A 115,343-nucleotide genomic window follows, 5' to 3' on the forward strand; every position below is an offset into this window, starting at 1 on the left:
GAGCCGCTTTGTCGTTGGTTGGCCAGCGGTGATTTTAGAGGAGTGGGGCCTTTTTGTCCGCTCGTGTTTCACCTGATGCGGTGTGGGGTTCACCTTTATCGATACATGCCTCGTGTCAGGTACTCAGGCATCCGTCGCCTTACATTTTCATCTCCCTGTATAAACGGCAGAAGCGATTGATGTTTTAGCGGAAATGCAACGCATTTTCTATTGGTCTAGACGACTGTCAAAAAAATGGCTCCTCGGATAGCGCCGAAGAACAGCACTAATTTTGCTCAAAAGCTGATATTCTTTGGCGCCACGGGAAAAAGCTTAACGTGTCATGCGCGATAGGAGCTTTTGTGCTACGTAATTTTGCCCCGTTGATTTTCGTGAAAACTGTAGGCAACACGCAGAGCTGTTTAAAAGTTAATTTTTTTTCGGTTTGAAACTCGAAAGTTTGAATTTTAAGGACGTTTAAGCTGTGATTTCTACTTCACCACAACAGAAAGAAAAAAGTTTCAGAACGGATATTAATGGATTGCGAGCTTGGGCCGTAATCGCTGTCGTTTTTTATCATTTTTCTTTGTCTGGTTTCGGCGGTGGATTTGTCGGGGTCGACGTTTTCTTCGTTATCTCTGGCTTCTTGATGACCGGTATCATTTATAATGGGCTGATTAAGGGGGAGTTCTCTCTTGTATCATTCTATCTGGCTCGAGCAAGAAGGATTATTCCCGCTCTTGGGATGTTAAGTCTGGTACTGTTGATTGTTGGATGGTTTGTTCTACCTCCTGCAGACTATAGTAAGCTCGGCAGACATATAGCTAGTGCCTTGGGGTTTTTTTCAAATATCCAATTCTGGAGTGAGGCAGGGTATTTTGATACTGCTTCTCATGAGAAGTGGCTCCTTCATACATGGTCGCTTTCTGTTGAGTGGCAGTTTTACATGTTGTTGCCTTTGATTATGGCAGGTATATGGAAAGTCAGGCCTGATAAAAAGTTATTGGCTTTTATTCTGGTAGCCCTATTTGCCGGATCATTATATTTATCTGCTATCCTTTCCGTGACAGATTCTTCTGCTGCATTTTACCTTCTGCCTATGAGGGCTTGGGAGATGCTTGCTGGAGGGTTGGTGTTTTTAGTGGCAAATAAGCTTGACTATCCTGCAAGCTTGCGAAGGATTGTAGAGTTCATTGGTTTTTCGCTAATTGTATATTCTGTACTTTTTTTCAATACTGCGGACGTTTGGCCTGGATATCTGGCGCTAGTGCCAGTAATAGGCACAATGATGGTTCTTCTTGCTGGTCGTGATCGATCTGTCTTTACATCAACATTTGTTGCGCAATGGGTTGGAACTAGATCTTATTCAATTTATCTCTGGCACTGGCCTATTGTTGTTGGTCTTGTTTATCTTGAGTACCTAGATTCACCTATTGCAGTTGGTATTGGGCTGATTGCTACGCTAGCGCTGGGTGTTTTATCTTTCTCGTTTGTTGAAAAAAGTACGCTGCTTTCTTTCAGGCGGTTTCCAAGAAATACTTCTGTATTTGCTTTTATCGTGCTGTTGGTTGTTATTGCGTTGCCCGGGTTGTTTATCGATTCAGTTGGCGGAATAAACGGGCGTATATCCTCTAACGCTGAACTCGCTTTTGCGCAAGCTCAAAATATGAACGAGCGTCATGAGGTTTGTAAGCATTTCGATCATTCCAAAGTTTATGAAGAGGGAGAAGTGACGGGATGTAAGTATGGAGAGGGCAAGCTGGCTGCTATTGTCATTGGCGACAGCCATGCTGCTGCCCTTGTAAAGGCGGTTGAGCAAGCAATACCGAATAGAAGTGGCTATGTATTGCAGTGGACGCTAGATGCGTGCCCTACAGTGTTAACAAGTAAGACCATGGATGGGCGTAATGAATGTGGAAAGTTTGTCGAATGGACCGTGGCTCAGCAAAAAAAGCTACCGAAAGACGCCCCTATAATTATAGTTAATCGAACGTCTCTTTACGCGTTTGGTCCTAACGAGTCTGATGATGTCGTAAAAGGACTTTTGGCCCCCATGTATTTTGAGTCACCAGACAAACAGGGGCTTTCAGAGCATCTTGCAAAAATGCGCGCAGGTATTATCAATACGGCTTGTGAATATGCAAAGACCAGAGAGGTTTATCTGGTTCGGCCCATTCCGGAGATGAAAATCAATGTTCCTCACTTCTCCGGTCGGGCATTGCTGTTCGGAATGAACAGAAATATCGCGATCTCAATGAGTGAATATAAGGAGCGTCACAATTTTGTCTGGGAAGCACAGGATGCTGCGAAAGAGGCTTGCGGGGTAAAAATACTAGATCCTTTACCCTATTTGTGTCGGGGAGATAAATGCTACGCCGCGGTCAATGGAGTGCCGATTTATTATGATGACGATCACTTGAATTTGCGTGGTGACGCAATTATCGCTCCAATGTTCGCCCGTATGTTTCATAACTTTACGGCCAGTCAGTAATTTTATCTGATTTCCAGGTTTAATTAGAAAGCTATCTGCTCCCAGTTGGGAGTAGATAGCTTTGGATTCAAGTTTTACTTTTAGTCATCATTTTTACGATGTAAGTCATGCGGTCCATGATGGTCGCAGGTTTAGTTATGATGTCTCGGACAACTTTGAAGCCCATAATGAGAATGAATTTAGCTAGATGCAGTCGCACTGCGAATGTCATTTTCGGGAAGTATTTTTCGGTTTCCGGTGAGCGCTTTACATCAATAACCAAGTGAACTCGGCCTTCATCGCTCTCATTTTGAGCAGCATGGAGTCCTGAGGTATCCAATGCCCATACCTCGTTCAATTTGAGGTGGTATCGAATATGTTCAATCTCTAGAAAGGCCAATGGGTTTGTTTTGAGTGGTATGTGCAGTCTTGAGATGCCAAAAAGTAGATTGCCGGATTGGTCTCGGTGAGCATGCTGTTCAGAATGGGGAGCCATATTGTAATAGTTCACCATGGCAATATTCTTCATGCCAATCTTTTCCAGTTGCGCCCTAAGATACGGAAGCTCCGAGAGTCGGTTAGTTCCTCGTAGATCGAAAACCCGTACGCCGGTCCAAGCATCTGATCCTGAGTATGCGGGGGTCAACTCTGTAGAGCACACTTGCTCAAATTCTTTGTAAAAAGCAGCGGAGTCTGCCACTTCCGCTGTCTTGAACATGCATTTGTAGGCTTTCATCGTTCCCCCCGTATTGAAAATTTTAACCGGTTATATTTTTCAGTAGTTGTAAAAGCCAGATCCGGTTTTTCGACCAAGTTTGTTCGCTCTGACCATTTTTCGCAACAACGGATGGGCCCGATATTTAGAGTCCCCTGTTTCATTATGAAGCGTTTCCATAATGGAGAGGTTTACGTCGTTGCCAATTAGGTCCGCTAAGGCTAAAGGTCCGATTGGATGATTAGCCCCGAGTTTCATGGCCTTATCGATCTCTTCAGCGCTGGCTACGCCTTCTGCGAGAATACCGATTGCTTCGTTTATCATTGGTATCAGCATCCGATTTACAATAAATCCAGGAGCCTCATTTACCAATACTGGATCTTTTTCCAACGCCTTGGCGAAATTGACAGCCCAAGTAATAGTTTCGGGGGCGGTGGCCAGACCCACTATCACTTCAATTAGCTTCATCACCGGCGCCGGGTTGAAAAAATGCAAGCCAATGATGTTCGCTGGGACTTTTGTAAGGCTTGCAAGCTCTGTAATCGACAGCGAAGATGTATTGGATGCGATTATAGAGTTAGCGTCAGCATGAACTGCGATTTCCCTGAAAATCGTATGCTTTACGCTCATGTCTTCCGACACGGCTTCAATAATAAGGTCGCAGTTTTTTACGTTTTCGTAACTGCCAGAGACGGCTATTTTTCCGGAAAAGTTTGAAACCTCTTCTGGTAGTAGTCTCTTTTTATTTACCATTCTTTCCCAATGGGAGTTTAGGTTATCTAGAGAGGTTGCGCAGGCGGATTCGGATCGACCGATCCAGACTATTGAAGAAACAACGGTAGATTGTGCAAGCACTTGAACAATCCCTTTTCCCATCGTTCCCGATCCAATGACCGCGACTTTTACGTCTTTCATGCTCTACGGGATCCTTAGCTTGAAACTTTTCGAAGTGGTTTAGCAGGGTTGCCGAAAACAGTGGTGTAGGGTTCAACGCTCTTTGTAACTACAGAACCCATGCCGACAACTGCGCCTTCACCGATAATAATTGGGCGGTCTACCGTCCCTTGTCGAATCATTGCTCCTGTTCCAATGTAAGCATGATCCTCAATCACGACGTTCCCGTTGCACTGAACGTTAGGCGCAAAAGTTACAAAATCACCAATCACGCAGTCGTGCGCGACGTACGAATAGATATTTGCGTGGAAGTATTTTCCAATCTTCGCATTGGCCGTTATCGTAGTGAATGGGCAAAGTACAGCCCCTTCACTGATGATGTTGTGGCTAAGGTTTACCGAGTTCATTGCTGAAATGGTGAAGGGGGCGATGCCAAGGGAAACTAGTTTTTCGGAAATTGACTGTCTCAGTTTGCTATTGGCAATGGTGATGTTGAAAAATTTTTCACCTTCCATTTTCACAAAGGCCTCAGTGTCAACGACACTGTATCCATTGATTTTTTCTTCTTTTGAATTGTCATCCACGAAAATGATAGTGAAATCGTTTTCGTTGGCCTTGCCGAGCATTTCGGTAACGAGTGGTGCTACCTCACGTCCAAAACCACCAGCACCTACAATTGCATAAATTTTCATCTTCGATCCTTAAGCTTTTTCGTCGGCACGTTTGACGTGGCGCAATTCTAGAGCCGAAATTTGCCGATGTCAGGGCCTTTGCGCTGAGGGGTGAAAGATTACCATGGGCAGTCCGATACGACTCAGCAACGAGCGGCTTGGGATGTGAGATTCATACGCGATTCATGCAAGGCGGTATTTTCCGGTAAACCCTGCCGTGCAACGTACAAATCGTGGAAAGCACAATGTTTTTAACGTCCGGAGTGGCATGCTCCACATCAACGGTTTATCCGTATCCGCTCCACGAACCCCACATTCCAAGCGAATAGCTGACAACGGATGCTGTGCTCCCGATTTCCATCAGGAGCCCATCACCATGATGCGTCCCAATGCCAGTGTTGAAAAAGTGTACCTCTACCCCAAACCGGTGGACTTTCGAAAGTCCATCGACGGCCTGGCTGCGCTGGTCGAACTTGATATCAAAGTCGCGGTGTTTGACCCCGTGCTTTTCGTTTTTCTGAATCGCCACCGCAACCGCGTCAAGGTGTTGTATTGGGAGCGCAACGGCTTCTGCCTTTGGCTCAAGCGTCTGGAGTCCGAGCGGTTCAAAACTTCACCCGATGAACTGGATGAGGCCATCGTGCTGACGGTGCAAGAACTGAACTGGTTACTGGATGGGTTTGACCTCTGGCGCAACCGGCCGCACAAGGTTTTGACTCCAAGGTTTGTTGCCTGACGGGTATAATCCAGGGCATGCGACCATTGCCCGAAAACCTTCCTGACGATCCTGTACTGCTCAAACAGATGTTGCTTGAGAGTTACGAAGCACGCTCGCGCGAGCAGGAAGTCAAAGACGCTTACGCCACCCACATTGTTGATCTGAAAGAACAGATCAAGCTGTTGCGTGACCGTATCTTCGGGCGCAAATCCGAGCAGACGGTCGAGCCCAACACGCCGCAACTGGCATTGTTCAACGAGCCCGAAAGCGAGCCGATGCCTTCAGTCGGCGACGCTGACGAAGAAGTGGTTGCTCCGACTCCACGTCGTGGCAAACGCAAGCCACTCTCGGCTGATCTGCCGCGCATCGAAGTCATCCACGAACTGCCAGAACATGAACTGACCTGTGCCTGCGGTTGCCGCAAGCATGTGATCAGTGAAGAAACCAGCGAACAGCTGGACATCGTGCCGATGCAGATCCGGGTGATCAAACACATCCGCAAAGTCTACGGCTGCCGTGGCTGTGAAACAGCGCCGGTCACCGCCGACAAGCCCGCTCAATTAATCGAAAAGAGCATGGCCAGTCCAAGCGTGTTGGCGATGCTGCTGACCACCAAGTATGTCGATGGCTTGCCGCTGCATCGTTTTGAAACGGTGCTAAGCCGACATGGCATAGAAATCCCGCGCCAAACGCTGGCCCGCTGGATTATCCAGTGCGGCGAACATCTGCAACCGTTATTGAATCTGATGCGCGAGCGGTTGCTGGAAAGTCCGGTCATCCACTGCGATGAAACCCGCGTCCAGGTACTCAAAGAGCCGGATCGAGACCCGACCAGCCAATCCTGGATGTGGGTGCAAGCAAGCGGCCCGCCGGATCGCAAAGTCGTGCTGTTCGACTACACCTCCAGCCGTGCGCAGGACGTGCCGTTGCGTCTGCTGGAAAGTTATCGCGGCTATGTGATGACCGACGATTACGCGGGATATAACGCGTTGGCGTTGCAACCGGGCGTGGAACGTCTGGCGTGCATGGCCCATGCCCGGCGCAAGTTCGTCGACGCGCAAAAAGTGCAGCCCAAAGGCAAGACAGGTCGCGCCGATATTGCACTGACGATGATCAACAAGTTGTACGGCATCGAGCGTGAACTCAAGGATGCCCGTGATGAGCAGCGTTTTATTGGCCGTCAGGAAAAGAGCCTGCCGATCCTGGCCCAGTTGAAAGGCTGGCTGGAAAAAACGCAACCTCAGGTCACCCCTCAAAGTGTGCTGGGTAAGGCAGTGAACTACCTGGTCAACAACTGGAGCCGACTGGAACGCTACGTGGAAGCCGGTTTTTTACCGATCGACAACAATCCGGCGGAGCGTGCAATAAAACCGTTTGTGATCGGGCGCAAGGCATGGCTGTTCAGCGATACGCCCAAAGGCGCGACTGCCAGCGCCCAGATCTACAGCCTGGTCGAAACCGCGAAGGTCAACGGCCAAGAGCCCTATACGTGGCTGCGCCACGTACTGGAGCGACTGCCGCATGCGCAGTCAGTAACCGACTATGAAGCATTGCTGCCATGGAACTGCTCGCCAGAGATGCCACGGTAAACGAGGCGGTTGTCTTACGGTAGGTGTGGTTCATGGATCGGATAGTGCGCCAGCAAAGCTGGCAGTTGATAAAGGGTGAAAGTCCCTACGAGAGAAGTTATGGCGAAACACCTCGACCCCGAGTCATGCGCTATGCACCGCGAGGTGTATGGCGAAGCGTTGGCAGGGGAAACCAGCAGGCCAGCCATTGAGCCGCGAAATCATCAGTTTGGGGCGCCGACGCTGTTATGCGAAGCGGAAGGCCACGGTGTGCATGACGATAATCGCAAGTCATGTCTCACGCCCTGCGCGGTCGTAGACCCTGAGCATGCTGGGAAGTCAACTGTACGGAAGCTGGGAGATCTCATTCGTGTCTGGTCGTGACACACCAGACGGGGTAGAAGAGGCCACAAGCCAAATGTCTGCCGTCTACGCGCATGAGAAGTCGGATAACTCCGTAGTACCTGAGAAGTTGCCGAACAATGAGCTTGGCTCAGCGGAGGTAATGGAGGAAAGGGAGTTAGCCAAGGGGAACAGTGAACAGCCTTCCGCATCCCGGACTCAGAGCCGGACAAATGCGTTGTCGGGGTTGCTCGCTGTACGTCAAGCAGCCCGGCGGGATCGCCGGGTCAAGTTCACGAGCCTGCTGCACCACGTAACGGTCGAGCTATTGCGCGAGAGTTTCTACAACCTCAAGCGAGATGCGGCCAGTGGTGTGGATGGCCTGTCGTGGCGAGAGTACGAGCAAGACCTTCTCATAAAGCTGAAAGCCCTGCACGCCAACGTGCACAGTGGTCGCTATCGAGCCAAACCTGTTCGGCGGGTGTACATCCCAAAGGCAGACGGCAGCGAGCGGCCGCTGGGCGTAACTGCCTTGGAAGACAAGATCGTCCAGGCAGCAATCGTACAAGTGCTCAATGCGATTTATGAGCAGAACTTTCTCGGACTTTCGTATGGGTTTCGCCCTGGTCGAGGGCAACATGATGCATTGGACGCTCTGTCGGTGGGAATACAGAAAACACTGGTACGGTGGATATTGGACGTCGATATACGTGCGTTCTTTGACACCATCGACCATGAGTGGATGATGTGCTTCCTGCAACACCGAATCGCGGATAGGCGTGTGTTAGCGCTAATAGCTCGATGGCTACGTACAGGTGTTCTCGAAAACGGAAAACGAATTCCTGCGAAGCAAGGCACACCACAAGGTGCGCCCGTTTCACCACTGCTAGCCAATATTTACCTGCACTACGTGATGGATTTATGGGTAAGACAATGGCGTGGGCGTACGGCACAAGGCGAAATGATTGCCGTGCGGTACGCAGACGACAGTGTATTTGGGTTTGAAAAGCCTGAAGATGCACGGAGTTTTCGCCATGCGTTGGAAGTTCGACTCGCTCAATTCAACCTGACTCTACACCCAGAGAAAACACGTTTGCTACGGTTTGGCCGGTTCGCGGTGGAGGATCGTAAGAAGCGAGGGGAAGGAAAACCCGAAACATTCGATTTCCTTGGGTTCACGCATTTCTGTAGTCAGGCCAAGAACGGGAAGTTCGAGGTTGGACGCGTAACTATCGGCAAACGTATGAGGGCAACGCTCAAGGAAATCCGAGTGCAACTTCACAAGCGCAGGCACGAGCCAGTCCCAGTGATTGGTCAGTGGTTGAGTCGGTTGTTTAGAGGGTATTGCAATTATTACCATGTCCCCGGCAATACGCGGCGGTTGGATGCTTTTCGCCGTGAAATTATCAGGGCGTGGAGGCATGCTCTTAAACGACGAAGTCAGCGGCACCGGTTGAATTGGGAGCGCATGATTGCGCTAGCCCGGTTGTTCATACCCTATCCACGCGAGCTAACTATGCACCCGTATCCCATAACCCGCTTCGGCGTCAAAACCCAAGGCAGGAGCCGTATGCGGTAATTCTGCACGTACGGATCTGTGCGGGGGGTGGCAGGTGACTGCCATTCCTACCGCGACCGTTTATCCCGCGCTGGAGGGTGGTTCTTTCAATTGTTTCACATCCTGTAACGGACACACTTTTGACAGTCTCCAGACATCGCCTAAGTTTGGAAGGCAGCTTCGGAAAAGCTGCTTTCTCAATCGATGTCATGGAGCGTCATTTATGCGTACTGGCTATTTCTACTCTCTGGTTTTTGCCCTGCTCACCAGCGCCTCTATTGCGGCCATTGCTGCGCCAACGGTCAAGCCCGAGGCTGGCAATGCACCCTTGGTGCTGGAAGTTTCTCCCAAGGCACAGTCCGGCAAGGTCGATCTGAATCAGGCCGATGCGCCAACCCTTCAGCGCGAGTTGTCCGGTGTAGGCGAGGCCAAGGCCAAGGCGATTGTTGCCTATCGTGAGAGTAATGGGCCGTTTGCGTCCGTGGACGAATTGCTCGAAGTGAAGGGAATCGGTAAAGCGATTCTGGATAAGAATCGCGAGAAGCTTGAGGTGAACTAAGCTTATACGTCAGCGCCAGGGGCCGGTCATTGATCGGCCTTTTTGCTATCTGGCGAACGCCGTGAGGATGCGCCTTTCGTCGATACGAGAAAAATTACGTCTATCATATGCGAATCAGATTATGCCTATAATAAAAGACTTTTCCGCCAAGGCATCTGAGCCTCAGGCGCTTGTCTTTCCCTTAGGCATCTCCCAGGAGCACAGTCATGAACTCTGTCCAGTCCCAAGGTACGGCCCTCGTCACCGGTGCTTCTTCCGGTATCGGTGCGATTTACGCCGAGCGGTTGGCGGCGCGTGGTTTTGATTTGTTATTGGTCGCTCGTGATCAAGAGCGGCTGGAAGCAGCGGCGAGCAAGTTGCGCGCCGAGCATGGTGTTCAGGTCGAGGTTCTCAAGGCGGATCTGACGCAAAAGGATGATGTGCTGAAGCTTGAGCAGCGTCTTCGCAGCGATTCGAGTATCAGCCTGTTACTGAACAACGCCGGTGTTGCAGCGGATGGTTTGTTGGCCAATTCCGACATGGATCAACTGGAGCGTTTGATTCAACTGAACGTGACAACGGTCACGCGGTTGGCATCGGCAGCCGCCGCCAGTTTTGCCAAGGCGGGTCGGGGGACGATCATCAATATCGGGTCAGTGGTGGCGTTGTTTCCCGAGCGCTTCAATGCCACTTACAGCGCCAGCAAGGCTTATGTGTTAAGTCTGACTCAGTCGTTGAACGCCGAATTGGAGGGCACTGAGGTCAAGGTGCAGGCCGTGTTGCCAGGCGTAACACGCACCGAAATCTGGGAGCGCTCCGGTATCGACGCTACTCAGATTCCGGCGGATATGGTGATGGAAGCCGGGGAGATGGTCGATGCGGCGTTGTCGGGTCTGGACCAGGGTGAGTTGATCACCATTCCTTCGTTGCCGGATGCGGCCGACTGGGATGCCTTTGTTGCGGCGCGTCATGTGATGGCGCCGAATCTTTCCAAAAGTAAGGCCGCCGCGCGTTACACGTGAGGCGTCATGAATCGGCTTGAGGTATTTGCGGTATGAGTGATCGTCGAGTAGTTGTAACGGGCATGGGCCTGGTGTCGCCATTGGGTTCTGGCGTCGAAGCCGTTTGGTCGCGTCTGTTGGCCGGGCGTTCGGGGTTGCGCAATTTGCCGGACGAGGTGGTTGCCGATTTGCCGGCCAAGGTCGGTGGCGCAGTGCCGACCCTGGCTGACGATCCCGAGGCGGGATTTGACCCGGACCGGGCGACGGCGCCCAAAGAGCAGAAGAAGATGGACCGCTTCATTATGTTCGCCATGGAAGCGGCGCGTCAGGCGCTGGAGCAGGCCGGTTGGCAAGCGGCGGACGCCAATGCCCAGGAGCGTACGGCAACCATTATCGGTTCCGGCGTGGGTGGTTTCGGTGCGATTGCCGATGCGGTGCGCACCACGGACAGCCGTGGACCGCGACGCCTGTCGCCGTTCACCATTCCTTCATTTCTGGTCAACCTCGCCGCGGGTCATGTGTCGATCCAGCACGGTTTCAAGGGCCCATTGGGTGCTCCGGTGACGGCTTGCGCGGCTGGGGTGCAGGCGATTGGTGATGCGGCGCGGTTGATTCGTTGTGGCGAAGCTGACATTGCGGTATGTGGCGGCGCGGAAGCGGCGATCGATCGCGTCAGTCTCGCCGGGTTTGCCGCTGCTCGCGCCTTGTCCAGCGGATACAACGACACCCCGGAGCGTGCCTCGCGGCCGTTCGACAGTGACCGCGATGGCTTCGTCATGGGGGAGGGCGCTGGCCTTCTGGTGATTGAATCCCTGGAACATGCCTTGGCCCGCGGTGCTCAGCCGCTGGCGGAACTGGTCGGTTACGGCACCAGTGCCGATGCCTATCACCTGACGGCGGGGCCCGAGGATGGCAGCGGTGCGCAACGGGCGATGTCGCTGGCGTTGGCCCAGGCGGGCATTTCGCCGGCGCAGGTGCAGCATCTCAATGCTCATGCAACCTCGACACCGGTCGGGGACTTGGGAGAGTTGGCGGCCATCAAGGCGTTGTTCGGCACGGATAACAAAATCGCCGTGACATCGACCAAATCGGCCACCGGGCATTTGCTCGGTGCAGCGGGCGGTATCGAGGCGATCTTCACGCTGTTGGCGATTCGCGATCAGGTCGTGCCAGCCACCCTCAACTTCGACAACCCGGACCCCGCCGCCCAAGGCGTGGACATCGTCCACGGCCAGGCACGGCCGATGGCTATCGAATACGCGCTGTCCAATGGCTTCGGGTTTGGTGGGGTGAATGCCAGCGTGCTGTTCAAGCGCTGGGAGGGTTAGTCGCGGGACTGTTTGAGATAGGCGCGAGTCACGTCGAGAATCCGCTGCGCCAGCTCGGGATTCTCGACGCTGCGTGACAGCAGTAAAGCCCCGACCAGTGTCGACATGATGACGATGCTTTGGTCGGCGGCGTCCTCGTCTTCAAGAGTGCCTTGCACTTGTTCGAGCCGTGCGTTGAGCACCACGTCAGTGGTCGGGCTTTGCTGCCCGCGCAGGCCGAGTTCCGATGACATGGTTGGCAGCGGGCAACCTTCATCGGGTGAGGTCTGATGCCATTCGGACAAATAGGCGTCGATGAACGCTTCCAGCGGACGATCTTGTGCGAAGAGCTCGGCGCAAATGACATCGACCTGCTCGCCCGCGGCTTGCAAAGCCTTTTCCACCAGTTCGTCTTTGGACTTGAAATGCGAGTAGAAACCACCGTGAGTCAGGCCCAGTGCTTTCATCAGCGGTTGCAGACCTGTCGCGCCAATGCCATCGCGGCGAAAGCGCGCTGACGCTTCCTTGATGATGCGTTGGTGGGTCTGGGCTTTATGGTCCTGCGAGTAACGCATTGGGTATCTCCGCAACAATGCGCCATATTAACCAATGAAAATGGGATGGTGATTGTACTTCTACTTCTAAAAAGCATGCAGATGCGTCCAACTCCGTCCTGCTGTCTAGAATGAACTGGCACGAATAGTGATTACTCATTAACTGACGATTGTTGAACAATCACGAGGCAATGAGTATGAACAGCGGACTGTCCCTGGCCGACCACATTACACTTGAGTTGCGCGCCGACATCATTGGCGGCCGTTTGCTGCCCGGCATGGCGTTGGTGGAAAACGATCTGGTGTCTGCCTACAACGCCTCCCGCAATACCATTCGCGAAGCGCTGCATCGCCTGGGGCAGGAAGGTCTGACCCGTTATGTGCGCAATAAGGGCGTGATGGTGCGCAGGCTGGGCGTCGAGGACGTGCGGGATCTGTTCAAGGTCAGGCGCACCCTGGAGTTGCAGGCCATCAGCGCGAGTCAGCCGCTGCGCGACTATCAATCCGACCGGATGCTCGAAGCCCTGGAAGCCACCGAGCTTGCCCGGGAGCGCGAAGACTGGCGCGCCGTCGGCACCCACAGCCTGGCCTTTCATCAACACATTGTTGGATTGCTGCGCAGTCCACTGTTCGATGAGTTCTTCACCAACGTCGTCGCGCAATTGCGCCTGGTGTTCTGCACCGCCCCCGATGAATCACGTTTTCAGGCGCCCTGGTTGGCACGCGATCGGCAGATCCATGAGTTGTTGGCCGAGGGCGACAAACGCGCGGCCGAGGACGCCATGAGCCTGTATCTCGACGATTCCGAACACCTCCTGTTGCAAATGCTTGCCCCAGTTTCCCATCACTGATCGAGGATTCGTGCCATGTACAAAGACTATCCGGCGGCCTATCAAGTCAGCAAAGGCTCAGCGTTACAGGTGGACAAAGGCTTCTACGAGCGGATTCGCGACAAGAAGGACGGTCGCACGCTAATTGAGGAATTCGAGGTGCCGATTCGCACCGGCCGCGCCTGGAAAGTGCCGGCGGGGCATGTGTTCCGGGTGACCACGCCCGTCGGGCCGCAAGTCGGGGATTTCAACGTCTGGAATGCCAACGATCCACGGGAGCGCTTGTGGGCAGCACGGACCCGGCAGTTACAGGGCGCTCACGTCAGCACCCATGACCGGCTCTGGTCGAACCTGCCTTTTTTACGGCCGCTGGTGACCATCACCGATGACAGCCTGGCCGGTTACGGCATCGACGAACATGGCGGTCGCTTGCACGATTTGCTCGGCACCCGTTGCGACCCTTACGTGAACAAAATGCTCACCGGCGAAGACTTCCATCATCACTGCCACTCGAACCTGACCCGCGCGGTGCTGCCTCATGGGCTGACCGAATTCGACGTGCATGACGTGCTGAACATTTTCCAGTGCACGGGCCTGAACCACGATGACATGTATTTCATGAAAGCCTGTCCGGCACAGAAGGGCGATTACCTGGAGTTTTTTGCCGAAATCGATCTGCTGTGTGCGCTCTCGACCTGCCCGGGCGGCGATCTGTCTCTGGCCATGTGGGGGCCGGATGCGCAGGACCCGCTAAGCGTGTGTCGCCCGCTCGGGATTGAGATTTATCGGTTGGAGGATTCGTTGCTTAAGGGCTGGAGCCAGCCGGAACGTGCTGCGTACAAAGGGCTGCATGGCTTGCACATTGCCAAGGCCGATTGGGAAAAGTAGAAACGCGAAACCCCGTCATTTGATGAGAATGACGGGGTTTGTTCTGTTAGCGGTCCTGCGCATCCTTGGCATCCGCTTCCGCGTTGCGTTCAGCGACGCGTTTACGTTGCTCTTCAGTCAGTTCGACCTTGTTGGCGGTGTCACGCAACATCATCAAACCACCAACGATCGAGCCAATTGCAACGATCAGAATCAACCAGGCATACCAGGGCATAGGGCTCTCCTTAAGGGCAGGCCGATGGGCGGGTTTCGCCAATCGATCGTGCATACCACTTTGAGCGATTAATTTTCGCAGTGGTTCCATTCTATGCCTGTTCTGACAGCCGCACTTCGCCTGTTTAGAGCCCGGTCAGCATTGCGTCCGCCGGTGCATCGGCACGCAGTTGCGCCGTCAGCATGAAGTACACGAACCCCAACGCCATGAAGGCCAGGAAGATCAACCCGATCAACGTGTTGAACCAGGCCATTGCCACCAGGCAGACCACCGCCAGCACCAGCGCAATCATCGGTACCAATGGGTAGCAGGGCGCGCGAAAGGTGCGCTCCAGATTCGGTTCGGTTTTGCGCAGTTTGAACAGGCTGAGCATGCTCATGATGTACATCACGATCGCCCCGAATACCGCCATCGTGATCATCGCCGCCGTCAGCGTCATGCCGCCCAGATTGATCAAACCATCACTGTAGATCGCGGCAATGCCGATCACGCCACCGGCGATGATTGCCCGGTGCGGGGTCTGAAAGCGGGACAGCTTGGCCAGGGACGCCGGCAGGTAACCGGCCCGGGCGAGGGCGAAAAACTGCCGCGAGTAGCCGAGGATGATTCCGTGGAAACTCGCCACCAGGCCGAACAGGCCGATCCACACCAGCATGTGCAACCAGCCCGAGCTTTCACCCACCACGGTTTTCATCGCTTGCGGCAGCGGGTCGTTGATGTTCGACAGGGTGCGCCAGTCACCGACGCCGCCGGCAAAGAACATCACGCCCATCGCCAGTAAGACCAGCGTCAGAATGCCGCTGATGTAGGCCTTCGGAATGGTGCGTTTCGGATCCTTGGCTTCTTCGGCGGCCATGGCGGCGCCTTCGATGGCCAGGAAGAACCAGATGGCAAACGGAATCGCCGCGAACATCCCGGCAATCGCCGGGGCGCCGAACACGTCGGAACCGGCCCAGCCGTTCAGCGCGAAGTTACTGAAGCTGAACGCCGGGGCGACCACGCCCATGAACACCAGCAGTTCGGCCACTGCGAGAACGCAGACCACCAATTCGAAGGTTGCGGCCAGTTTCACCCCGAGGATGTTCAGGCCCATGAACACGATGTAGGCGCCGACCGCGGCGTGTTTCGGATCAAGCGCTGGAAACTGAACGTTCAGATACGCACCGATCGCCAGAGCGATGGCTGGCGGGGCGAAGACAAATTCAATCAGTGTCGCCAGCCCCGCGATCAATCCGCCTTTCTCGCCAAAGGCGCGGCGGCTGTAGGCAAAGGGACCACCAGCGTGAGGAATCGCGGTGGTCAACTCGGTGAAACTGAAGATGAAGCAGGTGTACATCGTGGCGACCATAAAGGACGTCACCAGAAAACCGAGTGTGCCTGCCACGCCCCAGCCATAACTCCAGCCGAAGTATTCACCGGAAATCACCAGCCCGACCGCAATGCCCCACAGGTGCAGCGTGCCCAGTGTGGGTTTGAGTTGTGTGTTCATGCGTTGCTCCCTGAACGGTTTGGAAAGCTCAGGGAGGGCGTTTGCAGTGGGCGTGCCATTGTGTGTTGACGCGTCGTAAAGCGCCGAAAGCTGTCGTATCGGGGATGTTTGCCGCTCGATGCGCGCAAATGGGTGCGCCAGTTGGGGGCGCTGGTGGCGGTTTTGCCGTCTTCGTGGGCAAGTCCTGCTTGTAGGTTTAGCCTTGCTCGGCAAGACATTCGCGCAGCGCAAGTTGCCAGTCTGGTTGGCTGATGCCCCATTCACGTTGCAGGCGACTGCAATCAAGGCATGAGTTGAGCGGTCGGGCCGCCGGTGTCGGGTAATCGCTGGAGGGAATCGGCAGCAGGTTTGCGCAGGGCTTTCCCTGTTGCCGTAACGCTTCGCCAATGGCCTGGGCGAAGCCGAACCAGGAGGTTTCTCCCTGAGCGGTCAGATGATATGTCCCCCAAGTAGCGGCCTCACCTGCCTGCCAGCGTTCGATCAGGGCAAGGGTGCTATTGGCAATTGTGCCTGCCCAGGTAGGTGCACCGATCTGATCGGCGACAATGCGTACTTCCGGTCTCTCTTGCAGCAGGCGTTGCATCGTCAGCAGGAAATTGCGGCCATGGGTCGAATAGACCCAGCTGGTACGCAGGATAAGATGTTTGCCTTGCACGTCAGTGATCGCCCGTTCACCGGCCAGTTTGCTCTTGCCGTAAACCCCGAGAGGGTTTGGCGTGTCGTCTTCGTTATAAGTCCCGACCTTCATGCCGTCGAATACATAATCGGTGGAGTAGTGAATCAGCGGGATGCCAAGCTTCAGTGCTTCTTCGGCAAAGATGCCAGGGGCCACGGCGTTGATGGCAAAGGCTGTTTCCGGCTCGCTTTCAGCCAGATCGACCGCTGTGTGGGCCGCCGCGTTGATGATCAGATCCGGACGAACCTTTTGTACCTGTTGGCGAATCTGCTGGGGTTGTGCCAGATCGAGTTGATCGCGACCCAGCACAATCAACTCGCCGACACCCCCCAGTCGACGCTGCAGTTCGCGTGAGACCTGACCATGCTGGCCGCTGATGAGAACTCTCATGGGAGCAGATCAGCCTCTTGCAGCCTTTTACCGATGATCACTTCGCCGCGCAGACCGGGTTCATTCACATCCATTGTTCATCTCCGGCCAGCTTGGCCAGGTACTGGCCATACCCGGTCTTGCCGAAGTAGCGGGCACGCTCCAGCAGCTGTTCGCGGTTGATCCATTTCTTTTCATAAGCGATCTCTTCGAGGCAGGCGACTTTCAAGCCTTGTCGATGTTCGATGGTCTGCACGTACTGTGAGGCATCGAGCAAGCTGTCGTGGGTGCCGGTGTCGAGCCAGGCGAAACCACGGCCGAAGCGCTCGACCTGCAGGTCTCCCCGTTTGAGATACGCATTGTTGACGTCGGTGATTTCCAGCTCGCCGCGAGGCGAAGGCTTTACCGCTTTGGCGATCCTGATTACATCGTTATCGTAGAAATACAGGCCGGTGACGGCATAGCTGGATTTCGGTATTTTCGGCTTTTCTTCGATCGACAGGGCACGGCCCTGGCTGTCGAAATCAATCACGCCGAATCGCTCCGGGTCTTTGACCCAATAGCCGAACACGGTAGCGCCAGAAGTGCGTGTTGCCGCGTTTTGCAACTGCTCGCCAAAGTGTTGACCATGGAAAATGTTGTCGCCGAGGATCAGGCACACTGGATCATTGCCAATGAAGCTTTCGCCAATCAGAAAAGCCTGGGCCAGTCCATCCGGTGACGGCTGCTCGGCATAGCTGAAATTGACCCCGAACTGACTGCCATCACCCAGCAGATTGCGGTACTGGGGCAGATCCTGGGGAGTAGAGATCACTAAAATGTCTTTGATGCCGGCCAGCATCAGGACCGAAATCGGGTAATAGATCATCGGTTTGTCGTAGACCGGCAACAGCTGTTTGGACACCCCGAGCGTGATCGGATGCAGGCGTGTGCCCGAGCCGCCTGCCAAAACGATACCTTTCATCATGCATGAAGCTCCTGGGGATTGATGGCACCAAGGCGTTCACCCTGGTAGCTGCCATCCTGAACGCGACGGCACCACTCAAGGTTGTTCAAGTACCACTGAACGGTTTTGCGAAGGCCGGTTTCGAAGGTCTCTTCGGGTACCCAGCCCAGTTCGTGTTCGATCTTGCTGGCATCGATCGCGTAGCGCAGGTCATGGCCAGGACGATCCTGTACGAACGTGATCAAGTCGGCGTAGTGCGCGACCCCCACTGGCTTGTGCGGTGCCAGTTCTTCAAGCAGGGCGCAGAGGCCACGCACCACGTCGATATTCTTTTGTTCGTTGTGCCCGCCGATGTTGTAGGTCTCGCCGACGATACCGGTGGTCACCACTTTGAGCAGCGCCCGGGCGTGATCTTCGACGAACAGCCAGTCGCGGATTTGCAGGCCGTCGCCGTACACCGGCAGCGGCTTGCCGGCCAAGGCATTGAGGATGACCAGCGGAATCAATTTTTCGGGAAAGTGGAACGGACCGTAATTGTTCGAGCAGTTGGTCAACAGCACCGGCAGGCCATAGGTGCGCTGCCAGGCACGGACCAGGTGGTCGGACGCCGCTTTGCTGGCGGAGTACGGTGAACTCGGGGCGTAGGGCGTCGTTTCCGTAAACAGATCATCGGCACCATGCAGGTCACCATAGACCTCGTCAGTGGAGATATGGTGGAAACGGAAGGCGCTTTTTTTCGGCTCGGCGAGGGTTTGCCAATAGGCGCGGGTGGCCTCCAGCAGGCTGTAGGTGCCGACGATGTTGGTCTGGATGAAATCCGAAGGTCCGTCGATGGAACGGTCGACGTGGGATTCCGCTGCCAGGTGCATGATCGCCTGCGGCTGGAAACGTGTCAGCACTGCGCTGACGGTCGCCTGATCAACGATATCGGCTTGAACGAACTCGTAGCGAGTGTCGTTGGCAATGCCGGACAGCGATTCGAGATTGCCGGCGTAGGTCAGCTTGTCAAGGTTGAGCACTTCATGCTCGGTGTGCCGAATCAGCTCGCGAATCAAGGCAGAGCCAATGAAACCGGCACCGCCGGTGATGAGGATACGCATGGTGGCCAGCCTTTTTCAGTAGTCGAAAACGCAAACGGTCATATCTTGTCGGCAGGGGCGGGGTGGTGCAATAGGTTGTTCATCCCACTTTGGTTTTGGGGAGTCTTAACTATCGATGCAGGACGATAGAGATGCCTGATAAATCCGGAACGGTGTTGTATGCCCCCAGACACCACCGTAACCCTAGCGTAAACCCACTCTTTACGCTTTTTTTATGCCCCGCCACACCCCTCGATCTCGTTCCTTTACAGCCTCCCTGCCGACAATGGCTCCACACGCGGCAATACGCCGTAACACGGAGAACTTTCATGAGCGTTCTGGACGGGGTGTCACTGCTACTGGCAGTGGGGCTGTTCATTTATCTGTTGGTTGCGCTGTTGCGCGCCGACCGGAACTAGGAGCAGCTATGCACAGTTATGACTATTGGCTGATCCTCGCCTTCTTCGCCCTGGTGCTGATTCCGGCACCGTTTCTGGGGCGCTTCTACTACAAGGTGATGGAAGGTCAGCACACCTGGCTGACACCGATCCTCGGCCCGGTAGAGCGCGGGTGTTATCGGGTGGCCGGCGTAGATCCGCAGGCCGAACAGAGCTGGCAGAAGTACACCCTGGCCTTGCTCGCCTTCAACCTCGCGGGCTTTTTGCTGTTGTTCGCGATCCTGTTGTTCCAAGACCACTTGCCACTGAACCCGCAGAACCTGCCGGGTCAAGAGTGGACGCAAGCGTTCAATACCGCCGTCAGCTTTATGACCAATACCAACTGGCAGTCCTACAGTGGCGAAGCGACCCTGAGCTACCTGAGTCAGATGGTCGGCCTCACCGTGCAGAACTTTGTCAGCGCCGCCACCGGCCTCGCCGTGTTGGTTGCCCTGTGTCGCGGGATCGGCCGCAAGTCGAGCAAGACCCTCGGCAACTTCTGGGTCGACATGACCCGCGCCACCCTCTACGGCTTGTTGCCGCTGTGCCTGCTGCTGGCGCTGTATCTGGTCTGGCAGGGCGTGCCGCAAACCTTCGCGCAGTACGTGAATGCCGTGACGATGCAGGGTGTTGATCAAGTGATCCCGCTCGGCCCTGCGGCCAGCCAGATTGCGATCAAGCAACTGGGCACCAACGGTGGTGGCTTCTTCGGCGTCAACTCGGCACATCCGTTCGAGAACCCGACAGCCTGGAGCAACCTGTTCGAGATGACCTCGATCATTCTGATCCCGGTCGCGCTGGTGTTCACTTTTGGCCATTACGTGAAAGACCTGCGTCAGAGCCGGGCGATCATCGCCTGCATGCTGGCGCTGTTCCTGATCGGCGGCGCCACCTCGTTGTGGGCTGAATACCAACCGAACCCGACCCTGAACAACGTCGCTGTCGAGCAGACGGCGCCACTGGAAGGCAAGGAAGCACGCTTCGGCACGACCGCCACGGTGCTGTGGTCGGTGACCACCACTGCGGCATCCAACGGTTCGGTCAACGGCATGCACGACAGCCTTAACCCGCTGAGCGGCATGGTCGCGCTGGTCAACATGATGGTCGGCGAAGTGATCTTCGGCGGCGTCGGTGCCGGGCTCTACGGCATGTTGCTGAACGTGTTGATCGCGGTGTTCCTCGCCGGCCTGATGATCGGCCGCACCCCGGAATACCTCGGCAAGAAACTGCAAGCGAAGGAAGTCCAGTTGTTGGTTGTGACCTTGCTGGTGATGCCGGTCGGCGTGCTGGTACTTGGCGCGATTGCCGCGAGCCTGCCAGGCCCGGTGTCCTCGGTGAGCAACCCCGGCGCCCACGGTTTCAGCCAATTGCTTTACAACTACACCTCGGCCAGCGCCAACAACGGTTCTGCGTTTGGCGGCTTCGGGGCCAACACCCCGTTCCACAACCTGATGCTGGGCCTGGGCATGTTGATCGGTCGCTTCGGTTACATCCTCCCGGTACTGGCCCTGGCCGGCAGCCTGGCGATGAAGAAAACCGCACCGATCGGCCAGAACAGCTTCCCGACCCATGGCCCGCTGTTCGTGACCTTGCTGACCGTGACCATTTTGTTGGTGGGTGGTTTGACCTTCCTGCCGACATTGGCGCTGGGTCCTATTGCTGAACATTTGAGCTTGGGCTTCTGAGGAATCAATGATGAATATGCCCGCAACTAAAACCGCCACCGTCAAGGCGCCGGAGCAACCGAAAACCGCGATCTCGGCCCTCTGGCGTCCGGCGCTGGTGCAAGCCTTCGTCAAGCTCGACCCTCGACAATTGCAACGCGCGCCGGTGATGCTGGTGGTCGAACTGACCGCGATCCTGACCACCGTGCTGTGCTTCATTCCCGACAGCAGCGTGCCGACCTTTGTCGCCGCGCAAATCGCCTTGTGGTTGTGGTTCACCGTGCTGTTTGCCAACTTCGCCGAAGCACTGGCCGAAGGTCGCGGCAAGGCTCGCGCCGACAGCCTCAAGGCCGGTAGCGAAGGCCTGAGTGCTCTGCGCAAAACCAGCAACGGCGCCTTTCAAGTCGTGCCGGCCACCAGCCTGCGCAAGGGCGATGTGGTCCGCGTTGAAGCGGGGGAAATGATCCCCGGTGACGGCGAGGTGATTGAAGGTATCGCAGCGGTCAACGAAGCGGCGATTACCGGTGAATCCGCGCCAGTGATTCGCGAATCCGGCGGCGACCGTTCCGCCGTCACCGGCAACACCCGCCTGGTCTCCGACTGGCTGTTGGTGCGCATCACCGCCAACCCGGGCGAGTCGACACTGGACCGCATGATCGCCCTGGTCGAAGGCGCCAAACGCCAGAAAACCCCGAACGAAGTGGCGCTCGACATCCTGCTGATCGGCCTGACCCTGATCTTCCTGCTGGTGGTCGTCACCCTGCAACCGTTCGCCCACTTCGCCAACGGCAGCCTGCCGCTGGTGTTCCTGGTGGCGTTGTTGGTCACGCTGATTCCGACCACCATTGGCGGTCTGCTGTCCGCCATCGGTATCGCCGGGATGGACCGTCTGGTGCGCCTGAATGTGATCGCCAAATCCGGTCGCGCCGTGGAAGCGGCGGGGGACGTACACGTCCTGTTGCTGGACAAGACCGGCACCATCACCTTCGGTAACCGTCGTTGCACAGCGGTCTATGCCGCGCCGGGTGTGAGCAGCAAAGAGCTGGCCGAAGGTGCGTTGTTCGCCTCGCTGGCCGATGACACGGCCGAAGGTAAATCCATCGTCGAGTACCTGCGCGGGATTCATCCACAGCCAGAGCCAGCCACCGAGTTGCTGACCGTGGTGCCGTTCAGTGCTGAAACTCGTCTGTCCGGTGTCGACTATCAGGGCCGCGTGTATCGCAAAGGCGCGGTGGATTCGTTGCTGGCCTTCGTTGGCCTGAAACGTGCCGATCTGGCCGCGCCGCTGTCCCGGGAAATCGACAAGATCGCCCAGAGCGGCGGGACCCCGTTGCTGGTCTGCGCCGACGGTAAATTGCTCGGCGCGATTCACCTCAAGGACGTGGTCAAACCCGGCATTCGCGAGCGTTTCGCCGAACTGCGCAAACTGGGGATTCGCACCGTCATGGTGACCGGCGACAACCCGCTGACCGCCGCGGCGATTGCGGCCGAGGCGGGCGTCGATGACGTGCTGGCCGAAGCCACACCGGAGAAAAAACTGGCGCGCATTCGCCACGAGCAGAACGACGGTCGCCTGGTCGCCATGTGCGGCGACGGCGCCAACGACGCCCCGGCCCTGGCCCAGGCGGACGTGGGCATGGCGATGAACGACGGGACGCAAGCGGCGCGCGAGGCGGCGAACATGGTCGACCTCGACAGCGATCCGACCAAGCTGCTGGACGTGGTGCAGATCGGTAAGGAACTGCTGGTGACCCGCGGTGCGTTGACGACGTTTTCCATCGCCAACGACGTGGCCAAATACTTCGCGATTTTGCCGGCGCTGTTCGCCTCGATCTACCCGCAACTGGGCGTGCTGAACGTCATGCACCTGAGCAGTCCGCAGAGCGCGATTCTCTCGGCGATTGTGTTCAACGCCTTGATCATCGTGGTGCTGATTCCATTGGCATTGCGCGGCGTGCGCGTGCAGGCGGCGAGTGCATCGGCGTTGTTGCGACGCAATCTGCTGATCTATGGATTGGGCGGGCTTGTGGTGCCGTTTGTGGGGATCAAGGCGATCGACATGCTGTTGACGGCGTTGCATTTGGTTTGAGGCTGAAATCGACCCCCTCACCCTAACCCTCTCCCCAGGGGGGCGAGGGGACTGACCGAGGTGTTTTTACGAGGTGCTGCGACCTGAAAGACCGAGTCGAACTCAAGTTTTGAAAAACTTGAAGATCTGCTCCCTTTCCCCTCTCCCCTATGGGGAGAGGGCTGGGTGAGGGGTGGATTTCCCTGACACCCCACAACTTCTCCAATTTCGAGGATTCTGAAATGTCCACAATGATACGCCCGGCCCTGAGCCTGCTCGTCCTGATGACCCTGATCACCGGCGTTGCCTATCCACTGGTGGTCACCGGTGTCGCCCAGGTCGCATTCCCCGATCAAGCCAATGGCAGTCTGGTCCACGACGCGGATGGCAAGGTCCGCGGCTCGTCGCTGATTGCGCAAGATTTCGTCGGCGACGCCTGGTTCCATCCACGGCCATCGGCCGGTGCATTTGCCACCGTGTCGAGCGGTGCCAGCAACCTTTCGCCAAGCAACCCGGCCCTGGCCACTCGGGTGACCGATGATGCCCACAAGCTGCTAGTGTCGGGCCAGGGTCCGGTGCCATTGGCGATGGTCACCACCTCCGGCAGCGGCCTCGATCCACACTTGCCACCGGCCGCAATTACCTATCAACTTGCGCGTGTTGCGGCGGCGCGCAATTTGCCGGTGTCTACGCTCCAGCAGTTGATGGATGCGAATATCGAGCAGCCATTGGTGGGGCCGCCAGTGGTGAACGTGTTGGCGCTGAATATGGCGCTGGAAAACCTGTAAATCGGTGGCGCCCCTAATCGCGAGCAGGCTCGCTCCCACAGGAGAATGCATTCCAATGTGGGAGCGAGCCTGCTCGCGAAGACGGCCGAAAAATCACCATATCAATACCTGAAAGAAGAGAACTTCAAGCATGAGTGATTCCGGCCGCGCCGACGCGCTGTTAGCAGACCTGCCCCGCGACGGCCGTGGCCGGCTCAAGGTTTTTCTCGGCGCCGCACCCGGTGTCGGCAAGACCTACGCCATGCTGCAAGCGGCCCACACCCAACTGCGCCAGGGCGTGAAAGTCATTGCCGGCGTGGTCGAAACCCACGGTCGTGCCGAGACCGAAGCGCTGCTCGGCGGCTTGCCGCAGCAGCCGTTGGTGCGCTCGGAATACCGTGGTGTGATGCTCGAAGAAATGGACCTCGACAGCTTGCTCGCCGCCAAACCGAAACTGGTGCTGGTGGACGAACTGGCCCACAGCAACGCGCCCGGCAGTCGTCACGCCAAACGCTGGCAAGACATTCAGGAACTGCTCGCTGCGGGCATCGACGTGTACACCACGGTCAACGTCCAGCACCTGGAAAGTCTGAACGACAAAGTGCGTGGCATCACCGGCGTGCAGGTCCGCGAAACCCTGCCGGACTGGGTGCTGCAAGAGGCCTACGAACTGCTGCTGATCGACCTGCCGCCGCGCGAGCTGCTCGAGCGTCTGCGCGATGGCAAGGTCTACGTGCCGGAGCAGGCGAGGGCGGCCATCGACGCTTTCTTCACCCAGACCAACCTCACGGCCCTGCGGGAACTGGCGATGCAAACCGCTGCCGCTCAGGTCGATGATGATTTGGCCCAGGGCTATCGCCAGCTCGGCCAAGCGGCGCCGGCGGTACGCGGTCGCCTGTTGGTTGGCGTCGATGGCGATGCACAGGCCGAACGGTTGGTGCGTCACGCCAGTCGCGTCGCCCAGCGTCGGCATTTGCCGTGGAGCCTGGTGCATGTGGACAACGGCAGTGTGCGTGACGAGCAGTCGCGCCTGCGTCTGCAAAGTGCTCAGCAATTGGCCGAACGCCTTGGCGGCGAAGTGGTGCTGTTACGCGCCGGTGAGGTGGCAAAAACCTTGATTCAGCACGCCGCCGAACGCCGCGCGAGTCTGGTGTTGGTCGGTCAGTCCCGGCAGCGTTTGCGTCGACGGTTGTTCGGCGGCGGACTGGCGTCGCGTTTGCTGCGCGATGCGCGCGGGCTGGAAATCAACGTCCTCGACAGCGATCACGAACAGCATCAGCCGCGTCAGCGTTCGGCGCAGGCACTGGTGTGGTTCGACTACGCGCTGGCGTTGGTGGCGACGGTGCTCGCCAGTGCGTTGGCCTGGGCGGTGGCAAGTGTCTTGCCGCTGCCCAATATCTCGCTGGTGTTCCTCGTTGCAGTGTTGCTGGTGGCGGTGCGCAGCAGCCTCGGCCCGGCGCTGGCCTGTGCGGTGTTGTCGTTTCTGACCTACGACTTTTTGTTCATTCCGCCGACTTTCTCTTTCAGAATCCAGCGCGAAGAAGACGTGCTGACGTTGCTGTTCTTCCTGCTGATGGCGGCGCTCACCGGTAACCTCGCGGCCCGACAGCGGCGGCAGTTACAAGCCCTGCGCGACACTCAGGAAGAGACCACCGAACTGCTCGACTTGTCACGCAAACTCACGGCCGCCACCGACCGTCAGGCGGTGGTCAGCGCAGCGGCCCAGCACCTCAACGGCTGGAGTGACCTGCAACTGTGCCTGCTCAATCAAGACGGGCAGGGCGGCTGGAAAGTCGAAACCGGTGGCCCGCTGGAGTTTTCCGAAGCCGAGCGCGCTGCCGCCGATTGGGCCTGGCAACACGATCAACCGGCGGGCGCGGGCACCGGCACGTTGCCGTTCGGACGTTGGTGGTGGTGGCCGTTGTCAGTGGAAGACGGGCCGCTGGCGCTGCTCGGCGTGTGTGCCAAAGAGGGCCAGAGCTTGAGCGGTCAGCGTCGGCGTTTGTTGACCGCGCTGAGCCAGCCGCTGGCTCAGGCACTGGCCCGTGCGCAATTGGCCGAGGACCTGGAAGCCGCCCGCCTGCACGGCGAAACCGAGCAACTGCGCAGTGCCTTGCTGGCCTCGGTGTCCCACGATTTGCGCACGCCGCTGACCTCCATGCGCGGCAGCATCGATAGCCTGTTGGCCCTCGGTGAAGCGATCCCGCTGGAAGATCGCCGCGAACTGCTCGAAGGCACGCGCGATGAAGCCGAGCGCCTCGATCGCTACATCCAAAATCTGCTGGACATGACCCGCCTCGGGCACGGCGCGCTGAAGCTGGCGCGGGACTGGGTGTCGCCGGCCGACATCGTCGGCAGTTCGCTCAATCGTCTGCGCGCCGTGCTGGCGCCGTTGCAGGTGAGCACCGAAGTGCCGCCGCAGTTGCCGCTGCTGTATGTCCACGCCGCGCTGATCGAACAGGCGCTGGTCAACGTGCTGGAAAATGCCGCGCGGTTTTCACCGTCTCACGGTCGCCTGCAATTGCGCGCCGGAGCCGACGACAGCGAGCTGTTTTTTTCGGTGAGCGATGAAGGGCCGGGGATTCCGCAGGAAGAGCGGGCGAAGATTTTCGACATGTTCTACACCGCCGCGCGCGGTGATCGTGGCGGGCAGGGGACCGGTCTGGGGTTGGCGATCTGTCAGGGCATGGTCGGTGCCCATGGCGGGCGGATCAGCGTCGCCGATGGCATCGAGGGGCGCGGCACCTGCATCACCTTGCACCTGCCGTTGCAAACTCAGCCGGCCTTTGAAAATTAAGAGCCGAAAGTGAAGCTTGATCCCGCTTGCGTTACTCTCTTGCCACTTCTTTATGTTGATGTGAATTCATGAGCCAGACCGCGACCATTTTGGTCATCGACGACGAACCGCAGATCCGTAAATTTCTGCGCATCAGCCTTGTTTCCCAGGGCTACAAAGTGCTGGAGGCCGGCACTGGCACCGAGGGCCTGGCCCAGGCGGCACTGAATAAACCGGACTTGCTGGTACTCGACCTCGGCCTGCCGGACATGGACGGCCAGCAGGTGCTACGCGAGTTTCGCGAGTGGTCGACGGTGCCGGTGCTGGTGCTCTCGGTGCGCGCCAGTGAAGGGCAGAAAGTCGAAGCGCTCGACTACGGCGCCAACGACTACGTGACCAAGCCGTTTGGCATTCAGGAGTTTCTTGCGCGGGTGCGTGCCTTGTTGCGTCAGGCTCCGGCGGGAGAAGCGCAACAAGCGGCACTGACGTTCGGCCCGTTGACCGTGGATCTGGCTTATCGCCGGGTGTCGCTCGACGGCACCGAAGTCGCGCTGACCCGCAAGGAATACGCGGTACTGGCGCAACTGGCGCGACATCCGGGACGGGTCATCACCCAGCAGCAATTGCTCAAGGATATTTGGGGGCCGACTCATACCGAAGACAGTCACTACCTGCGGATTGTGGTCGGGCATTTGCGCCAGAAACTGACGGATGATCCGACGCAGCCTCGGTTTATCGTCACCGAGGCGGGGGTCGGGTATCGGTTGTTGAGTGAGGACAATCTTTAGTTTTGTATTGAATGATCTGGCCCCATCGCGAGCAAGCTCGCGATGGGGCCGGATCATTCATTCGAGAATCTCAGGAATCCCGCTCACTCTCATACCGATCGAGCGTATCCCGCGCAATCTCCCGCCCCAGCGCGATCAATTCCGGCGCCTTGTAAAACTCGAAAAACCGGCACACTCGCTTTGGCACGTTGATCAAAATATCCGGCGGATAACCGGCGATCTTGTACTGCGACAATGAGGTTTGCATCACCTCGAAACTCTGGTTGATCAGGTCCAGCAAAGACGCCGGTCCGACGTTGTCGATGATGAACGAACCGGTGGCGGACTTCGGCGCGCCGTCGCGTTCAGGGGCGGCGGCCGGCTGCTGGGCTTTGGGTTCGGCGGATTCGATCCACGGGTTGATCTCGGCCGCTTCTGCCATCAACGCTTCCTTTTCCAGCAGCAGCAATTGTTCCGCCTGTTTGCGGCGAAATGGCAATTTTGAACCGAGCGAGTTGATCAGGCTGTCGAAACGGCTCTTGAACGCCGCCGGGCGCTGGATCACCGGCAATTGATAGTGGCGCTGGTTGGTGGAGTTGAGGTTGACCGCGATGATCAGGTCGCAATGACTCGACACCACCGGCACGATCGGTAAAGGGTTGAGGATGCCGCCGTCCACCAGCATGCGGTTGCCTTGCATCACCGGGGTGAACAGGCTGGGAATCGCCGCCGAGGCGCGCATGGCTTGGTGCAGGCAGCCTTCCTGGAACCAGATTTCCTGTTGGTTGGTCAGGTCAGTGGCCACCGCCGTGTAGGGGATGCGCAGGTCCTCGATATTGATCTCGCCGACGATCTTGCGGATCTGCCCGAAAACCTTCTCTCCGCGAATCGCGCCCAGACGAAAACTGACGTCCACCAGACGCAAGACGTCGAGGTAATCCAGGCTTTCGATCCAGTTGCGATATTCGTCGAGTTTGCCGGCGGCATAGATCCCGCCGACCACCGCGCCCATGGAGCATCCGGCGATGCAGGCGATGTCATAGCCACGCCGTTCGATCTCTTCAATGACCCCGATATGGGCGTAGCCCCGGGCCCCACCTGAGCCCAGCACCAGCGCGACACGCTTTTTCATGAATCGCCCTCGTCTGACAAGGTTCAACAATGCACCCATCGAGGGGCGCGCTTCAATCGCTAAGGTCGTTCCGCGAGGCGAGGGCGTCGTTTTTTCGACACTCTTTGGCGGCAGATGGGTATTCTCGCGAGCGCTAGAGTTTCCGAGGCGGGAGCAAGGCACTTTTCACGCGCCAGACCGTCTTAACTGCACGACTGTTTACCTATCTTTGAGGTGTGAATAATGAAAGCCTGGATCTGTGTGCCTTTGATTGCCCTGGCACTTGCCGGTTGTGCCGGCAAAACCGCTTACCGTGACAGCTGCGGTAGCGGGATCGATGCTGCGTGGCGTGAACTGGATCTGGCGAAGGCTGAAGGTTTTGCCGGAACTGTCAGCTATTCCAAGGCCCTGTCGCTGCTGACCGGCGCCAAGACTCAGCAGCAATTCGAAGCGTTCGAAGGCTGCACCAAGAAGGCCGAGAAGGCGCGTTTTTATATTCGTGAATCGCGCGCGGGGCGCTGAAAGCAGCTCTAAGCTCTAAGCTGCAAGCAATAAGTCGGTCGCCCCGGATTTCGGCTGACGGCTTGCAGCTGTTTACGGAGTAATACCCCATGATTAACCGGTTGGTGGCTCATGTACTGGGCCTGGAAGTCCGTTTGCTGGCCTGTCAGGCACGCTTGAGTGCGCGCACCGACCCTGAAGCGCTGCACGATCTGCGTACCACGGTTCGCCGCTTGCGCAGTCTGCTGCGGCCATTGCGCGGTTTGCCCGGGGTCGAACAGCTGGAAGCGGCGGCGTCCCGGGTCGGCGACTTGACCACACCGTTGCGCGATCGCGAAGTGCTGGCGGCCTACCTGCTCGAGCATGATCAACCCGAGGCTGCCCATCGGCGTATGGCGCAAATGGCCGAGGCTTACCCGGCGGTCGCGACGAGTCCTGAAGTGGCGCAGTTGCTGATGATCCTCGACGCCTTCCCGCGTTTTCTGCGGGCCTCCCAGCGTCAGGGCTTGCTCAAGGGCTTGCGTCAAAGCATCGAACAACGTTTGGCCAAACAGTGGAAAAAACTCGACAAAGCCCTGCACGATCCAGCGCATGATCGCCACCGTTTGCGCCTGTTGATCAAGCGTGTGCGCTATGGCATCGAAGCCTATCCCGAACTGGATCGACTGCCGAAAGCGGCGATGCCGTGCTTGAAATCCGCGCAAGGTGCATTGGGCGATTGGCACGATTGCTTGCAATGGTTGGCCATAGCTGAGAAGGAAACCGATTTACAGCCCTGCGTCGCGGCCTGGAAAACCGCCATGGCCAAGGCCGAAGGCCGCGCCGACCGCGTCCTCGACAAATTCAGCGCTGCTTGCTTCAAATCCTGAAACCACCACAAGACAGATCTATGTAGCAGCTGCCGAAGGCTGCGTTCGGCTGCGCAGCAGTCGCTAATCTGGTTATCTCGGTGATAGCTGTAAAATCGCATGCAGGTTTTACGACTGCTTCGCAGCCGAACGCAGCCTTCGGCAGTTGCTACAGGGATGGCGGTACTATCCGGCTCATCTGTCAGTGCTTTTGGCCGGAATAAGCGCTGTGCCATCCTCGCGGGCTGGTTAAGATCCCTTCATCCTTTTCCCGCACCGAGGTTTCCATGCGCTTTTCCGATCTGCTCGACGCTGTCCGCAGCCAGCCGCTGGAGCTGTCTATCCCGGCCGAATGGGCTCAGGGGCGTGCCAGTTTCGGTGGCCTGGTGGCCGCCTTGCAGTACGAAGCCATGCGCGCAAAAGTCCCGGCGGATCGTCCGGTGCGCTCGCTGGCGATCACCTTTGTCGGCCCGGTCGAGCCTGAAGTGCCGGTCAGTTTTGAAGTCGATGTGTTGCGCGAAGGCAAAGCGGTCAGCCAGGTGCTGGGCCGGGCGATGCAGAAGGGCCAGGTGGTGACATTGGTCCAGGGCAGCTTCGGCGCCTCGCGACCGTCGGAAGTGGCGGTGATCGCCGAACCGGCGCCCGAGATGAAGCACTGGGACGACTGTCAGGAACTGCCTTACATCAAAGGAGTGACTCCGGAGTTCATGCGGCATCTGGCGATGCGCTGGAGTGTCGGCGGTCTGCCGTTCACCGGCAACAAATCCCGCGAGATGGGCGGCTGGGTGCGCTTGCGTGGGGACGTGAAGGAAGAGGCAGTCAGCGAGTCGCATATCCTGGCGCTGGTCGACGCCTGGCCACCGGCGCTGTTGCCGCACCTGAAAAAACCGGCGATGGGCAGCACGCTGACCTGGACCATTGAATTCGTCCAGCCGTTGCTTGAGCTGAGCACGCTGGACTGGTGCAAATACCTCGTCGAGATCGAGCATGCCGCTGACGGCTACGGCCATGCGGCCGCGAAGTTGTGGAGCGCGGACGGTCAGTTGATTGCCATGAGCCGGCAGACGGTGACGATTTTCGCCTGATCAGTGACGACGGTGGCGCTCACGGTGACCGTGGCGTTGCAGGCCGAGCGCTGCGAGCAGGCCGATCACACCGATCGCGACATTTGCGAAGCTCAGACTGAATACCCCCGAGACAATCAGCAGAAACGCCACGATGAACAGTGGCACGGCAATCAGGTGCAGCACCAGATTGGTCGGGTGCTGGTGATTGTTCGGGGGCGCTCGCCATTGCCAGGCGGGCAGGTTGGGGTGACGTTTGCCCATGATGGTAATCCTTGTTCGTTGAGGCTCTTGAACAAAGAATAGGCCGGGCCAAACCAGTCGGCGAATCAAGGCTGGCTATCGAAGCGATAGGTGTCATGTTCAATATTGATGGTGACGGGACTGACGCCTTCGCGAGCAAGTCGGATCGCCGCACCGCCACTCCCACATTTGATCGCATTCCAATGTGGGAGCGGCGGTGCGGCGATCCGACTTGCTCGCGAAGGGGCCGTCAAAGTTTGAGCTGCCCTATAGCCTTGCTCAATTCCCCGGCCAACGCTGCCAGTTCATGGCTGGTGGTCGCCGAATCCACCGTCTGCTGCACGGTGGTCTCGGTGACGTCGCGAATACTCACCACCGCCCGATTCATCTCTTCCGCCACGTGGCTCTGCTGCTCGGCTGCCACGGCGATCTGTGTGTTGCTTTCCCGCATCTGCGCCACTGCGCTGGTGATTTCCGCCAAGGATGCGCCGGCCTCCTGAGCTTGCTGCACGCAATCGTCGGCCTTGAACGAGCTTTCCTGCATGAAATCCACCGCGTCCCGAGTACCGGCCTGCAACGCGGAAACCATGATTGTGATCTCGTCAGTGGAGGTCTGGACACGTTTGGCCAGGTTGCGCACTTCATCGGCGACCACCGCAAACCCGCGCCCCATTTCACCGGCACGGGCCGCTTCAATCGCTGCGTTCAGCGCCAGCAGATTGGTCTGCTCGGCGATGCTGTGAATCACACTGACTACGCCGTTGATCTTCTGACTGTCCTCGGCCAGACGCTGAATCATCTCGGCAGTCTGCTGCACCCCGCTGGACAAACCGGCAATCGACTTCTGCACCCGACTGACCACTTCCTGCCCGCTGCCGGCCAGGGTGTCGGCGGTTTGCGAGAGGTCGCGGGTGGCGCCGGCGTGCTGGGCTATGTGATAGACCGTGGCAGTCATTTCGTTGATCGCCGTGGCGGCCTGATCGGTTTCGCTTTGCTGGCCGAGCATGCCGTGACGCACCTCGTTCATGCTCGACGCCAGCCGTGCCGCGCCGACATCCAGTTGCCGGGCGGTGCTGGCAACGGTGTTGACCACTCGCTGGTAACCGGCCTGCATGGCGTTGAAGGCATTGGCCATCTGCCCGACTTCATCCGTGCAGGCCAGCGGCACACGGGCCGACAGGTCACCGGTTTTCTCGACGTGAAGCATCACGTCCTTCAGCGTATTGAGCTGGCTGAGCAGGAAGCGGATCAACAATTGCGAAGCGCCGAGCATCGCCAGCATCAGGATCGCCACCGCCACCGCCACCGCATAGTTGGGAAAACGCTCGCCAAAGACCTGGGTCAGGCTCGGGCCACGAGCAATCACCGCGACCTGGTTGCCATCCGTGCGCGTAAACACTTCGGCGCCCATCAACGGGTTGTCGCCGAACAGCGGCATGGCATTGATTCCGACCCAGCCGTTGGTATCGGCCAGTTCCAGAACCGGCTGCCCGTTCAGCAACGGTGCCTGCCCGCGACTGAAAGTCAGCACGTTATCGGCTTTGGGGAGCGGTTGCCCGGCGGGCCAGGCGTTGAGCAGTCGCGCCTGGGCTTGTGCCGATGCCTGATAAGCATGGCTGCGGGCCTGTTGTTCGAGCTGTACGGCGTACAACACCAGCAGCAAAGTGGTGACGAAGGCGACGGCGTTGACCGCCCAGAATTTGTATTTCAGCGAGATATTGCTAAGCCAGGCACCCATGGAGGTCTTCTCTGATAGCGGAAACAGTTTCGGCAAGGTGCCAGTATTGTGCCGCTACTCAGGGCGCTGGATCTTGATGTGGGTCAACAATCCCGGCCATGCTCGCGCACAGGAATTGCGGGGCGTAATGCGCTATTCTTCGCGCCTTCAAAATTCCCTCGCTACAGGAATCCGCCCCATGAAAGCCGCACTCGTCGAACTCATCAGCAAAATAAGCTCCGGGTGCATGAGCGATGACGAAATCCTGAAAGTCGCTGACGAAGCGGCCCAGGCCTACGCCGATCCCGAGGCTTTTCTGACGGCCAATCCGGATATCAACTACGACGACACGTTTCCGATTCCGCTGGGCGAGTGGGTCGTCGTCGGCAGTCTTCCGGAAACCGTGCTGTTCCAGGCCGACACCTACATGGACCTGTTCGCCCAGATCGTTTCCTCGTTCGGCCCCGGCGTTGATTTCAACATCAAGCCCAAGCAACTGGCCAAGACTGAAGCCCTGACCGCGCTTAATCGCATTCAGGTGCAGATGAGCAGCATGAACAAGGAAAACGGCGGTTACACGCTGATGAACTTCAGTCAGTTGCTCGACGACGAACTGCAAGTGGTGGTGGTCTACGGCAACGACGTGCCGCGCGTACTCGAGTTGTGCGCCAAAGTCGGCATCGCTGCCGCACCCTCGCTGGAAGCCCTCAAAATTGCCATCCACGTTTAAAAAGCGGAACCCTCGCAAGGCCCGGCTATCCTAAGAGTGCAAACCACTCTTAGGGAGCAACACCATGGGTTCCACGTTCAACGGTCTGATTGGCCTGATTATTCTTGCCTTGGATATCTGGGCAATCATCAACGTGCTCAAAAGTGGTGCCGACACAGGGATGAAAATCATCTGGGTGCTGCTGATCCTGCTGCTGCCGGTGCTGGGTCTGATCATCTGGGCCATCGCCGGGCCACGAGGCAATGTAAGGATCTGACAGTCCGCTGGACGGTTCGACCTGTCATGTTCCGCAACGTAGAATTTGAGCCTTTCCCGGGGCAATCGAGCTGATCGATTGGCCATCATGGGCGGGTAACCGTCCGTTGCCACCCGCATTCATCGGAGCACTTCCCATGAGCAACACCCCGCCCAGCGAGTATCTGGAAACTCTCTACGAAGGTTACGGCCAGCGTTTTCGCATGGAAAAACTGCTGCACGAAGTGCGCACCGAACACCAACACCTGGTGATTTTCGAGAACCCGCGCATGGGCCGCGTCATGGCGCTGGACGGCGTGATCCAGACCACCGAAGCCGACGAATTCATCTACCACGAGATGTTGACCCACGTGCCGATCCTGGCGCATGGCACCGCCAAGCGCGTGCTGATCATCGGTGGCGGCGACGGCGGCATGCTGCGTGAAGTGGCCAAGCACCGCAGCATCGAGCACATCACCATGGTCGAGATTGACGGCACCGTGGTCGACATGTGCAAGGAATTCCTGCCGAACCACTCCAAGGGTGCGTTCGCTGATCCACGCCTGAACCTGGTGATCGACGACGGCATGCGTTTCGTCGCCACCACCACCGAAAAATTCGACGTGATCATTTCCGATTCCACCGACCCGATCGGCCCGGGCGAAGTGCTGTTCTCGGAAAACTTCTACCAGGCCTGCCGTCGCTGCCTGAACGAAGGCGGCATCCTGGTGACCCAGAACGGCACGCCGTTCATGCAAATCGAAGAAGTCAAAACCACCGCCGGGCGCCTGCGCAGCCTGTTCCCGGACTGGCACTTCTATCAGGCGGCCGTGCCGACCTACATCGGCGGCGCCATGACCTTCGCCTGGGGTGCGACCAATACCGCCTATCGCAAATTGTCCCGCGAAACCCTGCAGCAGCGCTTCGCCGGCAGCGGCATCATCACCCGTTACTACAATCCGGAAATCCACATCGGCGCGTTCGCCTTGCCGCAATACGTCCTGCAGGCTGTGAACAAGCCTAGCAACGACTGATATCGAGCAAGTCAGAAAGGGCCCTCTCAGGTTGTGTGAAAACACACCGCAGACGGCCCTTTTTTCATGCTTCACTTATAGAAGGTCCGGTTGAACGATTGGCCGGGGAAAAATGTCGAGATACATGTAAGCCCATCCATGGGTTTTATCGAGGAGGCTCCTGATGCAAAAGTGGAAAGTCACTTTCGTTGATGATCACGGTGAACAAGTTGACGAGGTGTTCGAGAGCGATGAATGCCCGAACAACGAACAAGCCGCGAAGCTCATTCGCGCCCGGTGTCTGCCTGTGGCTGCCGAACTGGACCTCAACGATCTGGAAGGGCGCACCGACGATCCGACTGTCAAAAGTCTGAAGTCCCAGTACAGCATTGAAATCCTCAGCATCACGCCAATCTGAACATCTCCTGTCACATTCCTAACCAGGCCTTGGCAGCGGCTCTATCTTGAGGCTACTCTGCAATCGAGATCAGCGAACGGATCGCTAAGGTCTGGTCTTGTCAGCTACATGCTTGCTTCCCACCGGCAACGTTGTTGCCGCATCACTCGCCCCATTCGGTTGCGAGTGCCGGGAATACGGAAAGTCTATCCATCAGTCTGAGGGGGACGTTTCATGAGCACAGCCTATCAAGAAGACATCAGCACCAGCGTCTTGCGCCGTATGAAAGAAGGCGGCTTCGACTTTTCACGATTCCATCCCATCGAGTTCTACGCCATTTTCCCGGACGAGGAGCGGGCGCGCAGGGCGGCAGGGCATTACTGTGGTGAATCCTTGAATGCCCAAATCAGCGTGCGCGACGACGGCGCGTGGTACCTGGAACTGAGCAAAGTGATGTACGCCACCTATGACGGCATCGGCGATTTTGAGCAGGATTTCGAGGCGGTGGTCGAGCCTTTGGGCGGCATCATCGAAGGATGGGGCGTCAAGCAGGAGGTACGAGGGCGACTCGCATAACTTATGAACAGTGACAACACTCAGCAACGGCTGACCTCAGGGTTGGCCGTTTTCGTTTGTGGGGGTTGGAAATCGTGTTTTTGATTCATAACGTTTCAAAAACGCAAAAAAAAGCCGCCTAAACAAGCGGCTAAAGGGAAATTCGTCAAGATTTTCAGCGAATGCGCGGATTATCCGCATCGACTCCCGGGCAGTGAAATCAACTCTGGCTATGCTGGTGATAGGCGACAACATTGCTTCGCAATGAAGCGGGGGCGATCAGGTGGGGGCATTTACCGCACAGGATTGGTGCGGTTCGTGCAATGCGATTATCCAACTGATTGATATCAAAGCGTTTATGCCGATGGCACGGGCTTTGCGAAGCCCAGATGTCCGGGTGACAAGGAGTACGGCATGATCCGCACCTATTTTGATGAGATGTACGATGCCGGCGGCCAGGTCCGCCCGCATTATCGGGAGTTTGCCCGTTGGCTGTCCGAAACGCCTGACGAGCTTTTGGCACAACGGCGACGCGAGGCCGATCTGTTATTTCATCGCGCCGGGATTACGTTCACGCTCTATGGTGATGAGCAAGGGACAGAGCGCCTGATTCCCTTCGACACCATCCCCCGCAGCATCCCCGCCAGTGAATGGCGAGTCGTCGAGCGCGGCTGCATTCAGCGGGTCAAGGCGTTGAACATGTTCCTCACCGACCTCTATCACGAGCAGCGCATTATCAAGGCCGGCATCATTCCGGCCGAGCAAGTGCTGGCCAACGAGCAATACCAGTTGGCGATGCAAGGGCTGGATTTGCACCGCGATATCTATTCCCACATCTCCGGGGTCGATCTGGTGCGCGATGGCGACGGCACGTACTACGTGCTTGAAGACAACCTTCGTACACCGAGCGGCGTCAGCTACATGCTGGAGGACCGCAAGATGATGATGCGGTTGTTCCCCGAGTTGTTCGCGGCCCAGCGCATTGCCCCTATCGACCACTATCCGAACCTGTTGCTCGACACCTTGAAAAGCTCCAGCCCGATCGATAACCCGAGCGTGGTGGTGCTGACGCCGGGTCGTTTCAACAGCGCGTTCTTTGAACATGCGTTTCTGGCGCGGGAAATGGGCGTTGAGCTGGTGGAAGGCGCGGACCTGTTCGTGCGGGATGACAAGGTGTTCATGCGCACCACGGACGGACCGAAAGCCGTCGACGTGATCTACCGTCGCCTCGACGATGCGTTCCTCGATCCGCTGGCGTTCAACCCGGACTCGATGCTCGGCGTTCCAGGGCTGCTGTCGTCGTATCGCTCCGGCAACGTGGTGCTGGCAAATGCCATCGGCACCGGGGTCGCGGACGATAAGTCGGTGTATCCATTCGTCACGGACATGATCCGTTTCTATCTGGATGAAGAGCCGATTCTGAAGAATGTGCCGACGTGGCAGTGTCGTAATCCCTCTGAACTGTCCCATGTACTGGCCAATCTTCCAGAACTGGTGGTCAAGGAAACCCAGGGCTCCGGCGGTTACGGAATGCTGGTAGGGCCGGCGGCGACGGCGGCGGAAATCGAGTCTTTCCGCGCGCGGATCAAAGCAAAGCCCCATGCGTACATCGCGCAACCGACGTTGTCCCTGTCGACCTGTCCGACCTTTGTCGAAAACGGCATCGCTCCACGCCACATCGACCTGCGTCCGTTTGTATTGTCTGGCCGCGAAACCCGGGTTGTGCCCGGCGGTTTGACCCGTGTCGCCCTGCGCGAAGGCTCCCTGGTGGTGAATTCATCCCAGGGCGGTGGAACCAAGGACACCTGGGTGGTCGAGGATTGAAGGAAGCCTGCCATGTTAAGTAGAACTGCCTCGGATTTGTATTGGATGTCGCGTTACCTGGAGCGGGCGGAAAACCTCGCACGGATGCTCGACATCAGTTATTCGCTGTCGCTGATGCCGCAGGATGGCCGTGGTGACGGCCTGCATGAACTCGCCATGCCGCTGTTGATCACCGGCACCCTGGACGATTACCTGGAGCGCCACGGTGAATTGCACGCTGAACGGCTGCTGCATTTCTTCGCCCTGGACGCGGCCAATCCGGCGAGCATCTACAGCTGCCTCGGCGCCGCGCGGGCCAGTGCCCATGCGGTGCGTGGGCGAATCACCGCCGATATGTGGGAAAACATCAATGCCACCTGGCTGGAAATTCGCGGGATAGCTGATCAAGGCTTGAGTCGCTACGGCATGAGCCGATTCTGCGAGTGGATCAAGGAACGTTCCCACCTGTTCCGCGGCGCGTCCTACGGCACGATCATGCGTAACGATGCGTTCCGCTTTATTCGTCTGGGGACGTTTATCGAAAGGGCCGACAACACGTTGCGCCTGCTCGACGCCCGCTACGAAATGGCTGGCGATCAGGCAGAGGCGGTCAGCGATGGCACCGCTCACGCGTATTACCAGTGGAGTGCTTTGCTGCGGGCGTTGTCCTCGTTCGAGGCCTATACCGAAATCTACCGCGATGCGCCCGGCGCCCGGCATGTGGCTGAGTTGCTGTTGCTGCGCGCTGACGTGCCGCGTTCATTGCGCGCCTGCACTGAAGAAATCGACCAGATCCTTGCCCAGCTGCCGGGGGCCAACGGCCGTCCCGCGCAACGCCTGGCAGCGGAAATGGATGCACGCCTGCGCTACACCGGCATCACCGAAATTCTCGACGAAGGCCTGCACGCCTGGCTGACCGAGTTCATCCCGCTGGTGCGCCAGTTGGGTAACGCCATACACAGTTCCTACCTGGAGGCTGCATGAGACTTTCCATTAGCCACGAGACCACCTATCACTACGAAGATCAGGTGCGGGCGAGCATCCAGTACCTGCGACTGACACCCCACGACAGCGAGCGCCAGCATGTGCTCAGCTGGCAGCTCGACTTGCCACGCCCGGTGCGTGCGCAACTCGATCCGTTCGGCAATATCTTGCACGTGCTGACCATGGACGAGCCTCATGAGGCGATCATCATCGGCGCTCGTGGGCAGGTGGACATTGACGAATTGCGTGAGGCGGAGCATGAAAGCCAGTCGGCGCTGCCGTTCCTGCGTTTCACGCGCCTGACCGAAGCCGACGAAGCCCTGCGTGCGTTCGCCGAGAAAGAATGCAAGCAGCGCCGGGATCGCACGGCGCTGATCGACTTGATGCATGGCCTGAACCAGCACATGACCTACACGCCGGGCTCCACCGAAGTGGACACCAGCGCCGCCCAGGCCTTCGCCGGGCGTTCGGGCGTCTGCCAGGACCACACCCACGCCTTTCTCGCCTGCGCTCGCAGCCTGGGCATCCCTTCGCGTTATGTGTCGGGCTATTTGTACAGCGAGAACAGCGAACACCTGGCCAGTCACGCCTGGGCGGAAGCCTGGCTCGATGACGCCTGGTACAGCTTCGACGTGACCAATGAATTGGCGCGGCCTGAGCGTCATTTGAAACTGGCGGTGGGCCTGGACTACCTGGATGCCTGCCCGGTGCGAGGCATGCGGCGTGGCGGTGGTTGCGAGCAGATGCATGCGAAGGTGTTTGTGTCACCGACACCGATGCCGATTATCTCAGTCCAACAGCAATAATCCGGAACACCACGAATCCCCTGTGGGAGCGAGCTTGCTCCCACAGGGGGATGGTGTCAGGGTTTAACTTTTCGCCCAGCCATGTGCTTCAAATACCCCACCAACCCCTCCAGATCCCCGTCCGGCAACACCGTCGCCGAGAATCCGGGCATCTTCGCCTGTGGCCATTGGCGCAAGCTCTGCGGATCACGAATGTAGCGCTTGAGGAAATCCGCGCCGAAGTACTCGGTCGGGTTAAACGGAATATTCAGGTCCGGCCCAAACTGCGCATCCCCGGCGCCGTTCAATCGATGGCACGCCAGGCAATTCTTCTGAAACAGCGCAAAGCCCTTGTTCACCGGATCGTCAGCCTTCAACGCCGGATCGGGCAGCAGGGCAGGGAAGCGCTCGGCCACCGGTGCCAAGCGCTTGATGCTCGCCACTTGAAAGGGCCATTGCTCGGGGCTGATGTCGCCCGCCTGCGGATCGGTCCAGACCAGATAGAATGGCCCGGCGCCGGATTTGCCTTCCGACAGCGGTGGCCACGGCTTGGCGGGTTCTTCAATCGCCAACCATGCGCGCGCACCCTGTGTATTGAGCAACGGCGCGGCTGACAGTTCTGCGGCGAAACCATCCAGGGCTACAGCCTGTAAGTGGTCTTCAGGTTTGATGCCCGTCAACAACGCAGCCAACGGAACAGCGCGATAGCTCATGTCCCGTTTGTAGGAAACGTCGTTGCTGATAGTGAGGGTCTGAACCTGAGGATGCTTGAGCAACTCCTCGGTTTGCCAGGTGCGAGTGCTCGCGCCCAGCTCAAGGTTCAGTTGTGCGGCAGACAGAGCCGTGCTGAGCAGCAAGGCCCCGAAAAGAATGAGCGTTTTCAAGTGATCGCCGTCCATGTCGTGGAAGTGCCGTAAAGGTTGGCACACCCACGCTGGCCCGGGTAGCGAGCCAGTCACATTTTTAGAGGGCGATATAAAACCTGGCGCCGTATTTTTTATTGACCGACTAGCCGATCACCTTGGTCAGGTTCGGCAAAATCAACAACAGCGTAGTGGCGAAAAGAATGAGCCCGGCTTGACGTACTTTCGATTGTTTGAACATGGCTTGACCGCCTTTATTGTTATTTCCTGATGCCTGCCTGCATTTCTCCATGACGGCAGAGCGTTGCACTTCCTGTTTGACGAGCGCCTCGGCAAAACCCGACGACAACTTCGTACAAGTTCACCTTAGAGCCCGCGTCACGCTTGGTTTAGATCCATTTCGTATGGGCCTCACATAAATTGCTCTTAAAAAGGCATGAGGCCTAATGCCAGCTTCTTGGGCGCCCGTTTGCTAGACAGCTTGGTGTCCTGAATCGGTTAATCCGGTGGTTGCCTACCGTCCGTCTGAGCGTGACCGTCAACGTCTGTGAGCACTGCGGTCATTGAATCCAGGGCCGCTCGGCCTAAGAGTGGGGACTGCATTTACTCCCCGCTCAGGTTCGAGGACGTCATGACCCAAGCTTTGATTTTCGACGCGTTACGCACGCCCCGCGGCAAAGGCAAGGCCAATGGCGCCTTGCACAGCGTCAAACCGGTGAACCTGGTAGCCGGGCTGCTAACGGCGCTGCAACAGCGCACGTCCCTCGACACCAGTCAGGTCGACGATGTGGTACTGGGCTGCGTGACGCCCATCGGCGACCAGGGTTCCGACATCGCCAAAACCGCGACTCAGGTGGCGGATTGGGACGTCAGCGTGGCGGGTTTGCAGATCAACCGCTTTTGCGCCTCGGGGCTGGAGGCGGTGAACCTTGGGGCGATGAAGGTGCGTTCCGGCTTCGAAGACCTGGTGGTGGTCGGCGGCGTCGAGTCCATGTCCCGCGTGCCGATGGGCAGCGATGGCGGCGCCTGGGCGCTGGACCCGGAGACCAATTTTCACAACCATTTTGCCCCTCAAGGCGTGGGCGCTGACCTGATCGCCACGATCGAAGGCTTTAGCCGTCAGGACGTCGATGCCTATGCGCTGCACTCCCAGCAAAAGGCTGCGCGGGCAAGGGCCGACGGTTCGTTCAACAAATCGCTGGTGCCGGTGCAGGACCAGAACGGCATCATCCTGCTCGATCACGATGAATTCATCCGCGCCGAATCGACCATGGAGGGCTTGGGCAAGCTCAAGCCGAGCTTCGAGATGGTCGGGCAAATGGGCTTCGATGCCACCGCGCTTCGGGTCTTCAGCCATGTTGAGCGGATCAACCACGTGCACACGGCGGGTAACAGTTCCGGGATCGTCGATGGCGCGGCGCTGATGCTGATCGGCTCCGAAGCCAAGGGCCGGGCGCTGGGTTTGCAACCGCGGGCGCGAATCGTCGCCACCGCCGTCACCAGCACCGACCCGACCATCATGCTCACCGGTCCCGCGCCGGCCACCCGCAAGGCTCTGGCCAAGGCCGGTCTACGGGTTGAAGACATCGACTTGTTCGAGGTTAACGAAGCCTTCGCCTCGGTGGTGCTGAAATTCATCAAGGACATGGCGATCGACCCGGACAAGGTCAACGTCAACGGCGGCTCCATCGCCATGGGCCACCCGCTGGGTGCCACTGGCTGCGCGATCCTCGGCACGCTGCTCGACGAATTGGAAACCCGGCGCCTGCGTTATGGCCTCGCGACGCTGTGTGTCGGCGGCGGCATGGGCATTGCCACCATCATCGAACGCCTCTGAGCCCCGACCGACTTCAAGGAAATCCTTTCATGACCGAAGCCATCCGTTACGAAAAAGGTCAGGACCAGATCGTCGTCCTGACCATCGACATGCCGGGCCAGAGCGCCAACACCATGAACGCGGTCTACCGCGAAGCCATGGCCGCCTGTGTTGCCAGACTCGTTGCCGACAAAGACACCATCGCTGGCGTGATCATCACCTCGGCCAAGAAAACTTTTTTCGCCGGCGGCGACCTCAACGAACTGATCAAGGTCGGCAAGCCTGAAGCCAAAGCCTTCTATGACATGGTGCTGACGCTCAAAGGGCAGCTGCGAACCCTGGAAACCCTCGGCAAACCGGTGGTCGCCGCGATCAACGGCGCCGCGTTGGGCGGCGGTTGGGAAATCTGCCTGGCGTGTCATCACCGGATTGCGCTGGACGATTCTTCGGTGCAACTCGGCTTGCCGGAAGTGACCCTCGGCTTGTTGCCGGGGGGCGGCGGAGTGGTGCGCATGGTGCGGATGCTCGGTATTGAAAAAGCCTTGCCCTATCTGCTCGAAGGCAAGAAAGTCCGGCCGCAGCAGGCGTTGCGGGCAGGTTTGATTGATGAGTTGGCGGCGGATCGTGATGAACTGCTGGCTAAGGCTCGCGCCTGGATTATTGCCCATCCTTCAGCTGTGCAGCGCTGGGACGTGAAGGGTTACCAGATTCCCGGTGGTACGCCGTCGAACCCGAAAGTCGCGCAGATGCTGGCCATCGCGCCGTCGATCCTGCGCAGCAAAACCCAGGGCTGCCTGCCGGCGCCAGAGAAAATCCTCTGCGCCGCGGTGGAAGGCGCTCAGGTGGATTTCGACACCGCGCACTTGATCGAAACCCGTTACTTCACCGAATTGACCACCGGCCAGGTGTCGAAAAACCTGATTGGCACGTTCTGGTTCCAGCTCAACGAAATCAATGCCGGCAGCTCGCGGCCTCGGGGGTTTTCGCCCTACGTGACTCGTCGCGTGGGCGTGCTGGGCGCAGGCATGATGGGCGCCGGAATCGCCTTTGTCAGCGCGTCGGCCGGCATCGACGTGGTGCTCAAGGACATCAACCTTGCGGCTGCACAGAAGGGCAAGGCTCATTCGGCGGCGCTGCTGGACAAGAAGGTTGCGCGTGGCCAATTGAGTGCCGATCAGCGCGATGCAACGCTGGCGCGAATTCACCCCACTGAAAGCGATGCCGACCTGGCCGGTTGTGATCTGATCATTGAAGCGGTGTTTGAAGATCGCGATTTGAAAGCCAAGGTCTCTTCGGCGGCGCAAAAAGTCGTTGGCCCGGATGCGGTGATTGCTTCCAACACGTCGACCTTGCCAATCAGCGGCCTCGCGACCGCCGTGCCGGATCAGAGCAAGTTCCTCGGCCTGCATTTCTTCAGCCCCGTGGAGAAAATGCCCTTGGTGGAAATCATCAAAGGCGCCCACACCAGCAACGAAACCCTCGCTCGCGGGTTCGATTTCGTCCTGCAAATCAAGAAAACGCCGATTGTGGTCAACGACAGTCGCGGTTTCTTCACCTCGCGGGTGTTCGGCACGTTCACCAACGAAGGCATCGCCATGCTGGGCGAAGGCGTGAGCGCGCCGATGATCGAGACCGAAGCGCGCAAGGCGGGCATGCCGATCGGACCTCTGGCGATCTCCGACGAAGTTTCCCTCAGCCTGATGAGCCATATCCGCCAGCAAACCGCCAAAGACCTGCAAGCAGAAGGGAAACCGCTGATTGAGCACCCGGCGTTCGCCGTGATTGACTTGCTACTCAACGAATACAAACGTCCGGGCAAGGCTGCGGGTGGTGGTTTCTACGATTATCCTGCCCGTGGGCAGAAGCATCTGTGGCCAGAGCTGCAACGCCGTTTTGAGAAGGCTGACGGGCAGATTTCGCCGAAGGACGTGCGTGATCGACTGCTATTCGTGCAAGCCATCGAAACCGTGCGCTGTGTGGAGGAGGGGGTGTTGACCTCGACGGCGGATGCCAACGTCGGCTCGATCTTCGGCATCGGCTTCGCCGCCTGGACCGGCGGCGCGCTGCAGTTCATCAATCAGTACGGCGTGAAAGATTTCGTCGCCCGCGCCCAGTACCTGGCGGAGCAGTATGGCGAGCGATTCGCACCCCCTGCGCTATTGCTGGAAAAAGCTGCCAAAGAGGAGGCGTTCTAGGGGACGGGTGACGCATTCCGGGGCTTGCCTTGCCACTGTGTTTCAAGGCAGGCTCAGGGGTGTGCATTATTCCCATCACGTGTCAGGTATTTTTTATGTCGTTACGCATCTGCATTCTGGAAACCGACATCCTGCGTCCGGAACTGGTCGATCAATATCAGGGTTACGGGCAGATGTTCCAGCGTCTGTTTTCGCAGCAACCCATCGCTGCCGAGTTCACCGTGTACAACGTGATGCAGGGCGAGTATCCCGGCGATGAGCTGACGTTCGATGCCTACCTGGTCACCGGCAGCAAGGCCGATTCCTTCGGCACCGACCCGTGGATTGAAACCCTCAGGACTTATCTGCTGACCCGCTACGAGCGCGGTGACAAACTGCTGGGCGTGTGCTTCGGTCATCAACTGTTAGCGCTGCTGCTGGGTGGCAAGAGCGAACGTGCGACCCAAGGCTGGGGCGTCGGCACCCACAACTACAAACTCGCCGCCAAGGCACCATGGATGAGCCCGGTGAGGGAAGAGCTGACCTTGTTGATCAGCCATCAGGACCAGGTCACCGCGCTCCCGGAAAACGCCACGGTCATTGCTTCCAGCGATTTCTGCCCGTTCGCCGCGTACCACATCAACGATCAGGTGCTGTGCTTCCAGGGGCATCCGGAATTCATTCACGATTACTCGCGCGCGCTGTTGGACATTCGTCAGGAAGCGCTGGGCGAACAGATTTATTCGAAAGGTATGGCGAGCCTTGAGCGCGACCATCACGGCACTACCGTTGCGGAGTGGATGATGCGGTTTGTGGCGCACAAGCCTGAAGCTGGATCGGTTCAATGAGCTGACAACGAACCTGTGACGAGGGGGCTTGTCCCCTCGCTACAATAGCTTGTTAAAGCCAACCTGATTTTTTGAAGCTCGCCCACAAACCCACACAACCCACCGTAATAAACCCCACCACCCCGAAATACCCGTATTGCCACGTCAACTCCGGCATGTTCTCGAAGTTCATCCCGTAGATCCCGGCCACCGCCGTCGGGAACGCCAGAATCGCCGCCCACGCCGCAAACTTGCGCTGCACCACGCTTTGGCGTGATGCCTCCAGCAACACCCCGACCTCGATGGTCTGGCTCGCAATGTCTGCCAGGGTCGTCAGGTCTTCCATCTGTCGCGTGACATGAATCTGCACATCGCGAAAGTACGGCCGCATATTCTTGTCTATGAATGGAAAGCTCAGCTTCTGCAATTCCTCACCGATTTCTACCATCGGTGCCGCATACCGACGCAAGCGCAATACATCGCGGCGCAGGCTGTGGAGCTTCTGGATGTCATGTTCATTTAGATGCCCACACATTACGTTGCTCTCCAGCTCATCGATCTCGGCATGGATCGCTTCACCCACGGGCTGGTAGTTTTCAATCACGAAATCGAGGATGGCATAGAGTACGAAATCTTCCCCGTGCTCCAGCAACAACGGACGCGCCTCACAACGCTGTCGGACATAGGCGTAGGACGCTGAATGACCATTGCGTGCGGTAATGATGTAGCCGTTGCCGGCAAAGATGTGAGTCTCGATGAACTGCAGTTTGCCTTCATTCCGGATCGGCGAATACGTGACGATGAACAGTGCGTCGCCGAAGGTTTCCAGTTTCGGTCGACTGTGTTTTTCCAGGGCGTCTTCGATGGCCAGTTCGTGCAGGTTGAACTGGCGTTGTAGATTGAACAGCTCCTGAGCGTTCGGCTCTTCGAGGCCGATCCAGACAAAGTGGTCGGGCTTTGCCGCCCAGGCGGCGCCTTCGTCGAGGGTGATATTGGTGACTTTCTTACCAGCGCTGTAAACCGCAGCAGCAACAACTCTACCCATGATAGTAATTCACTTCTTATTGGCAGCTTTCTATAAGCAAAGATGGCAGTGGCAGGCAGTGTCCAGCTTAGCCTTGTCTGCTGCTTGAGAGTCAATGAAATCTACTGAGTTCGCAGGCAATAGCTCGCAGACGAAAGAAAACCCGCACAAGGCGGGTAATGCCGATCAGTTAAGCCCTCTCGCTTGACCTTTGGCCGCAAGAAATCAAAATCCGATGCCTGTACTGGCATCGGATTTTTTTATGCGTCTCGCTCGGGCCCTGGAACTGACCCACAATATCGCCTCCACCCCTAACTCAATCGAGGGACTGGATTCTTTACTCGATCCATCTTTGGTCGAGCAGGCACTTGAACAGGCCGGCGTGGCGCCCCTGCGCAAGCGGCGTTTGCCACTGGAAATGATGCTCTGGTGCGTGATCTCCATGGCCTTCTTTCGCCGCATGTCGGCGTGGGATGTGGTCAGCCGCATGAACATCATGCTGCCGGGCCAACGTCCATTGGTGGCACCCAGCGCTGTGGTTCAAGCCCGTCAGAGATTGGGCTGCGAGGCTGTACGACAAGTCTTCCATCTGACTCAGAAAAGTTGGCATGAGGCCGTGGATCACCCAACTTGGGCAGGCTTGCGTTTGCTGGGGGTCGACGGTGTCGTATGGCGAACGCCCGATACACCCGAAAATCGGGCGCGCTACGATTCCGCCAGCAACCAGCATGGCGACACCGGTTTCCCCCAGGTGCGCATGGTCTGCCAAATGGAGTTGACCAGCCACATGCTGATCGGCAGCGCGTTGGATGGCTATCGCAGCAACGAAATGAAACTGGCGGAGCAACTGATCGAAACCACGCCCGATCACTCGCTGACGCTGTTCGATCGCGGTTTTTACTCCTTGGGTTTGCTGCATCAGTGGCAGCAAGCAGGCATCGAGCGACATTGGCTGATGCCTCTGCGCAAAGGTGCGCAGTACGAAGTGATTCAGCGCTTGGGGCGCCAGGACGCTGTGGTCTCGTTGAGCACTTCGCCGCAGGCCCGCACGCAATGGCCGGGGCTGCCGGAGCGCCTGACCGCGCGATTGCTGAGCAAAACCGTCAAGGGCAAGGTTTGTCAGATCCTGACGTCGATGGCCGATCCGCTACGCTTCCCGTCCGACGAAATCGTCGACCTGTACAGCCAGCGATGGGAGATCGAATTAGGGTTTCGCGAGATGAAACAGACGCTGCTCAACAGCAGCTATACATTGCGTAGCAAGACGCCCGAGATGATCGAGCAGGAACTGTGGGGTGTGTTGCTGGGCTACAACCTGCTGCGCTACCAGATGGTGGAAATGAGCCGCCACTGTCCAGGTATTTACCCGTGCGAAATGAGCTTTACCGCGTGTACTTGGGCAATTTTAGGGTTTATCAACAGCGTTTCGGCCGACCGTTCCGGGAACATCCCCAAATATCTGGCCGAGCTGCACGCCTCTGCCCCGCATTATGTTCTGCCGCATCGACGGGAAGAGCGCATTTATCCCCGCGCCATAAGGCTCAAATCACCGAAATATCCGATCAGAAAGAAAAATGCCAGTCAGCTTAACTGACTGGCATTACACAAGGCGGGTCTCTTTTACGCGGCTTGAAGTTGCCGATCCATTGAAGCGATGCACTCGCGCATCTGCTCGCGGCACTGGGCAATCAGCAGCGGCATGTCATCCAGGCTCAATCCAGCCGTAGGAATCGCCGGTAACGAGCGGATCAGAATCTTCCCACTGCGCCAACGGTTCAATCGCATGTGTTTAACGTAACTGCTGACACACACCGGAACAATCGGCACCCCGGCGGCAATGGCCATTTGAAAGGCGCCTTTCTTGAACGGCAGCAACTCTTCGCCCAGGTTGCGCGTGCCTTCCGGGAAGACCCAGATCGAAGTGTCTTCATTCTGTAGCGTGTGAGTAGTGGTGAGCATCGACTGGCGCGCTTTCTGCGCATTGCCGCGATCGATCAGCACATTGCCTGCCAGCCAGAACAACTGACCAAACAGCGGCACCCACTTCAGACTCTTCTTGCCGATACACACGGTGCGGCGGGGCACCACGTTGCCGAACACGAACAGATCGTAGTTGGACTGGTGGTTGGCGATGATCACGCAGCTGTCGGGTTTATCCATCAGCGGTCCGACGTCGGCCTTCACCCGCAGACGCAAAATGCACATCGCCGGCCATGCATAAAGACGCGCGCACAAACGGCTGTTGTCCGGATTGAACGGTCGGCACAGGCCGAGAATCACTCCGAGCACACCAGCCAGAATAAAGTGCAGGCCCATCAGTAACATACGAAACACAAACAGCATTTACAGGCCCCACCGGGACAAAAGGTGGCGCAGTGTACGGATGTGCACTGTTTTCGGCAATTGTCGCTATAGAGGTGGGAGATAGGCGATGTTTGAGCGCATGTTTCCGACTTGTGGGTCAGACGCGATCTAGAGCGGTTTTAGGCTTTTCAACGGAGCGCGTAAGAAAAAGCCCGACACGACGGTCGGGCTTTTCGGTGCGGCACGTTTGGCTTTAAACCAAAATCTCCTGATCCTGGATGATCGCGTTGTCCAGCGTCTCCAGCAGCGCCTTGCGCACTTTGAGCTTGGTGTTCTTGTGAGCGGTCATGTTGATTTTCTTCAACTGACGAGCCGCCGCCAGCGCCGCGCCTTGCAGCTCTTCAGCCGACACCACCACGTCGAGGAAACCGGCATCCACGGCGCTTTGCGGATTAAACATCTCGCCATTGATGACAGAGCGGTGGAACGCCGACTTGCGCAGACGATCACGGGCCAACTCAATACCGGCGTGGTGCATGGTCATGCCGATCTGCACTTCGTTCAGACCAATGCTGAACGGGCCGTCGACACCAATGCGGTAATCCACCGACAACAGCAGGAACGCGCCCTTGGCCACCGCATGCCCAGGGCATGCCGCGATCACCGGGAACGGGTGCGCCAACAGACGACGGGCCAGCGTCGAACCGGCAGTCACCAGCGCCACGGCTTCTTTAGGACCGGAGGTCATCACCTTCAAGTCATAACCGCCCGACAGAATCCCGGGTGTACCGGTAATGATCACCACCGCACGATCAGTCACCGCCTGATCCAGCGCGGCGTTAAACGCAGCAATCACGTCTGGAGAGATGGCATTGACCTTGCCATTGCTCAAGGTCAGGGTCGCGATACCGTCTTCGAGATGGTAGGAAATCAACTCACTCATGACGCTATTCCTTTCAATAAAGTAGGGCAGACGTTACCCACCGCCGCAGGCCAGGTAAAGCGCCGTGACTGACCACCCAGTCACCCATTCCCCGCCCGGCAAGCGTCGCCCGCCGCACCAGCCGCGCATTCCCCTCTATATAGAGGAGGGCGCGAAGCCGGAGATTGGCGGGTTTGCCATGGATTGGAACCTGCTCGAACGACTAAAACGCTAAGCGCATGAAAATTCTGCAAAAAAAGTTTGCCATCGGAAAAGCTTTCGACTACATTAGCGCGCCTCGACAGACAGAACATGTTTGACGAGATACGGTGAAGTGTCCGAGTGGCTTAAGGAGCACGCCTGGAAAGTGTGTATACAAGAAATTGTATCGAGAGTTCGAATCTCTCCTTCACCGCCAAATTCGATGTAACCAAAACCCCTGATTTCGAGAGAAGTCAGGGGTTTTGTGGTTTCTGGTGTCTGGATTTTGTGGATGGCAATGTTATTGACCCAAGACCATCGGCGAAGGCGCTTCCGAAATTCATGTAGGACGGGGGATAGGAATGTGGGAAGTAATGATGGAAAGCCAGGTAGTTGGGTGCTTTCATAAGTTTCAGCGCCTGACACGAGCCGTTTCGTGAGGGGTATTCGCTTTGCGCCTTTAGGGTACAAAATGAATCAACGGCAAGGCACATGACGCGGCCTGTTATCTGGAAGGACGAACGCACGTTATGCAGGAAATTCACCATGGAACAGGCCGAACTGGAAAAGGCTCACGTGGAGATCGTCAAGCTGATGGCTGAGCAGCGCAAGCTGAACGCCGAGGCGGGGAAGATGACCCGTGAAGCTTTTTGGTATCCGGTGGCTGTAGCGACTGGGTTGATTGGCACGGTGGCCACTGTCACAACTGTGTTGGTCAAGCTGCTCTAGTACCTTGGCAGTAGCAGATGAACAAGGCGCTCCGCATCACGGCTGTGCAACGGGCGTGAGCTCTGTTAGACGACTTTGCAAGCACGGTCTTCGAGGGTGTCCCAGATTTTGTGTAAACGGGATTTCTGTTAAACCGACAACAGCCGCTTCCCGCCGCATTGCTATTTCCCTCTCCGCCGCGTTGATGAGTACCGTCTCCTTATTCGCCACTGCATCCACGACTAAGACTTTCCCCGATGCTGAAGCCAGCGACCCCGCAAAACTAGGCTGGATGGTCGGCTCGCCACCAAATGCAGATCGTACCGTGCGCTTCGAAGACGGCAGCTATTTCCAGTTCCCGGCGATGCGTTGGAGTGTCTCGAACTTCCGTCAACTGATGCCTACGATCAACATTTCACGGGGGCTCGGTGCACCGGTTCCATTGGTATCTGCGCTGCGCAAAGACATCGATACGATCAGCTTCGTCCCGCTTGGCGCGAAGGCTCCGATGACCTGGGATCAATCCCTCGCGGCCACCTACACCGACGGGATTGTGGTGATGCATCGCACGGTTTGGCGAGATGTTTCGTAATGACGGCCAGTTCAACGGTCAGCAAATCGTGCCCCAAGCGGTGGTCGACGACCATACGTCGCGGCGGTGACAAGCAGGCATTCGCCCTGGCGGGGTACTATTTGTTGAAGGGGTGGAGCTACTGTTCAATGTGGTGGGTGACCAACAAAGAAGGTGGAGCCTTCATGGCGCGCGGGGTCCATGGGCAACGCATCTATGTCGACCCGAAAGCCGAGATGGTGATTGTTCGCTACGCCTCCCATCCGGTCGCCAGTAACTCGGCTAACAATCCGGTTACCTTGCCGGCGTTTGATGCGTTGGCTCAACATCTGTCCAGGTTGCCTTGAGTAATTATCCCCGGACCCTGAAGAAGGAAATTTAATGATCACCACCACAACCCACACCATCGAAGGCCGACAAATCACCGCCTATCTGGACATTGTCAGCGCCGAGTCGGTGCAGGGTGTCAACGTTATCCGCGATATGTTCGCCGGGATGCGGGATTTTTTCGGTGGGCGCTCTCAGACATTGGAGCGGGCGTTGAAGGAAGCACGGATTCAGGCAACCGACGAGTTGAAGGAACGGGCGCGGGCACTTCAAGCTGATGCGGTGGTGGGGCTTGATTATGAGATCAGCATGCCGGCCGGGAAGGGCGGGATGGTGGTGGTGTTCGTGACCGGAACGGCGGTCAAGTTGAGGTGAATGTGTCACGAGGCCGTTCGTCGGGGATGCAGTAATCTGAACTACAAGTCCAGTAATGACTGGCTAGTCTCAGAAGCGTTGAAGGTCGATATTTTTCAGGCAAATAGGGCTTGCCGGTGTCGACCCTTTTTTGAGAGGGGAAAGGTATGGCTGATTCGTATATCGAAGACGACGGATCTGAGTTTCCGATCAACAATTGCATGCAGTGTGGTCAAGCGGAGTATGTATCGGGCTTTGGTGAAGACCGGGACCAGGTCGCCAAAGTGAAATACAAGGTGCCCCGAACCGAAAAGGCGAATTTCTTGCCCAAGAGGATGCCGCCTTCCAGGAAGTAGCCGTCAACCGGACAGCCCCCGCCATTGAGCGGGGTTTTCATTTTCACAAGTTCGGCTGTTGAGATTTGGACTACAGATACACAACCCGCAGTTGGTGTTTTTTTTCACAAACTTTTCACACCTACCTACGTAGGCTTAACTCATCCGTTAGAAAGCAGTACCTGGCCCGTTCCCCCAGCGGGCTTTTTTTTGCCTGTCATAAAACCTTTTCTAAAAACGCTGTCCAACCGTCGCCTATTGCGAGGTTGTACCCGTGCGTGTCTGGACTTTGTCTCCTCTAAAGCATTCAATCTCGCCCCTTTCGGTTACCCCTTTTTTTGAGGTTCTTGTCATGCGTTTAACACTGCCTGCTTTGGTTCTGGGGCTTTTGGTTGCTCAAGGTGCGATGGCCGCGGGTGATGGCACTGCCGCCATCGGTGGTGGTTTGGGTGGCGCGCTGGGTAATGTGGTTGGCCAGAGCATGGGCGGCAGCACCGGTGCAGCGATTGGTGCTGGTGTCGCGGGCGCGGCCGGCAGTGCTGTTGGAGCACGCAAAGGCAGCCGCACTAAAGCCGCCATTGGTGGTGGTGTCGGCGCGGCCGGCGGTTCGTTAATCGGCAACAGCCTGGGCGGCAAGACCGGTTCCACCATTGGCGCAGGCTTGGGCGGCGCATTGGGCGGCGGCGTGGGCAGCAACCTGGCCAAAGGTCACAAGCGTCACTGATCCTGATTGAACAGCTCAAAAAGCCCGGCTTGATGCCGGGCTTTTTGTATCTGGATATTTCTTATTCGCGCTCTTCGAATTTACAGCTGTCCAACGATCAGCGCTGGCGTGATGAAAAAGCTAAACTCACGCCATCCGTAACGCGTTCTCTTACCCCCGATACGGAATTTAGAGGTTCATATCATGCGTTTGACATTGTCCACGTTGGTTCTGGGACTTTTGGTCGCTCAAGGTGCAATGGCTGCCGGTGACGGCACCGCTGCAGTTGGCGGTGGTATTGGCGGTGCGCTAGGTGACGTGGTCGGCCGGCAAATGGGCGGCAGCACGGGTGCCGCGATTGGCGCCGGTGTAGGCGGCGCGGCAGGTAGCGCGGTCGGCGCGAACAAAGGCAGTCGCACAGAAGCGGCTATTGGTGGTGGTCTGGGGTCGGCCGGTGGCTCGGTGATTGGCAATAGCCTCGGTGGTTCTACCGGTTCGACCATTGGCGCAGGCCTGGGCGGCGCGGCGGGTGGGGCGGTAGGCAACAACTTGGGTAACGATAGCGGCAGTTCGCACTCCGGTAGCGGCCACAAGCATAAGCATAAAAACAAGCACAAGAACAAACATCACTGATTCGACATTGAGCTACACCAGAAACCCGGCCTAGCGCCGGGTTTTTCATTTCTGGTAGTAGGACTCTGGAACGTTTGGTCGTGGGCCGCCTCGAACTTCATACACCCCAGAATGTGAGGCGTGCCATGACTCCTGAAACCGAAGGCAAGGAAGAAAAAGGCCCGAGCGGGCTTCCGTTCATTAACGATCCTGGTAACGAAGACCCAGGCTCCCTGATGGATGACGCAACGGTGCCGCTCAATGATTCCGATGATGCGGGCGACGTCGGAAATATCGAGTTCGAAGACGAGGAAGAGGATGAGGACGAAGATTGACCCTGCTGTGCGATGGGTTCGACCGATCGTCTCTCTGATCGAACGCAATGCAGGGCGCGATCCTCGAAACCTCAGGGCCTGCTTTTCAGGCCCCACGAGAGGTGCTTTATGAACGCTGATCCGAAAGTCTCCGACATCGACGATACCCCCGAATATCCGCTGCCTTCACCGACCGATTCCCTGAGTCGTGATCAACGTCCGCCTGATGACGACACCGCTGTAGAGCAGTTGCCGTCTGATGAAGTGAAGCGCGGAGATGTTGAAGCTCACCCTGACGACCCGGACATTGCCGGTGACGACGGTTCAAACGAATCGAGCTGAATTTACGCTGTGGCTCTGCGCCGCTCGTCGATTGTGCGGCACCTTTGAAAAGCGATGGCTGCCAGAAATCAGGTACGCACCTTTTAAAGGAGATACACCATGATCAGGTCAAAATTGACGGCCCTGACGGTGATCGGCGTGTTGTCGGCCGGTTCAATGTCGGCGTTTGCTCAGTCCTCCGGCAGCGATGCACCTGTGGATAAGGGCGGGAGGCCACCGTACTCCGAAATGAATGCGGGCTCCTCGGACGGGAAGGCGTTGCCGCCTGGCACCATTGAGGGTGGGGATGGTGGTGATGCAAACGGGAGTAGCACCAGCCCGGAGAAGGGAAACGGGGCGATGAGTGGTGGAGGTTCGAGTGGGAGCGGTTCTGGGAGTAGGTCTGGAGGATCCGGTAGTTCCGGGATGAGTGGAAGCGGGAGCGGTGGGAGTTCTGGGTCTGCGGGAGGAGGCGCGGGTGGTGCTGGTGGGAGTACGAGAGGTTCGGGTGATTAAGTAACTCAATATTTGCAACTGAATGCCCAGTAAACTGCTGGGCATTTTTGGCTCACCCTAATCCGTTGAAGCTTGAGATTTCGCTAATAGCGATTTGAGCTCAGGTTCAACCTCTTCGTGTGGGGTTGAGTTTATGATCTCAATTATCGCAGACGCATATTTGCTTTCTATTGCGACCTCGGCCCAGTCCAATTCGTAAATTGCGATTGTGCGGGCGTCAATATATGAAGAATCCATGAGGACAAGTTTCATTATTTCAATCGCTTCTGGTGAGCGGTTTTCTCCTAAGGAAACGATACAACGCTGCTGCCAGTATTCAGCTTTGCTTAACACTGTTGCTGCAAGTTTTATCCAATCCTCGGCTGCAAAATCACACAACACCACTTTGGCCACAAGCTCGCTGGAATAGGCAGTCCAGTTGGAGTTTTCTGAATCACCCATCCAAGTCTCAAACTTTTGAAAAATGTCATTCTTATCTTCTGGCCTCACGGCTTACCTCCCGTTGGATAGGATGAGGTGATCTGATCGTTTTCTTTAATCACTTGCCATTCGACGCCATCAATGACTTTTGTGTGTTGGGTGATTTTCATTCCAGCCTCATCGCGAATGATTGCACCTGGCGCACGTGCCACCTCATCTGTAGCTCTTAGGATCTTTTCGTCACTCCAGTTCTCCGGCGCAAACGTATGTCGATTAGGTGATTTAGCGGCCGACCAGCCTACTGTTCCATCTTTACGCTCCAGAATCATCTTGAAATTTTTTGCGCTGATGGTGCCATCTCTATTCGTCTGAAGTACGTCCACTTGATACTCCGGGGAGTTAAGTACTTTTGCGGAGTGCCCACCAATAGGGCTGTTATGCCTAGGGCTCCGAATCCCGTACAGAATCTTTTTCTGCATTGCGGCTGAGATGGTTCCTGAATAGGGGAGGTCAGGCTCTCCATCATTTATTTTAGTGTTGCCTGTCTCATCCGGAGGTAGGCAATTTCCTGTTCCCGCCTGTGGGCAATTCTCACTCAACCCCAGCGGATCAACCCACCCCGTCGGGTTCCGCGTGTACCGATACCCGTTAATCCCACCCGCCAACCTACTCGGATCCGGCGTCAAATACCGTCCAACATCCGGATTGTAGTAGCGATGCCGGTTGTAATGCAGGCCGGTCTCCGCATCGAAATACTGCCCCTGAAACCTCAACGGCTGATCAAGCACCTGATGAGTGTCGCGGTTGAGGCGAGTCAGGCGGCCATAGGCTGTGTATCGGGCGGCCCAGATGATGTCGCCGCTGTAATCGGTGAGTTCTTGCGGTGTGCCGAGGTGGTCGAGTTGCTAGTAGAACGGGCAGGCCTGATGTGGGCCTTTGCCGTCGAGCATGGCCAGCGGGCGGAAGCTGCCCGGTTCGTAGACGTAGCTGCGGTAATGCTCGCGGCTGCTTTCGGCGACGAGGTGGTCGCCCTGCCAGAAGAACTCGGTGGTGTTGCCGTCGACGGTTTTGCTGATGCGACGGCCGAAGGCGTCGTAGCGGTAGGTCGCCTGGCTGCCGTTGGGCAGGGTGGCGCCGATCAGCCGATGTTGGCAGTCGTAGCGGTACTCGGTGACCAGTTTTTGCCCGGTGCCGCGGCGCTCGCGGATCAGGTTGCCAAAGGCGTCGTAGTCGTAATGGCGGTCGCCTTGCATCAGCAGACGATTGCCTTTGACGGTCGCGGCGCCGGGGCGGTCCTGCATCAGCAGGTTGCCCGCCGGGTCGTGGGCGAAGGTTTCCGGTGGGTCGTCGCGGGTGTGGCGGACGCGGATCAGGCGGTTGAGCGGGTCGTATTGGTGGCTGCGTTGGCCGTGTCGCGTGTCGGCAATGTAGTCGAGGTTGCCGTTGGCGCTGTAGGCATAGTCGCGGCGATACAGCGGTTGGAGGTGTTGCCTGACAGAGTGGGCTTTCAGACGGCCCTGGTCGTCATACTGATAATCGCTGAGCAACAGGCCTTGTTGGCGGTTTAGTTCGCGCCCGGCGAAGAAGGTATGCGACGTCAGTCGGGTGCCGTTGAGGTCGATGGCCGTCAGCGCGCCGCCTTTGGCGTGGTGGTAGTGGAGTTTGCTGTTGTCCGGCAGGCGCAGGCGATTCAGCTGACCGCAGGCGTCGTAGCCATAATGCAAGGTGCCCCAACCTTGGTGTTCGCTGATCAGCCGGTCTTGCTGGTCGTATTCGAACTCCAGCGGGTGATCGTGGCCGTCGTCGACGCTGACCAGTCGGCCGAGGCTGTCGTAGCGGTATTCAACCTTGATGCCGTCGGGCAAGGTTTTGACCAGCAGGCGTCCGGCCGAATCCCGCTGATAAGCCGTCACCAGCTGCGAACCGTCCTCGCCGAACTCGGTTTTCTCCAGCAGATGGCCGTTGAGGTCGTACGCGTACGCCGTGCGTTGGCCGTCGAATCCGGTTTCCTGTCGGATCAAGCCATTGGGCGTGTAGTCCAGCAGATATTTTTCGCCGGACTCGTTTTCGATTTCCGTGAGCAACAGCTGGGCGTTGTCGTAGCGGTACTTCAGTTGGGTGCCGTCGGCATTGATGCGGCGGCTGACCAGGTGCAGGTCGTCGATGTATTCGTAGCGGGTGACGCGGCCCAGTTCATCGCGTTCGGCGGTGATTTTTCCGTAGGCGTTGTAGCTGAAGGCGCGGCTCGCGCCTGTAGGAAGCGTCGTCTGGATCAGTCGTCCAACGGCATCCCATTGGTAGTGGGTAACGGCGCCGTGTTCATCCTGTCGGGTAATCTGCCGCCCCAACGCATCGTAAGAAAACCGCCGCACACCACCGTCCGGCAGCGTTTCTTCAACCAACTGCCCCAAGCCATTCCAAACGAACACATGCCGACTGTTGTCCGGGTAACGGATCGACAGCAGCTGCCCTTTTTCGTCGTAGTGAAAGTGACTGACATGGCCGTCAGGGTCGGTCGCTTCGGTGACGTCACCGTGCGCATTACGCTGATATTTCCACACCGCTTTACCGCGGTACCGCGCATGCAGGAAACCGTTGCGGTACTCGTAGGTCGTCGGCTCGTCTTCCGGCGGAATCAGCGCGATAAGCCGTCCGACTTCGTCATAACGGTATTCGGTGACGGCGCCGAGCGGATTCTGCTCAGCAAGCAACCGACCTTGATCGTCGTAGGCCTTGAGGTGTTCGCCGCCGTCCAGCTCGACCTTGCGCACCAGCCGCGCGCGGTCGTCGTGCTCGTAAATCTCTTCGCTACCGTCGGCGTTTTTAACCCGCACACTGCCGTTGTCGTCCCAGACATAACGCGTGTCCATCTGCGAAAAAGTCGCCCAATGCCGCACGCACCGGGCCGCCTTACCGGCACGTTCCCACTCCCAGAAGAAACTCGCCCCACCGGCCAACTGCCGCTGCAGAATCACCTGCTGATCGTCGTAGTCGTAGCGTTCGCTTTCGCCGGCGGCATTGGTCGCTTCGATCAAGCGATGACGAGCGTCATAGCGGTAGGCAACCAGTGTGTGCTCGGTACGCCAGACGTCTTCCAGGGTGTCGGCCGGATAAAAACACTGATACTCGACGGCGACGATGTGCCGGCGCTCATAGCGCAGTAGAAGGGAACGCCCTACGCCGTTATCGAGGCGTTTGATCCTGTCAGAAGTGTCCCGCTGCGCCGTCAGCCGATTGCCATAGGCATCGCTGATGGCCGTCAGACGTCCTGCACGAAAGTGGAAAAAACGCGTTTTTTCGCCAGCTTGCGCGAGGATCAATTCTTCGGGTTCATCGCCGAGATAAATCGCCGCCCGCGACAGGCTATTGTGAATCGTCGGGCGCTCGATATTCGGTAGCGGAAAGGTCGTACGACGGTTTTCGTGGTCGATCCAGATGACGGTGTCGCCATCGATTTCCAGGTGATGGGCGAGTGAGTGACTCCAGCCGAATCCGAGCCCGCAATCGATCTCCACCGCACTGGTGCGATAGAGCCGGGTGAAGTCGAACGGCAAAATACCGTCAAGTGAACCGTCGGTCAGCGTGAGCAGTTCCTCGCCCGTGACCATCGATACCGGACAGCCATTGGTACAGGTCAACGGTCCGCAATCGGCGCTCTCACCGTTGGGGTTTTTCGCCTGCTCCGGGGCATCATCGCGATGTTCCTGCCTGCCAATCCTGGTCATGGCTTCAGACTTGTCGCGAGCAATGGCCACCGGATTCTTCACCAACAGAACTGGCGCAACCCCGGCGGTGATTTGCAACGACACGGCGGGCGCAGGTTTGATCGGTGCATTCCGGGCATTGACCATCAGCGGTTTGAGCGCGCCAGCGTGGGCTGTCAGGTCGGACCTGGCGGTGAGCTCAGCCAATCGCAAACTGGCGGCCGCCAGCCATTGCCGGGTCTGCGGGGACTTGATCCCGGACAGCACCTTCTCACTCAGGCGCAACTCCAGTCCCGCAGGACCGGTAAGGCACACGAGCAGGAAACTGATCAATATCTCCGTACGAATTTCCGCCACGACTTCGGCGATGTACTGCGGCGGCAGCATCCTCAGCCAACTGGTGAACGCCGCGAGATGAATGAACATCAACGGCTCGTCGCTCAGCATCAGCAACACCTTGGCGATGGACTCCGCCGAAGCGTTCAGCAGCGTTTCAAGCTCGGATCGGGTCAGGTATTCGAGGAGTTTTTCGCTGTTGGCTTGCAGGTCCGCGATCAGGGCGTAAATCTGTTTCACGTCATCCCACAAACCGTTCAGCGAGTTCTCGAAGCCGCGCCAATCGGCTTGTTGCAGCATGCCGTAGCGCTTGATGAAACCGACCTGGGAGAACCCGGCCCACGCTGGTTCGAACTCGGTCGTCCATTCGTTGCGCAACCAGCGTTCCAGCTCGCCGATGACGCCCTGATAGGAGGCGTAAAGTGCTTTGACGTGATCAGCGGATACATCGGGAAAGAAGGTGATGCGATAACGCTGGCCGCGCTGGCAATCGCGGATTTCCAGGATGCCGCTGGGGCCGATCTCGTCGTAGATCGGCTCGCCGAACGTCTGTTCACCCGCCACATCGGAAAGCAAAGGTTCAAGCATCACCGGCGTATTGCCGATCGGCACGAAACGCGCTGCCTCAAACATATGCACCAGGGTCAACGGACCGCTGGCCTGGCACGCGGCGACAGTCGCACTGACAGGCGTGGTCGAATTCTTCGGCGCGCTTAGACGGACTTCATTGCCGACCTTGAATACTTGCTCGACATCCAGGGCCTTGCCGGTCCAGAAACTTTCAGCCCAGGCATCGTAGTCATTGAGGCAGAGCCGAAAGTCATCGAGCAGCGCTTCGACATCCGGGTGCTCAGGGTCCATGGCGGCGACCACCAGCAGCCCGATGGTATTGTTCAAGGCCAGGAGGTTGTCAGGTATGAACATTCGCAGTCCCTCGCGCGGATCAATTCAGAGCGCGAGACTTTGCGGGGGATCGGCGGGGAAAGAAGTCGGGAAAGTAAGTGTTTGGTGTAGGGGAAATCGCTAAATGACGGAGAGCACTTCGGCGCAGGTTTTAGTACCACTCAGGCATTGCCCGTTGCCCTATGCCAGTCGCGGTCGCTATGCTGCTGAATCCTTTAATCGATCGCGGACCCGGCCGTACCTGAGCCGCCTCTGGGATGTCATAGAAAACGGATCAGATGCGATGAATGCACCGCTGAATGAATTCGGCCCGATCAAGGCCGTGATTTTCGATATGGACGGCTTGTTGCTGGACACCGAGGGCATTTACACCGAGGTCACGTCCATGATTGCCGCGCGTTACGGTCGGGTCTTCGATTGGAGCGTCAAACAGCACATCATCGGCCGTGGCGCGGGTGATCTGGCGCGTTATGTGGTCGAGGCGCTGGACCTGCCGATCACCGCCGAAGAGTTCCTGGTGATCCGCGAACCGCTGATGCGTGAGCGTTTTCCTACAGCGCTGGCGATGCCTGGCGCGCAGGAGCTGGTTCGGCATTTGAAGGCCAACAACATTCCGATCGCGGTGGGCACCAGTTCGTCGCGTCAGTCGTTCGGCCAGAAAACCACGTTGCACCGCGACTGGTTCGCGCTGTTCGATTTCATCGTGACGGCCGATGATCCTGAAGTCGGCGCGGCCAAACCGGCACCGGACATCTTCCTCACGGCGGCGCGGCGCCTGGGTGTAGCGCCTGAAGATTGCCTGGTGTTCGAGGATTCACCGTTCGGTGTCACGGCGGCGAAAGCGGCGGGGATGACCGCGATTGCGATCCCGGATGCGGCGATGGCTGACGAAAAATACGCACACGCCGATGGCATTCTTCGTACGCTGAAAGCGTTCAATCCGAGCGCTTGCGGTTTGCCAGCGCTCGAATGGGCTTAAAGCTGCGTACATGAAAACGCCGGCAACCTGGTCAGGGTTGCCAGCGTTTTTTTATGCGTGATTCAGAACATCAGGCGCCGAAACCACCGTCGATGGTCAGGCTGGCACCGGTGATGTAGCCGGCTTCGGGACCCACGAGGTAGGCGACGAAACTGGCGATTTCTTCCGCTTTACCGTAACGACCCACCGCCATCAATGGGATCAGGCTTTCGGCGAAGTCACCACTGGCGGGGTTCATGTCAGTGTCAACCGGGCCCGGCTGCACGTTGTTGATGGTGATGCCGCGCGGGCCGAGGTCACGCGCCAGGCCTTTGGTCAGGCCGACCAGCGCCGACTTGCTCATGGCGTAAGGGCCACCTCCGGCGAACGGCATGCGGTCGGCGTTGGTGCTGCCGATGTTGATGATGCGACCGCCTTCGGTCATGTGTTTGGCTGCGGCCTGGGTGGCGATGAATACGCTGCGCACGTTGATCGCGAGGGTCTGGTCGAAGTCTTCGAGTTTGAAATCTTCCAGCGGTGCAACGGCCAGCACGCCTGCGTTGTTGACCAGAATGTCCAGGCGGCCAAAGGCTTTTACGGTGGCGGTCACGGCGTTGCGGATGGCCTCGGCGTCGGCGCTGTCAGCCTTGATGGCGAGGGCTTTGCCGCCGTCACCGGTGATGCTGTTTTGCAATTCTTCGGCTTTGGCCGTGGAGCTGACGTAGGTGAAGGCCACTGTCGCGCCTTCAGCGGCCAGGCGTTTGACAATGGCGGCGCCGATACCGCGGGATCCGCCTTGAATCAAAGCCACTTTGCCGCTGAGGTTCTGAGTAGTCATATCGATCTCCAGAGTCCCGAGGCGAGATGTCTCGGTTGATGGAGCCCAGTATCGATTCAGGATTACCGGCTGTGTAGACGGTAATTGCGATAGTCTGTGTAAACCAGAAGTTTATAGTGGTGCTTATGGAAACCTTCAGCAGTATCGAATGCTTCGTGCGCAGTGCCGAGGTCGGCAGCTTCGCCGAAGCCGCGCGCCGCCTGAGTCTGACCCCGGCGGCGGTGGGTAAGAGCGTCGCCAAACTTGAGGCGCGACTGGGTGTGCGGCTGTTTCAGCGCAGCACTCGCAGCCTGACGCTCACTGAAGCGGGTCATCGGTTTCTCGGTGAAGTGAGTTCCAGTCTTCACACGATCCAGAATGCCGTGGCCAATCTGGCCAGCGCCGAGGGGCTACCTGCGGGGACGTTGAAGGTCAGCATGGGTACCGTGTTCGGGCGTTTGTACATCGTGCCGTTGCTCGGGGAGTTTCTGCGACGCTTTCCGGCGATCAACCCGGACTGGCATTTCGATAATCGTCAGGTCGATCTGATTGCTCAGGGGTTCGATGCGGCGATTGGTGGGGGATTCGAGCTGCCGCAGGGGGTGGTGGCGCGTAAGCTGACGCCGGCGCATCGGGTGTTGGTAGCATCAGCCGACTATCTTGCAGGGCGTGAGGTGATTGCCGAGCCCGATGATCTGAAGCATCACGATGGCATCCTGATTCGATCGCCGCAGACCGGTCGTGTGCGTTCCTGGCAATTGACCAGTCGCACCCAGCAACACAGCCCGCTGACGCTCAAGGCGCGGATGACCATGAGTGATTCGGAGGCGGCCTGCGCCACGGCCGCCCAAGGGTTGGGCATTGCGCTGGTGAGCATGCCGTTTGCCGTGGGCTACCTGGAGGCCGGGACCTTGCAGCGGGTGCTGCCGGACTGGTATGTCGACGATGGCAACATTTCGATTTATTACGCGGAGCACAAACTGCTGCCCGGCAAGACCCGGGCGTTTGTGGATTTCGTCATTGAGCAGTTTGCGGAGCAGGGGTTGGGGCAGCGGTTCAGTGCACTATGAGCCGGCTTCAAAACCGAGGCGCGGCCTTCGCGAGCAGGCTCGCTCCCACATTGGATTTGTGAACGACACAGACCCATTGTGGGAGCGAGCCTGCTCGCGATGAACGATGACGCGGTCTACCTGCCAAACCGCCCAGGCCAGCCAATAATTTTCTTCGGCCGCGGCGTCGCATAAGTCCGCACTTTCGACGTCGACAATCCCAATCGCACCAACGACTCGGCAATCGTCACCGCCGCCGTCACACCATCCACCACCGGCACGCCAGTGCGCTGACGAATCTGTTCATCCAGCCCGGCCATGCCGCCGCAGCCCAGGCAAATCACCTCGGCCTTGTCTTCAAGCACGGCCAATTCCGCCTGACGAATAATTGCCTCCAGCGCACGCTCGGGATCGGATTCCAGTTCCAGCACCGCCAAACCACTGGCCCGCACCGACGCGCAACGGTCCCAGAGTCCGGACAGTTTGAGGCGATCCTCGATCAATGGGACGGTGCGGTCCAGCGTGGTGACCACCGAGTAGGCATGGCCGAGGAACATGGCGGTACTGGCCGCCGCATCGGTTATGTCCACCACCGGCACGTTGAGCAACTCCTGCAAACCCTCGCGGCCGTGCTCGCCGTAACCGGCCTGGATCACGGCATCGAAGGGTTGGTCGTAGGACATCACCCGGTCCATCACCGCGATAGCAGCCAGATAACTTTCGAAATTGCCTTCGATGGAGTCAGCACCGAAGTAGGGCGTCAGGCCGATGATTTCTGTGCCGGGCGCGGCCACGGACTGAGCCGAGCGTGCGATGGCCTGGGTAATGGACTCGGTGGTGTTGACGTTGACCACGAGAATTCGCATGGGAAGTCCTTATAACAGGTGGTTCTGCGGCCCCAAGGTGCCGGGCCGCCAAGGGGTTAATGACTGACGTTATCGACGGCGATGGCTTCGCCGCTGACGTCTGCGTAATGGGGCTGCCGTTTGGCGATGATCAGGTAGAGCATCCCGGCAATCCCGGCCCCAATCAGCCAGGAGAAGGGCGATACGCTGTCGAAGCCCGGGACCAGCGCCAGGACGATGGCGATCAGCGCGGCAGGAATGAACGCCGCGACGGCGCGTAAATTGACTCCGCGGCTGTAGTAATAAGCGCCGTTGGGGTCTTCGCTGTACAACTGCGGCACGTTGACCTGACCTTTTCGTACGAGCCAGTAGTCGACCATGATCACCCCGTACAACGGGCCGAGCAGGGCGCCAAGGCCGGACAGGAAATACACGATCACCAGCGGGCTGTTGTAGAGGTTCCACGGCAGGATCAGCACCGCGATGGTCGCGCTGATCAGCCCGGCGCGGCGGAACGTCAGGTATTTGGGCGCCAGATTGCTCAGCACGAAGGCCGGAGCGACGAAGTTGGCCATGATGTTCACCGCCACGGTGACGATCAGGAACGCCAGGCAGCCGAGCACCAGAAAGAAGGTGTTGGGGATCGAGGCAATAATTTCCGTCGGGCTTTCGATGATCCGTCCATTGATCTGAAATTGCGCGCCGCAGAGCAGGACTGTGATGCAGGCGAACACCAGAATATTTACCGGCAGGCCCCAGAAATTGCCGACCTTGATGGTCTTGCGGCACGGTGACGAGCGAGCGAAGTCGCAGAAGTTGAGGATCAGCGTGCCGTAGATCGACAGCCACAACGCACCACCGGCAAAGATGTTGCGCCACATCTCGCCGCCGGTCAGCGGTTCGCGGATCGACCAGGCGATGGTCGCGTTGGCCTGAAAGTACATCCACCCGGCAAGAGCGGCGACGGTCAGCAGAATCACTGGCCCGGCGAACGCTTCGTAGCGCCGCACCATTTCCATGCCATAGGCGAGAATCGCCAGTTGCACGAACCAGATCGCCACGAAGCACACCCAGCCCAGGCTTGATAGGCCGAGGATTGAGTTGTGGTCGTAGTCAGCGAAACCTGGATGAACCGCTGTCAGCAGTACCCGAAAGACCACCGAGGCCAGGTACGTCTGAATTCCGAACCAGGCGATGGCGATAACGGCACGAATCAACGCAGGAATCTGCGCCCCGTGAATGCCGAAACTGATCCGGCTGATGACAGGAAACGGCACGCCGGTTTTTTGCCCCATGTAACCCGAGAGGTTCATGAAGCAATACACCAACGCCGCGCCGATCCCCAGGGACAGCAGGATTTGCCAGCCGCCCAGTCCGAGCGCATACAGCCCGATGGCGAATGAGTAATTGGCGATGTTATGAACGTCGTTGGTCCACAGGGCGAAAATGCTGTAGCGGCCCCAACGTCGACCTTCGGCTTTGGTCGGCGCCAGGTCCTTGTTGTGCAGGCGGGGGCTGAGTACGACGGGTTCTTGAAACGTTTGGTCGTGAGGGGTTGAAGTGGGTGGGTGGGAGGGCAGATCCAGCGCGATGTTGTTGTTGGAGAGGCTAGTACGCATTCCGGCAGGCTCCGAGCTTGGCGTCGCGATGACTGTGCATGAGCGTTGGCTCGACAAATCTTCGTCGCGGGCAGTCAGCATCATTGGTTACGGGGCATCTGCAGCCTGTACGGGATAGGGCGCTTCAGGCTTGCGGATCTAAAATGTGTGTATGTTTTGATGTGGTTGTATACAAAACATGTATGCATTTAAGCCAAATCCATGCCAGTCAGCGATCTATGAATTTCACCGTTAATTTCGTTTTGTTATCTGTTTGCGATAAGTATCTGAAATAAAGGCGATAAAAATTGACTGTTTGAACAGGTATTTATTTTTCAGTGGGATGTGTATGAAAGGTCGACTGAGGAAGTCTGAAGAGGGGCGTGTAACTTTTTGGGGCGCTGAAATGAAAAGTGCACACACAAATGGCACCTATGGTGACATTCGTGTGTACACATTTATTGAGGCGGTTTTCAAGCCTTGGATTTGCTGATGATGTTGCCCGCATGCAGACCGCATTCCTTCTGCGTCGCTTCTTCCCACCACCAACGACCTTCGCGCTCGTGCTGGTTCGGCAACACCGGACGGGTGCAGGGCTCGCAGCCGATGCTGATGAACCCGCGTTCGTGCAGGCTGTTGTACGGCAGCTCCAGCATGCGGATGTAACCCCAGATCTCTTCACTGGTCATTTGCGCCAGTGGGTTGAATTTGTACAGGGTGCGTTCTGGAGTAGAGAACGCGGTATCAATTTCCAGCACCGCGACGGCGCTGCGAGTTCCAGGGCTCTGATCACGACGCTGCCCGGTGGCCCAGGCCGTCACCCCCGAGAGCTTGCGACGTAGCGGCTCGATCTTGCGGATGCCGCAGCATTCGCCATGGCCGTCCTTGTAGAAACTGAACAGGCCTTTTTCCTTCACGAAAGGTTCGAGCTTGGTGTAGTCCGGCGACACCAGTTCGATGTCGATCTTGTAGTGCTCGCGCACCTGATCGATGAAGCGGTAGGTCTCGGGGTGCAAGCGGCCGGTGTCGAGGCTGAACACTTTGACGTTCTTGTTCAGCTTCCAGGCCATGTCCACCAGCACCACGTCTTCGGCGCCGCTGAAAGATATCCACAGGTCATCGCCAAACTCAGCGAACGCGAGTTTCAGGATGTCCTGTGCGGATTTGTTGGCATAGGTCGTGGCGAGTTCCACGACGTCGAACGTTGGGCTCATCAGGGCGGCTTCCTACAGGTCGGTGGCGCTGGGCGCTCTATATGGGGCTGATGGTAACAAAATCCTGCTGCTGCTGGCGCGCCCTCTGCGTTGCACCCGCCAGCCTGAGTCGCTAGAGTTCGGCAGTCCTTTTGCTCGCTCGACTCAATAATCAATACAAATGGGAGTGTCTTGTGGAAATTGCCTGTCTGGATCTTGAAGGTGTACTGGTCCCGGAAATCTGGATCGCCTTCGCCGAAAAAACCGGGATTGAATCCCTCAGGGCTACCACCCGGGACATCCCCGACTACGACGTGCTGATGAAGCAGCGCCTGCGGATCCTCGACGAGCACGGCTTGAAACTCGCTGATATTCAGGAAGTGATCGCCACGCTCAAGCCACTGGATGGCGCCATCGAGTTCGTCAACTGGCTGCGTGAGCGCTTTCAGGTGGTGATTCTGTCGGACACGTTCTACGAGTTCTCCCAGCCGTTGATGCGTCAACTGGGCTTTCCGACATTGCTCTGCCATCGCCTGATTACTGACGATTCCGGTCGGGTGACGAGCTATCAATTGCGTCAGAAAGATCCCAAGCGCCAGTCGGTTTTGGCCTTCAAGAGCCTTTACTACCGGGTGATCGCGGCGGGGGATTCCTACAACGACACTACGATGCTGGGTGAGGCGGATGTGGGGATTCTGTTTCATGCGCCGGACAATGTGATTCGCGAGTTTCCGCAGTTCCCGGCGGTGCACAGCTTTGAAGCGCTGAAGCAGGAGTTCATCAAGGCTTCGAATCGGGCGTTGAGTTTGTAGTTGTTTTCAAGGACGCCTTCGCGGGCAAGCCTCGTTCCTACAGGTGATCACCGGTCACAGTAGGAGCGAGGCTTGCCCGCGAAGCTTTTAAAGGTTTTTCAGGGTGTCGAGCAATACCTTCACCTTGGTTATCGACTCCTGATACTCAGCCTGCCACTCAGAATCCGCGACGATTCCGCCACCGCCCCAGCAACACACCTGCCCATCCTTGACCAGCAAACTGCGAATCGCGATCGAGCTGTCCATCTCGCCGCGCACGTCCAGATAGAGCAAAGATCCGCAGTACAACCCACGACGCGTCGGCTCCAGTTCGTCGATGATCTGCATCGCGCGAATTTTCGGTGCACCGGTAATCGAGCCGCCAGGGAAGCTGCCGGCGATCAGGTCCAGCGCATCCCGGTCATCCGCCAGCTCTCCGGTGACGCTGCTCACCAGGTGATGCACGTTCGGGTAGCTTTCCAGGATGAACAACTCCGGGACCCGCACCGAACCGATACGGCAAGTCCGGCCGAGGTCATTGCGCAGCAGGTCGACGATCATCAGGTTTTCTGCGCGGTCCTTGGGGCTGGCCAGCAGTTCGGCGGCGTTTGCCGCATCTTCGGCAGCGGTCAGTCCGCGAGGGCGGGTGCCTTTGATCGGGCGGGTTTCCACATGGCGTTCGCTGACTTTGACGAAGCGTTCTGGCGACAGACTCAGTACCGCACCGCCGTCAGGCAAGCTCTGAAAACCGGAAAATGGCGTCGGGCACGCCGCCCGCAGCGCGCAATACGCGGCCCAAGGATCGCCCTGGCACTGCGCGCGGAAACGCTGGGCGAAGTTGACCTGGTAACAGTCGCCGGCCTGGATGTATTGCTGAATGCGTTCGAGCGCGTGGCGATACTCGTCAGGGCTAAGGTCGGCCTTCATCGGGGCTTTCAACTTGAAAGGCTCGACTGCTTCAGCCGTAGGCTTACTGAATAGCGTGATCAGACGCTGACGTTCGCTGTCGATCAGCGACGGGTGGAAGACCAACTGACTTGTACTCAGTTGGTGATCGCTGATCAGTGCCCAGTCATACAGCCCAAAGCGTGCATCGGGCAGTTGCAGATCGTCCTGCGCCTGACTCGGCAGGTTTTCCAGATGCCGACCGAAGTCGTAGCTCAGGTAACCGATGAGGCCGCCAGCGAAGGGCAAATCGTAAGGAGCAGCCGCTTCACCGAGTCGTGTCAGATTATCGCGAAGGCGTTGCAGGAAATCGCTGCCACTTTCGTCAGGCAATACTGCTATTTGCTCCAGCGGCCAGGCACTGAGCAGGTCATAACGTCCACGCTCGGCACTCGGCCGGCCACTGTCGAGCAGCACGGCACCGGGGGCATGACGAATCGCCGCGAAGTACTCGGCAGGGTTGGCGCGATAGGGGAGCGGGTGTACGGAACAGGTCAACATGGGCGGGGCAGATCAGCCAACGAGGCGAGGGTGGCGATTGTAGTCTCCTCGGGGAATTGCTCCTAGAGGGGATGTCGGGGATTGGCAGGTTGGTGGAGGTTCAGGATTTGTGTCGGATTCAAAAGCCACCCCTCACCCCAGCCCTCCCGAAACGTCGGACCGCCCCAGTGGGGAGAGGGGGAAAGGGAGCAGATTGGGGGCTTTTCAAAACTTGAGTTCGGCTCGGGCTTTCAGGTCGACGCAGCTCCAAGAACACCTCGGTCAGTCCCCTCTACCTCTGGGAGAGGGTTAGGGTGAGGGACGATTTCAGCCCTCAACCGCAGGAATATGCCCAAACATTTCCTGAACAAACTCAACCCGCTCCTGCACCGTCTCAACAACCCCGCGAGCCTTCAACTCTTCAATTCGCGCCTCGACCGCATGGGTACGCAACGTCAGCCCACAATCATTAGCAATCTGAATGTTCAACCCAGGCCGTGCGTTGAGCTCAAGAATCAGCGGCCCTTTCTCCTGGTCCAGCACCATGTCGACACCGATATAACCCAGCCCGCACAGCTCATAGCAGCCCGCGGCAAGTTTCATGAAACCGTCCCAGTAGGGCAGTTGCACGCCATCCACTGCGTTGGTGGTGTCCGGGTGTTTGGTGATGATGTTATTCAGCCAGGTGCCGCGCAGGGTCAGGCCGGTGGCCAGGTCCACGCCCACGCCGATGGCGCCCTGGTGCAGGTTGGCCTTGCCGCCGGACTGGCGGGTGGGCAGCCGCAGCATGGCCATCACCGGATAGCCCATCAGCACGATGATCCGAATGTCCGGCACGCCTTCATAGCTGATGCTCTTGAAGATCTGGTCCGGGGTCACGCGGTACTCGATCAGCGCCCGATCCCGGTGACCGCCCAGGGAATAGAGGCCGGTCAGGATGCTGGAGATATGGTGCTCGATTTCCTCATGGCTGATGATCTTGCCGGACACTGTGCGATAGCGCCCCTCGAACCGGTCGGCAACCACAATGATGCCGTCACCGCCCGCGCCTTGGGCCGGTTTGATCACGAAATCGTTGCGCCCACCGATGATGTCGTTGAGGTTGTCGATTTCTTTTTCGGTGGAAATCACGCCATACAGTTCCGGCACATGAATGCCGGCGGCGATGGCGCGTTCCTTGGTGATGATTTTGTCATCGACAATCGGGTACAGACTGCGCTTGTTGTACTTGAGCACGTAGTCTGCGTTACGCCGATTGATCCCCATGATGCCCCGGGCTTCCAGGGCCTTCCAGGTCTTCCAGAAGCCGAACATCAGGCGTCAGCCTTCTTCAGGAAGGCCTTGAAACGCACCAGTTCGGTCAGGCGGTAGCCGCGATAACGCCCCATCGCCAGCATGAAGCCCACCAGGATCAACAGGATCGCCGGGAAGGTGAACACGAAGTAAACCAGCTCTGGCACGCTCATGATCAGGTGCGCCAGGGTGGCCGCGAACAAGGTGCCGATCGCCACTTTCATTGCATGCCCCGAACCGCGTTCTTCCCAGGTAATCGACAGGCGTTCGATGGTCATGGTCAGAATCACCATTGGGAACAGCGCCACCGACAACCCGCGTTCCAGGCCGAGTTTATGGCTGAGCAGGCTGATCGCCGCGATCAGCACCACCACGAAAGTCAGCACCACCGACAGCCTCGGCAGCATTTGCAGCTTCAAGTGTTCAAGGTAGGAGCGCAGCGACAGGCCCAGCGCCGTGATGATGGTAAACAGCACGATACCGAAGCCGAGCTGGGTTTCCCTGAAGGCGAGGGCGATCAGCACGGGAGTAAAGGTGCCGAGGGTTTGAATGCCGATCAGGTTGCGCAGGATCAAAATCACCAGCACACCGATCGGGATCATCACCATGATCATGAACGTCTGCTGGGTTTGCAGCGGCAAACCGTACAGCGAGTATTCGAGAAAGTTGGCGTCGGTGTTTTCGTCGGTCAGCTTGGCCAGGCGGATCGCATTCATCTCGCTGTTGTTCAGGCTGAAGGTAACGTTGGCTTTCTTGCCGCCATCGACAGTGATCAGGTTTTCGTCACCGGTCCACCACAGCAGGCGGTCGGTCGGCAGGCCCTGTTCACCGGTTTCCGGGTTGAAATACAGCCAGTCGGTGCCGTTGAAACTGCGCAGCCAGAGTTCCGGCATTTGCGGCTGGTCGGCCACCAGACGAATGGTGTGGACCTTTTCCACCGGCACGTGGGCGATGGACAGCACCAGCTCGACGATTTTCGCCTTGTGCCCGGGGGACGGATCGCCGCCCAGCAACAGCTTCACATTGTCGTCGTTGAGATTGTTGACACGCTTGATGGCTTCGCCGATGAAGGTTTCGACGTCGGCCGAGTGCTGGCGGATCGGTGCGAGCAGGGCTTCGGCGGCGACTTTTTCCGCGCCTTCGACGGCGATACTGTCGCGGAAGGTCGGGCCTTTGAGCTTGGACTTTTCACCGGTGTAGCGCTTGGTCAGCACCAGGCGGTAATAAAGGGTCTGATTGCCCTTGGCCCGACGTGCCGACCAGGTGACTTTGCGGTTGCCGTCGGCACGGTTCACGGCCACGCCGTAGTTATTGGAAATGAAGCTTTCGTTGAGGCTGACGTAGTCGCGGCTCAGCGGCGGCACGAACATCTGGATCTTGACCGGGTCCTTGGTACTGGCGACGAACTCGACTTTGGCGTCGATGTTCCACAAGTCGTCGGTGGCGTCTTCGGTCACGGGGATGCCGAGCACGAAGATCTGATAGGCCGTGACTGAAATACCCAGCACCACCAGGATGGCGATCAGGAATTTCAGGTGAAGGGTAAGAGAGCGCATTGGAATTACTCTGCGGTATGAGCGTCGGTGGCGCAGGCGGGTTTGCCAGCAGCGTATTTAAGACTGGGGTCGACCAGCGCATCGAAACGTTTCAGCGCTTCGGAGCCGATCAGGAGCGGGTATTGGAAGGCGCTACGGTCGGTCAAGTTCACTTCGATGCTGCGTAAAGCCGAACCCATGCAGATATTCAGCTCGATCACCGGACGGGCGGTGTACTTCTTGCCTTCTTCCGGGTCGTAGTCGCCGGCCCTGCGCTTGATCTTGCTGACGCGGGCCAGTGGCCGTTCGATCGGGTGCGAGTGCGCAGCGTCGATCGCCAGATAGAAGCGCACCCAGGATTCGCCATTGCGCTTGAAGCGTTTGATGTCACGGGCACTCAGGGACGCGGTTTTCGCCCCGGTGTCGAGTTTGGCGGCGACTTCCAGGTCGATGCCGTCCAGGGAGGCGTACTCGTTGAGGCCGTAAACAGTCTTTTCCCCCGCCGCGGCGAAACCGGGCAGGCAAAGAAGATAAAGGAAGGTGGGGAAGGGCTTGAGTCTCATAAATCCTGGTGCGCAGCGGTCCGTACTTCGATTCAAGGCCCTGGCATCGCTGCGCAAGCTCCCTCGTATGCCTATCAACTGTTTATGACAAGCAGTGCAGATGTCACAAACAAATGCGGCCGGCATTCTAGCACGGTGGTTTTATGGCGCCAGCGCCGGGAGGCGGCTATAAACAGAGGGACTGCTTCGTTAAGGTGCAGTCGGTTATTAGACGATTGTCGACAATACCTATTTATCCTTTGACTAAAAGGTCTGTATTCGCTAGTTTTTGCGGCATCAGCTTTCAAGGTGTCGACAATATGCTGGATCAACTCGATCCCCCGGTCATTGCCCAAGACGATTCCGAGACACTTTCCGAGAACGTCTTCCGCCGCATTCAGGCGGCCATCGTCAAGGGTGAGATCGCCCCGGGCAGCAAGATCTCCGAGCCGGAACTGGCGCGCACCTATGGCATCAGCCGCGGGCCGCTGCGTGAGGCGATCCACCGTCTGGAAGGCCAGCGCCTGCTGGTTCGCGTGCCGCACGTCGGGGCGCGGGTGGTTTCGTTGAGCCATGCCGAGCTGCTGGAACTCTACGAAATCCGCGAATCCCTCGAAGGCATGGCCTGCCGTCTGGCGGCCGAGCGCATGACCCTCGAAGAAATCGACGAACTGCGCCGGGTCCTCGAAACCCACGAGCGCGATGCGGCGTTTCAGGCCGGTGTCGGCTACTACCAGCAGGAAGGCGATTTCGACTTCCACTACCGAATCATCCAGGGCAGCGGCAACCGCACCCTGACGCAGATGCTCTGCGGCGAGCTCTATCAACTGGTGCGCATGTACCGCATCCAGTTTTCCACCACGCCCAATCGTCCGCGTCAGGCCTTTGCCGAGCACCACCGAATTCTCGACGCCATCGCCGACCGTGACGGTGAGCTAGCCGAGTTGTTGATGCGCCGCCATATCGGCGCCTCCAAACGCAATATCGCTCGTCACTACCAGGACGGCGCAAACCAGACAGCCACTGAACGAGGTGAGTCATGAGTTCCAACAAGAGCACTCCAGGCCAGCGTTTCCGCGATGCGGTCGCCAGCGAACATCCGCTGCAAGTGGTCGGCGCGATCAACGCCAATCACGCGCTGCTGGCCAAGCGCGCCGGTTTCAAGGCTATTTATCTGTCGGGTGGCGGGGTGGCTGCCGGCTCCCTCGGCGTGCCGGACTTGGGTATCACCGGTCTGGACGATGTGCTGACTGACGTACGTCGCATCACTGACGTCTGCGACCTGCCGCTGCTGGTGGACGTGGACACCGGTTTCGGTTCTTCGGCGTTCAACGTCGCGCGCACCGTCAAGTCGATGATCAAGTTCGGCGCGGCGGCGATTCACATCGAAGACCAGGTCGGCGCCAAGCGCTGCGGGCACCGTCCTAATAAAGAGATCGTGTCGCTGCAGGAAATGGTCGATCGCATCAAGGCTGCTGTCGATGCCCGCACCGATGACAGCTTCGTGATCATGGCCCGCACCGACGCCCTTGCGGTGGAAGGCCTGGAATCTGCACTGGATCGTGCCGCGGCGTGCATCGAGGCCGGCGCTGACATGATCTTCCCGGAAGCTATCACCGAACTGGACATGTACAAGCTGTTCGCCAACCGCGTGAAAGCGCCGATCCTGGCCAACATCACCGAATTCGGCGCGACGCCGCTGTACACCACCGAGCAACTCGCTGCTGCCGATGTGTCGCTGGTGCTGTACCCGCTGTCGGCGTTCCGCGCGATGAACAAAGCTGCAGAAAACGTCTACACCGCGATCCGCCGCGACGGCACGCAACAGAACGTCATCGACACCATGCAGACGCGCATGGAGCTTTACGATCGCATCGACTACCACACCTTCGAGCAGAAGCTCGATGCGTTGTTCGCCGCGAAGAAGTAATGACGAACGCACCTCTGTAGCAGCTGCCGAGCAGCGCGAGGCTGCGTTCGAGGCCGAAGGACTCGCCAAGCCGGGCAACCGTGCTTACAGGTTTTACGACTGCTTCGCAGCCGAACGCAGCCTCGCGCTGCTCGACAGCTGCTACGAGAGGACGCAGCCTCGCAGGCTCGACAGCTGCTACGAAAAGAATGTAACCGTGTAGAAATTGCAGATTCCCTAACAAATTCAAGATTGGAGACAGCAATGGCCGAAGCAAAAGTACTCAGTGGCGCCGGGCTCCGTGGCCAGGTTGCCGGGCAAACCGCACTGTCCACCGTGGGCCAGTCGGGCGCAGGCCTGACCTATCGTGGCTACGACGTTCGCGAACTGGCGGCTGACGCACAATTCGAAGAAGTGGCCTACCTGCTGCTTTACGGCGAACTGCCGACCAAAACACAACTCGCCGCTTACATCAGCAAACTGAGCAAGCTGCGCGACCTGCCGCAAGCGCTGAAAGAAGTGCTGGAACGCATCCCCGCCGACGCCCACCCGATGGACGTGATGCGCACCGGTTGCTCGTTCCTGGGCAACATCGAGCCGGAGAAGGACTTCTCCGAACAACACGACGTGACCGACCGCCTGCTGGCCGCGTTCCCGGCGATCATGTGCTACTGGTATCGCTTCAGCCATGACGGCAAACGCATCAGCTGCGTGAGCGACGAACAATCCATCGGCGGCCACTTCCTGCACCTGCTGCACGACAAGAAGCCGAGCGAGTTGCACGTCAAAGTGATGAACGTTTCGCTGATTCTCTACGCGGAACACGAGTTCAACGCCTCGACCTTCACCGCACGGGTTTGTGCATCGACGCTGTCGGACATGTACTCCTGCGTCACGGCCGCCATTGGCTCGCTGCGTGGTCCGCTGCATGGCGGCGCCAACGAAGCGGCGATGGAAATGATCGAGCGCTTCAGCTCGCCGGAAGAGGCGATCAAAGGCACCCTCGGCATGCTCGAGCGCAAGGACAAGATCATGGGCTTCGGTCACGCGATCTATAAGGACAACGATCCGCGCAACGAGGTGATCAAGGGCTGGTCGAAAAAACTCGCTGACGAAGTGGGCGACACCGTGTTGTTCCCGGTTTCCGAAGCCATCGACAAGACCATGTGGGAACAGAAGAAACTGTTCCCGAACGCCGACTTCTACCATGCGTCGACGTACCACTTCATGGGCATCCCGACCAAGTTGTTCACACCGATTTTCGTCTGCTCGCGCCTGACCGGCTGGGCGGCGCACGTGTTCGAACAACGTGCCAACAACCGCATCATCCGCCCGAGCGCCGAGTACGTCGGCGTCGAACAGCGCAAGTTCGTGCCAATCGAACAACGCTGAATGGTGGAGGCTGAGGCAGCTAACTGAAGGAACCGGGAACCCTGTGGGAGCGAGCCTGCTCGCGAAGACGGACTGACATCCAACAATGATGTCGACTGAAATACCGCTTTCGCGAGCAGGCTCGCTCCCACATTGGATCGTGTGACTTTCAGGGCTAGCGCCAGGCACCCACTTTCGCAACTACCGTGACCGAGTCCTGACGATGAACACTGAATTCCGTAAACCGCTGCCCGGCAGCCATCTGGATTACTTCGACGTCCGCGCGGCTGTCGAAGCCATCCAGCCCGGCGCCTACGACACTCTGCCGTACACCTCCCGCGTGCTGGCGGAAAACCTGGTGCGTCGCTGCGACCCGGCCACGCTCACCGAATCCCTGAAGCAATTCATCGAGCGCAAACGCGACCTCGACTTCCCGTGGTTCCCGGCCCGCGTGGTGTGCCACGACATTCTCGGCCAGACCGCGCTGGTCGACCTCGCCGGTCTGCGTGACGCCATCGCCCTGCAAGGTGGCGACCCGGCGCAAGTGAACCCGGTGGTGCCGACTCAATTGATCGTCGACCACTCCCTGGCCGTCGAGCGCGGTGGCTTCGATCCGGAGGCGTTCGAGAAGAACCGCGCCATCGAAGACCGTCGCAACGAAGACCGTTTCCACTTCATCAACTGGACCAAAAAGGCCTTCAAGAACGTTGATGTGATCCCGCCTGGCAACGGGATCATGCACCAGATCAACCTGGAGAAAATGTCTCCGGTGATCCAGGTGCGCGACGGCGTGGCCTTCCCCGACACTTGCGTCGGCACCGACAGCCACACTCCGCACGTCGATGCACTGGGCGTGATCGCCATCGGTGTCGGCGGTCTGGAAGCTGAAAGCGTGATGCTCGGCCGCGCGTCCTGGATGCGTCTGCCGGAAAGCGTTGGCGTTGAACTGACCGGCAAGCTGCAACCGGGCATCACCGCCACCGACATGGTGCTGGCGCTGACAGAGTTCCTGCGTCAGCAAAAAGTCGTCGGCGCGTGGCTGGAATTCTTCGGCGAAGGCGCCTCGGCGCTGACCCTCGGTGACCGCGCAACCATTTCCAACATGGCCCCGGAGTACGGGGCTACCGCAGCGATGTTCTACATCGACCAGCAGACCATCGACTACCTGAAACTCACTGGCCGTGAAGACGAGCAGGTGCAGCTTGTAGAGCAATATGCAAAGACCACAGGTCTGTGGGCTGACAGTCTGAAAGGCGCGCAATACGAGCGCGGGTTGACCTTCAACCTGTCCTCGGTAGTGCGCAATATGGCTGGCCCGAGCAACCCGCACGCCCGCGTCGCCACCTCGGACCTCGCGGCTCAAGGCATCTCCGGCCAGTGGGACGACGTTCCAGGCCAGATGCCGGACGGCGCGGTGATCATCGCCGCCATCACCAGTTGCACCAACACCAGCAACCCGCGCAACGTCATTGCCGCCGGCCTGCTGGCGCGCAATGCCAACAAGCTCGGGTTGACCCGCAAGCCGTGGGTCAAATCGTCCCTGGCGCCGGGTTCGAAAACCGTGGCGCTGTACCTCGACGAGGCCGGCCTGACCAGCGAGCTGGAACAACTCGGTTTCGGCATCGTCGCCTTCGCTTGCACCACCTGCAACGGCATGTCCGGCGCGCTGGATCCGGTGATCCAGCAAGAGATCATCGACCGCGACCTGTACGCCACTGCTGTGTTGTCCGGTAACCGCAACTTCGACGGCCGGATCCACCCGTACGCCAAGAACGCCTTCCTTGCGTCGCCGCCATTGGTCGTGGCTTACGCCATCGCCGGCACCATCCGTTTCGACATCGAAAAAGATGTGCTGGGCCTGGACGCCGAGGGCAAGGAAATCCGCCTGAAAGACATCTGGCCGAGCGACGAAGAAATCGACGCGGTGGTCAAGGCGTCGGTCAAGCCGGAGCAGTTCCGTCAGGTCTACATTCCGATGTTCGCCATCCACGAAGACACCGGCCCGAAAGTGACGCCGCTGTACGACTGGCGCGAGATGAGCACCTACATCCGCCGTCCGCCGTATTGGGAAGGCGCGCTGGCCGGGGCTCGTCCGCTGAAGGGCATGCGCCCGCTGGCGGTGCTGCCGGACAACATCACCACCGATCACCTGTCGCCTTCGAATGCGATCATGCTCGACAGCGCCGCCGGTGAATACCTGGCGAAAATGGGCTTGCCGGAAGAGGACTTCAACTCTTATGCAACGCACCGCGGTGACCACTTGACCGCGCAACGCGCGACCTTCGCCAACCCGAAACTGTTCAATGAAATGGTTCAGGAAAACGGCAAGGTCAAACAGGGTTCGCTGACTCGCGTCGAGCCGGAAGGCCAGGTCATGCGCATGTGGGAAGCCATCGAAACCTACATGGAACGCAAGCAGCCGCTGATCATCATCGCCGGCGCCGACTACGGTCAGGGTTCGTCCCGCGACTGGGCAGCCAAAGGTGTGCGTCTGGCGGGTGTGGAAGCGATTGCGGCCGAAGGCTTCGAGCGCATTCACCGCACCAACCTGGTGGGCATGGGCGTGTTGCCGCTGGAATTCAAACCGGGCACCGACCGCAAGACATTGGGCATCGATGGCAGCGAAACCTACGATGTGATCGGTGAGCGCACCCCGCGTGCCGAGCTGACGCTGGTGATCAACCGCAAGAACGGCGAACGCGTCGAAGTGCCGGTGACCTGCCGCCTCGACACCGCCGAAGAAGTGTCGATCTATGAGGCGGGCGGCGTGCTGCAACGCTTCGCTCAGGACTTCCTCGAAGAATCGGCGGTTGCCGTTTAACACGATGAGTTCGGGCGGGGCCATGCGGTCCCGCTCGATCCTAAAAGGAACATCATGGCTCACGCACCCCAGATCAAAATCCCCGCCACCTACATGCGTGGCGGCACCAGCAAAGGCGTGTTCTTCAGCCTGAAAGACCTGCCCGAAGCGGCACAGATTCCAGGGCCTGCTCGCGATGCCTTGTTGCTGCGCGTGATCGGCAGCCCCGACCCGTACGACAAGCAAATCGACGGCATGGGCGGCGCGACCTCCAGCACCAGCAAAACCGTGATCCTGTCGAAAAGCATCAAGGCCGATCACGACGTCGACTATCTATTCGGTCAGGTGTCCATCGATAAGCCTTTCGTCGATTGGAGCGGCAACTGCGGCAACCTGTCGGCAGCGGTCGGTTCGTTTGCTATCAGCAATGGTTTGGTGGACGCTAGCCGCATTCCGCAGAACGGCGTTGCCGTGGTTCGCGTGTGGCAGGCCAACATCGGCAAGACCATCATCGCCCACGTGCCGATCACCAATGGTGAAGTGCAGGAAACCGGTGATTTCGAACTTGACGGCGTGACCTTTCCGGCCGCTGAAGTGCAGGTCGAATTCATGGATCCGGCAGCAGAAGAAGAGGGCGGCGGTGGTTCGATGTTTCCTACCGGCAATCTGGTCGATGACCTCGAAGTGCCGGGTGTCGGAACCTTCAAGGCGACCATGATCAATGCCGGTATTCCGACGATTTTCGTCAATGCCGAAGACATCGGTTACACCGGCACTGAGCTGCAAGGCGCGATCAACAGCGATCCGAAAGCGTTGCTGATGTTTGAAACCATTCGGGCTTACGGCGCATTGCGCATGGGCCTGATCAAGGATCTGGACGAAGCGGCCAAGCGTCAGCACACGCCTAAGGTTGCTTTTGTGGCCAAGCCTGCGGACTACGTTGCTTCGAGTGGCAAAGCGATTGCGGCGGGCGATATCGATCTGTTGGTGCGGGCACTGTCCATGGGCAAATTGCACCACGCGATGATGGGCACAGCGGCGGTGGCGATTGGTACGGCAGCGGCGATTTCCGGCACGCTGGTGAATCTTGCGGCGGGGGGTATTGAACGCAATGCTGTGCGCTTTGGGCATCCGTCCGGCACCTTGCGCGTGGGTGCTGAGGCGAGCCAGGTGAACGGTGAATGGACTGTGAACAAAGCCATCATGAGCCGCAGTGCGCGGGTGTTGATGGAGGGCTTTGTCCGGGTGCCGGGCGACTGTTTCTGACACAAATCCAGAAATAAACACAAAACCCTGTGGGAGCGAGCCTGCTCGCGAAGAGGCCATAACATTCAACATCAATGTTGCCTGTCACACCGCCTTCGCGAGCAAGCTCGCTTGTATGTTTAGACTTGAAGGGGTGGGCGGGACTAAAAGCTCGATTCTGACTCTGACCAGTACAGACCGTGGGAGACTTCTCATCCCGCCCCTTCTACCCAAAGCGCCGATAAGGAATTCATCGGTAAAACCGACGATAGAGGCAAGCCAGCGCAACGGTAGACCCCGACAAGCTCTTAAACCCTAGCTCCGAGGATTCGTCATGACAATCCTTACTTCGCAGACGGTGGTTGGCGTCGATATCGCCAAGGCCGAAATAGTTGTCTATCGCTCCGACCGGCTAACCACTGACACCATCAAGAACGATCGAACAGCCCTCAAACGCTGGCTTAAAACATTGCCCGCCCAAAGCGCTATCGCCGTTGAAGCCACCAACATCTACCACCTGGACACCGTCGAGCTGGCCCATGCGATGGGGCACCAGGTCTATGTCGTGGATGCTTATCGGGTGAGCAACTATCGCCGCGGCATCGGCCAACGAGCCAAGAACGATCCCTGCGATGCCCGTCTGCTGGCGCGTTATTTGACGAACGAACAAGACGGACTGCGGATCTGGAGCCCACCACCCAAGGCCTACACCTCGCTGAAAAGCCTGCTCCACAGACGTGCAACGCTGATCCAGAACCATGCCGGTCTGATGCTGAGCTGGGCCAATGAACCCTTGTTGAAGAAAGTACAGAGCGCCCAGCAAAAGGCCTTCAAGCAAGCGGATCAGGCCATTCAGAAACTGCTGCGCAAGGTCAGCAAAGAGGCGGGTATTGAAGAGAATATCGACCGCTGCAAAGCCATCGAAGGGGTTGGCGAACTGACTGCAACCGGGTTGGCGACGACCTTTATGCGCGGTGATTTTGCCAATAGTGATGCGTTCATCGCGTTTCTAGGGATGGACCTTACGGTCGATGACTCCGGGAAGAAGAACGGCCCCCGGCACCTGACAAAAAAAGGGGATCCGGAAGTCCGCCGGTTGGCTTACAACGCCGCAATGGCAGCCTGTCGCTCAGCTAAATGGAAACCGTTTTACGAGTCGTATTTGGCAAGAGGCTTCTCGAAAACCCAGGCCTTGGTGGCCCTTGCCCGGAAACTCTGCCGGGTGGCATTTGCCCTGATGAAAAATCAGAGCGAATACCACCCGGCCTGAGGTTGCGGGGTTGCCCTGCAACATAGAATCTCCCACAGTTGATCTCGATTACCAAAATAAGAAAGTAGTAACTGACTGAGATTGCCCCCTGAACCGAGGTCCCATTAACGAACCACTTCAAGAGTGAATCGAACATGAGCACCAACGTCGACCAGAACAACCGCCCCGACTACGACACGGTCCTGCAGGACATTGCCGACTACGTCCTCAACTTCAAGATCCAATCCGCCGAAGCCCTCGACACCGCCCGCAATTGCCTGATGGATACGTTGGGCTGCGGCCTGCTGGCCCTGCGCTTCCCCGAGTGCACCAAACACCTTGGCCCGATCGTCGAAGGCACCGTCGTCCCGTTCGGCGCTCGCGTCCCCGGCACCAGTTATCGCCTCGACCCGGTCAAAGCAGCGTGGGATATCGGTTGCATCGTCCGCTGGCTCGACTACAACGACACCTGGCTCGCGGCCGAGTGGGGCCATCCGTCCGATAACCTCGGCGGCATTCTCGCGGTGGCGGACCACTTGTCGCAAAAACGCCTCGCCAATGGCGATGCGCCGCTGACCATTCGCGTGGTGCTCGAAGCCATGATCATGGCTCACGAAATCCAGGGGGTGATCGCGCTGGAAAACTCCTTCAATCGCGTAGGCCTGGATCACGTCATTCTGGTGAAAGTCGCCTCGACCGCTGTCACCGCCAAGCTGATGGGCGCCAATCACGAGCAGTTGTTGTCCGCATTGTCCCATGCGTTCGCCGACGGTCAGGCGCTGCGCACTTACCGTCATGCGCCGAATGCCGGATCGCGTAAATCCTGGGCGGCCGGCGATGCGTCCAGTCGCGGCGTGCGGCTTGCGGACATCGCAATGCGTGGCGAAATGGGCATCCCCGGCGTACTGACCGCCAAACAATGGGGCTTCTACGACGTGCTGTTCAGCCACACCAACAACGACCTGGCGCTCAAGCCTGAAGACAAACGCGCGTTCAGCTTCTCCCGGCCGTACGGCAGCTACGTGATGGAAAACGTGCTGTTCAAAATCAGCTTCCCGGCCGAGTTCCACGCGCAAACGGCGTGCGAAGCCGCCGTTACGTTGCATCCGCAAGTCAGAAATCGCCTGCACGAAATCGACAAAATCGTCATCACCACCCACGAATCGGCGATCCGCATCATCTCCAAGGTCGGCCCGCTGGCCAACGCTGCGGACCGTGACCATTGCCTTCAGTACATGACCGCCGTGCCGCTGGCGTTCGGCAATCTGGTGGCCGAGCAGTACGAAGACGACTTCCACGCGGCGCATCCGATCATCGACGTGCTGCGCGAAAAAATGGTCATCGTCGAAGACCCACGCTACACCCGCGAATACCTGGAGGCCGACAAACGCTCCATCGCCAATGCGATACAGGTGTTCTTCAAGGACGGCTCCAGCACCGAAAACGTATTGGTGGAGTACCCGATCGGCCATCGCCGTCGCCGCACCGACGGCATTCCGCTGCTGGAAGAGAAGTTCAAGGCCAACCTGACTACGCGCTTCACGGCCCAGCGCAGCGCCGAGATCTTTGCATTGTGCAAGGATCAGGCTGCGCTTGAGGCGACACCGGTGAATCGGTTTGTGGATTTGTTTGTGATCTGACCGTCGCCTAGGGGTTTGCTTTTTTGCCGATGAGCCACTTTTCCACAGGTAATTTGGTGATCGCAAACCCCGTCAGCAAAATCGCCGAGTACATCATCAGTTCCCGGGACAAGGCTTGCCCCTCGTACCAGGCACCGATGATCACCGCGAACACCGGAAAAATGATGAACACAAACGACAGAATGATCGGGCTCAGTCGCTTGAGCAGCAGGAAGTAAACGATAAACCCGCCCACCGACGCCACCAGTCCCAGATAGAACAGGGCGCTCCACGAACGCGCGGTGATGGCATCGAACACCGGTGCTTCGACACTCAATCCGGCGACAAACAGCATCAGCCCGGCGATGCCAATGGGCAGCGTGTTGTAGGTGATGACGCTAATCGCCGTACCGTGGTTTTTCGTCACCACGTAACACAGCGCATGCATCACCGCGGCGCAGAGAATCGCCAACACCCCGAGCAATTCGGCATGGTCCAGATACAGCCCTTGGCTGCGGATGATCATGAACAGGCTGCCGAAACCGATAGCGATGCCGAGCACTTGCGAGGGGTAGATTTTCTCCCGCAGAAACAGCGCGGAAAACAGCAGGATGAACACCGGCATGCAGCTGAACAGCAGCGCCGTCAGGCCGGACGAAACGTGCATCTCGCCGTAGTTGAGCAAGTAATACGGCAGGCTGAAATACGACAGCGTGACGAAGACAAAAAACCAACGGCTTTCCTTGGGAAACAGCAGCGGCTCACGACGTATCAGGGCGAAGCCGAGAAATAACGGAAAAGCGATCAGGAACCGCAGGCCGGCAGCAGTTAGTGGCGGCACGCTTTCAACGGCAATCTTGATCCCGAGCCACGTGGTGCCCCAACTCAGGCACACGATCAGGAACAACACGCTGGTGATCAGGGCGGCCAGCCAGGGTTTGGCAGTACGTGAAGGTACGCTGATGGCGATGGACATGATCGAACTCCTTTTGTCGTCGGAATTGACCTTCATCTGCAAAAGGTCTATCCCTGATTGAACCTGTTTCAAGCACGCTATTCGGGGCTGGAATGACTGTCAAAACAAGTATTGCCATGGTGTCAATCCTGCGCGACGGCCTCGCCAATGGTCTGGGGGTGAAATACAAACGCCTCGCCGACGCGATCGAAAAAGGCATCGCTGAAGGGCTGATCGAGCCCGCCAGCAAATTGCCGCCTCATCGGTTGCTGGCGGATAGCCTCGGCGTGACTATCGGTACCATCAGCCGCGCTTACGGTGAACTCGAACGTGTGGGATTGGTGGTCGCGCGGGTGGGGGACGGCACGTATGTGCGTCAGCGCGGAATGGAACGATCGCGGGACCGTGGCTTTCGCAATGTCAGTGATGAACCGCGGGCGTTTTTTGACATGAGCCGCAATCAACCGATTCCGGGGCAGGAAGCGCTTTTTTTGAGTCAGAGCCTGCAAGCGTTGTCCCTTGATCCTGAGGCGTTGCAACACATCAGTGGCTACACCGCCGATGTCGGTTTGCCACGCTATCGTGCGGCGGGCGCGCACTGGCTCAGGCATAAAGAGTTTGTCCCGAACACCGAGCAGATCGTTTGCGTGAACGGCGGCCAGCACGGCCTGTTGTGTGCCTTGATGGGGTTGCTCAAGGCAGGCGATACGTTGGTGACGGAGCACCTGACCTACCCGGGGTTGATCAGCGTCGCACGCCAGCTCGGGATAAAACTCATCGGTGTCGGGATGGATGATGAAGGACTGATGCCCGATGCCCTGGAGGAGGTTTGCCGCAACCATCGTGTCTCGGCGCTGTATTGCACGCCGACGATCCAGAATCCTACGGCTGCAGTGATGTCCGTCGCACGGCGCGAGGCGATTGCAGAGGTCTGTCGGCAGCACAATCTGTTGATCTTTGAAGACGAAGCCCACGCGGTATTAGCTCAACAGCGACCGTTGCCCTTGAGCCATTTCGCCCCGGAGCGTTCGGTGCTGATCGGCAGCCTGAGCAAGGCGGTTTCGGCGGGTTTGCGAGTCGGTTACCTGCATGCGCCGCAACCGTTGATCGGACGCTTGAGCGCCGCTGTGCGCGGGACGTGCTGGATGGCCAGCCCGTTGTCGCTGGAGGTGGCGAGTCTGTGGATAGAAAACGGCATTGCCGAGCAGTTGCTGGGCCAGCAGATTGCCGAGATCGGTCGGCGCAAGGCGTTGGTGAGTGGTGTGCTGGAGGGCTTGGCGTACAAAACCCATCCCCATAGCCCGCACTTCTGGGTCGAAGTGCCCGAGCCGTGGCGGGCCTCGCAGATTGCTGAGGAACTCAAGGTGAATAATTATCTGATCGCCACCGCTGAAGCGTTTGCGGTCGGGCATGGGGCGGTACCGCAGTTCATCAGGGCGAGTGTTTGTAATTCGGCGGGGGATGATCGGTTGTTGCTGCAAGGATTTGATGCGCTGGTGGGGGCATTAACAGAGTCCGTGTAATCGTTCATCGTCGGAACGCCGCCCGGAGCAGGCTCGCTCCCACAGTTGATCTCCAGTGGACACAGCGTTTGTGTACGACAGAGATCCACTGTGGGAGCGAGCCTGCTCGCGATAGCGATGTAACTGTCGCCGAAAAATCTACTTGAACCGCCGTTCGACGCCTTTCTCCACCAGAATCTTCGCCGAAATCTCTTCCACCGAAAAATGCGTGGAATTGATGTGCGGAATGTTCTCGCGGCGGAACAGATTCTCCACCTCACGCACTTCGAATTCGCACTGTGCGTAGCTCGAATAGCGGCTGTTGGGCTTGCGCTCGTTGCGAATCGCGGTGAGGCGGTCCGGGTCGATGGTCAGGCCGAACAGTTTGTGCTGGTGGGCACGCAGGGTGCCTGGCAGTTGCAGGCGTTCCATGTCGTCTTCGGTCAGCGGGTAGTTGGCCGCGCGGATGCCAAATTGCATGGCCATGTACAGACACGTCGGCGTCTTACCACAACGCGACACGCCCACTAGGATCAGGTCCGCCTTGTCGTAATAATGCGTGCGCGCGCCATCGTCGTTGTCGAGGGCGAAGTTCACCGCCTCGATCCGCTCCATGTAATTGGAGTTGCTGCCAATCGAGTGGGATTTGCCGACGGTGTAGGAAGAATGCTCGGTCAGTTCCTGTTCAAGAGGCGCCAGAAAGGTCGAGAAAATGTCGATCATGAAACCATTGGACGTTGCGAGGATCTCACGGATGTCCTGATTGACAATGGTGTCGAAGATGATCGGCCGAAAACCATCGTTTTCAGCGGCTTTGTTGATTTGTTGTACCATGACCCGCGCTTTATCAGCGTTGTCGATGTACGGCTTCGTGAATTTGCTGAAGGTAATGTTTTCGAACTGCGCCAGGAGGCTTTGACCCAGGGTTTCGGCTGTGATGCCGGTGCCATCGGAGATAAAGAAAGCAGATCGTTTCATTTGCACCTTGGGCCTTAAGTGAGTGTCCTGTATCACAGGACACTTGTGACGAATCTTGGATATGATAGGCGCGATTTGCCGGCCGCCAGTGGCCCGCATTCTCACTTATTTTCCAGGTCCAGGCCATACAGCTGGCAAACGCTCCCTGTAGCAGCCGGCTTCTGAGCTTTTCCAACACAGTTAGTGGAGAGATCACCTTGGTAGAGTACGTAGTTTCCCTCGATAAGCTCGGCGTCCATGATGTAGAGCACGTAGGGGGCAAGAACGCATCCCTGGGCGAGATGATCAGTAACCTTGCAGGTGCCGGTGTATCGGTGCCCGGTGGCTTCGCCACGACAGCTCAGGCTTATCGTGATTTTCTCGAGCTGAGCGGCCTGAACGATCAGATCCACGCTGCCCTCGACGCCCTGGACGTCGACGATGTCAATGCCCTGGCCAAGACCGGCGCCCAGATCCGTCAATGGATCATGGAAGCCGAATTCCCCGAGAAGCTCAACGCCGAGATCCGCACTGCGTTCGCTACGCTGTCGGCCGGCAACCCTGACATGGCCGTGGCCGTGCGCTCTTCCGCTACCGCCGAAGACCTGCCGGACGCTTCCTTTGCCGGTCAGCAGGAAACCTTCCTGAACATCCGTGGTGTCGAAAACGTTATTCGCGCCGCCAAAGAGGTGTTCGCTTCTCTGTTTAACGACCGCGCGATTTCTTACCGCGTCCACCAGGGCTTCGACCACAAGCTGGTAGCCCTGTCGGCTGGCGTGCAGCGCATGGTCCGCTCCGAAACCGGCACCGCCGGCGTGATGTTCACCCTCGATACCGAATCGGGCTTCCGTGACGTGGTGTTCATCACCGGCGCCTACGGCCTGGGTGAAACCGTCGTACAAGGCGCGGTGAACCCGGATGAGTTCTACGTCCACAAAGGCACGCTGGCAGCCGGTCGTCCGGCCATCCTGCGTCGCAACCTGGGCAGCAAAGCCATCAAGATGATCTACGGCGAAATCGCCACGGCCGGTAAGTCGGTCAAGACCATCGACGTCGACAAGGCTGATCGCGCACGTTTCTGCCTGAGCGACGCCGAGGTCAGCGAGTTGGCCAAGCAAGCGATGATCATCGAGAAGCACTACAAGTGCCCGATGGACATCGAATGGGCCAAAGACGGCGACGACGGCAAGCTCTACATCGTTCAGGCCCGTCCTGAAACCGTGAAGAGCCGTACCTCGGCGAACGTCATGGAACGCTACCTGTTGAAAGAAACCGGCACCGTGCTGGTTGAAGGTCGCGCCATCGGTCAGCGCATCGGCGCCGGCAAGGTGCGCATCATCAAGGACGTGTCCGAGATGGACAAAGTCCAGCCAGGCGACGTACTGGTCTCCGACATGACCGACCCGGACTGGGAGCCGGTCATGAAGCGCGCCAGCGCCATCGTCACCAACCGTGGCGGTCGTACCTGCCACGCGGCGATCATCGCTCGCGAGTTGGGCATTCCTGCTGTAGTCGGTTGCGGCAACGCCACCCAGCTGTTGAAAGACGGCCAGGGCGTGACCGTTTCCTGCGCTGAAGGCGACACCGGTTACATCTTCGAAGGCGAACTGGGCTTCGACATCAAGAAAAACTCCGTCGATGCCATGCCTGATCTGCCGTTCAAGATCATGATGAACGTCGGCAACCCGGACCGCGCCTTCGATTTCGCTCAGCTGCCGAACGCCGGTGTGGGCCTGGCCCGTCTGGAGTTCATCATCAACCGCATGATCGGTGTTCACCCGAAAGCGCTGTTGAACTACGACGGCCTGCCGCAGGACATCAAGGACAGCGTCGACAAGCGCATCGCCGGTTACGACGATCCGGTTGGCTTCTATGTCGACAAACTGGTTGAAGGCATCAGCACCCTGGCCGCCGCGTTCACCCCGAAAAAGGTCATCGTGCGCCTGTCGGACTTTAAGTCCAACGAATACGCCAACCTGATCGGCGGCAAGCTCTACGAGCCGGAAGAAGAAAACCCGATGCTGGGCTTCCGCGGTGCTTCGCGTTACATCAGCGAAGCGTTCCGTGACTGCTTCGAACTCGAGTGCCGCGCCCTCAAGCGTGTGCGCAACGAGATGGGCCTGACCAACGTTGAAATCATGGTGCCGTTCGTCCGTACCCTGGGCGAAGCTAGCCAAGTGATCGATCTGTTGGCCGAAAATGGCCTAGCCCGCGGTGAGAATGGTCTGCGCATCATCATGATGTGCGAACTGCCGTCCAACGCGATCCTCGCGGAAGAATTCCTCGAGTTCTTTGACGGCTTCTCCATCGGCTCCAACGACCTGACCCAGCTGACCCTGGGCCTGGATCGTGACTCCGGGATCATCGCGCACCTGTTTGACGAGCGTAATCCGGCGGTCAAGAAGCTGCTGGCTAACGCGATTCAGGCCTGCAACAAGGCTGGCAAGTACATCGGCATTTGCGGTCAGGGCCCTTCGGACCACCCTGATCTGGCCAAATGGCTGATGGAGCAGGGCATCGAAAGCGTTTCGTTGAACCCCGATTCCGTACTGGAAACCTGGTTCTTCCTGGCTGAAGGTCAGGCGCAGGCTTGACCCTGTAGGAGCGAGCCTGCTCGCGATGGACTGCAGAACGCCGCGTTTTTTCAGCATGAACGCGTTATCGTTGGCGACCATCGCGAGCAGGCTCGATCCTACAATGATTGGCAGCGTGGTCGGTGAACGCTGCCTTTAAGATTCAAGTAGGGCGGGCTCCTCTGGAAGCCGCCCTTTTTTGTGCAAGAGCATTATGCAAAGCAGCAGCAACCTATTTCCTGTCGCCCTGATCAGCGCCGAGCGGCGCGGCGATCTGAGCGAAGACGTCTATCGTCTGAAACCCGGTAACAGCCCTGACGGCACCGTCGAGCTGGCTGTGACGCGCCTGGGCATGGCGGATGGCTCAGGCGCGCGTGGCGTTCCGGTTATTTTGCTTCACGGCAGCTTTTCCAATCGCCGGTTCTGGTTTTCCCCGAAGGGGCTTGGACTGGGTGCCTATCTGACGCGTCTGGGATTCGATGTATGGATTCCCGAAATGCGTGGCCACGGCCTGTCCCAGCGTAACCAGAACTACCGCAAGAACCGCGTTGCCGACTACGCCCGTTACGATTTGCCGGCCATTGGCGCGTTCGTGCGCGAGCAGAGCGGCCAGGTCCCGCACTGGATCGGTCACTCGCTGGGCGGGATTACGCTGGCGGCTGCACTGGGTGGGGAGTACATCGGCGAGCCGGTGGTGGCTTCCGCGGCGTTTTTTGGTACGCAAATCAGCCGCACCTACTGGCCGTTGAAGATTCCGCCGGTGGAGTGGAGCGGGCGCTTCATTCTCAAACGTTTTGCCCAGCTGTCCGGTTCACGGCTCAAGCGCGGCCCGGAGGACGAGCCCATTGGCCTGGCCCTGGAAAGCATGCGCTGGTATGGCCTGTTCGGGCGCTTTGGCGATGTCGATAAGGATTGGTGGGCCGGATTGGCCGACGTTCAGTTACCGGTATTGGCCGTGAGTGCCGCAGGTGACCATCAGGACCCGACCTGGGCTTGTCGCAAGCTGTTCGATCAGATGGGTTCCGAGCATAAGCAATTCATCAACCTGGGTCGCGAACAGGGCTTTGGCGATAATTTCGGTCATGTGGAGATGCTCGTCAGCAAAGCCGCCCAGACTGAAGTCTGGCCGCTGGTGGCGCGCTGGTTGGCAGATCAGCAAACGCCATTGCTGGGTGAAAAACCGGATCTGGCTGCGAAGGTCTGAGCCTGATGCTCTAACAAGGGCATTTCGCTCTGTTCGGCTTGCGGCTAAGATATGACGCATTGAGCTGTTCTGGTCACGTTTCGACACCCTCGATTGTCTTCCTCTTTACAGGAGTTTCTCGATGAATCATTACCTCACGCCTGACCTGTGCGACGCCTATCCGGAGCTGGTGCAGGTGCTGGAACCGATGTTCAGCAATTTCGGTGGCCGTGATTCTTTCGGCGGCGAAATCGTGACCATCAAATGCTTCGAAGACAACTCGCTGGTCAAGGAACAAGCCGAGCTCAAGGGCAATGGCAAGGTGTTGGTGGTCGACGGTGGCGGTTCCCTGCGTCGTGCGCTGCTGGGCGACTTGATTGCCGAGAAAGCCGCGAAAAACGGTTGGGAAGGGCTGGTGATCTACGGTTGCATCCGTGACGTCGACGTCATTGCGCAAACCGATCTAGGTGTTCAGGCGCTGGCCAGCCACCCGATGAAAACCGACAAACGCGGCATCGGCGATCTCAACGTAGCCGTGACCTTTGCTGGCGTGACGTTCCATCCAGGCCATTACATCTACGCGGATAACAATGGCGTGATCATCTCGCCAAGTCCGCTGAAGATGCCTGAATAAAGCGCTACACCAACAAAGGGGTGAGGATGTTCGAGGAAGAAAACGCGCAGTGGGGGCTGGTGCATGCCCTGGTGCTGGACGGTAAAGGCGGTGCGCGTTCGATAGCCCGGACTGAACTCGATGACTTGCAGCTACAGGCCCATGAAAGCCTGTGGCTGCACTGGGATCGCAGTCATCCGCAAACCCGGACCTGGTTGCGAAAATCCAGCGGTCTGAGCGAATTCAGCTGTGATCTTTTACTTGAAGAAAACACCCGGCCGCGTCTTTTACAGCTTTCGGACAGCGAACTGCTGCTATTTTTGCGTGGGGTCAACCTGAACCCGGGTGCCGAGCCGGAAGACATGGTCTCGGTGCGGATTTTCGCGTCAGCCCAGCGGGTTATTTCTCTGCGTTTGCGTCCGTTGCGCGCCACCGATGAGTTGCTGGTGCAGCTCGCCGAAGGCAAAGGACCGAAAACGGCGTCAGAACTCATCCTTTATATGGCGCAATACCTCACCAACAAGGTGCAGGATCTGGTCAGTTGCCTCTCGGAAGTGGTCGATGAGGAAGAAGAAAAGCTGGATGCCGACGAACGGTACACGCCCGAGCACGGTGCCGTTTTGCAGATCCGTCGAAGGGCCGCTGCGCTGAAACGTTTTCTTGCACCGCAGCGGGAAATATTCGGGCAGCTGACACGGATAAAACTGCCTTGGTTCGTCGAAGACGACGGTGATTACTGGAACGAATTGAACAACAGCCTGACTCGGTATCTCGAGGAGCTGGAATTGACTCGGGAGCGGGTGGGGTTGGTCCTCGAGGCTGAAGATAGACGTTTGAGCGTGCGAATGAACCGCACGATGTACCGCTTCGGGATCATCACCGGGATCTTTTTGCCGATGAGTTTTCTGGCGGGGCTTTTAGGTATCAATGTCGGCGGGATTCCGTTCTCTGCAAGCCCCTATGGCTTCCTGATCGCGTGTCTGATGATGGTCTCGGTGGCGCTAGGGCAGTGGTGGTTGTTCCGACGTTTGCGCTGGGTCTGAGGGTGAGCCATGTGACCCGAGCAAATTTGACCGCGTCTTTCACAGACATCACGAGAGGTGCGTATGCACGATCCGTTTGAACAGTCTTTGCGTGACATGCTCAAGGCATCACCGTCCACCCGGGACGATGATGCGTGCCTTGGGCGTGTACTGAAAACCGCCAACCGCCAGGTCGGCGCCGGTGATCTGTTCAGCCTGCTGGGCCGCTGGTTGCCCGCGCTGATGATTGCCTTGAATAATGGATCGGCCCATGTCGCTCCGGTTTCCCGTCACCGTAAACCTACCGTTCGCACTGCTGATAAGGCTGATTGAATATGGAACTTGATCTCTGGACTCAGAGCCTCGTCACTGCAATGACTGCGTTATGGACCAAGGTTGCAAATTTCATCCCGAACCTGTTCGGCGCACTGGTTGTGTTGCTGTTGGGTTTCGTCGTTGCGAAACTTTTGGACACTTTGCTGTCGAAGTTGCTCGCCAAGCTGGGGCTCGATCGCCTGATGGGCGGCACTGGACTGACCAAATTGCTGTCTCGGGCCGGCCTTCAAGTGCCGATCTCGACCTTGATCGGAAAGATCGTCTATTGGTTCGTTCTGCTGATTTTTCTGGTTTCTGCCGCAGAATCCCTTGGACTTGAGCGAGTTTCGGCTACGCTTGACATGCTTGCGCTGTATTTGCCGAAAGTATTTGGCGCCGCGCTGGTGCTGCTGGTGGGTGTTTTGCTCGCGCAATTGGCCAATGGGCTGGTGCGGGGTGCGGCAGAGGGCGTAGGGCTGGACTACGCTGCGGGTCTGGGGCGAATTGCCCAGGGCCTGGTGATTATCATCAGTATTTCGGTCGCAATCAGCCAGTTGGAGGTCAAAACTGACCTGCTCAACCACGTGATTGTGATTGTATTGATTACCGTTGGTCTGGCGGTTGCGCTGGCCATGGGGTTGGGAAGCCGGGAAATTGCCGGTCAGATTCTTGCGGGAATCTATGTGCGTGAGTTGTATCAGGTTGGGCAACAAGTGCGTGTTGGCGAGGTCGAAGGTCAGATCGAAGAGATCGGCACGGTTAAAACCACATTGCTGACCGATGAGGGTGAGCTAGTCTCTCTTTCCAATCGGATTCTCTTGGAACAGCATGTGAGTAGCCGCTAACCCGGCAAACCCTGCTAATGTATGCCGCCGCAAAAATGCCCTGAAAAGGGTTGCGGCGGACATTGACCTGACTGTCGGCCCGACTTGTTTTGAATAAAGCTCAATCGCTGTCCACGCGCTACGACCCCCGCGAGCTCTCTGATGAGGAGTTGGTCGCGCGCTCGCATACCGAGCTGTTTCACGTAACGCGCGCCTATGAAGAACTGATGCGGCGTTACCAGCGAACATTATTTAACGTCTGTGCACGGTATCTTGGGAACGATCGTGACGCAGACGATGTCTGTCAGGAAGTGATGTTGAAGGTGCTGTATGGCCTGAAGAACTTCGAGGGTAAATCGAAGTTCAAGACATGGCTATATAGCATCACGTACAACGAGTGCATCACGCAGTATCGGAAAGAACGGCGAAAGCGTCGCTTGATGGATGCTTTGAGTCTGGACCCCCTCGAGGAAGCGTCTGAAGAAAAGGCGCCGAAACCCGAGGACAAGGGTGGACTCGATCGCTGGTTAGTGTATGTGAACCCGATTGACCGTGAAATTCTGGTGCTACGATTTGTCGCAGAGCTGGAATTTCAAGAGATCGCGGATATCATGCACATGGGGTTGAGTGCGACAAAAATGCGTTACAAACGTGCTCTAGATAAATTGCGTGAGAAATTTGCAGGCATTGCTGAAACTTAGTTCGGCGCAAATATCTCTTACGTGTAGGCAAGTTCTGATAGACTTGCCGCCGAGTTGTCCCCCGGTTTGCGGGACTGCTTCACAATCACCAGATGGGGATTTAACGGATGAAACTGAAAAACACCTTGGGCTTGGCCATTGGTTCTTTGATTGCCGCCACTTCGTTCGGCGCTCTGGCACAAGGCCAAGGCGCAGTTGAAATCGAAGGCTTCGCCAAGAAAGAACAATTCGACAGCGCTCGTAACTTCAAGAACAACGGCAACCTGTTCGGCGGTTCGATCGGCTACTTCCTGACCGACGACGTTGAACTGCGTCTGGCTTACGACGAAGTGCACAACGTGCGTTCCGACGACGGTCGTAACATCAAGGGCGCTAACACCGCTCTGGACGCTCTGTACCACTTCAACAACCCGGGCGACATGCTGCGTCCGTACGTATCGGCTGGCTTCTCCGATCAAAGCATCGGTCAGAATGGCTCCGGCGGTCGTAACCGTTCCACTTTCGCCAACGTTGGCGGCGGTGCCAAGCTGTACTTCACCGAGAACTTCTACGCCCGTGCTGGCGTTGAAGCTCAATACAACATCGACCAGGGCGACACCGAGTGGGCTCCAAGCGTCGGTATCGGTGTGAACTTCGGTGGCGGCTCCAAGCCTGCTGCTGCTCCAGTTCCAGCACCAGCTGAAGTCTGCTCCGACAGCGACAACGATGGCGTTTGCGACAACGTTGACAAGTGCCCGGACACCCCAGCCAACGTAACTGTTGACGCTGATGGCTGCCCAGCAGTTGCTGAAGTTGTTCGTGTTGAGCTGGACGTGAAATTCGACTTCGACAAGTCGGTAGTCAAGCCTAACAGCTACGGCGACATCAAAAACCTCGCTGACTTCATGAAGCAGTACCCATCCACCAGCACTACTGTTGAAGGTCACACTGACTCCGTCGGTCCTGACGCTTACAACCAGAAACTGTCTGAGCGTCGTGCAAACGCCGTTAAGCAAGTTCTGACCAACCAGTACGGTGTTGAATCGTCCCGCGTTCAGTCTGTTGGCTACGGCGAATCCCGCCCAGTTGCTGACAACGCGACTAAAGCTGGCCAAGCTGTAAACCGTCGCGTAGAAGCGCAGGTTGAAGCTAACGCTAAGTAATTAGCGCGCAGCTCTGAAAAGCCCGGCTTAGGCCGGGCTTTTCTTTGTCTGCGATTTGGTGAGGGCAGGGTTGAAGCAGGGAGAGTCAGGCTGACAGATTGACTGCATTCGCGGGAAAATCAGATACCGACAGGGGTACTTCTGCACAGGCCGCAACCGCGCCGATGACCAGGATTGCTGGGCTTTTCAACTCAAAGGAGTGGGCATCTTCTTCCATCGCTGTCAGATCGCTCCGACATTCACGTTGGTGTGGCAGGGATGCGTTTTCAATCATCGCCACCGGTGTATCCGCCGCCATTCCTCCGGCGAGCAACTGCTCACGAATCTCGCTCAGTTTTGCGACACCCATATACACCACCAGCGTCGTGCCACCTTGGGCCAGGGCTTGCCAGTTCAGACTGCTGCCATCCTGAGTGTGGGCGGTGACCAGCGTCACGCCGCGCGCAACACCCCGCAGGGTCAACGGAATATCGCATTGCGTTGCGCCGGCAAGCCCGGCAGTGATGCCGTTGACCAGTTCCACTTCGACCCCATGCTCACGCAGCCACTGCGCCTCTTCGCCGCCCCGGCCAAAAATGCACGGGTCGCCACCCTTGAGCCGCACCACGCATTTACCGTGGCGGGCATAACGAAGCATCAGGCGATGAATGAATGCCTGAGGTGTGGAGCGACAGCCGCCGCGCTTGCCCACGGGAATGATCCGCGCCTGCGGGCAATGCTCCAGCACCGCGTCGTTGACCAGGTCATCGATCAGCACCACATCCGCTTCGCTCAACGCCCGCACGGCCTTGAGGGTCAACAGTTCCGGATCGCCAGGACCCGCACCCACCAGCCAGACTTTTGCGCTCATAGTGTTTTCCTCACGAGGTGACGGCGACCGGCTGCGCAGTGGCGGCCAGCAGACGCTTGATTTCCGGGACGCAGGAGCCGCATTGCGTGCCGCAGCCCAATTCTTGTTTCAAGCCCTGCAGGTCCAGGCCGCGGCTAATGCCGGCGCAGACCGCGCTTTGGCTGACGTTTTTGCAGTTGCACAGGGTTTTGTTACCGATGGCCGGCGTACGGGTGTTGCCCGGTGGTGCGCTCAGCGGTGCCAGCAGCCAGCGCCGCAGCTGTTCGTCAGCGCGACCTTCCAGCCACAGGCTTTGCAGCCAGTGTTGGGCAAGGGTTTCACCGGCCAGGCGAATGGCAGTGATCCGGCCGTTCTCGATCCGCACCCGTTTACCGATGGAGCGCCGTGGGTCGTCGTAGGCCAAAACCGGGCCATCGTTGAGTCCCAGGCATTGATCGATATCACGCAGCAATTGCGGATCGGGCGCGACGGCGCTGGCCGCGCGTACCAGCAGCGCGGGGCGTTCGCGGCCGGCCAGGCTGAGGCTGACGTAGGAAAGCGCCTCACAGAGCGGCCGTAGCGTCTCAAAATGCTGTTGAACATCGCCCTCGATCAGGGCGAACAGGTTCCACGGCAGTTCCACCGGTTCCAGGCGCACGCCGCTGTGTTTGAGTTCGGGCTGTTTCGATAGCGGGTCGAAGGCGGGAAGAGTGAGGGTATTTACGCCGCCCTTGAGGAAGCGATCACCCCAATGCATTGGCAGAAAGGCCTGGCCGGGTCGCACGCTGTCGTCACCGCCGACGGCGACAATCAACGCGCCACGGCGACTTTTCAGGCTGACCAGGTCGCCCGATTGCAGCCGATGCCGGCGTAGTTCATCCGGGTGCAAACTCAACACGGCTTCGCTGACGTGGCCGAATAGTTGTGCGGCGGTGCCGGTGCGGCTCATGCCGTGCCATTGATCCCGCAGGCGGCCGGTGATCAGGGTCAGCGGGAAGCGCGCGTCGCGTTGTTCCTTGGCGGCGCGATACGGGTCAGCCACGAATTGCGCACGTCCACTGGCCGTCGGGAAAATTCCGTCCAGGTACAGCCGCGCCGTACCTTCGCTGGCGCCAGTGGGGAAGGGCCATTGCTGCGGGCCGAGGTGGTCGATCAGTGCATGACTGATGCCGGACAAGTCCAGATCACGCCCGCGCGTCAATTGCTTGTACTCGTCGAAGACCTGCGCCGGGTTTTCAAAGGCAAACAGGCTGGTTTGATCGGGACGTAGATATTTTTCCAGGCGCTGTGCGAAATCAACGGTGATCGCCCAGTCAGAGCGGGCTTCGCCGGGTGCGACGATGGCTCGACGAACGTGGGAAATGCGCCGTTCGGAGTTGGTCACCGTACCGTCCTTTTCGCCCCAACTGGCGGCGGGCAGCAACAGGTCTGCGAAGGCTGCGGTTTCGGTGGTGCGAAAGGCCTCCTGCAATACCACGAACGGGCAGGCTTGCAGTGCCGCGCGCACGGCGGTTTGATCCGGCATTGATTGCGCAGGGTTGGTGCAGGCGATCCACAGTGCCTTGATTTTTCCGCTGCGCATCTGCTCAAACAACTCGATAGCGGTGAGCCCGGTGTTTGCAGGCAGTTGATCCACGCCCCAATACGCTGCCACTTCCGCGCGATCTTCGGCATTGGCGGCCTCGCGATGGCCGGGCAGCAGGTTCGACAAGCTGCCGGTTTCGCGACCACCCATGGCGTTTGGCTGACCGGTCAGGGAGAACGGTCCTGCACCGGGGCGGCCGATTTGTCCGGTGGCCAGGTGCAGGTTGATCAGCGCACTGTTTTTCGCGCTGCCGGCGGTGGACTGGTTCAAGCCCATGCACCACAGCGACAGGAAGCTCGGTGAAGTGCCAACCCATTCGGCGCATTGCTGCAGTTGCTCGACGCTGATCCCGCAGAGCTGCGAAACCATCTGCGGCGTGTAATCGCGCACCAGGTTTTTCAGTTCGGCCAAGCCTTCGGTGTGGGCCTTGATGAAGTCGCGGTCGACCCAGTCTTCCCACAACAGCAGGTGCAAAATCCCATGGAACAACGCGACATCGGTGCCCGGCAGAATCGCCAGGTGCAGGTCAGCCAAATCGCAGGTGTCGGTACGACGCGGGTCGATGACGATGACTTTCATCTGCGGCCGGCGGGATTTCGCTTCCTCCAGGCGACGGAAAAGTATCGGGTGGGCGTAGGCCATGTTGCTGCCGACGATCATCACGCAGTCGCTCAATTCCAGGTCTTCGTAGCTGCATGGCGGTGCGTCGGCGCCCAGGCTGCGCTTGTAGCCGACCACTGCCGAAGACATGCACAGGCGCGAATTGCTGTCGATGTTGTTGGTGCCCACCAGCGCTCGCGCCAGTTTGTTGAAGGCGTAGTAATCCTCGGTCAGCAATTGCCCGGAAATGTAGAACGCCACGCTGTCCGGGCCGTGTTCGGCGATGGTTTCGGCAAAAACGCTGGCGGCGTGATCGAGGGCGGTATCCCAGTCAGTGCGGCTGCGTGCCAGGCCTTTTCCCAGGCGCAGTTCGGGATACAACGCCCGGGCCGCGAGGTCGCCGGTCAGGTGCAAGGTAGAGCCTTTACTGCACAGTTTGCCGAAGTTGGCCGGGTGGGTCGGATCGCCGCTGACGCCGAGAATGCGCTCGCCGTCATGCTCGATCAGCACGCCGCAGCCGACCCCGCAATAGCAGCAGGTGGAAGCGGTGATCTGGTTCATCAGCTTGCTTCCCGCAGGGCCAGAAACACCCGGCCATTCTCGACCCGTGCTGAATGGTGGTGAGCGCAACCGATGTCCGGGGCCTGTGCTTCGCCGGTTTCCAGGTCGATCTGCCAGTTATGCAGCGGGCAGGCGACCCGTTTGCCGTAGATCAAACCTTGGGACAGTGGCCCGCCCTTGTGCGGGCAGCGGTCATCGAGTGCGAAAACCTCATTGTCGCTGGTACGAAAAATCGCGATGTCGCCTTTCGGGCCGGCAATGATCCGCGAGCCCAGGGCATTGATTTCTTCCAGTGCGCAGATATCCAGCCAGTTCATGCCGGCACCTCCAGATTCTTCACCGTGATGACGTCGAATTCTTTCTTCAGCAGCGGCTGTTCCAGGCGTTCCTTCCACGGGTCCTGTTCGAACGACAAGGAGAATTGCAAGCGATCGTTGAGTGCCTTGCGCCGCTCCGGGTCTTCCAGCACGGCTTTCTTGATGTGTTCCATGCCGACCCGTTGCAGGTAGTGCACGGTGCGTTCGAGGTAGAAAGCTTCTTCGCGATAGAGCTGCAGGAACGCGCCGTTGTATTCGCGCACTTCCTCGGCGGTCTTGAGCTTGACGAAGAATTCCGCGACTTCGGTTTTGATCCCGCCGTTGCCACCGATGTACATCTCCCAGCCCGAATCCACGCCGATAATTCCGACGTCCTTGATGCCTGCTTCCGAACAGTTGCGAGGGCAACCGGAGACGGCCAGTTTCACTTTGTGCGGCGACCACATGTTGAACAGGTCGTGCTCAAGCTCGATGCCCAGTTGCGTGGAGTTCTGGGTACCGAAGCGGCAGAACTCACTGCCGACGCAGGTTTTCACGGTGCGGATGGATTTGCCGTAGGCGTGGCCGGACGGCATGTCGAGGTCCTTCCAGACGCCCGGCAGGTCCTGCTTCTTGATCCCCAGCAAATCGATACGCTGGCCGCCGGTCACCTTGACCATTGGCACGTTGTATTTGTCGGCCACGTCGGCAATGCGCCGCAGCTCCGAAGGATTGGTCACACCGCCCCACATCCGCGGGACTACAGAGTAAGTGCCGTCTTTCTGAATGTTGGCGTGGGCCCGTTCGTTGATCAGGCGCGATTGCGGGTCGTCCTTGGCTTCGCCAGGCCAGGTGGAAATCAGGTAGTAGTTGAGCGCCGGCCGGCACGTGGCGCAGCCGTTCGGCGTGCGCCAGTTCAAATAGCTCAGGGTGCCGGAGATGGTCAGCAGATGCTGCTCGCGGATGGCCTGGCGGATTTGCCCGTGATTCAAGTCGCTGCAACCGCAAATGGCTTTTTCGCTTTTCGGTTTGACGTCCGCTGCGCCGCCCACGGTGTTGATCAGGATCTGTTCCACCAACCCGGCGCAGGAGCCGCAGGAGCTGGCAGCCTTGGTGTGTTTCTTGACGTCGTCGACGCTGAACAACCCGTGCTCCTGAATCGCCTTGACGATGGTGCCTTTGCACACGCCGTTGCAGCCGCAGACTTCGGCGGTGTCGGCCATGCTCATGGCTTTGTCCTGGCCTTGATGTCCTACATCGCCTAAAGCGTTTTCACCGAACATCAGGTGATCGCGGATCTCGTCGATGGCGTGATTCTCACGGATCTGCCGGAAATACCAGCCACCGTCTGCCGTATCGCCGTACAGACAGGCCCCGACCAGCACGTCATCCTTGATCACCAGTTTTTTGTAGACCCCGCCGATAGGGTCGGAAAGGGTGATGGTTTCGGTGCCTTCGCCGCCCATGAAGTCGCCGGCGGAGAACAGGTCGATGCCGGTGACTTTCAATTTGGTCGACGTCACCGAGCCCTTGTAGGTGGCGAAGCCCAATTGGGCGAGGTGGTTGGCGCAGACCTTGGCCTGTTCGAACAGCGGCGCCACCAGGCCGTAAGCGATGCCGCGGTGACTGGCGCATTCGCCGATGGCGTAGATGCGTGGGTCGTAGGTTTGCAGGGTGTCGTTGACCAGAATCCCGCGGTTGCAGGGGATGCCGGATTTTTCTGCGAGTTCGGTGTTGGGGCGAATACCGGCGGCCATCACCACCAGGTCGGCGGGGATGATGTCGCCATTCTTGAACTCAACCGAGCCGACCCGGCCATTGCCGGCATCGTGCAGGGCCTGGGTTTGCTCGCAAAGACGAAAGTGCAGGCCGCGGGCTTCCAGGGCGGTTTGCAGCAACTGGCCGCTGGTTTTGTCCAGTTGCCGTTCCAGCAGCCATTCACCGATGTGCACCACGGTGACGTGCATGCCGCGCAGCATCAGGCCGTTGGCGGCTTCCAGGCCGAGCAGGCCGCCACCGATCACAACGGCGTGCTTGTGGGTTTTCGCGGTGTCGATCATTGCCTGGGTGTCGGCGATGTCGCGGTAGCCGATCACGCCGTCCAAGGTGTTGCCGGGGATCGGCAGGATGAACGGAGTCGAGCCGGTGGCGATCAGCAGACGATCGTATTCGGCCTCGCTGCCGTCTTCGGCGATAACCCGGCGTTTGACCCGGTCAATCTCCACCACTTTGCGGTTGAGCAGCAGCTTGATGTTGTTGTCCAGGTACCAGTCCAGATCGTTCAGCACGATCTCTTCGAAGGACTGTTCGCCGGCCAACACGGGCGACAGCAGGATGCGGTTGTAGTTGGTATGAGGTTCGGCGCCGAAGACCGTGATGTCGTACAGCTCATTGCTCAGCTTGAGCAGTTCTTCCAGGGTGCGAACCCCGGCCATGCCGTTGCCGATCATCACCAGTTTTAGTTTTTTCATCAGGTTCTCCGGGGAGCTCGGACCCGCCTCATCAGGGCTTTCAGGTCTTGCTCGACAAAATTTGCGCAAACAAAAAAAGGCGTCCCGCTAGTTGCCTAGCGAGGACGCCTTTGTCCTGGTCCCGTTCTCTCGGGCAGCGCATCCTTCATCGTTGAAGGCTGGGCTTTATGTATGGTGAGAGAGGTAATGCAGTGGTTGTGCCAAGTTCTTCAGGTGCCCGAATTTACTGGGGTTGGTCGCGGACTCGGCATTTGATTTGGATGTTTTTGCACTGAAACATTGCACGTTGCCCGTAATTGGAGCGGTCTCTGTAGCAGCTGGCGAAGCCTGCGTTCGGCTGCGCAGCAGTCGCGATTTCAGGCAACGCGGTGTGCCTGGTACACCCTGCATGCAGAATTTACGACTGCTTCGCAGCCGAACGCAGGCTTCGCCAGCTGCTATGTATGGACTCGCCCCCACTGTCTACCCGCTTTTGAAAAACCGCCGCCCCGTTGCATCTATGTATTAGGCCTATTCGAGGAAGCCGTCTTCGGCTTCTGGCCAAAATTGGAAGAGCTCGTGGTATGCCGATTACAGTCAGGCCTCGAAGGCCAGTAGCAGCTAAGGCATCAATCCACGCCGGTCTTACCTGGGGTCAATTTTTTTTCAGCAAAGGGCCGGACAGTTAGTACCTCGGTGGCAGAACTCTGTCGCTCAGTGGCTCATCGTCGCTTGCCGGCCATCACCAGCCTGGCGACGATAAGTCTGGTCATTCTGTAGAAGCACCCAGACGATTCGCAGGTTGCGGTTGGCTAACCTGACCGCAGCCTCCTTACGGCCCAGTCGGCTCATCCAGCGCAACAAGCGGCGGTCATCGGGTTGCTGGGAATCAGGTCGTAGTTGTTGCAGTACCGCATGGGCTCCCTGGATCATCAGGCTGCGTAAATAAACATCGCCTCGCTTGGTCATGTCCCCCAGCCGGACCGTCTGCCCGCTGCTGTGCTGGTCAGGCACCATGCCAAAGTACGCGGCAAACTTGCGGGCATTGGGAAATCGCTCAGGCTTGGTTTCCTTGGCCACCAGTGCCGTGGCAGTGACTGGGCCGATGCCGCGCACAGTCATCAGTCGCTTCGCCGTCATGTCGGCGTTGGCGGCCACTTCGAGGCGCCCCGTCAGCACGCTGATGCGTTCGCCCAAATGGCGCCACTCGGCCAACAGTTCGTCGATCAGTTCACGCAGCAGACCCGGCACCGGCTGGGTGGCATCTTCCAGTACCCGCGGAATTTTCTGGCTGATCGCAACATCGCCCTGCGCCAAGGCCACGCCATGCTCGAGCAGCAGGCCGCGCATCTGATTACTCACGGCGGTGCGGCGACGCACGTAACCTTGACGAGCGCGATGCAGTGCCTGCATGGCCAGCGCCGCAACGCTTTTGACCGGCACTGCGCAGATCTTTTCATCGCGACCAGCCCGCAGGATCGCCAGCGCATCGTTGCGATCATTTTTAGGCCCGCTGCGATGTGTGGCCACCAAGCCGGCTGGAAGAATCCGCGCCAGATTGCCTTGGTCTTGCAGCTGCCGGGCCCAGGCTTGAGCACCCGGGCCGGTCTCCATCAGAACCACGACATGAGGCGGCAACTGGCGTAGAAACTCATAAAACGCCTCGCGCGACTTGATCCGTTGCTCGTAGTGCACCTGGCCGAGGACGTCTTCACCGGCGACCTGAAAGACCTGCTTGGCCAGATCGACCGCCACGGTTGTGCAGGCCGACAAATCGGAAGAAGACAGGAATTGATCAATCGAAGTATGCTTTTTCATGGACTCGCCCTCGCTGTCGTTGGCTGTTTAGACTGCCACCGTGGCGCATTGACGCCTCGGCTTGGGCGAGTCCATCCAATTACAGGGGATCGGTGTTAGCCGTGAAATACTAAAAACAGCAGCACCAGGTTCACCAACAACGACACCAGCGCCAAGGTCCGCCAGACCTTCAACGGTTCGCGCTCCAGCAGCGGTCTGGGTCGAACGCTCCAACTGCGCCGCTCGCCCTGTTCCAACAGCAGCAACCATTCTTCCGCCGTTTCAAAGCGCTGACCCGGATCCGCCGCCACGGCGCGCTCCAGACTTTGAGCAATCCATTCCGGCAGGTCGGGTCGATAGCGACTGGCGCTGACAGAAACCCCGAACCGTGGGCGCTGGAAGGCTTCGATTTCGCCGTAGGGATAATGCCCGGTGAGCAGGAAATACAAGGTCACGCCGACGGCATACAAATCCTGTTGCGGTGTCGGTGCTTCCCCGCGAAAGGCTTCCGGCGCGATATAGGTGGGCGTTCCGGGCAGGGCAGAGGGCTGATCTTCAGACAGGCCAGGGCAGTAGGCGAGACCGAAGTCCAGCAGGCGTAATTCGCCGTCGTCCCCCAGCAGCAGGTTCTCCGGCTTGATATCGCGATGGAGAATCTGCCGTCGATGCAGTATGCCAACGGCACGCAGCAGGCGTTCGGCCAGATCCAGCCATTGGGGCAGAGGCAGCGGTCCGACTTCTGCGTGCAGCTCCGCCAAGGTAGATCCGGAATATTCTCGCATCACGTAGTACAAATGCTGACGCTGACTGGCGGCATGGACTTCAGGGAAATGCCGCCCGGCCACGCGCTTGAGAAACCATTCTTCCGACAGCAACGCCTGCCCAGCCAAGTGATCGTCGCGCAGTGCACCGGGCAAGGTTTTCAGCAGCCAAGGTTGTTGTTGCCCATCGCGCACCCGATAGAGCAATGACTGCTGGCTCTGACCGAGTATCCCTTCGACCTGCCAACCCTCGAAAGTCAGGCCTGGTTTCAAGGCTGGCGGCAGTGGCCATTGCTGCAAATGAATCAACGCATCGCCGATGCTCGTTTCACCGAGGGCATCGACCCGCACCAACAAGGCGCTGGCGTTGTCCTGGCTGCCGGCCAGATGCGCCGCACTGACCAAGGTCTGCGCAGCGCTGTTCAAATCCGGTTGATCGCGCAAAATTGCCGCAATCGCGGTGTCACCCAGCACGGCCCAAATGCCGTCGCTGAGCAGTACGAAACTTTCGTTCAACCGCAGTTCGCCATCGAGAAAATCCAGCACCAAATGCTGATCGAGCCCAAGGGCCCGTTTGAGCACATGCTGCATGCCGGGCTGGTCCCAGACGTGATCCTCGCTGACCCGCTGCAAGGTGTCGGCGTGCCAGCGATAAACCCGGCAATCTCCGACATGGGCCAAGGTAAAACGCCTACCGCGCATCACCAAAGCACTGACCGTGGTGAGCAACGGTTGCCCACCGCCATTGGCCTGCAACCAGCGATTTTGGGCCAGTAGCAGACGATCCAATGCCTGTGCGACACCCCAGGTTTCCGGTGTGGCGTAGTAATCCAGCGCCAAAGCCTGCAACGTCGAGCGGGCGGCGAGGCCACCATCGGCGCACTGGCTGACGCCATCGGCGATGGCGAACAGGTAACCCTTGCTCGCCGCCAGCGCCGGGGCCGGAGTCACCAGGCGCAGGGCGTCCTGATTCTCCTCGCGAGGGCCGATGGCGCTCGCTTCGGCAAAACTCAGTTGCAGGCTCATTAAGGCTTCAGACCCGAGCAGCGGTCACGGCTGCCGAACCCCAAGTGGTTCTCCAGCGACGTTTCACGCCGTGCAGACCGAACCAGGCCAGAACGCCAAGGCTGGCGAACAACCACAAGGCCAGTTGATAGCTGCCGGTGCTTTGTTTGATCGCGCCCATGCCCGCTGCCAGTGCAAATCCACCAATACCGCCGGCCATGCCGATCAAACCGGTCATCACACCGATCTCGCGACGAAAGCGCTGCGGCACCAATTGGAAAACGGCGCCGTTACCTGCGCCCAAACCGAGCATGGTGCAGACGAAAAGTGCCAGTGCCGCGTAGGAACTCGGCAGATTGAAACCCACCGCTGCGATGCAGACCGCCGCCACCGTGTACATCCCCAAGAGGGTGCGAATGCCACCGAAACGGTCGGCCAGAGCGCCGCCCAACGGACGCATCAAGCTGCCACCGAACACGCAGGCTGCGGTGTAGTAACCGGCAGTCACCGGGCTCAGGCCATATTGGTCGTTGAAATACCCGGGCAGGGCGCTGGCCAGGCCAATGAAGCCGCCGAAGGTCACGCTGTAGAAAAACATGAACCACCAGCTGTCGCGGTCGCCCAAGGCCTTGAAGTAGTCGGACATCGATTTGGCTTTTGGCCGTTCAGGCGCGTTTTTGGCCAGCCAGGCGAAGACGATGAGGGTCAGGATCAGCGGGATCAGGGCGAAGCCGAACACGTTGCTCCAGCCAAATGCAGCGGCCAGCACCGGGGCGATCAGTGCAGCGAGCACTGTGCCCGAGTTACCGGCACCGGCGATGCCCATGGCTTTGCCTTGGTGTTGTGGCGGATACCATTGCGACGCCAGCGGCAGAGCGACGGCGAAGGATGCGCCGGCCATGCCGAGGAACAGGCCCAGCACCAGCGCTTGTTCATAACTGTGGATGCCGAGTTTCCAGGCGCCGAACAGGGCGCAGATGACGATCACCTGTCCAATCAGCCCGGCGGTTTTCGGCGACAGGCGATCAGCCAGCAAGCCCATCACAAAGCGCAATACCGCCCCGGCCAGAATCGGCGTGGCCACCATCAGTCCGCGCTGTTGGGTGGTCAGCTGCAGATCGGCGGCGATCTGCACCGCCATTGGACCGAGCAGGTACCAGACCATGAAACTCAGGTCGAAATAGAGGAAGGCCGCGAACAGTGTCGGGGTATGGCCGGATTTCCAGAAGCTTGAATTCATCGCGCACCTCAGCTGTTAGGAGTCTCGAGAAGGAGTCATGAGCTTGCAGGTGGGGCGCCGCATCGGCCGCACCACCGGCCCCGGTCTGTGGGGCCAAAACAAAAAAACGCCGCCACCGGATTCGCCAAAGGGCAAATGAGGTGAGCGACGTCTTTGTCGTAGGTGGGGCAACCGCCGTTGGTTACCTGTGGCGATTACCTAGCGAGATCTGTGCCAACAGGTGAAACCGAGTCGCCGCCATTCGCGAGCAGGCTCACTCCCACAGGGAATTGCGCCGTACACAAATCAACTGTGGGAGTGAGCTTGCTCCGGGCGGCGTTCCGACGATGGGGTCCTTTCAGGCACTACAGAGCTTCAGCCGAGCAACTCACTCATGGCGATGATCTGCTCCGCCACCTGAATCAGCTTCTGCTGCCGGCTCATGGCCTGGCGGCGCATCAGGGTGTAGGCCTCTTCCTCGTTGCAGTCCTTCATTTTCATCAGCAGCCCTTTGGCCAGCTCGATGCGCTTGCGCTCGGCCAGTTGCTGGTCGCGGGCGTTGAGCTGGGCGCGCAAGGCCTGGTCGCTTTCAAAACGCGCCATGGCCACGTCGAGAATCGGCTGCAAGCGCTGTGCGTGGATGCCTTCGACGATGTAGGCACTGACGCCGGACTTGATCGCCTGACGCATCACATCGGGGTCATGTTCATCGGTAAACATCACGATCGGCCGCGGTTGGTCGCGGCTCACCAGCACCACTTGTTCCATCACATCGCGGCTCGGTGACTCGGTATCGATCAAAATCACGTCCGGACGCACCGTTTCGACGCGCGCGGGCAAGTCGATGGTCAGGCCCGACTCGTCGATCACCTCGAACCCGGCTTCGGTCAGGGCCGCCTTCAGGCGACCGACTTTCTTCGCGGTGTCGTTGATCAGCAGGATACGCAACATATTCGTAGTCTCCTGTCAGCGGCTGGCGAGAAGGGGCGAGCTGTCGCTCATGGCGTGCAGCTTGAAACTGCGGGCATAGCCGGCGGGGTCCAGGCCATCCCAGACCTTGCCGTCGATCAACTGGCTGCTGCGCATTGGCTGATCACTCACGGCCACACCGACAGCGGTGGCGGCCTCTCGATACAAGTCTAGTTGCTGGACCTGACGGGCCACGCCCAGGTAGTCGGGGTCGTCGCGCAACAAACCCCAACGGCGGAACTGAGTCATGAACCACATGCCATCGGACAGATACGGCAGATTGACCTCGCCATCACCATGGAAGCGCAGTGCGTGCGGGTCTTGCCAGCAATGACCCAGGCCATCGGCGTAGTCACCGAGCAATCGCGGTTCGATGCAGTCGAGCGGTGCGTCGAGGTATTGCGGGGCACTCAACAGCTTCGCGGTGCTGCGGCGATTCTCGGTGCTTTCTTCGATGAAGCGGCTGGCCTCCAGAATCGCCATCACCAGCGCCCTTGCGGTGTTGGGGTATTGCTCGACAAAGGCGCGGGTGCAACCGAGGACTTTTTCCGGATGATCGGGCCAGATGGTCTGGGTGGTTGCCATCGTGAACCCCAGATTTTGCTGCACCGCGCTGGCGGACCATGGCTCGCCGACGCAGAAGCCGTCGATGCGCCCGGCTTGCAGGTGCGCGACCATTTGCGGCGGCGGCACCACCACGCTGTCGACGTCCTGCAACGGATGAATACCCTGACTCGCGAGCCAGTAATACAACCACATGGCGTGGGTGCCCGTAGGAAATGTCTGGGCGAAGGTGAGTTTTGGGCGACTTTGGTGCACGTGCCGTTCCAGTGCTTCAGGACTGGTCACGCCCAGCGCCTGTAAGCCATGGGAGAGGTTGATGCTCTGGCCATTCTGATTCAGGCCCATGAGCACCGCCATGTCGGTCGACGCGACACCGCCGATGCCCAAATGCACGGCGTAGATCAAACCGTACAGGCTGTGCGCGGCGTCGAGTTCGCCACTGACCAGTTTGTCCCGCAGGTTGGCCCAGGACGACTGGCGCTTGAGGTTCAGGGTCAGGCCATAAGGTTGGGCAAAGCCCTGCGTGGCCGCGACCACTACCGAGGCGCAGTCGCTCAGGGCCATGAAGCCGAGGCTGATTTCGGTCTTTTCCGGGGCATCGCTGCCGTTGACCCAGGCCAGAGGGTTGGCTGGAACTTCAATCATCAGTAAACACCTTCCATAAAAAAGCGCCGGACCGGGCTGCTTGCCAGGGCAAGGCCAAGTGACGACGCCGTTGTCTTTCGACTCATCCCGCCGTTGGCATGAGTGCTGATGTCAGTGACGGTGCAAGGCATATGCCATCGCTCACTGATTTTGTCGCGCGCCTCGCCTGCAACCCCGATGCCCGGCTATAATCGCCGCCACTTTTCGTAGCCCAGAGTCAAACCCGCCCATGTACACCCTGGCCCGTCAGCTGTTGTTCAAACTTTCCCCGGAAACCTCCCACGATCTGTCCCTGGACCTGATCGGCGCGGGCGGGCGTTTGGGCCTCAACGGCTTGCTGTGCAAGACACCGGCGAACATGCCGGTGACTGTCATGGGCCTGGACTTCCCGAACCCGGTGGGTCTGGCGGCCGGTCTGGACAAGAACGGCGCGGCCATCGACGGTTTTGCGCAACTGGGTTTTGGTTTTGTCGAAATCGGCACCATCACGCCGCGCCCGCAGCCGGGCAATCCGAAGCCACGCATTTTCCGCCTGCCGGATGCCGAGGCGATCATCAACCGCATGGGGTTCAACAACCTCGGCGTCGATCACCTGCTGGCTCGAGTAGCGGCGGCCAAGTTCAAGGGCGTGCTGGGCATCAATATCGGCAAAAACTTCGATACCCCGGTTGAGCGGGCGGTCGACGACTACCTGATCTGCCTGGACAAGGTCTACGCCCACGCCAGCTACGTGACAGTCAACGTCAGCTCGCCGAACACCCCGGGCCTGCGCAGCCTGCAATTCGGCGATTCGCTGAAGCAGTTGTTGGCCGACCTGGCTACCCGCCGCGCAGAACTGGCGCTGCGCCACGGCAAACATGTACCGCTGGCGATCAAAATTGCGCCGGACATGACCGACGAAGAAACCGCTCAGGTCGCGCAAGCGCTGATCGAAACCGGGATGGACGCGGTGATCGCCACCAACACCACCCTGAGCCGCGTCGGCGTAGAAGGCATGGAGCATGGTGACGAGGCGGGCGGTCTGTCCGGCGCACCGGTTCGCGACAAGAGCACCCACACCGTGAAGGTGCTGGCGGCCGAGTTGGCCGGTCGCTTGCCGATCATCGCCGTGGGCGGCATCACCGAAGGCAAGCACGCGGCTGAGAAAATCGCTGCGGGTGCCAGCCTGGTGCAGCTCTATTCCGGCTTCATCTATAAAGGTCCGGCGCTGATTCGTGAATCTGTAGACGCCATCGCCGCCTTGCGCTGACCTTGTAGCAGCTGCCGAGCCTGCGAGGCTGCGTTCGGCTGCGCAGCAGTCGTAGAATCAGACACCGCGGTCTTACAGGTACACCGTGCTTTCAGGTTTCACGACGGCTCTGCCGCCGAACGCAGCCTCGCGGTGCTCGGTAGCTGCTACAAGGGAATTGTATTTTGGCGAAAAGCAGGCATAAAAAAGGGCTCCTCGAAGGAGCCCCTGGGCCGAAGCCCGCCGCCCGGATGGGGCGTGCGTGGTAAGTCGTTACGTAATCAAATTGTCGTGTCGGAGTGTGTGCCCTGTGTTAGCCGACGGCGTGAAGTTCGTTGAGTCTATGGATTCCCGCAGTGCCGGTCATACCGTCCCAGTTGTCGCCGCGTCCTTCTCGCCAGCCGTTAATCCAGGCTTGGCGTACCGACGGTAGAGTAAATGGGCAAAGCTCACGGGATTTGCCACCAACTCCATATTGATATCCGCGCAAAAATGCTCTTTCCAACGGATCACGCTTAAGTCTTCTCATAGGGTGTTGCCCTCACTTGTTGACTGTATTTATCGCGTCGACCTCAATTGAGGTCTGGCAGAAAAACTCCTGCCGTTGGGGCTCGCTGCCGGCGTCGCGAGCCAAGGTGTTGACGTCATTGCGGCATCAACCTGTGTTGAGTTCTAACCAATGCGTCACATCGAGGGAATGATCGTTTTGTCATAAGGACGTAACTATTAAGGTGGTATGGCCATAAGTAACACGATGTTGTCCCGTGTTTATTGGCAAAACCCCGGTATGATCGGCCCTGCGCTGCATGATGGATTGAATCCCTAAGTGAGAACGCCTCCTGTTGAGCAGGGGGACTATTCGACGAAGGGTCGACTTATGACATTTTGTTGCATCAACTTTTTTATCTGTCTTTGCATCTAAGCTCTTTTAACCCGAGCAGCAAGGGTGGAATGGCACACCTTCGTGCCACGCGGGCGCTCTTTTAGAAAAGCGCCTGATTGAAAACCGGGCCGGCAATGCGTTGTCGGTTCACTAAGCCAAAGGCTCTGAAATTCCAATGTCCGATCAATTCGAAATCTTCCTCACTTGCCCAAAAGGCCTTGAAGGCCTGCTCATCGAGGAAGCCGTCGGGCTTGGCCTTGAAGAAGCGCGTGAGCACACCTCTGCCGTGCGTGGCATGGCAACCATGGAAACCGCTTATCGCCTGTGCCTGTGGTCGCGTCTGGCGAACCGGGTGCTGCTGGTGCTCAAGCGTTTCCCGATGAAGGACGCCGAAGATCTTTATCACGGCGTGCTGGATATCGAGTGGCAAGACCACATGCTCAACGATGGCACCCTGGCCGTTGAGTTCAGCGGTCACGGCTCGGGCATCGACAACACCCACTTCGGCGCGTTGAAGGTCAAGGACGCCATCGTCGACAAACTGCGCACGCCGCAGGGCGATCGTCCGTCCATCGACAAACTCAATCCGGACCTGCGCATTCACCTGCGCCTGGACCGTGGTGAAGCGATCCTGTCCCTCGACCTCTCGGGCCACAGCCTGCACCAGCGCGGCTATCGCTTGCAGCAGGGCGCGGCGCCGCTGAAGGAAAACCTCGCGGCCGCGATCCTGATCCGTTCCGGCTGGCCACGCATTGCGGCCGATGGCGGCGCGCTGGCTGACCCGATGTGCGGTGTCGGTACGTTCCTCGTCGAAGCCGCGATGATCGCCGCCGACATGGCGCCGAACCTGCGTCGCGAACAATGGGGCTTCACGGCCTGGCTCGGTCACGTCCCGGCGCTGTGGAAAAAGCTTCACGAAGAAGCCGCTGAGCGTTGCGCGGCCGGTCTGGCCAAGCCACCGCTGTGGATTCGCGGTTACGAAGCCGATCCACGCCTGATTCAACCGGGCCGCAACAACGTTGAACGTGCCGGCCTGAGCGAGTGGATCAAGATCTACCAGGGCGAAGTCGGGACGTTCGAGCCACGTCCGGACCAGAACCAGAAAGGCCTGGTGATCTGCAACCCACCGTACGGCGAACGTCTGGGTGACGAAGCGAGCTTGCTCTATCTCTACCAGAACCTCGGCGAACGTCTGCGTCAGGCCTGCTTGAACTGGGAAGCCGCGGTATTCACCGGCGCCCCGGACCTGGGCAAGCGCATGGGCATCCGCAGCCACAAACAGTATTCGTTCTGGAACGGCGCGTTGCCGTGCAAATTGCTGCTGATCAAAGTCACTCCAGACCAGTTCGTCACCGGCGAACGTCGCACTCCGGAACAGCGTCAGGTCGAGCGTGAACAAGTTCAAGCCGAAGTCGAAGTCGCAGACAACGATGTAGCACCCGGCAAGTACGAGAAGTACAACAAGAACGGTAACCCGATCAAACCGGCACCGGTGGTGATCGAGCAGCCGCGCTTGAGCGAAGGCGGGCAGATGTTTGCCAACCGTCTGCAAAAGAACCTCAAGGCCCTCGGCAAGTGGGTCAAGCGTGAAGGCATCGACTGCTACCGCGTCTACGATGCCGACATGCCGGAATACTCCATGGCCATCGACCTGTATCAGGATTGGGTCCACGTCCAGGAATACGCCGCGCCGAAATCCATCGATCCGGAAAAAGCCTCGGCGCGTATGTTCGATGCCCTGGCCGCCATTCCGCAGGCCCTGAACATCGACAAGAGCCGCGTGGTGGTCAAGCGTCGCGAGCGTCAGAGCGGCACCAAGCAGTACGAACGCCAAGCGGCACAGGGCAAGTTCGTCGAGGTCAACGAAGGTGGTGTGAAGCTGCTGGTCAACCTCACGGATTACCTCGACACCGGGCTGTTCCTCGATCACCGGCCGATGCGCATGCGGATCCAGAAAGAGGCGGCCGGCAAGCGCTTCCTCAACCTGTATAGCTACACCGCAACCGCCAGTGTTCACGCAGCCAAGGGCGGCGCGCGCAGCACCACCAGCGTCGACCTGTCGAAAACCTATCTGGACTGGGCGCGTCGCAACCTGTCGCTGAACGGTTTCTCCGAGAAGAACCGTCTGGAGCAGGGCGACGTGATGGCCTGGCTCGATGCCTGCCGTGACGAATACGACCTGATCTTCATCGATCCTCCGACGTTCTCCAACTCCAAGCGCATGGAAGGGATCTTCGACGTGCAGCGTGACCAGGTGCAATTGATCGACCTGGCCATGGCGCGTCTGGCCCCGGGCGGCGTGTTGTACTTCTCCAACAACTTCCGCAAGTTCCAGCTCGAGGAAAACCTCACCGAGCGTTATGCGGTCGAGGAAATCACCGCCCAGACCATCGATCCGGATTTCGCCCGTAATGGCAAAATCCACCGTGCCTGGAAAATCACGGCTCGTTGACACTTGAAGGGATTGGATCCACAGAGCCTTGATTTTTAAAGGCTCTTGGCTTCTTTCTGTGCTGGTCAAATTGATGGCTAATAGCTATAACTCAACGCATGGCCAATGGGCTTTCCCGCACCTGGCGTTTTGAGTTGCGTCTATGTCGTTGCACGCCGTGCGCCCCAAGATCCTGGGTTTTATCAGTGAAGATGCCTCGGCCTGGCTGGTCGCGCTGCTGGTATTGCTCGTCGGCGCAATTCTCACGGGATTGCTGGCGTGGTCGACGCTGAATCTGTTCCACCATCAACTGCGGCAACGTTTCCAACTGCTGGCCAGTGAACGTTACAGCCGTATCGAAGAACGCTTCGAAGATCAGGAGCAGCGCCTCGATGGCCTGCGCCGGTTCTTTGCCAATTCCGATTCGGTCTCCCGCGCGGAGTTCGACGGTTACACCCAACCGCTGCTGCACCGGACTCAGGCCTATTCCTTCGCCAAGCGGGTAACCGGTGCCGAACGGGCGGTATTTGAACGCCAGGTGCGTGCAGAGGGTTTACCCGAGTTCACCCTGCGTGAACTCAATGCCGACGGCCAACTGCAACTGGCGGCCGAACGGGAGGAGTACGTGGCGGTGCTTTACAGCCAGACCCAAAGCAAGCTTGGCTCGCCCCTGGGCTACGACTTGTTGGCTCAACCCTTGCGCCGTTCCACCCTTGAACGGGCCGATCAGCACGGCGGCATGGCGGTATCGCAGCCGATGCATCTGGCCAGTATCGAGCCGGCCTATGCACGCGGCGTGCTGCTGGTCGCGCCGGTGCTGCTGCGCAATAGCCCGACCACGGCGGGGTTGAAACCGTTCGGTTATGTTATGGCCGTGATCAGCATGCGCCAGTTGCTGGCGGACGGGCTGCCGGAGGCGGGCCGTGACTACCTTTCGGTGCGCATCCTCGACTTATCCACAGATGATCAGCACGAAGTGCTTTATGAGTCTCCCAACACCCCAGCCCTCAGTGAATTGGCCGCGACGCGGCTGCTGCGGCTCGCCGACCATGACTATCAAGTCGACATTCAGCCCAGCGATGCCTTCCTGAAAGCCAACCACTCTTCTGTGACCAGCCTGATAGTGCTGGGTGGCTTGCTCAGTCTGTTGCTCAGTGCCTTGCTCTATGTGCTGGTCAGTCAGCGTCAACGGGCGCTGAAAATGGTCGAGCAACGAACCCAGGAACTGCGCGCTCGCGAGCAGGAGTTGCGCGGCACCCATGGCCAGTTGCGCGGCGTGCTGAATGCCGCGACCCAGGTGGCGATCATCGCCACTGACTTACGCGGGATCATCAGCACCTTTAATGCCGGTGCAGAGCAAATGCTCGGCTACACCAGCGCTGAGGTGGTGGGCCACATGACCCTGGAAAACCTGCACCTGCCCCGGGAGCTCCTCGCCCGCTCGGCGGAGTTGAGTGCGCGCTATGGCAAACCGATTCCGACCTGCCAGGCGATGTTGGTCGAGGGCGGCGAGGAGGGCGGTCACGAAGCGCGGGAATGGACGCTGCTGCGTAGCGACGGCAGCCATTTGACGGTGAACATGCTGGCGACCCCGGTCCTCGACGAGCAAGGTTTGTGGGTCGGGCACCTGGCGATCTGTATCGACATCACTGAACGCAAGCGGGTCCACGAGGCCCTGGCGGCACGGGACCTGTTGTTGAAGAAACTCAGCGCCCATGTGCCCGGCGGGATCTACCAATTCAAGATGGAGTTCGATGGGCGCTTTAGCGTGATCTACGCCAGCGACGGTATTCGCGAGATCTACGAACTTGAACCGGATGTGCTGTTGTTCAACGCCGAAGCGATTTTCACGCGGATTCATCCGCAGGACACCACCCGGGTCCGTGCTTCGATCCGGGCGTCGGCGGACACCCTCAGCCCTTGGCGCGAGGAATACCGCGTGCAGCTGCCCCTGCGCGGCCTGCGCTGGGTTCGTGGCGAGGCGACGCCGGAGGAACTGCCCGGCGGCGGCGTGCTCTGGCATGGCTACGTCTCGGACATCTCCGACCTCAAGCGGGTGCAAGAAGAATTGCGCGCGCTGTCGATCACTGACTCGCTGACCGGGATCCACAACCGCCGCTATTTCCAGGAACGCCTGACCACCGAAATGGCCCGGGTCGAGCGCGGTGGCGGCGAACTATCGGTGATCATGCTCGATATCGACCACTTCAAGCGTATCAATGACCAGCATGGCCACGCGGTCGGCGATAGGGTGTTGCAGATCGTGTGCGAACGCATCGGCCATCGGCTGCGCCGCACCGACGTGTTCTGTCGCCTGGGTGGTGAGGAGTTCATGGTGCTTTGCCCGGACATCAACGGCGAGCATGCCCATGTCCTTGCCTTGCAGCTATGGCAAGGGTTGCGCAGTTCGCCGATCGAAGGCGTCGGGACAGTGACCGCCAGTTTCGGGATTGCCAGTTGGCGAGTCGGGGAGGGCGCGGATGCGCTGCTGCTGCGGGCGGATTCGGGGGTGTACGCGGCGAAACAGGCCGGGCGGGATCGGGTAGAAGGAGAGATGAGTTAGGTCCGGCTACGCAATACCCTGTGGGAGCGAGCCTGCTCGCGAAAGCGGTCTGTCAATCACATCGTTGCTGGATGTGACGCCGTTTTCGCGAGTAGGCTCGCTCCCACATTGGATCTAAGGTGTCTGGTAGATCGGGTTAGAGCACCGAAGCCGTTTCCGGCAGTTTCGGCTGGCGATACAGGTCCAGCAGCACCTGATCCAGCACCGACGACGCGCCAAACGGTGCCTTGTCGTTGAGGATCGCCACCACAGCCCAGGTATTGCCGTTGATGTCGCGGCTGAAACCGGCAATCGCCCGCACGGTATTCAGGGTGCCGGTCTTGACGTGGGCTTCACCGCGCATCGCAGTGGTCTTCAGGCGTTTGCGCATAGTGCCATCGGTGCCGGCAATCGGCATCGAACTGATGAACTCGGCCGCGTACGGACTTCTCCAGGCGGCTTGCAGCATGCCAGCCAATTCACGCGCACTCACACGTTCGGCACGGGACAGACCGGAGCCGTTTTCCATCACCAGGTGCGGCGCGGTGATGCCTTTCTTCGCCAGCCACTGACGCACGACACGCTGTGCAGCCTTGGCATCGTCACCGTCGGCCTCGGTGCGGAACTGCGCGCCCAGGCTCAGGAACAGCTGCTGGGCCATGGTGTTGTTACTGTATTTGTTGATGTCGCGGATGATTTCCGCCAGGTCCGGCGAGAAGGCCCGAGCCAGGACCTTAGCATTTTTAGGCGTTGGCGCCAGACGGTCCACGCCCTGAATGCTGCCGCCCAGTTCCTTCCAGATCGCTCGCACGGCACCCGCGGTGTAGGTCGCGTGGTCGAGCAGCGACAGGTAAGTCTGGGAGCTGCAGCCCTCGCCCAACTGGCCGCCGACCGTCACGGTCACGCTGCCATCGGCCTGGGGCACCGGGTTGTAACGCACGCCACCGGTGCATTGCTTGGAGTTGACGGCTTTGACCTGATTTTCGATGCGAATGGTGGCAATCGGCGGCTCCACCGACACCAGCACCCGGCCGTTGTCGTTACGCGCCACGAAGCGCAGGGCCTTGAGGTTGACCATCAGCGCGTCAGGTTTGACCAGGAACGGCTTGTTATCGTCATTGCCGTCGTCGTTGAACTGCGGTAATTGCGGTTGTACGAAGAAATTGCGGTCCAGCACCAGATCGCCGGTGATTTGCGTCACACCGTTGGCGCGCAGGTCACGCATCAGCAACCAGAGTTTTTCCATGTTTAGCTTCGGATCGCCGCCACCCTTGAGGTAGAGGTTACCGTTGAGGATGCCGCCGCTGAGCGTGCCGTCGGTGTAGAACTCGGTTTTCCACTGGTGGTTCGGGCCGAGCATTTCCAGCGCCGCGTAAGTGGTGACCAGTTTCATGGTCGAGGCCGGATTGACGGAGACGTCAGCGTTG

General features: G+C 58.6%; 95 protein-coding genes, 1 tRNA gene and 5 pseudogenes (1 of these 101 cut by a window edge). 62 read left to right on the forward strand and 39 right to left on the reverse strand.

Going from position 1 to position 115,343, the window contains the following annotated elements; all coding sequences use genetic code 11:
• The first annotated feature begins 463 nt into the window (after positions 1 to 463).
• Positions 464 to 2,470: an acyltransferase family protein gene (locus QFW87_RS09020; RefSeq protein ID WP_283190314.1), complete on the forward strand. Its 2,007-nt coding sequence runs from the start codon at positions 464 to 466 to the stop codon at positions 2,468 to 2,470.
• A gap of 67 nt (positions 2,471 to 2,537) precedes the next feature.
• Here QFW87_RS09020 and QFW87_RS09025 read toward each other — a convergent pair whose 3' ends face one another.
• Genes QFW87_RS09025 through QFW87_RS09035 form a run of 3 tightly spaced genes read right to left on the reverse strand, consistent with a single transcriptional unit; the run spans position 2,538 to position 4,750 of the window.
• Positions 2,538 to 3,185 carry an aspartyl/asparaginyl beta-hydroxylase domain-containing protein gene (locus QFW87_RS09025; RefSeq protein ID WP_283190315.1) on the reverse strand — a complete coding sequence of 216 codons (648 nt, stop codon included), beginning with the start codon at positions 3,183 to 3,185 and terminating at the stop codon, positions 2,538 to 2,540.
• Positions 3,186 to 3,224: 39 nt separating this feature from the next.
• Positions 3,225 to 4,079: a 3-hydroxyacyl-CoA dehydrogenase NAD-binding domain-containing protein gene (locus QFW87_RS09030; RefSeq protein WP_283190316.1), complete on the reverse strand. Its 855-nt coding sequence runs from the start codon at positions 4,077 to 4,079 to the stop codon at positions 3,225 to 3,227.
• 14 nt (positions 4,080 to 4,093) lie between these two features.
• Positions 4,094 to 4,750 (reverse strand): acetyltransferase, encoded by a 657-nt coding sequence (locus QFW87_RS09035; protein ID WP_283190317.1) that lies wholly within the window; start codon positions 4,748 to 4,750, stop codon positions 4,094 to 4,096.
• Between the two features lie 247 nt (positions 4,751 to 4,997).
• Here QFW87_RS09035 and tnpB point away from each other — a divergent pair, with 247 nt between their 5' ends.
• From tnpB to fabF, 6 genes are all read left to right on the forward strand, one after another.
• Positions 4,998 to 5,465 (forward strand): IS66 family insertion sequence element accessory protein TnpB, encoded by a 468-nt coding sequence (gene tnpB, locus QFW87_RS09040; protein ID WP_283190318.1) that lies wholly within the window; start codon positions 4,998 to 5,000, stop codon positions 5,463 to 5,465.
• 17 nt (positions 5,466 to 5,482) lie between these two features.
• Entirely contained in the window at positions 5,483 to 7,036 is a 1,554-nt protein-coding gene (locus QFW87_RS09045) for an IS66 family transposase (protein ID WP_283190319.1), read from the forward strand.
• A 397-nt stretch (positions 7,037 to 7,433) separates the two neighbouring features.
• Entirely contained in the window at positions 7,434 to 8,936 is a 1,503-nt protein-coding gene (gene ltrA, locus QFW87_RS09050) for a group II intron reverse transcriptase/maturase (protein WP_349294108.1), read from the forward strand.
• 202 nt (positions 8,937 to 9,138) lie between these two features.
• Positions 9,139 to 9,474 carry a helix-hairpin-helix domain-containing protein gene (locus tag QFW87_RS09055; RefSeq protein WP_123364664.1) on the forward strand — a complete coding sequence of 112 codons (336 nt, stop codon included), beginning with the start codon at positions 9,139 to 9,141 and terminating at the stop codon, positions 9,472 to 9,474.
• Positions 9,475 to 9,680: 206 nt separating this feature from the next.
• On the forward strand, positions 9,681 to 10,475 hold the full coding sequence (locus tag QFW87_RS09060; protein WP_283190320.1) for an SDR family oxidoreductase: 795 nt from the start codon (positions 9,681 to 9,683) through the stop codon (positions 10,473 to 10,475).
• A gap of 32 nt (positions 10,476 to 10,507) precedes the next feature.
• On the forward strand, positions 10,508 to 11,782 hold the full coding sequence (fabF, locus tag QFW87_RS09065; RefSeq protein WP_283183678.1) for a beta-ketoacyl-ACP synthase II: 1,275 nt from the start codon (positions 10,508 to 10,510) through the stop codon (positions 11,780 to 11,782).
• Here the strand turns inward: fabF and QFW87_RS09070 are convergent.
• Positions 11,779 to 12,336: a TetR/AcrR family transcriptional regulator gene (locus QFW87_RS09070; protein ID WP_283190321.1), complete on the reverse strand. Its 558-nt coding sequence runs from the start codon at positions 12,334 to 12,336 to the stop codon at positions 11,779 to 11,781. The two genes, fabF and QFW87_RS09070, sit on opposite strands and share 4 nt — an antisense overlap.
• Positions 12,337 to 12,512: 176 nt before the next feature.
• Here QFW87_RS09070 and QFW87_RS09075 point away from each other — a divergent pair, with 176 nt between their 5' ends.
• Together QFW87_RS09075 and QFW87_RS09080 are read left to right on the forward strand one after the other, a co-directional pair.
• Complete coding sequence (locus tag QFW87_RS09075; protein WP_046057107.1) at positions 12,513 to 13,166, forward strand: GntR family transcriptional regulator; 654 nt, start codon at positions 12,513 to 12,515, stop codon at positions 13,164 to 13,166.
• Between the two features lie 15 nt (positions 13,167 to 13,181).
• The gene (locus QFW87_RS09080; protein ID WP_283190322.1) at positions 13,182 to 14,033 is read left to right on the forward strand and encodes a DUF1989 domain-containing protein; all 852 of its coding nucleotides are present in this window, start codon (positions 13,182 to 13,184) and stop codon (positions 14,031 to 14,033) included.
• A 46-nt stretch (positions 14,034 to 14,079) separates the two neighbouring features.
• Here QFW87_RS09080 and QFW87_RS09085 read toward each other — a convergent pair whose 3' ends face one another.
• The 5 genes from QFW87_RS09085 to rfbB all read right to left on the reverse strand — a co-directional run bounded on the left by QFW87_RS09085 (position 14,080) and on the right by rfbB (position 18,827).
• The gene (locus QFW87_RS09085) at positions 14,080 to 14,247 is read right to left on the reverse strand and encodes a DUF2897 family protein (protein ID WP_008006000.1); all 168 of its coding nucleotides are present in this window, start codon (positions 14,245 to 14,247) and stop codon (positions 14,080 to 14,082) included.
• A 124-nt stretch (positions 14,248 to 14,371) separates the two neighbouring features.
• Positions 14,372 to 15,736: an ethanolamine permease gene (gene eat / locus QFW87_RS09090; RefSeq protein ID WP_283190323.1), complete on the reverse strand. Its 1,365-nt coding sequence runs from the start codon at positions 15,734 to 15,736 to the stop codon at positions 14,372 to 14,374.
• Positions 15,737 to 15,932: 196 nt separating this feature from the next.
• Positions 15,933 to 16,802 carry a dTDP-4-dehydrorhamnose reductase gene (rfbD, locus tag QFW87_RS09095; RefSeq protein WP_283183681.1) on the reverse strand — a complete coding sequence of 290 codons (870 nt, stop codon included), beginning with the start codon at positions 16,800 to 16,802 and terminating at the stop codon, positions 15,933 to 15,935.
• Positions 16,803 to 16,866: 64 nt separating this feature from the next.
• The gene (gene rfbA / locus QFW87_RS09100) at positions 16,867 to 17,748 is read right to left on the reverse strand and encodes a glucose-1-phosphate thymidylyltransferase RfbA (RefSeq protein ID WP_283190324.1); all 882 of its coding nucleotides are present in this window, start codon (positions 17,746 to 17,748) and stop codon (positions 16,867 to 16,869) included.
• Complete coding sequence (rfbB, locus tag QFW87_RS09105; protein ID WP_283190325.1) at positions 17,745 to 18,827, reverse strand: dTDP-glucose 4,6-dehydratase; 1,083 nt, start codon at positions 18,825 to 18,827, stop codon at positions 17,745 to 17,747. Before rfbB ends, rfbA begins: the two co-directional genes overlap by 4 nt.
• 308 nt (positions 18,828 to 19,135) lie before the next feature.
• Between rfbB and kdpF the strand changes: the two genes are divergently transcribed.
• The 6 genes from kdpF (at position 19,136) to QFW87_RS09135 (ending at position 27,306) form a co-directional block, all read left to right on the forward strand.
• Positions 19,136 to 19,225, forward strand: coding sequence for a K(+)-transporting ATPase subunit F (gene kdpF, locus QFW87_RS09110; RefSeq protein WP_007899818.1), 90 nt, complete (start codon positions 19,136 to 19,138; stop codon positions 19,223 to 19,225).
• An 8-nt stretch (positions 19,226 to 19,233) separates the two neighbouring features.
• Positions 19,234 to 20,928 (forward strand): potassium-transporting ATPase subunit KdpA, encoded by a 1,695-nt coding sequence (gene kdpA, locus QFW87_RS09115; protein WP_283190326.1) that lies wholly within the window; start codon positions 19,234 to 19,236, stop codon positions 20,926 to 20,928.
• Between the two features lie 10 nt (positions 20,929 to 20,938).
• Positions 20,939 to 22,996 carry a potassium-transporting ATPase subunit KdpB gene (gene kdpB / locus QFW87_RS09120; RefSeq protein WP_283190327.1) on the forward strand — a complete coding sequence of 686 codons (2,058 nt, stop codon included), beginning with the start codon at positions 20,939 to 20,941 and terminating at the stop codon, positions 22,994 to 22,996.
• 221 nt (positions 22,997 to 23,217) lie between these two features.
• Positions 23,218 to 23,763: a potassium-transporting ATPase subunit KdpC gene (gene kdpC, locus QFW87_RS09125; RefSeq protein WP_283183686.1), complete on the forward strand. Its 546-nt coding sequence runs from the start codon at positions 23,218 to 23,220 to the stop codon at positions 23,761 to 23,763.
• Positions 23,764 to 23,893: 130 nt separating this feature from the next.
• A complete protein-coding gene (locus tag QFW87_RS09130; RefSeq protein ID WP_283183687.1) occupies positions 23,894 to 26,539 on the forward strand; it encodes a sensor histidine kinase KdpD in 2,646 nt (881 codons plus the stop codon).
• 68 nt (positions 26,540 to 26,607) lie between these two features.
• A complete protein-coding gene (locus tag QFW87_RS09135) occupies positions 26,608 to 27,306 on the forward strand; it encodes a response regulator (protein WP_283183688.1) in 699 nt (232 codons plus the stop codon).
• A 70-nt stretch (positions 27,307 to 27,376) separates the two neighbouring features.
• Here the strand turns inward: QFW87_RS09135 and QFW87_RS09140 are convergent, their stop codons facing one another.
• Positions 27,377 to 28,417, reverse strand: coding sequence for a patatin-like phospholipase family protein (locus QFW87_RS09140; RefSeq protein WP_283183689.1), 1,041 nt, complete (start codon positions 28,415 to 28,417; stop codon positions 27,377 to 27,379).
• A 222-nt stretch (positions 28,418 to 28,639) separates the two neighbouring features.
• Between QFW87_RS09140 and QFW87_RS09145 the strand changes: the two genes are divergently transcribed.
• From QFW87_RS09145 to QFW87_RS09155, 3 genes are all read left to right on the forward strand, one after another.
• A complete protein-coding gene (locus QFW87_RS09145; protein WP_017337340.1) occupies positions 28,640 to 28,918 on the forward strand; it encodes a hypothetical protein in 279 nt (92 codons plus the stop codon).
• Between the two features lie 89 nt (positions 28,919 to 29,007).
• Positions 29,008 to 29,766: a CHAD domain-containing protein gene (locus QFW87_RS09150; RefSeq protein ID WP_283183690.1), complete on the forward strand. Its 759-nt coding sequence runs from the start codon at positions 29,008 to 29,010 to the stop codon at positions 29,764 to 29,766.
• A gap of 266 nt (positions 29,767 to 30,032) precedes the next feature.
• Positions 30,033 to 30,830: an acyl-CoA thioesterase domain-containing protein gene (locus QFW87_RS09155; protein ID WP_283183691.1), complete on the forward strand. Its 798-nt coding sequence runs from the start codon at positions 30,033 to 30,035 to the stop codon at positions 30,828 to 30,830.
• A 24-nt stretch (positions 30,831 to 30,854) separates the two neighbouring features.
• On the opposite strand, the pseudogene QFW87_RS09160 reads toward QFW87_RS09155, so the two are convergent.
• Together QFW87_RS09160 and QFW87_RS09165 are read right to left on the reverse strand one after the other, a co-directional pair.
• Positions 30,855 to 31,073: pseudogene (locus tag QFW87_RS09160) on the reverse strand (terminase); the annotation flags it as partial.
• A gap of 229 nt (positions 31,074 to 31,302) precedes the next feature.
• Positions 31,303 to 32,790, reverse strand: a complete 1,488-nt coding sequence (locus QFW87_RS09165) for a methyl-accepting chemotaxis protein (protein WP_283190328.1) — start codon at positions 32,788 to 32,790, stop codon at positions 31,303 to 31,305.
• 178 nt (positions 32,791 to 32,968) lie between these two features.
• Here QFW87_RS09165 and QFW87_RS09170 point away from each other — a divergent pair, with 178 nt between their 5' ends.
• The 8 genes from QFW87_RS09170 to QFW87_RS09205 all read left to right on the forward strand — a co-directional run bounded on the left by QFW87_RS09170 (position 32,969) and on the right by QFW87_RS09205 (position 39,291).
• On the forward strand, positions 32,969 to 33,499 hold the full coding sequence (locus QFW87_RS09170) for a hypothetical protein (protein WP_283190329.1): 531 nt from the start codon (positions 32,969 to 32,971) through the stop codon (positions 33,497 to 33,499).
• A gap of 64 nt (positions 33,500 to 33,563) precedes the next feature.
• Complete coding sequence (locus tag QFW87_RS09175) at positions 33,564 to 33,755, forward strand: PLDc N-terminal domain-containing protein (protein ID WP_008148797.1); 192 nt, start codon at positions 33,564 to 33,566, stop codon at positions 33,753 to 33,755.
• 136 nt (positions 33,756 to 33,891) lie between these two features.
• Entirely contained in the window at positions 33,892 to 34,767 is an 876-nt protein-coding gene (speE, locus tag QFW87_RS09180) for a polyamine aminopropyltransferase (protein ID WP_283190330.1), read from the forward strand.
• A gap of 163 nt (positions 34,768 to 34,930) precedes the next feature.
• The gene (locus QFW87_RS09185) at positions 34,931 to 35,164 is read left to right on the forward strand and encodes a hypothetical protein (RefSeq protein ID WP_283190331.1); all 234 of its coding nucleotides are present in this window, start codon (positions 34,931 to 34,933) and stop codon (positions 35,162 to 35,164) included.
• Between the two features lie 213 nt (positions 35,165 to 35,377).
• Positions 35,378 to 35,719, forward strand: coding sequence for a ribonuclease E inhibitor RraB (locus QFW87_RS09190; RefSeq protein WP_008148805.1), 342 nt, complete (start codon positions 35,378 to 35,380; stop codon positions 35,717 to 35,719).
• A gap of 393 nt (positions 35,720 to 36,112) precedes the next feature.
• Positions 36,113 to 37,522 carry a circularly permuted type 2 ATP-grasp protein gene (locus QFW87_RS09195; RefSeq protein WP_283190332.1) on the forward strand — a complete coding sequence of 470 codons (1,410 nt, stop codon included), beginning with the start codon at positions 36,113 to 36,115 and terminating at the stop codon, positions 37,520 to 37,522.
• Positions 37,523 to 37,534: 12 nt separating this feature from the next.
• On the forward strand, positions 37,535 to 38,485 hold the full coding sequence (locus QFW87_RS09200) for an alpha-E domain-containing protein (RefSeq protein ID WP_008148807.1): 951 nt from the start codon (positions 37,535 to 37,537) through the stop codon (positions 38,483 to 38,485).
• Positions 38,482 to 39,291, forward strand: a complete 810-nt coding sequence (locus tag QFW87_RS09205; RefSeq protein WP_283183697.1) for a transglutaminase family protein — start codon at positions 38,482 to 38,484, stop codon at positions 39,289 to 39,291. The genes QFW87_RS09200 and QFW87_RS09205 overlap by 4 nt, the downstream gene beginning before the upstream one ends.
• Positions 39,292 to 39,347: 56 nt before the next feature.
• Here QFW87_RS09205 and QFW87_RS09210 read toward each other — a convergent pair whose 3' ends face one another.
• Positions 39,348 to 40,169, reverse strand: coding sequence for a cytochrome c (locus QFW87_RS09210; RefSeq protein ID WP_283190894.1), 822 nt, complete (start codon positions 40,167 to 40,169; stop codon positions 39,348 to 39,350).
• Positions 40,170 to 40,764: 595 nt separating this feature from the next.
• On the opposite strand from QFW87_RS09210, the gene QFW87_RS09215 reads away from it, so the two are divergent.
• The 3 genes from QFW87_RS09215 to QFW87_RS09225 all read left to right on the forward strand — a co-directional run bounded on the left by QFW87_RS09215 (position 40,765) and on the right by QFW87_RS09225 (position 44,971).
• The gene (locus QFW87_RS09215) at positions 40,765 to 41,970 is read left to right on the forward strand and encodes an acetyl-CoA C-acetyltransferase (protein WP_283183699.1); all 1,206 of its coding nucleotides are present in this window, start codon (positions 40,765 to 40,767) and stop codon (positions 41,968 to 41,970) included.
• A gap of 29 nt (positions 41,971 to 41,999) precedes the next feature.
• Positions 42,000 to 44,144, forward strand: coding sequence for a 3-hydroxyacyl-CoA dehydrogenase NAD-binding domain-containing protein (locus QFW87_RS09220; protein WP_283183700.1), 2,145 nt, complete (start codon positions 42,000 to 42,002; stop codon positions 44,142 to 44,144).
• A gap of 95 nt (positions 44,145 to 44,239) precedes the next feature.
• The gene (locus QFW87_RS09225) at positions 44,240 to 44,971 is read left to right on the forward strand and encodes an amidotransferase (RefSeq protein ID WP_283183701.1); all 732 of its coding nucleotides are present in this window, start codon (positions 44,240 to 44,242) and stop codon (positions 44,969 to 44,971) included.
• A gap of 52 nt (positions 44,972 to 45,023) precedes the next feature.
• Here QFW87_RS09225 and QFW87_RS09230 read toward each other — a convergent pair whose 3' ends face one another.
• Positions 45,024 to 45,995, reverse strand: coding sequence for a magnesium and cobalt transport protein CorA (locus QFW87_RS09230; protein ID WP_283183702.1), 972 nt, complete (start codon positions 45,993 to 45,995; stop codon positions 45,024 to 45,026).
• Positions 45,996 to 46,236: 241 nt separating this feature from the next.
• Between QFW87_RS09230 and QFW87_RS09235 the strand changes: the two genes are divergently transcribed.
• Positions 46,237 to 47,568 carry an IS4 family transposase gene (locus QFW87_RS09235; protein ID WP_283190333.1) on the forward strand — a complete coding sequence of 444 codons (1,332 nt, stop codon included), beginning with the start codon at positions 46,237 to 46,239 and terminating at the stop codon, positions 47,566 to 47,568.
• Positions 47,569 to 47,594: 26 nt separating this feature from the next.
• Here the strand turns inward: QFW87_RS09235 and QFW87_RS09240 are convergent, their stop codons facing one another.
• Both QFW87_RS09240 and QFW87_RS09245 read right to left on the reverse strand, forming a co-directional pair.
• On the reverse strand, positions 47,595 to 48,317 hold the full coding sequence (locus tag QFW87_RS09240; protein ID WP_056744165.1) for a 1-acylglycerol-3-phosphate O-acyltransferase: 723 nt from the start codon (positions 48,315 to 48,317) through the stop codon (positions 47,595 to 47,597).
• 214 nt (positions 48,318 to 48,531) lie between these two features.
• The gene (locus tag QFW87_RS09245) at positions 48,532 to 49,221 is read right to left on the reverse strand and encodes a crotonase/enoyl-CoA hydratase family protein (RefSeq protein WP_283190334.1); all 690 of its coding nucleotides are present in this window, start codon (positions 49,219 to 49,221) and stop codon (positions 48,532 to 48,534) included.
• Positions 49,222 to 49,528: 307 nt separating this feature from the next.
• Here QFW87_RS09245 and QFW87_RS09250 point away from each other — a divergent pair.
• The 9 genes and pseudogenes from QFW87_RS09250 to QFW87_RS09290 all read left to right on the forward strand — a co-directional run bounded on the left by QFW87_RS09250 (position 49,529) and on the right by QFW87_RS09290 (position 53,667).
• Positions 49,529 to 49,618, forward strand: a tRNA-Ser gene (locus tag QFW87_RS09250).
• Between the two features lie 329 nt (positions 49,619 to 49,947).
• Complete coding sequence (locus QFW87_RS09255) at positions 49,948 to 50,130, forward strand: hypothetical protein (RefSeq protein ID WP_283190335.1); 183 nt, start codon at positions 49,948 to 49,950, stop codon at positions 50,128 to 50,130.
• Positions 50,131 to 50,314: 184 nt separating this feature from the next.
• Positions 50,315 to 51,027, forward strand: a pseudogene (locus QFW87_RS09260) (hypothetical protein).
• Positions 51,028 to 51,061: 34 nt separating this feature from the next.
• A complete protein-coding gene (locus QFW87_RS09265; protein ID WP_095130296.1) occupies positions 51,062 to 51,382 on the forward strand; it encodes a YbjQ family protein in 321 nt (106 codons plus the stop codon).
• A gap of 146 nt (positions 51,383 to 51,528) precedes the next feature.
• Complete coding sequence (locus tag QFW87_RS09270) at positions 51,529 to 51,717, forward strand: hypothetical protein (protein ID WP_283183705.1); 189 nt, start codon at positions 51,529 to 51,531, stop codon at positions 51,715 to 51,717.
• Positions 51,718 to 52,048: 331 nt separating this feature from the next.
• Positions 52,049 to 52,420, forward strand: coding sequence for a bacteriocin (locus tag QFW87_RS09275; RefSeq protein ID WP_283190336.1), 372 nt, complete (start codon positions 52,049 to 52,051; stop codon positions 52,418 to 52,420).
• A 183-nt stretch (positions 52,421 to 52,603) separates the two neighbouring features.
• Positions 52,604 to 53,032 (forward strand): glycine zipper domain-containing protein, encoded by a 429-nt coding sequence (locus tag QFW87_RS09280; RefSeq protein ID WP_283183706.1) that lies wholly within the window; start codon positions 52,604 to 52,606, stop codon positions 53,030 to 53,032.
• Between the two features lie 125 nt (positions 53,033 to 53,157).
• Positions 53,158 to 53,346, forward strand: a complete 189-nt coding sequence (locus QFW87_RS09285) for a hypothetical protein (protein WP_046047922.1) — start codon at positions 53,158 to 53,160, stop codon at positions 53,344 to 53,346.
• Positions 53,347 to 53,454: 108 nt separating this feature from the next.
• Complete coding sequence (locus tag QFW87_RS09290) at positions 53,455 to 53,667, forward strand: hypothetical protein (RefSeq protein ID WP_283183707.1); 213 nt, start codon at positions 53,455 to 53,457, stop codon at positions 53,665 to 53,667.
• Positions 53,668 to 54,219: 552 nt separating this feature from the next.
• Here the strand turns inward: QFW87_RS09290 and QFW87_RS09300 are convergent.
• The gene (locus tag QFW87_RS09300; protein ID WP_283183709.1) at positions 54,220 to 54,651 is read right to left on the reverse strand and encodes a HEAT repeat domain-containing protein; all 432 of its coding nucleotides are present in this window, start codon (positions 54,649 to 54,651) and stop codon (positions 54,220 to 54,222) included.
• A pseudogene (locus QFW87_RS09305) lies at positions 54,648 to 59,546 on the reverse strand (RHS repeat-associated core domain-containing protein). The gene QFW87_RS09300 and the pseudogene QFW87_RS09305 overlap by 4 nt, the downstream one beginning before the upstream one ends.
• A gap of 262 nt (positions 59,547 to 59,808) precedes the next feature.
• Between QFW87_RS09305 and QFW87_RS09310 the strand changes: the two are divergent.
• A complete protein-coding gene (locus tag QFW87_RS09310; RefSeq protein WP_283183711.1) occupies positions 59,809 to 60,504 on the forward strand; it encodes an HAD-IA family hydrolase in 696 nt (231 codons plus the stop codon).
• Between the two features lie 70 nt (positions 60,505 to 60,574).
• Here the strand turns inward: QFW87_RS09310 and QFW87_RS09315 are convergent, their stop codons facing one another.
• Entirely contained in the window at positions 60,575 to 61,321 is a 747-nt protein-coding gene (locus QFW87_RS09315) for a 3-oxoacyl-ACP reductase family protein (protein ID WP_283183712.1), read from the reverse strand.
• 125 nt (positions 61,322 to 61,446) lie between these two features.
• Between QFW87_RS09315 and QFW87_RS09320 the strand changes: the two genes are divergently transcribed.
• Positions 61,447 to 62,370, forward strand: a complete 924-nt coding sequence (locus tag QFW87_RS09320) for a LysR family transcriptional regulator (protein WP_283183713.1) — start codon at positions 61,447 to 61,449, stop codon at positions 62,368 to 62,370.
• A 116-nt stretch (positions 62,371 to 62,486) separates the two neighbouring features.
• Here QFW87_RS09320 and QFW87_RS09325 read toward each other — a convergent pair whose 3' ends face one another.
• From QFW87_RS09325 to QFW87_RS09335, 3 genes are all read right to left on the reverse strand, one after another.
• Positions 62,487 to 63,215, reverse strand: coding sequence for an aspartate/glutamate racemase family protein (locus QFW87_RS09325; protein WP_201113462.1), 729 nt, complete (start codon positions 63,213 to 63,215; stop codon positions 62,487 to 62,489).
• Positions 63,216 to 63,271: 56 nt separating this feature from the next.
• On the reverse strand, positions 63,272 to 64,813 hold the full coding sequence (locus tag QFW87_RS09330; protein ID WP_283190338.1) for an NCS1 family nucleobase:cation symporter-1: 1,542 nt from the start codon (positions 64,811 to 64,813) through the stop codon (positions 63,272 to 63,274).
• A 452-nt stretch (positions 64,814 to 65,265) separates the two neighbouring features.
• The gene (locus tag QFW87_RS09335; RefSeq protein WP_008027340.1) at positions 65,266 to 66,006 is read right to left on the reverse strand and encodes a phosphoadenylyl-sulfate reductase; all 741 of its coding nucleotides are present in this window, start codon (positions 66,004 to 66,006) and stop codon (positions 65,266 to 65,268) included.
• Positions 66,007 to 66,179: 173 nt separating this feature from the next.
• Here QFW87_RS09335 and thrH point away from each other — a divergent pair, with 173 nt between their 5' ends.
• Complete coding sequence (gene thrH / locus QFW87_RS09340; protein ID WP_283183716.1) at positions 66,180 to 66,797, forward strand: bifunctional phosphoserine phosphatase/homoserine phosphotransferase ThrH; 618 nt, start codon at positions 66,180 to 66,182, stop codon at positions 66,795 to 66,797.
• Positions 66,798 to 66,884: 87 nt separating this feature from the next.
• On the opposite strand, the gene pabB is transcribed toward thrH, so the two are convergent.
• From pabB to QFW87_RS09360, 4 genes are all read right to left on the reverse strand, one after another.
• Positions 66,885 to 68,222, reverse strand: a complete 1,338-nt coding sequence (gene pabB, locus QFW87_RS09345; RefSeq protein WP_283190339.1) for an aminodeoxychorismate synthase component I — start codon at positions 68,220 to 68,222, stop codon at positions 66,885 to 66,887.
• A gap of 306 nt (positions 68,223 to 68,528) precedes the next feature.
• Positions 68,529 to 69,515: an alpha-L-glutamate ligase-like protein gene (locus QFW87_RS09350; protein WP_283190340.1), complete on the reverse strand. Its 987-nt coding sequence runs from the start codon at positions 69,513 to 69,515 to the stop codon at positions 68,529 to 68,531.
• Complete coding sequence (locus QFW87_RS09355; protein ID WP_283190341.1) at positions 69,515 to 71,050, reverse strand: inactive transglutaminase family protein; 1,536 nt, start codon at positions 71,048 to 71,050, stop codon at positions 69,515 to 69,517. Before QFW87_RS09355 ends, QFW87_RS09350 begins: the two co-directional genes overlap by 1 nt.
• 5 nt (positions 71,051 to 71,055) lie before the next feature.
• Positions 71,056 to 71,592, reverse strand: a complete 537-nt coding sequence (locus QFW87_RS09360; RefSeq protein ID WP_008146333.1) for an ATP-dependent zinc protease — start codon at positions 71,590 to 71,592, stop codon at positions 71,056 to 71,058.
• Positions 71,593 to 71,894: 302 nt separating this feature from the next.
• Between QFW87_RS09360 and QFW87_RS09365 the strand changes: the two genes are divergently transcribed.
• From QFW87_RS09365 to prpD, 7 genes and pseudogenes are all read left to right on the forward strand, one after another.
• Positions 71,895 to 72,614 (forward strand): GntR family transcriptional regulator, encoded by a 720-nt coding sequence (locus QFW87_RS09365; protein WP_177327884.1) that lies wholly within the window; start codon positions 71,895 to 71,897, stop codon positions 72,612 to 72,614.
• Positions 72,611 to 73,501, forward strand: coding sequence for a methylisocitrate lyase (gene prpB, locus QFW87_RS09370; protein WP_010456549.1), 891 nt, complete (start codon positions 72,611 to 72,613; stop codon positions 73,499 to 73,501). Before QFW87_RS09365 ends, prpB begins: the two co-directional genes overlap by 4 nt.
• Before the next feature lie 243 nt (positions 73,502 to 73,744).
• A complete protein-coding gene (gene prpC / locus QFW87_RS09375) occupies positions 73,745 to 74,872 on the forward strand; it encodes a 2-methylcitrate synthase (RefSeq protein ID WP_095128807.1) in 1,128 nt (375 codons plus the stop codon).
• Positions 74,873 to 75,074: 202 nt separating this feature from the next.
• Positions 75,075 to 77,672 (forward strand): Fe/S-dependent 2-methylisocitrate dehydratase AcnD, encoded by a 2,598-nt coding sequence (gene acnD, locus QFW87_RS09380; protein ID WP_283190342.1) that lies wholly within the window; start codon positions 75,075 to 75,077, stop codon positions 77,670 to 77,672.
• 54 nt (positions 77,673 to 77,726) lie between these two features.
• Complete coding sequence (gene prpF, locus QFW87_RS09385; protein WP_283183721.1) at positions 77,727 to 78,917, forward strand: 2-methylaconitate cis-trans isomerase PrpF; 1,191 nt, start codon at positions 77,727 to 77,729, stop codon at positions 78,915 to 78,917.
• Between the two features lie 313 nt (positions 78,918 to 79,230).
• A pseudogene (locus QFW87_RS09390) lies at positions 79,231 to 80,192 on the forward strand (IS110 family transposase).
• 108 nt (positions 80,193 to 80,300) lie between these two features.
• Positions 80,301 to 81,785, forward strand: a complete 1,485-nt coding sequence (gene prpD, locus QFW87_RS09395) for a 2-methylcitrate dehydratase (protein WP_283190343.1) — start codon at positions 80,301 to 80,303, stop codon at positions 81,783 to 81,785.
• Between the two features lie 7 nt (positions 81,786 to 81,792).
• Here prpD and QFW87_RS09400 read toward each other — a convergent pair whose 3' ends face one another.
• Positions 81,793 to 82,695 (reverse strand): EamA family transporter, encoded by a 903-nt coding sequence (locus tag QFW87_RS09400; RefSeq protein WP_283190895.1) that lies wholly within the window; start codon positions 82,693 to 82,695, stop codon positions 81,793 to 81,795.
• Positions 82,696 to 82,832: 137 nt separating this feature from the next.
• Here QFW87_RS09400 and QFW87_RS09405 point away from each other — a divergent pair, with 137 nt between their 5' ends.
• A complete protein-coding gene (locus tag QFW87_RS09405) occupies positions 82,833 to 84,242 on the forward strand; it encodes a PLP-dependent aminotransferase family protein (protein WP_283183723.1) in 1,410 nt (469 codons plus the stop codon).
• Between the two features lie 138 nt (positions 84,243 to 84,380).
• Here QFW87_RS09405 and QFW87_RS09410 read toward each other — a convergent pair whose 3' ends face one another.
• On the reverse strand, positions 84,381 to 85,199 hold the full coding sequence (locus QFW87_RS09410; protein WP_046047904.1) for a pyruvate, water dikinase regulatory protein: 819 nt from the start codon (positions 85,197 to 85,199) through the stop codon (positions 84,381 to 84,383).
• 197 nt (positions 85,200 to 85,396) lie between these two features.
• Between QFW87_RS09410 and ppsA the strand changes: the two genes are divergently transcribed.
• The 8 genes from ppsA to QFW87_RS09450 all read left to right on the forward strand — a co-directional run bounded on the left by ppsA (position 85,397) and on the right by QFW87_RS09450 (position 93,551).
• Positions 85,397 to 87,772, forward strand: a complete 2,376-nt coding sequence (gene ppsA / locus QFW87_RS09415) for a phosphoenolpyruvate synthase (RefSeq protein ID WP_283183724.1) — start codon at positions 85,397 to 85,399, stop codon at positions 87,770 to 87,772.
• A 193-nt stretch (positions 87,773 to 87,965) separates the two neighbouring features.
• Complete coding sequence (locus QFW87_RS09420) at positions 87,966 to 88,955, forward strand: alpha/beta fold hydrolase (RefSeq protein ID WP_283190344.1); 990 nt, start codon at positions 87,966 to 87,968, stop codon at positions 88,953 to 88,955.
• 121 nt (positions 88,956 to 89,076) lie between these two features.
• On the forward strand, positions 89,077 to 89,568 hold the full coding sequence (gene rraA / locus QFW87_RS09425; RefSeq protein WP_150655274.1) for a ribonuclease E activity regulator RraA: 492 nt from the start codon (positions 89,077 to 89,079) through the stop codon (positions 89,566 to 89,568).
• Positions 89,569 to 89,594: 26 nt separating this feature from the next.
• On the forward strand, positions 89,595 to 90,590 hold the full coding sequence (locus QFW87_RS09430) for a zinc transporter ZntB (RefSeq protein ID WP_283183726.1): 996 nt from the start codon (positions 89,595 to 89,597) through the stop codon (positions 90,588 to 90,590).
• Positions 90,591 to 90,653: 63 nt separating this feature from the next.
• Positions 90,654 to 90,902 carry a hypothetical protein gene (locus QFW87_RS09435; RefSeq protein WP_008146303.1) on the forward strand — a complete coding sequence of 83 codons (249 nt, stop codon included), beginning with the start codon at positions 90,654 to 90,656 and terminating at the stop codon, positions 90,900 to 90,902.
• Positions 90,903 to 90,904: 2 nt separating this feature from the next.
• Positions 90,905 to 91,729 carry a mechanosensitive ion channel domain-containing protein gene (locus tag QFW87_RS09440; RefSeq protein WP_008027407.1) on the forward strand — a complete coding sequence of 275 codons (825 nt, stop codon included), beginning with the start codon at positions 90,905 to 90,907 and terminating at the stop codon, positions 91,727 to 91,729.
• A gap of 89 nt (positions 91,730 to 91,818) precedes the next feature.
• Entirely contained in the window at positions 91,819 to 92,409 is a 591-nt protein-coding gene (sigX, locus tag QFW87_RS09445; RefSeq protein ID WP_008146300.1) for an RNA polymerase sigma factor SigX, read from the forward strand.
• 107 nt (positions 92,410 to 92,516) lie between these two features.
• Entirely contained in the window at positions 92,517 to 93,551 is a 1,035-nt protein-coding gene (locus tag QFW87_RS09450; protein WP_283183727.1) for an OmpA family protein, read from the forward strand.
• Between the two features lie 85 nt (positions 93,552 to 93,636).
• On the opposite strand, the gene cobA is transcribed toward QFW87_RS09450, so the two are convergent.
• The 7 genes from cobA to QFW87_RS09485 form a co-directional block, all read right to left on the reverse strand.
• A complete protein-coding gene (gene cobA, locus QFW87_RS09455; protein ID WP_283190345.1) occupies positions 93,637 to 94,401 on the reverse strand; it encodes a uroporphyrinogen-III C-methyltransferase in 765 nt (254 codons plus the stop codon).
• A gap of 10 nt (positions 94,402 to 94,411) precedes the next feature.
• A complete protein-coding gene (locus QFW87_RS09460; RefSeq protein WP_283183729.1) occupies positions 94,412 to 97,126 on the reverse strand; it encodes a nitrate reductase in 2,715 nt (904 codons plus the stop codon).
• The gene (gene nirD / locus QFW87_RS09465) at positions 97,126 to 97,443 is read right to left on the reverse strand and encodes a nitrite reductase small subunit NirD (protein ID WP_283183730.1); all 318 of its coding nucleotides are present in this window, start codon (positions 97,441 to 97,443) and stop codon (positions 97,126 to 97,128) included. Before nirD ends, QFW87_RS09460 begins: the two co-directional genes overlap by 1 nt.
• Positions 97,440 to 99,893, reverse strand: coding sequence for a nitrite reductase large subunit NirB (gene nirB / locus QFW87_RS09470; protein ID WP_283190346.1), 2,454 nt, complete (start codon positions 99,891 to 99,893; stop codon positions 97,440 to 97,442). Before nirB ends, nirD begins: the two co-directional genes overlap by 4 nt.
• A 693-nt stretch (positions 99,894 to 100,586) precedes the next feature.
• Positions 100,587 to 101,645, reverse strand: a complete 1,059-nt coding sequence (locus QFW87_RS09475; protein WP_283190887.1) for an IS110 family transposase — start codon at positions 101,643 to 101,645, stop codon at positions 100,587 to 100,589.
• A gap of 140 nt (positions 101,646 to 101,785) precedes the next feature.
• Complete coding sequence (locus QFW87_RS09480) at positions 101,786 to 103,456, reverse strand: bifunctional protein-serine/threonine kinase/phosphatase (RefSeq protein ID WP_283190347.1); 1,671 nt, start codon at positions 103,454 to 103,456, stop codon at positions 101,786 to 101,788.
• A 7-nt stretch (positions 103,457 to 103,463) separates the two neighbouring features.
• Positions 103,464 to 104,675, reverse strand: coding sequence for a nitrate/nitrite transporter (locus QFW87_RS09485; protein ID WP_283183733.1), 1,212 nt, complete (start codon positions 104,673 to 104,675; stop codon positions 103,464 to 103,466).
• 37 nt (positions 104,676 to 104,712) lie between these two features.
• On the opposite strand from QFW87_RS09485, the pseudogene QFW87_RS29835 reads away from it, so the two are divergent.
• Positions 104,713 to 104,899, forward strand: a pseudogene (locus QFW87_RS29835) (hypothetical protein).
• 130 nt (positions 104,900 to 105,029) lie between these two features.
• Here QFW87_RS29835 and QFW87_RS09490 read toward each other — a convergent pair.
• On the reverse strand, positions 105,030 to 105,605 hold the full coding sequence (locus tag QFW87_RS09490; protein ID WP_008146285.1) for an ANTAR domain-containing protein: 576 nt from the start codon (positions 105,603 to 105,605) through the stop codon (positions 105,030 to 105,032).
• Positions 105,606 to 105,620: 15 nt separating this feature from the next.
• Entirely contained in the window at positions 105,621 to 106,832 is a 1,212-nt protein-coding gene (locus QFW87_RS09495) for a CmpA/NrtA family ABC transporter substrate-binding protein (RefSeq protein ID WP_283190348.1), read from the reverse strand.
• A 229-nt stretch (positions 106,833 to 107,061) separates the two neighbouring features.
• On the opposite strand from QFW87_RS09495, the gene QFW87_RS09500 reads away from it, so the two are divergent.
• Positions 107,062 to 108,081, forward strand: coding sequence for a quinone-dependent dihydroorotate dehydrogenase (locus QFW87_RS09500; protein ID WP_283190349.1), 1,020 nt, complete (start codon positions 107,062 to 107,064; stop codon positions 108,079 to 108,081).
• Positions 108,082 to 108,373: 292 nt separating this feature from the next.
• Here QFW87_RS09500 and QFW87_RS09505 read toward each other — a convergent pair whose 3' ends face one another.
• The gene (locus QFW87_RS09505) at positions 108,374 to 108,589 is read right to left on the reverse strand and encodes a ribosome modulation factor (protein ID WP_003223300.1); all 216 of its coding nucleotides are present in this window, start codon (positions 108,587 to 108,589) and stop codon (positions 108,374 to 108,376) included.
• A 529-nt stretch (positions 108,590 to 109,118) separates the two neighbouring features.
• Between QFW87_RS09505 and rlmKL the strand changes: the two genes are divergently transcribed.
• Together rlmKL and QFW87_RS09515 are read left to right on the forward strand one after the other, a co-directional pair.
• Positions 109,119 to 111,395: a bifunctional 23S rRNA (guanine(2069)-N(7))-methyltransferase RlmK/23S rRNA (guanine(2445)-N(2))-methyltransferase RlmL gene (gene rlmKL / locus QFW87_RS09510; protein WP_283190350.1), complete on the forward strand. Its 2,277-nt coding sequence runs from the start codon at positions 109,119 to 109,121 to the stop codon at positions 111,393 to 111,395.
• A gap of 142 nt (positions 111,396 to 111,537) precedes the next feature.
• Complete coding sequence (locus QFW87_RS09515) at positions 111,538 to 113,937, forward strand: diguanylate cyclase (RefSeq protein ID WP_283190351.1); 2,400 nt, start codon at positions 111,538 to 111,540, stop codon at positions 113,935 to 113,937.
• 136 nt (positions 113,938 to 114,073) lie between these two features.
• On the opposite strand, the gene dacB is transcribed toward QFW87_RS09515, so the two are convergent.
• On the reverse strand, positions 114,074 to 115,343 hold the 3' portion of the coding sequence (dacB, locus tag QFW87_RS09520) for a D-alanyl-D-alanine carboxypeptidase/D-alanyl-D-alanine-endopeptidase (protein ID WP_283183736.1). It continues 191 nt past the right edge of the window; 1,270 of the gene's 1,461 nt are visible here — the last part of the coding sequence; its start codon lies beyond the right edge, outside the window — the gene reads right to left on this strand; it ends in the stop codon at positions 114,074 to 114,076.

It is taken from the genome of Pseudomonas sp. PMCC200344 (genome assembly GCF_030053095.1).
In the GTDB taxonomy this organism is placed as follows: Bacteria; Pseudomonadota; Gammaproteobacteria; order Pseudomonadales; family Pseudomonadaceae; genus Aquipseudomonas; species Aquipseudomonas svalbardensis.

Excerpts from the sequence above, each read along its gene's own strand:
- QFW87_RS09025 (WP_283190315.1), bottom strand. The coding sequence starts at position 3,185 with ATGAAAGCCTACAAATGCATGTTCAAGACAGCGGAAGTGGCAGACTCC.
- QFW87_RS09030 (WP_283190316.1), bottom strand. The coding sequence starts at position 4,079 with ATGAAAGACGTAAAAGTCGCGGTCATTGGATCGGGAACGATGGGAAAA.
- QFW87_RS09035 (WP_283190317.1), bottom strand. The coding sequence starts at position 4,750 with ATGAAAATTTATGCAATTGTAGGTGCTGGTGGTTTTGGACGTGAGGTA.
- tnpB (WP_283190318.1), top strand. The coding sequence starts at position 4,998 with ATGCTCCACATCAACGGTTTATCCGTATCCGCTCCACGAACCCCACAT.
- QFW87_RS09045 (WP_283190319.1), top strand. The coding sequence starts at position 5,483 with ATGCGACCATTGCCCGAAAACCTTCCTGACGATCCTGTACTGCTCAAA.
- ltrA (WP_349294108.1), top strand. The coding sequence starts at position 7,434 with ATGTCTGCCGTCTACGCGCATGAGAAGTCGGATAACTCCGTAGTACCT.
- QFW87_RS09055 (WP_123364664.1), top strand. The coding sequence starts at position 9,139 with ATGCGTACTGGCTATTTCTACTCTCTGGTTTTTGCCCTGCTCACCAGC.
- QFW87_RS09060 (WP_283190320.1), top strand. The coding sequence starts at position 9,681 with ATGAACTCTGTCCAGTCCCAAGGTACGGCCCTCGTCACCGGTGCTTCT.
- fabF (WP_283183678.1), top strand. The coding sequence starts at position 10,508 with ATGAGTGATCGTCGAGTAGTTGTAACGGGCATGGGCCTGGTGTCGCCA.
- QFW87_RS09070 (WP_283190321.1), bottom strand. The coding sequence starts at position 12,336 with ATGCGTTACTCGCAGGACCATAAAGCCCAGACCCACCAACGCATCATC.
- QFW87_RS09075 (WP_046057107.1), top strand. The coding sequence starts at position 12,513 with ATGAACAGCGGACTGTCCCTGGCCGACCACATTACACTTGAGTTGCGC.
- QFW87_RS09080 (WP_283190322.1), top strand. The coding sequence starts at position 13,182 with ATGTACAAAGACTATCCGGCGGCCTATCAAGTCAGCAAAGGCTCAGCG.
- QFW87_RS09085 (WP_008006000.1), bottom strand. The coding sequence starts at position 14,247 with ATGCCCTGGTATGCCTGGTTGATTCTGATCGTTGCAATTGGCTCGATC.
- eat (WP_283190323.1), bottom strand. The coding sequence starts at position 15,736 with ATGAACACACAACTCAAACCCACACTGGGCACGCTGCACCTGTGGGGC.
- rfbD (WP_283183681.1), bottom strand. The coding sequence starts at position 16,802 with ATGAGAGTTCTCATCAGCGGCCAGCATGGTCAGGTCTCACGCGAACTG.
- rfbA (WP_283190324.1), bottom strand. The coding sequence starts at position 17,748 with ATGATGAAAGGTATCGTTTTGGCAGGCGGCTCGGGCACACGCCTGCAT.
- rfbB (WP_283190325.1), bottom strand. The coding sequence starts at position 18,827 with ATGCGTATCCTCATCACCGGCGGTGCCGGTTTCATTGGCTCTGCCTTG.
- kdpF (WP_007899818.1), top strand. The coding sequence starts at position 19,136 with ATGAGCGTTCTGGACGGGGTGTCACTGCTACTGGCAGTGGGGCTGTTC.
- kdpA (WP_283190326.1), top strand. The coding sequence starts at position 19,234 with ATGCACAGTTATGACTATTGGCTGATCCTCGCCTTCTTCGCCCTGGTG.
- kdpB (WP_283190327.1), top strand. The coding sequence starts at position 20,939 with ATGAATATGCCCGCAACTAAAACCGCCACCGTCAAGGCGCCGGAGCAA.
- kdpC (WP_283183686.1), top strand. The coding sequence starts at position 23,218 with ATGTCCACAATGATACGCCCGGCCCTGAGCCTGCTCGTCCTGATGACC.
- QFW87_RS09130 (WP_283183687.1), top strand. The coding sequence starts at position 23,894 with ATGAGTGATTCCGGCCGCGCCGACGCGCTGTTAGCAGACCTGCCCCGC.
- QFW87_RS09135 (WP_283183688.1), top strand. The coding sequence starts at position 26,608 with ATGAGCCAGACCGCGACCATTTTGGTCATCGACGACGAACCGCAGATC.
- QFW87_RS09140 (WP_283183689.1), bottom strand. The coding sequence starts at position 28,417 with ATGAAAAAGCGTGTCGCGCTGGTGCTGGGCTCAGGTGGGGCCCGGGGC.
- QFW87_RS09145 (WP_017337340.1), top strand. The coding sequence starts at position 28,640 with ATGAAAGCCTGGATCTGTGTGCCTTTGATTGCCCTGGCACTTGCCGGT.
- QFW87_RS09150 (WP_283183690.1), top strand. The coding sequence starts at position 29,008 with ATGATTAACCGGTTGGTGGCTCATGTACTGGGCCTGGAAGTCCGTTTG.
- QFW87_RS09155 (WP_283183691.1), top strand. The coding sequence starts at position 30,033 with ATGCGCTTTTCCGATCTGCTCGACGCTGTCCGCAGCCAGCCGCTGGAG.
- QFW87_RS09165 (WP_283190328.1), bottom strand. The coding sequence starts at position 32,790 with ATGGGTGCCTGGCTTAGCAATATCTCGCTGAAATACAAATTCTGGGCG.
- QFW87_RS09170 (WP_283190329.1), top strand. The coding sequence starts at position 32,969 with ATGAAAGCCGCACTCGTCGAACTCATCAGCAAAATAAGCTCCGGGTGC.
- QFW87_RS09175 (WP_008148797.1), top strand. The coding sequence starts at position 33,564 with ATGGGTTCCACGTTCAACGGTCTGATTGGCCTGATTATTCTTGCCTTG.
- speE (WP_283190330.1), top strand. The coding sequence starts at position 33,892 with ATGAGCAACACCCCGCCCAGCGAGTATCTGGAAACTCTCTACGAAGGT.
- QFW87_RS09185 (WP_283190331.1), top strand. The coding sequence starts at position 34,931 with ATGCAAAAGTGGAAAGTCACTTTCGTTGATGATCACGGTGAACAAGTT.
- QFW87_RS09190 (WP_008148805.1), top strand. The coding sequence starts at position 35,378 with ATGAGCACAGCCTATCAAGAAGACATCAGCACCAGCGTCTTGCGCCGT.
- QFW87_RS09195 (WP_283190332.1), top strand. The coding sequence starts at position 36,113 with ATGATCCGCACCTATTTTGATGAGATGTACGATGCCGGCGGCCAGGTC.
- QFW87_RS09200 (WP_008148807.1), top strand. The coding sequence starts at position 37,535 with ATGTTAAGTAGAACTGCCTCGGATTTGTATTGGATGTCGCGTTACCTG.
- QFW87_RS09205 (WP_283183697.1), top strand. The coding sequence starts at position 38,482 with ATGAGACTTTCCATTAGCCACGAGACCACCTATCACTACGAAGATCAG.
- QFW87_RS09210 (WP_283190894.1), bottom strand. The coding sequence starts at position 40,169 with ATGGACGGCGATCACTTGAAAACGCTCATTCTTTTCGGGGCCTTGCTG.
- QFW87_RS09215 (WP_283183699.1), top strand. The coding sequence starts at position 40,765 with ATGACCCAAGCTTTGATTTTCGACGCGTTACGCACGCCCCGCGGCAAA.
- QFW87_RS09220 (WP_283183700.1), top strand. The coding sequence starts at position 42,000 with ATGACCGAAGCCATCCGTTACGAAAAAGGTCAGGACCAGATCGTCGTC.
- QFW87_RS09225 (WP_283183701.1), top strand. The coding sequence starts at position 44,240 with ATGTCGTTACGCATCTGCATTCTGGAAACCGACATCCTGCGTCCGGAA.
- QFW87_RS09230 (WP_283183702.1), bottom strand. The coding sequence starts at position 45,995 with ATGGGTAGAGTTGTTGCTGCTGCGGTTTACAGCGCTGGTAAGAAAGTC.
- QFW87_RS09235 (WP_283190333.1), top strand. The coding sequence starts at position 46,237 with ATGCGTCTCGCTCGGGCCCTGGAACTGACCCACAATATCGCCTCCACC.
- QFW87_RS09240 (WP_056744165.1), bottom strand. The coding sequence starts at position 48,317 with ATGCTGTTTGTGTTTCGTATGTTACTGATGGGCCTGCACTTTATTCTG.
- QFW87_RS09245 (WP_283190334.1), bottom strand. The coding sequence starts at position 49,221 with ATGAGTGAGTTGATTTCCTACCATCTCGAAGACGGTATCGCGACCCTG.
- QFW87_RS09255 (WP_283190335.1), top strand. The coding sequence starts at position 49,948 with ATGGAACAGGCCGAACTGGAAAAGGCTCACGTGGAGATCGTCAAGCTG.
- QFW87_RS09265 (WP_095130296.1), top strand. The coding sequence starts at position 51,062 with ATGATCACCACCACAACCCACACCATCGAAGGCCGACAAATCACCGCC.
- QFW87_RS09270 (WP_283183705.1), top strand. The coding sequence starts at position 51,529 with ATGGCTGATTCGTATATCGAAGACGACGGATCTGAGTTTCCGATCAAC.
- QFW87_RS09275 (WP_283190336.1), top strand. The coding sequence starts at position 52,049 with ATGCGTTTAACACTGCCTGCTTTGGTTCTGGGGCTTTTGGTTGCTCAA.
- QFW87_RS09280 (WP_283183706.1), top strand. The coding sequence starts at position 52,604 with ATGCGTTTGACATTGTCCACGTTGGTTCTGGGACTTTTGGTCGCTCAA.
- QFW87_RS09285 (WP_046047922.1), top strand. The coding sequence starts at position 53,158 with ATGACTCCTGAAACCGAAGGCAAGGAAGAAAAAGGCCCGAGCGGGCTT.
- QFW87_RS09290 (WP_283183707.1), top strand. The coding sequence starts at position 53,455 with ATGAACGCTGATCCGAAAGTCTCCGACATCGACGATACCCCCGAATAT.
- QFW87_RS09310 (WP_283183711.1), top strand. The coding sequence starts at position 59,809 with ATGAATGCACCGCTGAATGAATTCGGCCCGATCAAGGCCGTGATTTTC.
- QFW87_RS09315 (WP_283183712.1), bottom strand. The coding sequence starts at position 61,321 with ATGACTACTCAGAACCTCAGCGGCAAAGTGGCTTTGATTCAAGGCGGA.
- QFW87_RS09320 (WP_283183713.1), top strand. The coding sequence starts at position 61,447 with ATGGAAACCTTCAGCAGTATCGAATGCTTCGTGCGCAGTGCCGAGGTC.
- QFW87_RS09325 (WP_201113462.1), bottom strand. The coding sequence starts at position 63,215 with ATGCGAATTCTCGTGGTCAACGTCAACACCACCGAGTCCATTACCCAG.
- QFW87_RS09330 (WP_283190338.1), bottom strand. The coding sequence starts at position 64,813 with ATGCGTACTAGCCTCTCCAACAACAACATCGCGCTGGATCTGCCCTCC.
- QFW87_RS09335 (WP_008027340.1), bottom strand. The coding sequence starts at position 66,006 with ATGAGCCCAACGTTCGACGTCGTGGAACTCGCCACGACCTATGCCAAC.
- pabB (WP_283190339.1), bottom strand. The coding sequence starts at position 68,222 with ATGTTGACCTGTTCCGTACACCCGCTCCCCTATCGCGCCAACCCTGCC.
- QFW87_RS09350 (WP_283190340.1), bottom strand. The coding sequence starts at position 69,515 with ATGTTCGGCTTCTGGAAGACCTGGAAGGCCCTGGAAGCCCGGGGCATC.
- QFW87_RS09355 (WP_283190341.1), bottom strand. The coding sequence starts at position 71,050 with ATGCGCTCTCTTACCCTTCACCTGAAATTCCTGATCGCCATCCTGGTG.
- QFW87_RS09360 (WP_008146333.1), bottom strand. The coding sequence starts at position 71,592 with ATGAGACTCAAGCCCTTCCCCACCTTCCTTTATCTTCTTTGCCTGCCC.
- prpB (WP_010456549.1), top strand. The coding sequence starts at position 72,611 with ATGAGTTCCAACAAGAGCACTCCAGGCCAGCGTTTCCGCGATGCGGTC.
- prpC (WP_095128807.1), top strand. The coding sequence starts at position 73,745 with ATGGCCGAAGCAAAAGTACTCAGTGGCGCCGGGCTCCGTGGCCAGGTT.
- acnD (WP_283190342.1), top strand. The coding sequence starts at position 75,075 with ATGAACACTGAATTCCGTAAACCGCTGCCCGGCAGCCATCTGGATTAC.
- prpF (WP_283183721.1), top strand. The coding sequence starts at position 77,727 with ATGGCTCACGCACCCCAGATCAAAATCCCCGCCACCTACATGCGTGGC.
- prpD (WP_283190343.1), top strand. The coding sequence starts at position 80,301 with ATGAGCACCAACGTCGACCAGAACAACCGCCCCGACTACGACACGGTC.
- QFW87_RS09405 (WP_283183723.1), top strand. The coding sequence starts at position 82,833 with ATGACTGTCAAAACAAGTATTGCCATGGTGTCAATCCTGCGCGACGGC.
- QFW87_RS09410 (WP_046047904.1), bottom strand. The coding sequence starts at position 85,199 with ATGAAACGATCTGCTTTCTTTATCTCCGATGGCACCGGCATCACAGCC.
- QFW87_RS09420 (WP_283190344.1), top strand. The coding sequence starts at position 87,966 with ATGCAAAGCAGCAGCAACCTATTTCCTGTCGCCCTGATCAGCGCCGAG.
- rraA (WP_150655274.1), top strand. The coding sequence starts at position 89,077 with ATGAATCATTACCTCACGCCTGACCTGTGCGACGCCTATCCGGAGCTG.
- QFW87_RS09430 (WP_283183726.1), top strand. The coding sequence starts at position 89,595 with ATGTTCGAGGAAGAAAACGCGCAGTGGGGGCTGGTGCATGCCCTGGTG.
- QFW87_RS09435 (WP_008146303.1), top strand. The coding sequence starts at position 90,654 with ATGCACGATCCGTTTGAACAGTCTTTGCGTGACATGCTCAAGGCATCA.
- QFW87_RS09440 (WP_008027407.1), top strand. The coding sequence starts at position 90,905 with ATGGAACTTGATCTCTGGACTCAGAGCCTCGTCACTGCAATGACTGCG.
- QFW87_RS09450 (WP_283183727.1), top strand. The coding sequence starts at position 92,517 with ATGAAACTGAAAAACACCTTGGGCTTGGCCATTGGTTCTTTGATTGCC.
- cobA (WP_283190345.1), bottom strand. The coding sequence starts at position 94,401 with ATGAGCGCAAAAGTCTGGCTGGTGGGTGCGGGTCCTGGCGATCCGGAA.
- QFW87_RS09460 (WP_283183729.1), bottom strand. The coding sequence starts at position 97,126 with ATGAACCAGATCACCGCTTCCACCTGCTGCTATTGCGGGGTCGGCTGC.
- nirD (WP_283183730.1), bottom strand. The coding sequence starts at position 97,443 with ATGAACTGGCTGGATATCTGCGCACTGGAAGAAATCAATGCCCTGGGC.
- nirB (WP_283190346.1), bottom strand. The coding sequence starts at position 99,893 with ATGAAAAAACTAAAACTGGTGATGATCGGCAACGGCATGGCCGGGGTT.
- QFW87_RS09480 (WP_283190347.1), bottom strand. The coding sequence starts at position 103,456 with ATGAGCCTGCAACTGAGTTTTGCCGAAGCGAGCGCCATCGGCCCTCGC.
- QFW87_RS09485 (WP_283183733.1), bottom strand. The coding sequence starts at position 104,675 with ATGAATTCAAGCTTCTGGAAATCCGGCCATACCCCGACACTGTTCGCG.
- QFW87_RS09490 (WP_008146285.1), bottom strand. The coding sequence starts at position 105,605 with ATGTTGCGTATCCTGCTGATCAACGACACCGCGAAGAAAGTCGGTCGC.
- QFW87_RS09495 (WP_283190348.1), bottom strand. The coding sequence starts at position 106,832 with ATGATTGAAGTTCCAGCCAACCCTCTGGCCTGGGTCAACGGCAGCGAT.
- QFW87_RS09500 (WP_283190349.1), top strand. The coding sequence starts at position 107,062 with ATGTACACCCTGGCCCGTCAGCTGTTGTTCAAACTTTCCCCGGAAACC.
- QFW87_RS09505 (WP_003223300.1), bottom strand. The coding sequence starts at position 108,589 with ATGAGAAGACTTAAGCGTGATCCGTTGGAAAGAGCATTTTTGCGCGGA.
- rlmKL (WP_283190350.1), top strand. The coding sequence starts at position 109,119 with ATGTCCGATCAATTCGAAATCTTCCTCACTTGCCCAAAAGGCCTTGAA.
- QFW87_RS09515 (WP_283190351.1), top strand. The coding sequence starts at position 111,538 with ATGTCGTTGCACGCCGTGCGCCCCAAGATCCTGGGTTTTATCAGTGAA.